The following is a 115,343-nucleotide window of genomic DNA, read 5'->3' on the forward strand; positions in this document are numbered from 1 at the left end:
CCTGATCCCATGCCGAACTCAGAAGTGAAACGCCGTAGCGCCGATGGTAGTGTGGGGTCTCCCCATGCGAGAGTAGGACACTGCCAGGCATCAAACACAAGTTATCAGAGTGACATCTGGTGGCTAAACAGCAAGGAAATGCTGGCCCTAACGGGAATATATACGGAAGTATAAGTAACAGAATCGGTGGAGCGGTAGTTCAGTTGGTTAGAATACCTGCCTGTCACGCAGGGGGTCGCGGGTTCGAGCCCCGTCCGTTCCGCCACCCTCTTTAGGGGCGTAGTTCAATTGGTAGAGCACCGGTCTCCAAAACCGGGTGTTGGGAGTTCGAGTCTCTCCGCCCCTGCCAAATAAATAACCCTTCGCGAAAGCGAGGGGTTTTTTATTTTTATCAAACAAATAAAAGATACACTTTTGCAGTGATTATTCATTACCCTGACCTCCTGACCTCCTGACCTCCTGACCTCCTGACCTCCTGACCTCCTGACCTCTTGTTATTGTCTGATTTTTGTTCGCGTCTCGCCGAAATAGCCCTCATTTTCTCGTTAAATATATTAAATTAACCTTAAAATTCAGATGGTCAATGTTCGTAAATTGCATTTTTTAGGTCGGTTTTCGTACAGCATGTTGTTATTTTATAGTGGATTTCTACCTATCATCACGACAATGAATCGTATAAAAAATTAATTAGTACTTTGCATTAGTCCCTCTTAAATAAAAATTGAATTAATTCTGACCCACTCAGATTGTTTATGACGTCTCTGCTTATTTATTTGAATACTAGAGCAATATTGCCTGTCACCTTGAGATGATAGTGCCGTGAAGAAACCCTGTGATAAGAGAATTGACATCAATGTTTGCCACTGTTGTAACGACGATCTGCATTGCAGATCAGGTTGTTTCTCAGTTGTGATTTCTCTGACGCCGGTCTCAAATAGAGAGGGTGTTTGTGGAAACGAAAGTATTTACACAATGATATAAAATGAGGCATTACGCTTAAAATTATCGATACACAACGAGGTGAGGAAGCCAGATTAAAACGGCGAGATTCGTTATTATTCACTCACTCACTCACTCACTCACTCACTCACTCACTCACTCACTCACTCACTCACTCACTCACTCATGCATGCTGGAGATATCTGTTCCAGATTATTGCGGCCAGTAATTGATAATTCAATATAAAACAATATGTTACGGATGGGTTGGTATCAGGGAGAAGTCAGTTGAGTCTTACTCTGGGGCGCAACCAAATTGGTATGTTGTTCATTGGTTCCCGGTTCGCTACGCTATTCCCATGATTGGATAGCTTGGTTGCACTGTATTCACGATAGAAGCTATTTCACACCCTTAGTAATGTGGTCGCGGCTTTGGTATTTTCACCCGTATTTTGGGCGCGACGTTTGCGCGATTGATGGGAATAGTCGTTCTGAAATGGGAATTTTCAAGCTGGTATAAATACATCAGTACTTAGATTTATATGCTATCCAGAATGCTCGCTGGGCTATCTGCAATTATTTTCACTTCCAGCCTCTCGATAAGCTAAGCGTTGTTTCTAAGCGTCGCAGTGTGCAGCGATGATAATATGGCACCCCACTTAACGAGGGTGTAGGCACGCTGTTTAGCGTGCTGATTTAGAGCTTAATCCAGGGTTATATTTTCTTTCGCGGTACTGTCGGATCATGGCGGGGAAAATAACCATTACTTTTCTGCCAGTTAGCTTTATTGCCACCCAGAAGGCAATGAGCGCCTTTTATATGATTCCGCAATCAAAGGCTAAGTGTTTCTCGATTAACTCCGTGTTGCCCCTTCAGCGGCGTTATTCATCGGAGTTTTTAATAATTGGCGGATTAATATCTGCTGATCGCTATTTTGTAACCATACCGCGTACAACGGCCGGACTATTGCGGGGATCTCCGGGTTAGCAACAAGTTGCGGGTAATCTTTTTGCCAATGCTCAGGTAAAAATGCACAGCCGCCAGTAGTGTCTAAGAGTTGTCGCGTCAAATGGGCCGAAGTCGTTGTCAGAACTGGCATTTGCTCACTGTCTAACAGGCGATTTTCCTGTTGATGAAAATCGGCCCCCCACTCCAGTTTTATATACGGCATTTCTTCGGTTTTATCTTGCTGGCCGGATGAAAAAAGCCGCAATGAAAAATTGCCCAATAGTTGGCTGGCTAATTCGTCCATTTTGGGCGGCTCGGTAGTGATTAAAAGGTCGAGTTGCCGTTCATGCAATTGCTTCACTAAAGACTGGCGTAGCGCGATACGAGCTTCGAGGCGCAGCCCTTCTCGTTGGAGATAGAGTGTCTGTAGCCATGGGGTGAGATAAGCTTCCCATAGTGATGCCGTTGCGCCAATCGATAGCTCAGTATGCTGAAGAGAGTGTATGACCTCCTTCTTGGCCAACTGCCAGGTATTCATCAAGGTTTCTGCGTAGGGCACCAAACGTTCGCCGGCTGGCGTTAGGCGAATATTATTCCGGTGACGAGTGAATAAATTTGCACCTAATTGATTTTCCAACTGACGGATTCGGAAACTCACTGCTGACTGTGTTAAGTATAAAGATTCCGCTGCGCGGCCAAAGTGGCGAGTTCTACTGACCTCCAAAAAGGTTTTCAGTAATTCGGTGTCCACACCTATCTCCAATTTTTTTTGTCGTTAAGATTTAAATGTTTTGTTTTACACGATGTCAAGCCTATCTAATACTCCGCGCCATAAACAGCACGACCATGACAGAATTAGGAGCGTGTCAGATGGCGGATAGCTTCATCACAACCAATCGTTTTTTTGATAACAAACACTATCCTCGCGGGTTCTCGCGTCACGGTGATTTCACCATTAAAGAGGCGCAATTGCTAGAGCGTCATGGCTATGCTTTCAACGAGCTGGATTTAGGCAAACGTGAGCCAGCAAACGAAGAAGAGCAACAGTTTGTTGCCGTTTGTCGTGGCGAACGCGAGCCCGTCAGCGATGCGGAAAAAGTGTGGTCCAAATACATCACCCGAATTCGGCGTCCAAAGCGCTTCCATACACTGTCTGGCGGTAAACCGCAGGCTGATGCAACGGAAGACTATGTCGATAGCGATGACTAATAGAAATGGGGCGAAAGCCCCATTTTTACGTCAACGCTTTGTGTAGCTGTAACAGTAAACGATCCATACAACGATAGCTCAATGCTTCAGAAATGTGTGGCTTTTGAATGTCATCCTGTTGCGCCAGATCGGCGAGCGTGCGCGCAACTTTCAGAATCCTATGCCAGGCTCGTACGGATAAACCGAGCTTCAGCAGCACTTGTTCAAGAAATTGCGCATCTTGTGGTGTGACGACACAAAATCGAGCAACGTCTTTGCTGCTGAGTTGGGCATTTATCTTTCCTGAACGATGCAATTGTTTTTCTCTGGCCTGTAATACTCTCTGCCTGACGGTTGCACTATCTTCCCCGCTATTTTTTTGCATCCTCAATAAACCTTTCGGTAGCAATGGCACTTCAATGGATAAATCGAATCTATCGAGGAATGGGCCGGATAATTTGGCAAGGTAACGGAGTATTTGCTGTGGCTGTGCGCGATGGTGTCGCCCCTGATAATGTCCACTGGGGCTGGGGTTCATCGCTGCGATAAGCTGTATTTTGGCTGGAAAACACACTTTTGCCGTTGCTCGCGAGATAACCACTTCGCCAGATTCTAAGGGTTCCCGTAACGAGTCCAGTACCTTGCGCTCAAATTCAGGCAGTTCATCCAAGAATAACACGCCGTTATGTGCCAGCGAGATCTCTCCGGGGCGAGGTATAGAACCGCCGCCGATTAACGCGGCCATTGATGCGCTATGGTGTGGCGATCTAAATGGGCGCTTGCGCCAATGCGTTGGAGCCTGATGCCCTTGCAATAAGCTGGCTACGGTGGCAGTTTCCAGCGCTTCCTGATTGCTTAAGGGTGGGAGTAAACCATTTAATCGGCTGGCTAACATAGTTTTCCCGGTGCCAGGTGGCCCCAGTAACAGTAAGTTATGTCCTCCGGCAGCGGCGACTTCCAGTGCGCGTTTAGCCTGTTGCTGCCCGATAATATCCTGTAGGTCGAGTGCGTTATCCCATTCCTGCCAATCACTTGCTTGTTTTGGGGGGGAAAGTGAGCCTTCTCCACGCAGAAAACCGCAAACAGCCAGAAGATGCTCTGCAACTAAACTGTTTCCTTTGATGATTAAGCCAACTTCCGTTTCATTGGCGCAGGGCAGTATTAACAGACGAGAGGCACCGGTACTGGCCAGAGCGGCTGAAATAGCGCCGCTAACGCTGCGTAAACCGCCTGACAGGGCGAGTTCACCAAGAAACTCATATTGATCTAGCTTATCTGCGGGGATTTGCTCTGAGGCTGCTAGGATGGCTAAGGCTATTGGTAAATCGTAGCGACCGCCTTCTTTGGGTAAATCTGCTGGCGCCAAACTGACGGTAATTCGTTTAGCCGGAAAGATAAATCCACTGTTTAATAAGGCGCTACGTACCCTATCCCGCGCTTCTTTCACCGTTGTTTCGGGTAACCCGACTAATGTCAGCCCCGGTAACCCGTTGCTAATATGCACTTCAACGGTGACTGGAGGCGCTTGCACACCAATGGAAGCGCGGGTATGGATGACGGCCAGTGACATAGTTTTCCCCCTTCTGATGTCTGGCATCTTGCCGAATTGAGTTTTTTTGTCATTAGGATGGTGTTTAGCCTGCGAGAAGGCGCGAAAACTATCGTTTTGATTACGCGGGAAGACATGAATTTTGCGTGGTCGATCGTAAAAAATGTCTCGTTTACGAAGGGATTTCAGGCTCAGAACAAAAGTATCTCTGACATTTTTTTAAACCTAGGGGACGTTAAGCGTAAATTTTCTGTATAAAAATCAGGGAAAGAAATATCGGTTTTATCGTTTGATAATTAACACAATTATTGCAATTGTAGTCTTGGGTCACAAAATTACTTTTTAAAAAAATATTGTCATGGCGATAATAACTGTGATAACTCTGTAGGTATTCGTTCGACAACAGACATGTGAACAACCGATTATGAAAGCTCTCGTCCAAGTGATTAACCTAGTCCTAATTAGCGTGGTGGTGATTATTATCCCACCGTGCGGGGCTGCACTTGGACGAAGAAAGGCATAAAAATCAAGCCTTAATCACAAGAGAACCCCCGCACCGAAAGGTCCGGGGGTTTTTTATTGGCCAGTAAAAAGACGCGGTGAACGTAAAATGAACAACAGAACAAAATCCTGCATCGCTCTCAAAAGTTCGGGGAAATAACTATGAATGGTGCTCAGTGGGTGGTTCAAGCGCTACGTGCGCAAGGGGTGGAGACGGTATTCGGCTATCCGGGTGGGGCAATTATGCCAGTCTACGATGCCTTGTATGACGGTGGCGTTGAACATCTACTGTGTCGCCATGAGCAAGGGGCAGTAATGGCTGCCATCGGTTATGCTCGCGCAACCGGAAAGGTCGGGGTGTGCATCGCCACTTCAGGCCCTGGAGCCACTAACTTGATCACCGGTCTGGCAGACGCGTTATTGGATTCTGTTCCGGTTATCGCTATCACCGGTCAGGTGGGCTCTGCTTTAATCGGCACCGACGCTTTTCAGGAGATCGATGTCCTTGGCCTGTCTTTGGCCTGCACCAAACACAGTTTTCTGGTTGAGTCTTTAGACGCGTTGCCGGGCATCATGGCTGAGGCCTTTGCCATCGCGAGTAGCGGTCGCCCTGGGCCGGTTTTGATTGATATTCCAAAAGATATTCAGTTAGCCGTCGGAGAGTTACACCCGCATTTGCTGTCGGTTGAAGAACACTATCTGGATTCCTATGCCGAACGCCAACAGGCTTACGAAATGTTAAGTGCGGCCAAACAACCGATCGTTTATGTCGGTGGTGGCGTCGGTATGGCACAAGCGGTGCCTGCCTTGCGAGCGTTTATCGCTGAAACCGGGATTCCCGCCGTAGTGACTTTGAAGGGTTTGGGTGCCCCTGATGCTGAGCATCCTTGCTATTTAGGCATGCTGGGTATGCACGGTACTAAGGCAGCCAATCTGGCGGTGCAGGAGTGTGATTTGTTGATCGCCGTCGGAGCTCGTTTCGATGACCGAGTGACCGGTAAGTTGAACGCCTTCGCACCGAAAGCCAAAGTTATTCATATGGATATCGATCCGACGGAGTTAAACAAACTGCGTCAGGCTCACGTTGCCTTGCAGGGCGATTTGAAAACCTTGCTTCCCGCGTTGCAGCAACGTTTGGACATCCAGCCGTGGCGCGATGAAGTGATTGCGTTGAAGCAACAGCATAGCTGGCGTTATGACCATCCGGGGCAAGCAATTTATGCACCGCTGTTACTGAAACAGATTTCCGATCGTAAAGGGCCTGAAACCGTTATCACTACCGATGTCGGTCAGCATCAAATGTGGACTGCACAACATATGAGTTTCACCCGCCCGGAGAACTTCATCACTTCCAGCGGGTTGGGCACGATGGGCTTTGGTGTTCCGGCGGCCGTCGGCGCGCAAATGGCTCGTCGGGAAGACATGGTTATCTGCGTGTCCGGCGATGGCTCCTTTATGATGAATGTTCAAGAGCTGGGAACGATAAAGCGCAAACAGTTGCCGCTGAAGATCGTTTTGTTGGATAACCAGCGCTTGGGCATGGTTCGACAGTGGCAGCAGCTGTTCTTTGATGCCCGCTACAGTGAGACCAATTTATCCGATAATCCCGATTTCATCACTTTGGCCAGCGCTTTTGACATTCCCGGCCAACGTATCACCCGCAAAGACCAAGTCGATGCCGCACTGGACGCACTGTTTAACAGTACCGGCCCGTACCTGCTTCAGGTTTCCATCGACGAACTCGAAAATGTCTGGCCGTTAGTTCCGCCGGGCGCAGGTAACGAAACCATGCTGGAGAAAATTTCATGATGCAACATCAGCTCTCGATCCAAGCCCGCTTCCGCCCTGAAATGTTAGAGCGAGTATTGCGAGTGGTACGCCACCGCGGCTTTCAGGTTTGTGCTATGAATATGTCGTCTATCGTTAATGACGAAAATATTAATATTGAACTGACCGTTGCTAGCCAGCGTTCGGTAGATTTACTGTCTTCTCAGTTGAATAAGTTGTTGGATGTTGCAAGTGTAGAAATCCAGCAACCCAATACATTACAAATACGCGCCTGAGGCGCTAGAAGGAAAGTACAGAATGACTAAGAAAGCTGATTACATTTGGTTTAACGGCGAAATGGTTCCGTGGGCAGAAGCCAAAGTTCACGTAATGTCTCATGCGTTACATTACGGAACATCAGTCTTTGAAGGTGTCCGTTGCTATGAAACCAAGCATAAAGGCCCAGTGGTATTCCGCCATCGCGAACATATGCAGCGTTTGCATGATTCAGCCAAGATTTATCGGATGCCAGTTTCGCAATCCGTCGATGAGCTGATGGAAGCCTGTCGCGAGACGCTGCGCAAAAATAAACTGACTAGCGCCTACATCCGCCCTCTGGTGTTTATCGGTGACGTGGGAATGGGCGTTAATCCACCGGAAGGCTACAAAACCGACGTTATCATCGCCGCATTCCCTTGGGGGGCTTATCTGGGGGAGGAAGCGCTGGCACAAGGCATTGACGCCATGGTTTCATCTTGGAATCGCGTTGCGCCGAATACCATTCCAACCGCCGCTAAAGCCGGTGGTAACTACCTTTCTTCCTTATTAGTGGGCAGCGAAGCGCGCCGTCATGGTTATCAGGAAGGAATTGCGCTGGACGTTCACGGCTTCTTGTCCGAAGGCGCGGGCGAGAACCTGTTTGAAGTGAAAGACGGAATATTGTTCACTCCGCCATTTACCTCATCCGCACTGCCGGGTATTACCCGCGATGCCATTATCAAGCTGGCCAAAGATATGGGCCTGGAAGTGCGTGAGCAAGTGCTGTCTCGCGAATCTCTGTATCTGGCTGATGAAGTCTTTATGTCTGGCACCGCCGCCGAAATTACCCCAGTACGCAGCGTTGATGGTATTCAGGTCGGTATTGGCAAACGTGGCCCGATTACCGAGAAAATCCAGCAGGCGTTCTTTGGTCTGTTTACCGGCGAAACTGAAGATAAGTACGGCTGGTTGGATCCGATCAATCAATAATAACTAAAAAGTGACAGACAGAACCAGCGGGTGGTTCGTTCGCCACCTGCTTTATAAAAGACACAGGAGTGAAGAGATAATGCCTAAGTACCGTTCCCATACCACCACTCATGGCCGCAATATGGCGGGTGCCCGAGCACTTTGGCGCGCTACGGGTATGACCGATGATGACTTCGGCAAACCTATTATTGCGGTGGTTAACTCCTTTACCCAATTCGTCCCTGGGCACGTTCATTTGCGTGATTTAGGCAAGCTGGTGGCCGAGCAAATCGAAGCGTCAGGCGGCGTGGCAAAAGAGTTCAATACTATTGCGGTGGATGACGGTATCGCCATGGGACACGGTGGCATGCTTTATTCTCTGCCTTCACGAGAGTTAATCGCGGATTCTGTGGAATATATGGTTAACGCGCACTGCGCCGACGCCATGGTGTGTATTTCCAACTGCGACAAAATCACCCCAGGGATGCTGATGGCGTCTCTGCGTCTGAATATTCCGGTTATTTTCGTTTCCGGCGGCCCGATGGAAGCGGGTAAAACCAAACTGTCAGATAAAATTATCAAGCTGGATTTGGTCGATGCGATGATTCAGGGCGCGAATCCGAACGTTAGCGACGAAGATAGTGCGCAAATTGAACGTTCCGCCTGTCCGACCTGCGGTTCCTGCTCCGGTATGTTTACCGCTAACTCGATGAACTGCCTGAATGAGGCTCTAGGTTTAGCGCTCCCAGGTAACGGTTCATTGCTGGCGACTCACGCCGATCGTAAACAATTATTCCTCGATGCCGGCAAACATATCGTTGAGCTGACTAAACGCTATTACGAGCAAGATGATGCCAGTGCGCTGCCACGTAATATCGCCAACAAGGCGGCGTTTGAAAACGCCATGACGCTGGATATTGCGATGGGGGGGTCTACCAATACCGTTCTGCACTTGCTGGCGGCGGCTGAGGAAGGCGAAGTGGATTTCAGCATGACGGATATCGATCGTCTGTCGCGTAAAGTTCCACATTTATGCAAAGTGGCACCGAGTACTCAGAAATACCATATGGAAGATGTGCACCGTGCCGGTGGCGTTGTAGGGATCTTGGGCGAGTTGGATCGTGCCGGTTTGCTGAACCGCGAAGTTCGAAACGTATTGGGACTGAGCCTGCCGGAAACCCTGAAAGCCTATGACGTTATGCTGACCCGCGATGAAAAAGTCAAAAACATGTATTCCGCGGGGCCTGCGGGTATTCGTACCACTAAAGCTTTCTCGCAAGATTGCCGCTATCCATCGCTAGATACCGACCGTCAGGAAGGGTGCATTCGTACGCGCGAGCATGCCTACAGTCAGGACGGCGGCTTGGCCGTGCTGTACGGCAATATGGCTGAAAACGGCTGTATTGTAAAAACTGCCGGTGTGGATAAAGAAAGCCTGACTTTCCGTGGCCCAGCCAAAGTATATGAGAGCCAGGACGCTGCCGTAGAAGCGATTCTGGGTGGGAAAGTGGTTGCCGGGGACGTAGTGATTATTCGGTACGAAGGGCCGAAAGGCGGGCCGGGCATGCAGGAAATGCTGTATCCAACGACCTACTTGAAATCTATGGGGTTAGGCAAAAGCTGCGCATTGATTACCGACGGGCGTTTTTCCGGAGGGACTTCCGGTTTGTCTATTGGTCACGTTTCGCCAGAAGCGGCCAGCGGTGGTCTGATTGGGCTGGTGCAGGACGGCGACATGATCGATATCGATATTCCTCAGCGCAGCATGGAATTAGATGTACCGGCCGCTGAACTGGCGGCTCGCCATGAAGCCGAATTAGCTCGCGGCTCCGCTGCTTGGACACCTAAAAACCGCGTACGTCAGGTTTCCTACGCCTTGCGCGCCTATGCCTCACTGGCAACCAGCGCAGATAAAGGCGCTGTTCGTGATAAAAGTAAGCTGGGAGGCTAGGGGCTATGGCGGAATCACAAGCATTACCTGATGCGCCCAGTGGCGCAGAGTACCTACGGGCGGTGCTGCGCGCGCCGGTATATGAAGTTACGCAGGTCACGCCATTACAGGTGATGGAAAAAATTTCATCTCGCTTCAGTAACACTATTTTGGTGAAGCGGGAAGATCGCCATCCGGTACACAGTTTTAAGCTACGTGGCGCTTATGCCATGCTGGCTGGACTCAATGAAGAGCAGAAAGCTTGCGGCGTAGTGACCGCTTCTGCGGGTAATCACGCACAAGGCGTAGCGCTTTCTGCGAGTAAACTGGGCATTAAATCGCTGATTGTGATGCCGGTTGCCACAGCAGACATCAAAGTGGATGCGGTGCGTAGCTTTGGTGGCGAAGTACTGTTGTTTGGCGCCAATTTTGATGAGGCCAAAGCTAAAGCCATCGAAATTTCCCGCCAGCAGGGATACACCTTTATACCGCCTTTCGATCATCCGGCGGTCATTGCTGGACAAGGCACGCTGGCGATGGAACTACTGCAACAGGACGCCCATTTAGATCGGGTTTTTGTTCCAGTTGGCGGCGGCGGGCTGGCCGCTGGCGTGGCGGTATTAATTAAACAACTGATGCCGCAAATCAAAGTGATCGGCGTGGAAGCGGAAGACTCTGCCTGTCTGCAAGCGGCATTAGCGGCGGGAGCTCCGGTTGATTTGGCTCGCGTTGGGCTGTTTGCCGAAGGTGTAGCGGTGAAACGCATTGGTGACGAAACTTTCCGCCTGTGTCGGGAATATCTGGATGACGTTATCACCGTGGATAGCGACGCCATCTGCGCGGCGCTCAAAGATATTTTTGAAGATGTGCGTGCGATTGCGGAACCGTCCGGTGCGCTAGCGCTGGCGGGTCTGAAAAAATATGTTCAGCAGCATAATATTCAAGGTGAACGTCTGGCTCATATACTTTCTGGCGCTAACGTTAATTTCCACGGTTTACGTTATGTCTCAGAGCGTTGTGAACTAGGTGAGCAGCGAGAAGCGCTGTTAGCCGTAACGATTCCCGAGCAAAAAGGCAGTTTCTTGCGCTTTTGCCAATTGCTAGGCGGTCGGGCGGTAACCGAATTTAACTATCGCTACGCGGACGCGGATAACGCCTGCATTTTTGTCGGCGTGCGTTTGACCCGAGGATTCGCCGAGCGGGCTGAAATTATTGCTGAATTACAGGCGGATGGATATCAGGTCGTGGATTTGTCCGACGATGAAATGGCCAAACTGCATGTCCGCTATATGGTCGGCGGTCGTCCTTCCAAGCCGTTGCGCGAACGTTTGTACAGCTTTGAATTCCCGGAATCACCGGGCGCGCTGTTGAAATTCCTCAATACGCTCGGTACCCACTGGAATATCTCGTTGTTCCATTATCGCAGTCATGGCACCGATTTTGGCCGAGTGTTGGCGGGCTTCGAGCTGTCCGAGACCGAGCCGGAATTTGAACAGCACCTGACTGCGCTGGGCTACATTTGCCATGATGAAACCGATAATCCGGCGTTTAGATTCTTCCTCGCGGGTTAATTTGCATTCTGGGGGCTGTGTAGCAGCCCCCAGAATGCTTCGATCAAGGGTTCGTTTAAACGTTTTTTCTGCACGCAGACTCCCAGTTCAAAGGGTTCAACCAGCGAAATATTATCTAGCAAAGAAATACGGTTTCGCACGGGTTCTGGACTGTTTTCCACCACAACTTCCGGAATCAGGGCAATGCCGCAACCGAGAGCAACCATCGAAACAATCGCCTCGTGGCCGGAAACGGTGGCGTAAATCAGTGGGTTAGTAATGCGATGGCGGCGGAACCATAAGTCGATGCGTTTTCGCGACGGGCCGTGTTCCGGCAGGATAAACGGAATATTGTTCCAATCGGGATGAGCTTCAGCAGCCTGAGTACGCACGGCGCAGGGTAGCGCAGGTGCAATCAGTACTAATGGAATCTCGCCAATTTGGGTGAATTCTACCGTGCCAGGCAGGGTTTCAGGACGACCAGCAATCCCCAAGTCAGCTTCGTTAGACTGCACTTTGTCTACGGCGTTGGCGGCGTCGCCGGTGGTCAGTTTGATTTCCACCAGTGGGTGTTCGGCGCGAAAACGATCCAGAATCGGCGGTAAGTGGCTGTAGGCGGCGGTAACGGAGCAAAACAGTCTTAGCTCGCCGCTCAGTGATGGCCCGTGCTGCCCCAGGGCATGACGCAACTGCTGATATTGCAATAAGGTTTGTTGAGCAAAGGCTTTCAACTGGGTGCCGGCATCGGTGAGTTGCACGGTACGGTTATCCCGCAGAAACAACGGCTGCCCTATGGTTTCTTCCAACCGCTGAATCTGGCGAGATAGGGTGGATGGACTGATATGCATTGCCTTGGCCGAGCGACCAAAATGGCGGCTATCAGCCAGATGTAAAAACAGCTTCAGGTCACGTAAATCCATAGCGCTGACTCTCGTTGGCGAAGAAATAGTTATATTGCAAAATCTGCAACGACACCTTGTAAATATATCAATTTCAGCAACGGATTTCCTGACATATAGTGAATTCAAGAGAATCCCTCACACAGACTGGGGGATGTGAAAATAACGCAACACAACATCGAACGGAGTACCACTATGGCTAATTATTTCAACACATTGAACCTGCGCCAGCAGTTGGCGCAATTGGGTAAATGTCGCTTTATGGGACGTGAAGAATTTGCAGACGAAGCGAACTACCTGAAAGGTAAAAAAGTGGTGATCATCGGTTGTGGTGCTCAGGGTCTGAACCAGGGTTTGAATATGCGCGACTCTGGCCTGGACGTAGCCTACGCTCTGCGTAAAGAAGCCATTGCCGAGAAGCGTGCATCATGGCGCAAAGCGACGGAAAATGGCTTCAAAGTTGGGACTTACGAAGAACTGATTCCGCAGGCTGATTTAGTCGTCAACCTGACGCCAGACAAACAGCATTCCGCCGTGGTTCAGGCCGTTCAGCCGTTAATGAAAGACGGGGCGGCGCTGGGTTACTCTCACGGTTTTAATATCGTGGAAGTTGGCGAGCAGGTACGTAAAGACATAACCGTAGTGATGGTTGCGCCGAAATGTCCGGGCACCGAAGTACGTGAAGAATACAAGCGCGGTTTCGGTGTACCAACGCTGATCGCCGTTCATCCAGAAAATGATCCTAAGGGCGAGGGCATGGCTATCGCTAAAGCCTGGGCTGCTGCAACCGGTGGTCACCGCGCTGGCGTGTTGGAATCTTCATTTGTTGCGGAGGTGAAATCCGACCTGATGGGTGAACAAACCATTCTGTGCGGTATGCTGCAAGCGGGTTCTCTGCTGTGCTTCGACAAACTGGTAGCAGAAGGTACGGATGCAGCCTACGCTGAAAAACTGATTCAATTCGGCTGGGAAACCATCACCGAAGCGCTGAAACAGGGCGGTATCACTCTGATGATGGATCGTCTGTCTAACCCGGCGAAACTGCGTGCCTACGCGCTGTCAGAACAACTGAAAGAAATCATGGCGCCGCTGTTCCAAAAACATATGGATGACATCATTTCCGGCGCATTCTCCAGCGGCATGATGGCCGACTGGGCAGAAGACGATGTGAAATTGCTGAAGTGGCGTGAAGAAACCGGTAAAACGGCCTTTGAAAACGCGCCGCAGTTCGAAGGTAAAATTTCCGAGCAGGAATATTTTGACCACGGCGTACTGATGATTGCCATGGTAAAAGCCGGGGTAGAATTGGCGTTTGAAACCATGGTTGACTCAGGAATTATCGAAGAATCAGCCTATTACGAATCGCTGCATGAGCTGCCGTTGATCGCCAATACCATCGCTCGTAAGCGTTTGTATGAAATGAATGTGGTTATCTCTGATACTGCAGAATACGGTAACTATCTGTTCGCTAATGCAGCCGTACCGCTGCTGAAAGCCAAATTTATGGATTCTCTGCAAGCCGGGGATCTGGGGAAAAGCGTAGCGGGTACTGCGGTAGATAACGCTCAGTTGCGTGATGTTAACGAAGCGATTCGTCACCATCCGATTGAGGCGGTAGGGCATAAGCTGCGTGGGTATATGAAGGATATGAAACGCATCGCGGTTGCGGGCTAATCAAGCTACTTCGCTGGCCATTTGAGATTGGGTCGTGCTCGAGATCTTCGCTATAAAAAACCGGCCACGAGTGCCGGTTTTTTTACATTCAAGCTAAGTAATATTAGCTGCGGTATAGCACTTTAATGATGTGATAACCGAACTGGGTTTTTACCGGGCCGTAAGGTTGTAGCAATTCACAGCTAAAGACCGCTTTATCAAAAGCTGGCACCATATCGCCCTTGTTGAACTCACCCAGATCGCCGCCGTTACGTTTAGACGGACAGTTAGAGTATTTCTTGGCTAATTCTTGGAAATTAGCGCCATTGTTCAACTGCGCCAGAATATCATTTGCCTGTTTTTCATCATCGACCAGAATATGCAATGCAGAAGCTTTGTTCGCCATAATACTTATCACCACAATGTAATTTGAATGAAGATCGCCTTTAATCGGCCGCCAGTGTAGCGTATTTTGCCGACGATTGAAGCTTTTAGCGGCTTGAAAGCGGTAAGTCAAAATGATAGGCGTTTTTTTTCACCCGCTTCTTTCTGCTACAATCCTCCTCCCCACCACCCCACTGAGTAACCGAGCACTATGCGATTAAATCCTAGCCAACAACAAGCCGTTGAATTTGTCACCGGCCCCTGCCTGGTGCTGGCAGGCGCTGGCTCGGGTAAAACCCGCGTAATTACCAATAAAATCGCGCACTTGATTCGTCAGTGTGGCTATAAGCCCAGCCATATCGCCGCTGTAACCTTTACCAATAAGGCCGCTCGCGAGATGAAAGAGCGCGTGGCGCAAACGCTGGGGCGCAAAGAAGCTCGCGGTTTAATGATTTCAACTTTCCATACTTTGGGGCTGGAAATCATTAAGAAAGAATATAAAGCGCTGGGGATGAAATCTAACTTCTCGCTGTTTGACGCACAGGATCAGATGGGGTTGCTAAAAGATCTTACCAGCAAGTGGCTGGAAGAGGATAAAACTCAGCTACAGCAGTTGATCTCGACGATCTCTAATTGGAAAAACGATCTAATGACTCCGACCGCCGCGGCTGCACAGGCGCGTTCGGAACGCGATAAGATCTTCGCCCACTGCTACGCCTTGTATGACGATCACTTAAAAGCCTGCAACGTACTGGATTTTGACGATTTAATTTCTCTGCCCACGCTGTTGTTACAAAAAAACGAAGAAGTGCGCGAACGCTGGCAGGATAAACTGCGTTATTTGCTGGTAGATGAATATCAGGATACCAATACCAGCCAATATCAAATGGTTAAGTTATTGGTGAGCAATCGGGCGCGCTTTACCGTGGTGGGAGATGACGATCAGTCAATTTATTCCTGGCGTGGTGCACGGCCTCAGAACTTGGTGCTGCTGAATGAAGATTTTCCTCAGTTGCAGGTGATCAAGCTGGAACAAAACTATCGTTCTTCTGGGAGGATATTGAAAGCGGCCAATATTTTGATTGCCAATAACCCGCACGTTTTTGAAAAACGACTGTTTTCCGAATTAGGTTACGGCGAGCCGCTGAAAGTGATTACCGCCAATAATGAAGACCATGAAGCCGAAAGAGTCGTGGGAGAGCTGATCGCCCATCACTTTATTAAGAAAACTCAGTACGGCGATTACGCTATTTTGTATCGCGGTAACCATCAATCGCGGCTTTTCGAAAAGTTGTTGGTGCAAAACCGAATTCCTTATCGCATTTCCGGCGGAGACTCTTTCTTCTCTCGTCCTGAAATCAAGGACTTGCTTGCCTATCTACGCGTCCTAACTAATCAGGACGATGACAGCGCCTTCCTACGCATAGTGAATACGCCGAAACGAGAAATTGGCCCGGCAACGATTCAGAAACTAGGGGAATGGGCGAATATCCGAAACAAGAGCCTGTTTCACGCCAGCTTTGACTTAGGTTTGAGCCAACATCTGACAGGCCGTGGACTGGAGTCTTTACAGCGTTTCACTCACTGGCTGGAGAGTATTATTCGGCTGGTGGAGCGTGAACCTATTGCCGCCGTCCGGGATTTGCTTCACGGAATGGAATACGAAAGCTGGCTGTTTGAAACCTCTCCCAGCCCGAAAGCGGCAGAAATGCGGATGAAAAACGTCAACATGCTGTTTAGCTGGATGACGGAAATGTTGGAAGGTTCGGAACTGGACGATCAGATGACTTTGGCTCAGGTTGTCACGCGTTTCACCCTGCGAGATATGATGGAACGCGGAGAAAGCGACGAAGAGTTGGATCAGGTGCAGCTAATGACTTTGCACGCTTCGAAAGGTCTGGAATTTCCCTACGTATTTTTAGTCGGCATGGAAGAAGGGCTGCTGCCTCACCAAAGCAGCATCGACGAAGATAATGTGGATGAAGAACGACGCTTGGCCTACGTTGGCATCACTCGCGCCCAGCGGGAACTGTTTTTCACACACTGTCGGGAGCGTCGTCAATACGGTGAATTGATGCGGCCGGAACCTAGCCGTTTTCTAATGGAATTACCGCAAGATGATCTGGATTGGGAATCGGAGCGTAAAGTGATTACGCCGGAAGAACGGATGCAAAAAGGCCAGAGTCATCTGGCCAGTATTCGTGCTCAATTGGCAAATGCCAAGAAGTAATGGGTAGGGAAATCTGTTGATGAACTCTATGGTGTCACGGGTTTCCCATCTACCGTCACATTTTGTATCGCGCCGAAATGCCAAGGGGTTTCGCCCCGGAGTTGAGTGAAAATAACCTGATTGAACTGGCTATCACGTAAATCGCTGATTGCCGTTGGCATGACTCGATTGAATTTCACATTGTCGAAATGCACCAGACGGTGCCAGGCTTGTTTGTCACTGTCCCCCTTAATTTCAATGGATGCGTTTTTTCCGGTCTGGTTATTCACCGTCACATTTTTCACTGTAAAATCATAGAATTGAGCAGGAGTTTTCGCCGGAGGATAATCCAGATTGGCATTGCTATCCGCATAGTCCAGCGTCATGACGACGGCCTGCTTGGCGATATCTTGCATGGCATTATTGCGAAAAGTGACGTTGCGTGCGCCCCCGCCGATTGAGCGAGTACTTTTGGCTCTTAGGCCAATATCCGTCAGATACATCACGTTATTTTCCGCCAGAATATCTTCAATCCATGCACCAGTATGGCTGCCAGTGACAATAGCGCCGTGGCCCATGCGGAAATAGTTGTTAAATAACCACGCTCCTTTCATCGGTTCCTGTTGCTGAGCCATTTCGCCAGTACCTGCTGCAAAGTTAATGCAATCATCGCCAGTATCGAAGAAGTTATTGAACACCATGACATTCTGGCTATTGCCGAACTCAATACCGTCGCCGTTATTAGCATCATAAGTTTGATGGATTAAACCATTAGCTACCACGTTGTGGTTTTCCAGATTCATAATGCCGTGAAATGCCGGATTACGAACGGTGAATCCGGCTAAATACAGGTTTTCTACGCCGCGCAAGGTGATCAAACTGGAGCGTTTCTGGCCGTAAGCCGTTTTTAGATCCATTCCTGTGGAAACAGCCTGTTCAACTTGATTTTTGGCTAGAATGCCGTCTTCGTGCACTTTGGTATTTTTGCTCGCGGCGTATTGTGGCAACTTATTGCCTAATTCATCGGATATTTCGCCGGTTTTCGCGCGGAGCCAGCCGTTGCCATCGATAGTTCCAAAGCCAACGATGCGGATATTTCGGAAGGTGCCCGGCGCGGTCTTATCAGGATTTATGGCATTAATCAGCGAGGCCGGACGCTGGACGGTGGAATAGCTATAAAGATAATAGCCCGCGGGATAATCCGTTGGATTTTCCGAACCCAGCAAGGTCGAGCCAGCCTGAAGATTCAATGTCATATCGCTTTTTAGCCACAGCGCACCGGTTTTATACACCCCAGGGGGAATATCAATGCGACAACCCGGTTTACAGCTATTAATCGCCCGTTGAATCGCTTGGGTATTGAGGGTTTTCCCATCGTCTTTGGCACCGAAATCACGAATATTTAGCACCTGAGGTAACGCCGTTGTTTTCGCAGTCATCACCCGACTGTCAGGTGACAGTGAACCGTCGGCATAGCGCGCTCTGACGCTGAACGAGTAAGTCGTGTCAGGTTTTAGCCCCTGTACGGTGAAATTCTGCATCAGAATCTTGCGCTGGAATTGCTGCTTATCATTTGCGTAGAAATGATTGATATAGGGTTTGGCCGGAGAGTATTGGTCATTATTTTCACTGGCGAGGCCCAGTAGTTTCCCTGCGGAATACACCTGATAATCGACGATTTGACCGTTATCTTCCGGCGCTTGCCACACTAATACTATGCTGTTTTCGTCATAAGCTAGCGTGGGAACCTGTAGATTTTGCGGTGCTTTCAGTTCGGCCAATGCTGTAACAGGGGCGAGTGCCAAACCAGAAATAATCAACAGTATATTCAGGGGATGACGGTGTTGAAGCTGTACGCGCATTCTTATTCCTCATTGAAATGGAGAGCGTTGTCGCAGACAGCGTTGCCTTCTGATTGGAGGAAATAGGACTAAAAAGAAACGCTGTTCTATAAAAATACACACATTGTTTTGTTTTTAAGCTGGAGGCGATCACATATTGAGTGCTTGCTGTTTTTTTACACGAAATAGTGATGAGGGAGGGTGACTTGAAGAAGGAAAGGGAGAAATAGTGGGCGGCTATCTATAACCGCCCGAGATACTGCTTAACGAAACTCTTCCAGAGTAAGAGGCCACTGAACATAGCTTTGCCAGTGACTTTCTTGTACCAGTGATTCGGCACGATAAGGATGAAGTTGCAGCCAGCCTTGTGGTAATAGCACGCACAGAGTGTCGCCATTGGCGCGTAATCTTACCGCGGGTAAGGTGTCATCCCGACGACGACTGGAGAAAATGATCGCCAGACGTAGCAAGCGACATAAACGCTGCGCCATTACTACGGGTAACGCGTTTTGCTGACTAAGCAGTGATAAATCCAGAGTGCCGCTTTGGTTTTGCAAGAGAGCGGAGAGAAGCAGTTTTTGAGCGGGGGTAAATCCAGGCAGATCCAGATACCTAATCAGGTAGGCTGCATGCTGCGGAGCGAGCTTGAAATCAACGCTAAGGCCGATTTCGTGGATCAAACAGGCATTTTGCAATAATTCCCGACATCTACCCTCTAGTTTCCACTGTTTCTCAACCTGTAGAAAAAAGTTATCCGCTAACTGCGCGACGCGCTGAGCTTGCTCGATATCCAGCAAATAGCGGCGTTGCAGATTACGAATAGTGCGGCTGCGAATATCTTGCTCAATAGGTAAATGCAGCATGCCGTACACCAGACCTTCGCGCAGTGCGCCGCCGGCCAGCGTCATGCTTTCGATACCCAATTCCTGGAAAATAGCGATCAAAATCGATAGGCCGCTGGGGAATACCAAGGCTCTTTCCAGCGTCAGACCCGAAATTTCCAGTTCTTCCAGCTTGCCACAGTGAATGGCTCTTTGTTTCAGTTGTTGCAGCTTTGGCAGCGTAATCAGTTCGTCCATGCCTTGAGCGACCATAATTTCCTGCAAAGCCTGCACTGTACCGGATGCGCCGACGCAAATTTGCCAACCGTGCTCACGAAAACGTGCCGCGACCGGTTTGATCATCTCACGCGCCGCTAATTCGGCCTGGTCAAAGTTTTCCTGTTCCAGATTGCGATCGCTGAAATAACGTTCCAGCCAGGTTACGCAGCCCATCGGCAGACTGACCAATATGGCCGCCTGCGCGCCGGAACCGGTTACCAGTTCGGTACTGCCACCGCCAATATCGACCACCAGACGCTTTTCTGGCCCGCCGGTCGTGTGGGCGACACCGTGATAAATCAGCCGCGCTTCTTCTTCACCGCTAATCACCTGAATCGGGCAGCCCAGAATTTCAATGGCCGTTTGCAGGAATTGGTCGGCGTTGGAGGCCAAACGCAAGGTTGCCGTGGCGACCACGCGAATTTGTTCCCGCGGAATATCCTGCAACTGTTCAGAAAACAGCTTCAAACATTGCCAGCCGCGTTCCATTGCTTCATGTGATAGATGGTTATTGGCATCTAATCCAGCGGCCAGCCGAACTTTGCGTTTAATACGTGCCAGCGTTTGGATACTGCCTGCCACCTCACGTACCACCAACATATGGAAACTGTTGGAGCCAAGATCGATGGCAGCATAAAGTGAGGTGGAGCTTAGCATCGCGTTATCAGCCTGGTCGTTTACGGTTGTTGTTCCGCGGCGCGCCGTTACGGCGAGGTGCAGAATTACGGCGCGGGCCATTCCCGGTGCGGGTACGTGCCAGACGTTTTGGTGCTGGTAAATCAGTCAACAGCGCATCGCTATTGTATTTGCTTACAGGAATACTGTGACCGGTATAGGTCTCAATAGCCGGTAAGTTTAGTGCATATTCTTCGCAAGCCAGACTAATTGAATGGCCGCTTTCGCCAGCACGACCGGTACGACCGATACGGTGAACGTAATCTTCGCAATCGTCAGGCAGGTCGTAGTTGAATACGTGGGTTACCAACGGAATGTGCAGGCCACGAGCCGCAACATCGGTTGCTACCAGAATATCCAAATCGCCTTTGGTGAAATCTTCCAGAATTCGCAGACGTTTTTTCTGCGCCACATCGCCGGTCAGCAGGCCAACGCGGTGTCCATCGGCAGCCAGATGGCCCCAGATTTCTTCACAGCGGTGCTTGGTGTTGGCAAAAATGATGCAGCGATCAGGCCATTCTTCTTCAATCAGCGTCTGTAACAGGCGCATCTTTTCTTCGTTTGAAGGATAGAAAAGTTCTTCTTTAATGCGGTGGCCGGTTTTTTGTAACGGCTCCACTTCCACGTACTCGGCGTTATTCATCTGTTCGAACGCCAGTTCACGTACGCGGTAAGACAACGTAGCGGAAAATAGCATATTCAGACGTTTTTCTACCGCAGGCATGCGGCGGAACAACCAGCGGATATCTTTAATAAAGCCCAAATCGTACATACGATCGGCTTCATCCAGTACCACGACCTGAATAGCGCCCAGATTAATGTAGTTTTGCTTTGCGTAGTCGATCAGACGGCCAGTGGTACCGATAAGAATATCGACGCCGCTTTCCAGCACTTTAAGCTGTTTGTCGTAGCCGTCACCGCCGTAGGCCAGACCCAGTTTCAAACCGGTAATCTGGGATAAGGCTTCAGCATCAGAATGAATCTGTACCGCCAGTTCCCGCGTCGGTGCCATAATTAATGCACGAGGCTGGTTAGTCTGACGACCCTCTTCTGCTGGGTGCGAAAGCAAATAATGAAAAGTAGACGCCAGGAATGCTAGCGTCTTTCCGGTACCGGTTTGCGCCTGACCTGCTACATCTCTCCCGGACAGGGTGAGTGGCAATGCTAACGCCTGAATCGGCGTGCAATATTGAAACCCTTTATTTTCAAGGGCTTCAACAACTAGCGGGTGCAGGGCGAAGTCGGAAAACTTCTGTTCAGTCAAGTGTGTTTTGCTCATAGTGTGGTAGAATATCAGCTAACTATTGCTTTACGAAAGCGTATCCGGTGAAATAAAGTCAACCTAATGTTGGTTAATGCTACATCAACTAGGTAGACACAATCCTTTGGAGTAGAACATGAGCGATAAAATTATTCACCTGAGTGACGACAGCTTCGCCACTGACGTGCTGGAAGCCACTGGCCTGGTGTTGGTCGATTTCTGGGCTGAATGGTGTGGTCCGTGCAAGATGATTGCTCCGATTTTGGATGAGATTGCCGAAGAATACGAAGGCAAACTGACCATCGCTAAATTGAACATCGATCAGAACCCGGGCACAGCGCCAAAATACGGCATCCGTGGTATCCCGACGTTGTTGCTGTTTAAAGACGGTGCGGTTGCGGCAACCAAAGTGGGTGCCCTGTCCAAGAGCCAGCTGAAAGCGTTCCTGGACGAAAATCTGTAGTCGATATTAGTGTCAAAAGCCGGGTGTCCTGCGGTGGGTGTGATTTTCACACTGACCGCTAGACGCCTGCAAAGAAGCGTGTTAAGTTTATTCCACTGCGTATAGAACATACCTGTGAGTAGAATCTAGGTTTGTAGCATCTAAAAAATTCTGTAGCACCTAAATAGTTTGAATCTAAAGTTTTACTCTATGTCGAAACATTTGCGTTGAGAATATATATGAACTCAATCGGTTTTTTGACAGTCTAACGGTTTTAAAAAATCAGTCTAAGGTACCTTCAATTTATTGCCGTCGTTGAGTGCGAATTTTGCGCAAGCTATTACTCGCGCAGCACACAAGGCCGAGATTGAATGTCCATTAAACAGGCACGGATGACGCTGCCATACCCATTCACGACTAAAGTTCGAGACATACCCCGAGTTTAAGAACCCACCATTATGAATCTTACCGAATTAAAGAATACGCCGGTTTCTGACCTGATTACACTTGGCGAAAATATGGGGCTGGAAAACCTGGCCCGGATGCGTAAACAAGACATCATATTCTCTATCCTGAAGCAACATGCTAAAAGTGGAGAAGATATCTTCGGTGACGGCGTATTGGAGATATTGCAGGATGGATTTGGTTTCCTCCGTTCAGCAGACAGCTCCTACCTTGCCGGTCCCGACGACATCTATGTATCCCCAAGTCAAATTCGCCGTTTCAACCTCCGCACTGGTGACACCATTTCCGGTAAGATTCGTCCGCCAAAAGAAGGCGAGCGTTATTTTGCACTGTTAAAAGTTAACGAAGTTAACTATGACAAACCGGAAAACGCCCGTAATAAAATTCTGTTTGAAAACTTAACCCCGCTGCATGCAAATTCACGTTTGCGCATGGAACGCGGTAACGGTTCAACAGAAGACTTAACGGCGCGCGTGTTGGATCTGGCTTCGCCGATTGGTCGCGGACAACGTGGCTTGATCGTAGCACCGCCAAAAGCGGGTAAAACCATGCTGTTGCAGAACATTGCAACCAGCATTGCCTACAATCACCCAGACTGCGTGCTGATGGTATTGCTGATTGATGAGCGCCCGGAAGAAGTTACCGAGATGCAGCGTCTGGTTAAAGGTGAAGTTATTGCTTCTACCTTTGATGAGCCAGCGTCTCGCCACGTTCAGGTCGCCGAAATGGTTATCGAGAAGGCGAAACGTCTGGTTGAGCACAAAAAAGACGTTATCATCCTGCTGGACTCCATTACTCGTCTGGCTCGCGCCTATAACACCGTGGTTCCTGCTTCAGGTAAGGTTCTGACCGGTGGTGTGGATGCTAACGCCCTGCATCGTCCTAAGCGTTTCTTCGGTGCGGCACGTAACGTGGAAGAGGGCGGAAGCCTGACCATCATCGCAACCGCTCTGGTTGATACCGGTTCGAAGATGGATGAAGTGATTTACGAAGAATTTAAAGGTACTGGTAACATGGAATTGCACTTGGCGCGTAAAATCGCTGAGAAACGTGTGTTCCCTGCTATCGACTACAACCGTTCCGGTACCCGTAAAGAAGAGTTGCTCACCACGACCGAAGAATTACAAAAAATGTGGATTCTGCGCAAAATTATCCATCCAATGGGTGAAATTGATGCAATGGAATTCCTCATTAATAAATTAGCTATGACGAAGACCAACGACGACTTCTTCGATATGATGAGACGTTCGTAATTTAAATAAAACGAAAAAAACGCCACGCTCAGTCGTGGCGTTTTTCACGTTTGGAATATACGATAAATACGCTTATTTATTTGATCAGTAGATCTACACCGTTAATGGTGATGGCATTTTCGTATCTAGCTCTGAGTTATCCGTGAATAGAACGAGGATATTGTTGTAAAAACAATATAGGCTGTCACCCTAATAGGAAATGACTGAAAGGTTGTTTTGCATCGTGGAGTAAGTTTACTCACATGCTAAGCTGCCTTATCTTTTGCAGAGAGCTGTTTAACGTGAAATTACTCACCATGAGTACAGAGATTCTAATCGTCCTGCTGTTTTCTTTAGCTTTTTTATTTATCGCCCGTAAAGTGGCAAAGAGAATCGGTCTCGTCGATAAACCCAATTACCGTAAACGCCATCAGGGGCTGATTCCCTTAGTCGGCGGTATTTCTGTGTATGCGGGTATCTGTTTTGCCTTCCTGATATCCAGCCAGCAAATTCCATTCGGTTCACTCTATCTGGCCTGCGCCGGTTTATTAGTGTTCGTTGGTGCTCTGGATGACCGTTTTGATATTAGCGTTAAAATCCGCGCTTTTGTTCAGGCTCTGGTCGGCGTAGTAATGATGGCGTTTGCCGGACTTTATCTACACAGCCTTGGACACGTTCTTGGCCCGTGGGAAATGGTTCTCGGCCCGTTCGGTTACGTGGTTACGCTGTTTGCCGTGTGGGCGGCTATCAACGCATTCAATATGGTTGACGGTATTGACGGGCTGCTGGGTGGGCTGTCTTGCGTGTCATTCGGTGCGATGGGCATCTTGCTCTATCAGGCTGGCCATATGGCACTGGCGTTTTGGTGTTTTGCGATGATTGCGGCGATTACGCCATATATCTTGCTAAATCTCGGTTTGTTGGGGCGCCGCTATAAAGTCTTTATGGGCGATGCGGGCAGTACGCTGATTGGTTTTACCGCCATTTGGATTCTGTTGCAGACTACTCAGGGTAAAACCCATCCGATCAATCCGGTTACCGCTCTGTGGATTATTGCGATTCCGCTAATGGACATGATTGCCATTATGTATCGCCGCTTACGTAAAGGTATGAGTCCGTTCTCACCTGACCGCCAGCACATCCACCATCTTATCATGCGCGCAGGCTTCACTTCCCGACAGGCATTTGTCCTAATTACCCTGGCTGCGGCCTTACTGGCGGCCGTTGGTGTTATCGGCGAACGACTGGTATTTGTTCCTGAATGGGTAATGTTGGCATTATTCTTGCTTGCATTCTTCCTGTATGGCTACTGCATCAAACGAGCCTGGCGAGTGGCGCGTTTCATCAAGCGTATTAAGCGCCGGATGCGGCGGGCTAATAATAAGCATGTATCTTAATCAGAGGCTTTTGGGCAGTGATGAAACCAGAAAAAACGTCTACTAACAATGAACTGGCTGTCGATAACGAATTAGATATCCGCGGCCTTTGCTGCACGCTATGGCGTGGTAAAGCCTGGATTATCGGTATGGCGGTTCTGTTTGCCGTCATTGCCCTAAGCGTGTCCTACTTAGTGAAGCAGCAGTGGAGTGCCACTGCGATTACCGATAAGCCAACGGTTAATAATCTAGGCGGCTATTATTCCCAACAGCAGTTTTTGCGTAACCTGGATTCCCGTTTAGTTTCAGGTTCGGCTAGTGAGCAGCCGAGTATTTCTGACGAAGCTTATAATGAGTTCATCATTCAACTAGCGGCTTACGATACCCGTCGTGACTTCTGGCTGAAGAGTGATTACTACAAGCAACGTCAGGAAGGGGATGCGAAGGCGGATGCGGCTTTGCTGGATGAGTTAGTCAATAATATTCAATTCACGCCGCACGATGACAAAAAAGTGCTGAATGACAGCGTGAAATTGACCGCGGAAACCGCAACTGACTCGAACAAATTGCTGCGAGAGTATGTCGATTTTGCTAGCCAGCGTGCTGCCAGTCACTTGAATGATGAAATTCAAGGGGCATGGGCTGCGCGAACTCAGTCAATGAAAGCACAGGTTAAGCGGCAGGAAGCCGTAGCGCAGGCGGTTTACGATCGTGAGCTGAATGCGGTTAAACAAGCACTCAAAGTGGCCGAACAACAGGGTATTAGTCGTAACCAAACGGATACGCCTGCGGAACAACTGCCAGATTCCAAAATGTTCCTGCTGGGCAAACCTATGCTTCAGGCGCGTTTAGAAACTCTGGAAGCATCAGGCCCAAGCTTTGATATCGATTACGATCAAAACCGCGCTATGCTGGCAACATTAAACGTTGGGCCGACGCTGGAAGATAAATTCCAGACCTACCGTTACCTGCGTACTCCGGAAGACCCGGTAACTCGCGATAGCCCGCGTCGCGCTTTCCTAATGATTATGTGGGGAGCGATTGGCGCATTAGTCGGAGCTGGCGTGGCATTGGCCCGTCGTCCCGGCGTAAAGCACTAAATTGCTAATGGGCGCGTAAGCGCCCAACTTGCAGGCGTTGTCTGCGGCTAACTGACCTAAAAGAGATTCACTGTGAAAGTGTTGACTGTTTTTGGCACCCGTCCTGAAGCCATCAAAATGGCTCCTCTGGTGCATGCCTTGGCTCAGGATGAAGCCTTTGAATCAAAAGTCTGCGTAACTGCTCAACACCGAGAGATGTTGGATCAGGTTCTAAGATTGTTTGAGATTGAGCCCGATTATGATTTGAATATCATGAAGCCGGGACAGGGACTGACTGAAATAACCTGCCGTATTCTGGAAGGTTTAAAGCCCGTTTTGGCCGAATTTAAACCAGATGTCATTTTAGTCCACGGTGATACCACCACGACTTTGGCAACCAGTTTGGCCGCGTTCTATCAGCGAATTCCAGTAGGCCACGTTGAAGCGGGCCTGCGTACCGGAGACCTTTATTCCCCGTGGCCAGAAGAAGCCAACCGTAAGCTTACTGGGCATTTGGCTATGTACCATTTTGCGCCAACGGAAAATTCGCGTCAGAACCTGTTGCGTGAGTTATTGCCGGATAATCGTATTTTTGTGACGGGAAACACTGTGATAGACGCGCTGTTTTGGGTGCGCGATCGGGTGTTGAAAGACGAGAAACTGCGTAAGGATCTGGACGCTCGCTATCCTTTCCTCGATGCCAATAAGAAAATGATTCTAGTGACAGGCCATCGTCGCGAGAGCTTTGGCGGCGGGTTTGAGCGCATTTGCAGCGCACTGGCTGAAATTGCCCGTAATCACCCGGACGTGCAGGTCGTTTACCCGGTTCACCTTAATCCCAACGTCAGCGAGCCGGTTAACCGTATCCTGCACGGCGTCGACAACATCATCCTGATCGATCCGCAAGATTACCTGCCATTTGTCTACCTGATGAACCATGCTTATATGATTCTGACGGACTCGGGCGGAATTCAGGAAGAAGCGCCATCGCTAGGCAAGCCGGTGCTGGTTATGCGTGATACCACCGAGCGCCCGGAAGCGGTAGATTCAGGCACCGTTCTGCTGGTGGGAACTGACGTCAAAAAAATTGTAGATGCAGTGACCCATTTGCTGGTGGATGAAGATGCATATCACCAAATGAGCCGGGCACATAATCCTTACGGTGACGGGCACGCCTGTCAACGCATCCTAGAAGCATTAAAGAATCATCAGGTGACGCTATGAGTTTTGAAACTATTTCTGTTATCGGTCTTGGATATATCGGTTTACCTACCGCAGCCGCTTTTGCTTCGCGCAAGAAAAAGGTGATTGGCGTTGATGTTAACGCTCATGCGGTCGAGACCATTAATCGCGGTGCGATTCATATCGTCGAGCCGGATTTGGATAAAGTTGTCAAAATTGCCGTTGAAGGCGGCTATTTGCAGGCGGTCACTAAGCCATTGGCAGCCGATGCTTTCCTGATTGCTGTGCCAACGCCGTTTAAAGGCGATCACGAACCTGACATGGTGTACGTGGAGTCTGCGGCTAAATCTATTGCGCCGGTGCTGAAGCAAGGCGATCTGGTGATTCTGGAGTCGACTTCACCGGTTGGTGCTACAGAACAAATGGCTCAGTGGTTGGCTGAATTCCGCCCTGATCTGAGCTTCCCGCAGCAGGCTGGAGAAGAAGCAGACATCAATATCGCCTATTGCCCAGAGCGGGTACTGCCGGGGCAGGTGATGGTTGAACTGATTCAGAATGATCGGGTGATTGGCGGTATGACGCCAAAATGTTCTGCCCGCGCCAGCGAGCTGTACAAGATTTTCCTGGAAGGTGAATGCGTGGTGACCAATGCCCGCACCGCTGAAATGTGCAAACTGACTGAAAACAGTTTCCGCGATGTCAATATTGCTTTTGCTAACGAACTGTCGCTAATTTGTGCCGACCAAGACATTAACGTGTGGGAACTGATCCGTTTGGCGAACCGTCATCCGCGCGTCAATATTTTGCAACCTGGTCCGGGCGTGGGCGGTCACTGTATCGCTGTCGATCCTTGGTTTATTGTTTCGCAAAATCCGCAGCAGGCGCGTCTGATCCATACCGCGCGTCTGGTCAATGATGGCAAACCTTTATGGGTTGTCGATCGCGTGAAAGCAGCGGTGGCTGATTGCCTGGCGAATAGCGACAAGCGTGCATCAGAAGTAAAAATTGCCTGCTTCGGTCTGGCATTTAAGCCAAACATTGATGACCTACGTGAAAGTCCGGCGGTAGAAATCGCGCACCTGATTGCAGAATGGCATGCAGGTGAAACCTTGGTGGTTGAGCCGAACGTAGAGCAATTACCGAAATCATTAGCGGGCAACGTTACGCTGAAAAACACGGCGGAAGCGCTGCAGCAAGCTGATGTGCTGGTGATGCTGGTTGATCACAGTCAATTTAAGGCAATTAAACCTGAAGAAGTGAAGCAACAGTGGATTGTTGATACCAAAGGAGTATGGCGTTGAGACGTATTCTGGTCACTGGTGGCGCCGGCTTTATCGGCTCCGCCGTGGTGAGACATATCATCAATGACACGGCCGACAGCGTTGTGGTGGTTGATAAACTCACCTATGCAGGAAATTTAGAATCCCTGACCGTCGTGGCAGACAGCGATCGCTATGCGTTTGAGCAGGTTGATATTTGTGACCGCGCTGCGCTGGATCGTATCTTTACGCAGTATCAGCCAGATGCCGTGATGCATCTGGCCGCTGAAAGTCACGTGGATCGATCCATCGATGGTCCAGCCGCTTTTATCGAAACCAATATTGTGGGTACTTACACGCTGTTGGAGGCCGCTCGGCACTATTGGCAGGCGCTGGCAGTAGAGAAAAAGCAAGCATTTCGTTTCCACCATATCTCTACCGATGAAGTGTATGGCGATCTGCACGGCACGGACGATCTCTTTACCGAGACCACGCCTTACGCCCCAAGCAGTCCGTATTCCGCGTCAAAAGCTTCCAGCGACCATTTGGTTCGAGCCTGGTTGCGTACTTATGGCCTGCCGACGTTGGTCACTAACTGTTCCAATAACTATGGCCCATATCATTTCCCAGAGAAGCTGATTCCGCTGGTGATTTTAAACGCGCTGGCCGGTAAGTCTTTGCCTGTTTATGGCAACGGCGCTCAGGTTCGTGACTGGTTATATGTAGAAGACCACGCACGCGCGCTATATCAGGTAGTGACCGAGGGTGTAGTAGGCGAGACCTACAATATCGGCGGGCACAACGAGCGCAAAAATATTGAAGTGGTAGAAACCATTTGCACTTTGCTAGACGAACTGGTGCCAAACAAACCCGCGGGAATTGCCCACTACAGTGATTTGATCACTTATGTCAAAGATCGCCCAGGCCACGATATGCGCTATGCCATTGATGCCGGGAAGATTGAGCGAGAGCTGGGCTGGCGTCCACAGGAAACCTTTGAGAGCGGCATTCGTAAGACCGTCAATTGGTATCTTAGCAACACATCCTGGTGGCAACGCGTACAGGACGGCTCTTATGCCGGCGAACGTTTGGGTCTGAGCGATTAAGTTTCGCCAGCACGTCTAAAAGTCACTGCACGGCCATCTAACGCGCTGCTTCATTTGAACAGCGCGTTGTTACAGGTCAAATCAGGAGTTTCTATGAAAGGCATAGTTCTGGCGGGCGGTTCCGGTACCCGTTTACATCCTATTACTCGCGGCGTCTCCAAACAGCTGCTCCCGGTTTACGATAAACCCATGATTTATTATCCGTTGTCAGTCCTAATGCTGGCCGGCATTCGCGATATTCTGATTATTTCCACTCCTGAAGATTTGCCTTCCTTCCAGCGTTTGCTGGGGGATGGTTCCGAGTTTGGTATTAACCTCAGTTATGCTGCACAGCCTAAGCCAGAAGGCTTAGCGCAGGCATTCTTGATCGGCGAAGAGTTCATTAACGGTGAACCTTGCTGTCTGGTTCTTGGCGATAATATCTACTTTGGTCAAGGATTTAGCCCTAAACTGAAAAGCGTCGTTGCCCGACAGAAAGGTGCGACCGTTTTTGGCTATCAGGTGATGGATCCAGAGCGTTTTGGCGTGGTGGAGTTCGATGATAATTTCCGAGCGCTTTCCATCGAAGAAAAACCAAGCGTGCCTAAGTCCAACTGGGCGGTAACCGGGCTTTATTTCTACGATAATCAAGTGGTTGATTTTGCCAAACAGGTTAAACCTTCTTCCCGCGGTGAACTGGAAATTACTACCATCAACCAGATGTATCTGGAGCGCGGTGAGTTAACGGTTGAGCTATTGGGGCGCGGCTTTGCTTGGTTAGATACCGGTACCCACGATAGCCTGATTGAAGCCAGTACCTTTGTACAAACGGTAGAGAAGCGTCAGGGCTTTAAAATCGCCTGTTTGGAAGAAATTTCCTGGCGTAATGGCTGGCTGGATGATGATGGCGTAAAACGCGCCGCCACCGCTTTGGCCAAAACGGGTTACGGTAAATATCTGCTGGATTTATTGCATGCTCGTCCGCGCCAATATTGAACCGCTGAACTGGGAAAGTGAATTTTTCCAGAGACACAGCGCAAAACTGAACTTATCTGATTCTGCCCCGTTGCTGAACCCGGCAGAATTGGGTGCTTATGCTTTGGTTCAGGCCAAAATCCCTGCGCACCGTCTGGATTGGGTAGATGCCCTTAATCCGCTGGGTTTTCGTCTGGTTGAAAGTGAAATTGATCTTTCACTGCCGATTGGCACGGAAACTGCTTCTGTAGTTGACCATTCGGGAACGGCGACGAGTTCCGCCTTCCCCGATATGCTGGCTGCAGGCTCAGTCCGGATCGCAACTGAATTGGATATTCCTCAGTTGCGCAGCGCCGCAGCCAGCGCTTTTGCTCTTAGTCGTTTTCGCGCGCCTTGGTATGAGCCACAGGATAGCGGGCGTTTCTACGCGCTTTGGGCCGAAAAAGCGGTGCTGGGAACTTTCGACCACCAATGTTTGCTGGTGGTCGATAGCCATAATCAGGCTATCGGGTTTGTCACTTTGCGTAGTTTGCAGGATGGCTCGGCTCGAATTGGTTTGCTGGCGGCGTTTCCGGGAGCAACAGGGCAAGGTATTGGTACAAAACTTATGTCGGCGGCAAAGCAGTGGTGTCAGCATCACGGGTTACAGCGGCTACATGTCGCCACTCAGATGAGCAACGTCGCAGCTTTGCGTCTCTATATTCGTAGCGGGGCATCTATTGAGAGCACCGCTTATTGGTTATGCAGGGGATGAAATGATTCCATTTAACGCACCACCGGTTGTTGGCTCCGAACTTGGTTATATGCAAGATGCAATTAACAGCGGGAAGCTTTGCGGCGATGGCGGTTTTACCCATCGTTGCCAGCAGTGGATGGAGCAGCGTTTTAACTGCCCGAAAGTCTTGCTGACCCCTTCTTGCACCGCATCGCTGGAAATGGCGGCGTTGTTGCTGAACATTAAGCCCGGCGATGAAGTGATCATGCCGAGTTTTACCTTTGTTTCCACCGCTAATGCCTTTGTATTGCGCGGTGCAACAATGGTATTTGTCGATATTCGTCCAGACACCATGAATATCGATGAAACCAAAATTGAAGCGGCGATTACCGATAAAACTAAAGTAATTGTGCCCGTTCACTATGCTGGCGTTGCCTGCGAGATGGATACCATCATGGCGCTGGCAAAAAAATACGATCTGTTTGTGGTCGAAGATGCCGCTCAGGGCGTGATGTCGACTTACAAAGGCAAAGCGCTGGGTACGATTGGTCATATTGGTTGCTTTAGCTTCCATGAAACCAAAAACTACACGGCGGGTGGAGAAGGTGGCGCAACGCTGATTAATGACCCCTCTCTGATCGATCGCGCCGAAATCATCCGCGAAAAAGGCACCAACCGCAGCCAGTTCTTCCGCGGTCAGGTGGATAAATATACCTGGCGTGATATCGGTTCTAGCTATCTGATGGCTGATTTACAGGCTGCCTACCTTTGGGGGCAGTTGGAAGCGGCTGAACAGATTAATCAACGTCGATTGTCTCTGTGGCAAAATTACTATGCCGCATTCAAGCCTATTGCTGACGCTGGCCGTATCGATTTACCAATGGTTCCTGCTGATGTTGAACAGAATGCTCATATGTTTTATATCAAACTACGCGATATTGAAGAGCGTTCGGCCTTTATCAGCTATATGAAAGAAGCCGATATTATGACGGTCTTCCATTATATTCCGTTGCATGCCTGCCCGGCGGGTGCCGAATTTGGTCGTTTATCCGGTGAGGATTGCTTTACCACCAAAGAGAGTGAGCGTCTGGTGCGTCTACCGGTTTTCTATAATCTGACCGAAGCCAACCAGAAAATCATTATTAACCGCGTACTGAGTTTCTTCGCCTGATATGTCACTGGCAAAAGCATCTATTTGGACCGCAGGCTCTACGCTGATTAAGATCGGCGTAGGTTTGCTGGTAGTTAAACTGCTGGCGGTCACTTTTGGCCCCAGCGGCGTTGGACAGGCGGGTAACTTCCGCCAGTTAATTACGGTATTAGGCGTATTGTCGGGAGCCGGTATTTTTAACGGCGTTACCAAATATGTTGCAGAATATCATCAGCAACCGGAGCGACTACGTGCGGTATTAGGCACCTCATCGGCGATAGTGTTGGGGTTCTCTACCTTATTGGCTTTGCTGTTTTTATTTGCGGCAAAACCGGTGAGCGTGGCGCTATTTGGCCGTGCTGATTATGAGAATGTCGTACGTGCCGTCGCCTTTATTCAAATGGGTATCGCTTACGCGAACCTGTTTCTGGCTATTCTTAAAGGTTATCGCGATGCGATGGGCAACGCGCTGGCGATTATCGGCGGTAGTCTGATTGGCGTAGTGGCTTATTATATTTGCTTCCGATTTGGTGGCTATTTTGGCGCGTTAGTGGGGTTAGCATTGGTTCCTGCGTTGGTCGTCGTGCCAGCGACTTTTATTCTGGTGCGTCGCAAGACTATTCCCTTCAGCTACCTTAAACTAAGTTGGGACAAGGCGCTGGCTAGCCATTTGGGTAAGTTCACCATCATGGCGCTGATTACCTCAGTCACGCTTCCCGTCGCTTACGTGATGATGCGTAATCTGCTGGCAAAACAGTATGGCTGGGATGAAGTCGGTATTTGGCAAGGGGTAAGCAGTATTTCAGACGCCTACCTGCAGTTTATTACTGCCTCTTTTACCGTTTATTTGTTGCCGACGCTGTCGCGTTTAAAGAATAAAGCGGATATTTCCCGCGAGGTTTTACGCTCGCTGAAGTTTGTACTGCCTGTGGTTGCCGCAGCCAGCATGATGGTGTGGTTACTGCGTGATTTTGCGATTTGGCTGTTATTCTCTAAGCAGTTTACCGCGATGCGTGATTTATTTGCCTGGCAGTTAGTGGGTGACGTGCTAAAAGTAGGGTCTTATGTCTTTGGCTATTTGGTTATCGCAAAAGCCTCCCTGCGGTTTTATATTCTAGCGGAAGTTAGCCAGTTCCTGTTGTTAACCGGCTTTGCCCATTGGCTGATTCCGTTACATGGTTCTCTTGGCGCAGCCCAGGCTTATATGGCTACTTATATCGTTTATTTTGCCCTGTGTAGCTGCGTATTTGTCATTTACCGTAGATCTTCGTTACCTAGAAAAACATGAAAACCCTGATTCACGTATTGGGATCTGACATCCCGCATCATAACCAGACGGTGCTGCGCTTCTTTAACGATGTGCTTGCCGCGCGCCTGCCCGCCGAACAGGTGCGGCATTTCATGGTGGCGGCGAAAGACAGTGCCTCCTTTGCTGTTTTTGATGCTTTAGAGATTGAAACTCTGCCCAATAAAAAAGCGTTGGCTGAGGCGGTTATTGCGCGTGCGCAAGCCGATCGTAATACCCGTTTCTTTTGGCATGGACAGTTTAATGCCACGCTGTGGTTGGCTTTATTAAGTGGCAAAATTAAGCCATATCAGGTTTTCTGGCACGTTTGGGGTGCCGATCTGTATGAAGATGCAAAAAGCTGGAAATTCCGCCTGTTTTACCTGCTGCGCCGCTTGGCCCAAGGGCGAGTCGGGCACGTTTTTGCTACTCGCGGGGATTTGATTCACTATCAGCAACGTCATCCGCGCGTGCCTGCGTCTTTGCTTTATTTCCCAACGCGCATGGACCCGACGCTGACCGGCGTGCAGGTTGAGAAGCCTTTAGCCGGGCCAATGACGATTTTAGTGGGTAACTCCGGTGATACCACTAACCGGCATATCGAAGCGCTGAAATCCATTCGTCAGCAGTTTGGCGCCGATGTTCGGGTGATTTTGCCAATGGGCTATCCCGCGAACAATGATGCTTATATCGAGCAGGTGCGAACTGCGGGGCTGAAGTTATTTCCGGCAGAAAATCTACGTATTCTGACCGAACAGATTGCCTTCGATGACTATCTGAATATTCTGCGCGAATGCGACTTAGGCTATTTTATTTTCAATCGTCAGCAGGGAATCGGCACTTTGTGTCTGTTAACCCAATTTGGCGTGCCTTTTGTCCTTAGCCGTCAGAATCCGTTCTGGCAGGATTTGGCTGAGCAACATATTCCAGTGTTATTCTACGGGGATACGCTCGACGAAGCCTTGATTCGCGAAGCACAACGGCAATTGGCCGGTCTGGACAAGCAATCCATCGCTTTCTTTAATCCTAATTATATCGATGGTTGGCAGCAGGCATTAGCGCTGGCGGCGGGAGAAAACCCATGACGTTGGGGCAATTTGGCGGCTTGCTGAGCGTCTATTTGATCGCAGTGATTTTTATCCTCACGTTGACCTATCAGGAGTTCAGGCGGGTTCGCTTCAACTTTAACGTCTTCTTTTCCATGTTGTATTTGCTGACGTTTTACTTCGGTTTTCCGCTGACCTGCATGTTGGTATTTCAGTTTGATGTCGCGGTAGTTCCGGCGGACTATTTGCTGTACGCCATACTGTCGGCCACGGCGTTTTACGCCATTTACTATGTCACCTATAAAACTCGTCTGCGGAAGCCGCGAACTCAGCCACGGCGGCCGATATTTACGATGAATCGGGTTGAAACCAACCTGACTTGGATCTTATTGGCGCTGGTGGCAATTGGCACCGTGGGTATTTTCTTCCTACAGAACGGTTTCCTGTTATTTAAGCTGAATTCTTATAGCCAGATATTCTCCAGTGATGTTTCCGGTGTGGCTCTGAAGCGTTTCTTCTACTTCTTCATTCCGGCGATGTTGGTGGTGTATTTCCTTAAACAGGATATGCGGGCATGGTTCTTTTTCCTCGCCAGTACCGTCGCCTTCGGCATTCTGACCTATGTTATCGTCGGAGGAACGCGCGCCAATATCATTATCGCTTTTGCGCTGTTCCTGTTTATTGGCATTGTACGCGGTTGGATTACGCTGTGGATGCTGGTGGCAGCTGGCGTATTCGGTATTGTCGGTATGTTCTGGCTGGCGCTGAAACGCTATAGCCTAGACGTCAGTGGCGCGGAGGCGTTCTATACCTTCCTGTACTTAACGCGAGACACCTTCTCGCCGTGGGAAAATCTAGGGTTGTTACTGCAAAATTACGACAAGATAGATTTCCAGGGATTGGCACCAATAGTTCGAGATTTCTACGTGTTTATCCCAAGCTGGCTCTGGCCGGGGCGTCCTGATTTGGTACTGAATACCGCGAACTACTTCACTTGGGACGTATTGGATAACCATTCCGGGCTAGCGATTTCCCCTACGCTGATTGGTTCTCTGGTGGTTATGGGCGGCGCGTTGTTTATCCCTATCGGGGCGATTATTGTCGGGCTGATTATTAAGTGGTTTGACTGGCTATACGAGCAAGGCAAAGCGGAAACCAACCGCTACAAGGCGGCGATTCTGCAAAGCTTCTGCTTCGGGGCCGTATTTAATATGATCGTATTGGCGCGTGAAGGCTTGGATTCGTTTGTTTCCCGAGTGGTCTTCTTCTGCATTATTTTCGGCGCCTGTCTGGTGGTAGCGAAATTGCTGTATTGGTTATTCGACGTCAGCGGACTAATAACGCAACGTATTCGTCGCAGCTATACTGTGGCAAACAACGCTTCTTCTGCGGACACGACGAGTCAACTGTAAGGTTTAAGTGTAGAAATGGAACAAAAAACAGAAATACCTAAGTATAACCTGCGTGGCTTCAATATCTGGGGGTTCCGCGATATGGCTCAGGTGCTGGATTATCTGCTGGGAAATGAGCAGGTAAAAACCGGTACTTTGGTGGCGATGAACGCAGAAAAGCTGCTGAAGGCAGAAGATGACGTCGCATTGCGAACTCAGTTGAATGATGCAGAGTATCTCTACGCCGACGGCATCAGCATGGTGCGTGCGATTCGCCGTAAGTATGCCGGTGCTGAAGTGTCGCGTGTTGCAGGGGCAGATCTGTGGGAAGCCTTGATGCAGCGTGCTGGTCAGCAAGGGACGCCGGTGTTTCTGGTCGGTGGTAAGCCGGAAATCCTTGCAGAAACAGAAGAAAAACTGCGGGCGCAGTGGAATGTGAATATCGTCGGGTCACAGGATGGCTACTTTACTCCTGAACAGCGGGACGCCTTGTTCGCCCGCATTGCTGCCAGCGGCGCGGCGATTGTGACGGTGGCTATGGGATCGCCAAAACAGGAAATCTTTATGCGCGATTGCCGTCAGGTACACCCTAATGCGCTGTATATGGGCGTAGGCGGTACTTATGACGTGTTTACTGGCCATGTAAAGCGAGCGCCTAAAGTTTGGCAGAATCTAGGATTGGAATGGTTGTATCGCCTGCTGTCGCAGCCGAGCCGTATTCGTCGCCAGCTTAAATTGCTTAAATTTGTGGGCTATTACTATTCTGGACGTCTTTAACCCGCGTCAGTCGCAGGGTTGGTGAGTCCAGCCCTGCCCGTATTATCCTCCTGAGCTATTCCTCGCAAAAATACATCTCCGCCTTATCCCTTTAAGGAATAAAAAATCATTTTTATATTCCATAAGGTTTTAATTTGTTGTTTGCTTATATGATTCAGATACGGAACGATATTGGCCGGTTAATTTCCGTGACGAGTACGACAGTTTTTAAGTTGGCTCGGCACGCATTTTTCTAACCTAATTGCAGCAGACCAGCAGTTTTAGCGCTTCCTTTAGCAGGTGCTCGGCGTGAACTCAGTCGCTTTTCTCTTTTCCTGATAATTATAACAACCGGGGTTATCCGGGGGATTGAACACAACAAAATTAAGTCTATAGAGGATTTATGGCAGACAACGAAGATAAAAAAGGATTACACCGTGGGCTGGAAGCCCGGCATATCGAACTGATAGCGCTAGGTGGCACCATTGGCGTCGGGTTATTTATGGGCGCAGCCAGTACGCTGAAATGGGCAGGGCCGTCAGTGTTACTGGCATACATCATTGCCGGGTTGTTCGTATTTTTCATTATGCGTGCCATGGGCGAAATGCTCTATCTGGAGCCGGTGGCCGGTTCTTTTGCGGTTTACGCACATAAGTATCTCAGCCCGTATTTTGGCTATCTGACGGCCTGGGGCTATTGGTTTATGTGGATAGCCGTGGGGATTTCGGAGATAACCGCCATTGGCCTATACGTCAGCTTCTGGTTCCCCGAATTGCCGCAGTGGATACCGGCGATCGCCGGCGTAGTTATTGTCGCGTTGGCGAATCTGGCAGCGGTGCGGTTGTACGGTGAAATGGAGTTTTGGTTCGCGATGATCAAAGTCACCACGATTATTGTGATGATAGTGGTTGGTATCGGCGTGATCTTCTTTGGTTTTGGCAATCAGGGTCAGGCGATAGGCTTCGATAATCTGACACAGCACGGCGGCTTCTTTGCTGGTGGCTGGAAAGGTTTCCTGTTTGCGCTGTGCATTGTTGTGGCGTCCTATCAGGGCGTGGAACTGGTTGGTATCACCGCCGGTGAAGCGAAAAACCCGCAGGTCACCTTAAAACGCGCGATTAACAATATTCTGTGGCGGATTCTGATTTTCTACGTCGGGGCGATTTTCGTGATTGTCACTATTTTCCCGTGGAATGAAATCGGTTCTACCGGTAGCCCGTTCGTACTAACATTTGCCAAGATTGGTATTACCGCAGCGGCTGGGATTATCAACTTTGTGGTGTTGACCGCAGCGCTGTCCGGCTGTAACAGCGGCATGTATAGCGGTGGGCGTATGTTGTATGCCTTGGCGAAGAATCGCCAGTTGCCCGCTGTTTTGACGAAAGTTTCTGCCAGCGGCGTGCCGGTTTACTGTATCGCAGTCACTATTCTGTGTTTGCTGATCGGTTCCAGCCTCAATTACATCATTCCTAATCCTCAGCAGGTGTTTGTGTATGTCTACAGCGCCAGCGTTTTGCCGGGTATGGTACCGTGGTTTGTGGTGCTGATTAGCCAGCTGCGTTTCCGTCAGGTACATAAAGAAGCGATTAAGCAACATCCGTTTAAATCCATTATGTTCCCCTATGTGAACTATCTAACCATTGCTTTCTTGATTTGTGTGCTGGTTGGCATGGGGATTAATCCGGATACCCGCTTATCTTTATTAGTTGGGGCGATTTTCTTGGCGTTAGTATCATTGTGTTATTTCGCATTAGGGATGCATAAGAAACGCGAGTGATGACGAAACGTCTATAAAACCAGCGATAAAGGTTGGGTGAGGGGACTAAATAGCTGTCTTTTGCGGCAGAGAGAGCAAAGCGTAATCAAACGCACTATTTCTTCTAAAAAAGCACTAGACAGTTAGGCATTAAAACCGTAGTATCCTCACCCGCAACGGCGCTAAGCGCCCGTAGCTCAGCTGGATAGAGCGCTGCCCTCCGGAGGCAGAGGTCTCAGGTTCGAATCCTGTCGGGCGCACCATTAATTTTGTGTGCAAGAGCTGCGGTGGTAATATTGCCGCGTACGACGGTTGTGAGCAGTAAAGAAGTTATGGTGGCTATAGCTCAGTTGGTAGAGCCCTGGATTGTGATTCCAGTTGTCGTGGGTTCGAGTCCCATTAGCCACCCCAAATTTTTGTGGAACATGCGATGGTGGCGGAATTGGTAGACGCGCTAGCTTCAGGTGTTAGTGTCCTTACGGACGTGAGGGTTCAAGTCCCTCCCTTCGCACCACACAAACTATGTAGATTTTTTTAATATTTACATAGACATAAGTCGAAAGACTATGTAGAGTAAGCAGTAAGAAATCGGCGAGTAGCGCAGCTTGGTAGCGCAACTGGTTTGGGACCAGTGGGTCGGAGGTTCGAATCCTCTCTCGCCGACCACATTCCGAAGAAAACCCCGCAATGCGGGGTTTTTTTTCGTCTTGAATTTGTCCCTCAGCGTTAACCCTGTCTTCTTATCGCAGAGAAGAAGGTCCGCAGGCAGTCTGCTTTAACAATATTCCGCTGCTTTAATTCTCTTGTGCATCATTCAAAGAGCGAACCTCAATTAAAGGATTCATTAGGTAGCGTTTTCTTAGCGCAATGGATTCAGTTCTCCTGCCAACGCCAACGCCAACGCCAACGCCAACGCCAACGCCAACGCCAACGCCAACGCCAACGCCAACGCCAACGCGATTTATCGGCGTTGGGTTTTTGCGACAATAGATATCGCTAATGTCTCTCAATGGAGACATATAAGACAATGATAAATATGAATAAAAATTGGAATCTGTTTTTACGTCGTTTTGTAGCGACAGATCAAATCCAAACGAGATGAAACTCAGGGTCTGAAGAGGAATAAATCCGTTCTGCTTTAAAAATATTAAAAATTAATTAATTTCATAACGTTAAGTTACTTTTTGGGTTTTATTTTCAGTCGCGTTCAAGAGATTGAATAAGTTGGCACGGGAAGTGCAGTATCTCTCTTGTAGATGCTCATCCCACTTCTTATGACAGCTTAGTCTTCATAAACCCAGGGATGATGCAGAGCCAATTTTAGGGTGCCTATTGTCCACGTAAACGATGTTGAGCGGTAACCAATCCTCCTCCTTCATCACATACCGGACACAACGTTGAGTGAGGCACCAATCTGTTGACTGTAGACCTGATATTTTATGACACTTGCCTAATCGGCAAGTGTTTTTTTTTGCCGGTAGGAAAGTTTACGGTTCGACAGATAAAAGAAAGGCTCCCACAGGAGCCTGTCTCAATCACAGTAAAAGAGTTTACTCGCCGTTTTGTTTCAGCGTCAGCATTAACCCTTCACGACGCACCTGAGCCGCATCTTCTGGGCGGTGCAGTTTGTCATAAGCATCAGCCAGCCAGGCGTAATCGTAGCCGTCGGGACGCTGTTGCAGCGCAGCGCGGAAGGCTTCGCTAGCCTGTTCCCATTCACCGTGCTTCAGCATCAATTGCCCCAGTGTACTATTTAGCAACGGCGTCGCGCCGTGTTGCTTGATTTGCTGACGCAATGCTTTTTCCAAAGGATCGGGATTACCTGATTTAAGCCGTGGGATCAGCAAGATCAGTCTTTCGTCATATTGGCGTTTTAGCCCATCCAGAATCACCTGTTGCGCCACTTCGTGATCGTTACATTCAATCAGATGTTCAGCCAGAGCCACCTGCAGCGCTACATTATGGCGGATTTTGCGGTTCTGATCGTGCCACCAGCGCTTCAATCCATCGCTGCCTTCTTCGGCCATGCACTGATTCATGATGCCGATATAAGCCTGTTGCTCCAGCGCACTGATTTCAACCTCGGTGTGCAACTGTATTTTCTGCATCGCCGGTAAAATGTCCAGCAATGAGTTGAAAGCCCCGGTGCGTAGATAAGCCTGCTCCGCCAGCCTTAATACTTCAGGGTGACGTGGTGCCAGCTCCAGCAGGCGATCAACGCCGTGGCGAGCGGCGTGAATCTGCCCTTGAGCCAGTTGAATGCGTACCCGAGTGATATCGACCGGTAATTGGTCGGTATCTGCCACTTCGGCAGCTCGCTCCAGATATTGGTTGGTTCGGAACTCGTCGCCGCGTTGTTGAGCCGCCTCGGCGGCCAGCAAATAGTTAACCATTGGCTGTTCGGCGTGATCGGCGTTGCGGGTAAGCAAATGTTCAACCTGCTTAAAGTCGCCTTCGGCCAATTTGATCAGCGCGGCTTTGGTTTGCTTGCGAGCGCGGCTGCGTTTACGACCGATAAACCAGCCTCTGGTGCGAGCCCCGGTGCGGAACATTCGGCGTAATACAGATTCGATGAGATACAGCACAAAAATCAATCCAACCAGCATAATGGTCAATTTCGTGATGCTGGTTTCAATGTTGTAATCATCAGTTTGAATCAATACATAACCTTGATGACCGGCGAGCATAGGGCCAAGAATGATCCCGGCGATCAACAGCAGAAATAGCAGTAAGACTCGAATCATACTTATCCCTCCTGATTGACCGCAGGCGTTTGCGCCAGCAGGTTACGGACACGAGTTTGCATCAACTTTTCCAGTAGCGGCTGGCTTTTAAGCTGATCTGGCACGTCCATTGAGATCGATTGTTGGCTCAGGTTTTCCAGTTCATCGAGGAAAGCCTTGGTGCTCGGGTCGTTAACGTCGAAATAAGCCCGAACCCATGTTGAAATGGTTTCCAGTGACTGTTTGTACACTTCGTCCTGATGGCGCGGCACTGCCTGAGCGGCCACCAACAGGCGGGAACGAATATTTTCCCGCAGATAAATATCCTGATTCGGTGCTAACAGTGGCTCGGCGCTGCTATCGCGGCGGCGAATAGTCACGAAATCGGAGAGGAAACTGTGCCAGCTTTTGGATAAATTCTGTTTCCAATCGGAAAGGGAGCTGGACAGTTCGGTGCTGTCTTCATCCATCGGCGCATCATCAGTCATGTTATCCGCCATGCGCAAATTATCGACCTGATTAGAGAGCTGATTCAGCTTGAGAATGATGCCGTCAAAATCAATTTGGCTAACGGCAGACAGTGCGCTGATATCTTCGGTAATGGCGCGGCGTACCTCAATCAGGCTCGGATCATTCATATCTGCCAGACTAGCATCGGCGCTTTTTAATAAGGTTGCGGCGCTGAGGACGTCCTGATCGCTCCACAGTTTACGCCCCGCCATTTTCACCAGAAAATCAGCCTGAGCCAGCAGCCAGGCTTTGGCATCACTGCCGGAAATGGTAGCGACTTTCCCTTGCAATTCATCGAGCTGGCGAGCCAAAGACGCTTGCTGGCGATCAGTGGTGTCTAGTGCTTTACTTTGTTGTTGTAACAGAGCTTCAAGCTGCTGTTTTTCCTGCGATTGGCTGATTTTTAACGCAGCTAGTTGGTCTTGTAATGCCTGATTGGCGGCGACCAGCTGTTGTTTCTGTTGATGACCCTGATAATAAAGACCGGCACTCAGAATAATTGCGATGGCGATAGCAACAGCGCCGAGAATAGGCCCGCTACGCTTGTCTTTTGGTGTTTCAGCCTCTGGCTGTTGGGGCCGCTCAACCGCTGTGGTTGTTTCTTCCACTGGGGCGGATGGGGTAGTGTGTTCCGTCATATTGGGCATCCCATAGTCAGGTTTATTGTAGCGCGCGTATCAGCGCGTCATTATCGGCATTCTCAGCCACTCGAATGTCATTCCAGCCTAGTTGACTGGCAAGGGCGGCCAAACGATCGCTCACCACTATCAGGCGGCAGCGCAGCAGCCAGGAAGAACGATAGTAATCAGGAATTAAAGTATAGATCTGCTGTAACATTTCGCCGCTGGTTACGACCAGGATATCAACGCCGGCTCGCTGCCAGTGGGCGCTTTGCTCACTGCCATCGTAATAGATCGGGCTACGTTGATAACATTCGCAAAATGTGACCTTGGCGCCGCGTGCAGCTAGGCTTTCACCTAATAGCTCCCGACCACCGTTACCACGCAGCAACAGGGCTTTCTTCCCCTGTAATTCCTGCAAGTCAGGCAGTAAAAGCAGCATTTCGCTGGTTTCACCCATTGGTGGAAAGGTTACCGGTAAGCGACTCACCGTGTGCAGCGCCAATGCCGTCGAGCGACCTATAGCATAATAAGATAGCTGGGCAGGCCAGAACAGTTTATTTCTGTTTAACAGCGGGTTGGCATAGCGAATAGCGTTCTGAGATAGCGCAAAAACCAGATCGCCAGCCTGCATTTCTGCCAACATTTCCGGTAGATGAGGTAAATCTCGGCCCGGAGAGAAATCGATTAAAGGCGCATGATAGGCAACCCGACCTAGCGCTCGTAGGCGGCTGACTAACTGTTCACCGGCAGGAGAAGGGCGGGTTACCAGAATGGTCATAGTGGTGGATTATCCTGATAAACCAGCGCCAGAATGTCTTTAGCGCCGCGAGAGAGCAGCTCATCGGCCAGTTCTATGCCCATCTGTTCTGCATTGGCTGAGGGGCCGCGGCGTTCACCGCAGATCATTTGGCTACCGTCTGGCGCACCGACCAACGCGCGCAACCACAGGGTGTCATTTTCCAGCACCGCGTAGCTACCAATTGGCACCTGACAGCCCCCTTCAAGGTGGGTATTCATGGCGCGTTCGGCGCACACGCGCAGCTCGGTCTGGCGGTGATTGAGTGGCGCAAGCAGTTCGCGGGTGAGAGTATCATCCAGACGGCATTCGATACCAACAGCGCCTTGGCCGACCGCTGGCAAGGATTCTTCCGGGCTCATGGCGTAGCGGATGCGCTCTTTCAAACCAAGGCGGTTTAAACCGGCGACGGCCAGAATAATGGCGTCGTAGTCGCCTTGATCTAGTTTTGACAAACGAGTGCCAACGTTGCCGCGTAAATCTTTGACGATCAGATCCGGACGACGTTGACGTAGCTGACACTGACGGCGCAGGCTAGAAGTACCCACCACGCTGCCTGCCGGTAATTCATCCATATGCTGGTAATTATTCGAGACAAAAGCATCTCGTGGGTCGTCACGCTCACAAATAGTGACTAGCCCCAACCCTTCGGGAAAGGCGATCGGCACGTCTTTCATCGAATGCACAGCGATATCGGCTCGGCCTTCCAGCAACGCCAGCTCCAGCTCTTTTACAAACAGGCCTTTGCCGCCCACTTTAGCCAAAGGAGTATCAAGGATAATGTCCCCGCGGGTCACCATCGGAACCAGCTCCACCTGTAGCCCCGGATGACAGGCTTGCAGCCGCTGCTGTACATAATGTGCTTGCCACAATGCCAATGGGCTTTGCCGCGTGGCAATTCGAATAATTTTGTCTAACATGCTCATTACCGTTTTTATATTTAGCTAACCATCCTAACACCGAGAAGGGAAAACTGTCAGTGTAGAAGCCACAGGATTCAAGCGGATAACCGTACAAGAAAGACGCTATGGTAACAAATGGGCGGCTGGATAGGGTGGCTGGGTAAGTATTAGAATGGCGCATATAGCTTTACTTTCTTTACGGTCAATCGGCAAGGTGTTAGATTGATCACGTTTCCAGCAATAATTCGTTAAATATTCTTCTAAACTAAAGGCGAATCGGGAACACGGGTTTTTTTCTAGGCACTGGAACAATCAGGCGAGACGTCTTGTACCTCTACATCGAGACACTGAAACAGCGACTGGATGCGATCAACCAATTACGAGTCGATCGCGCCTTGGCGGCCATGGGGCCAGCCTTCCAAAAGGTCTACAGTCTGCTGCCAACCTTATTACATTATCATCACCCACTGATGCCAGGTTACCTTGATGGTAACGTTCCCCACGGCGTCTGCTTCTTCACGCCTACGGAAACCCAACAACAGTATATTACTGAAGTTGAAAGTAAATGGGGTGAGCCGCTGCAATTAGCGCGGGAAGGCGAACTGCCGCTCACCGGCGTTTACACCATGGGCAGTACCTCTTCTATTGGCCAAAGTAGCACTTCGGATTTGGACATTTGGGTGTGCCACCAAGCCTGGCTGGATACCGAAGAACGCAATCAGCTACAGCAAAAATGCAGCCAATTGGAGAAATGGGCGGCCTCTATGGGCGTCGAAGTCAGCTTCTTCCTGATCGACGAAAACCGTTTCCGCCACAATGCCAGCGGCAGTTTAGGCGGTGAAGACTGCGGTTCTACGCAACATATTCTGTTATTGGACGAGTTCTACCGCAGCGCTGTGCGCCTGGCGGGGAAACGTATTTTGTGGAATATGGTGCCGATAGAAGAAGAAGGCCACTATGACGATTACGTGCTTTCTTTATATGCCCAAGGAGCGCTGACGCCAAATGAATGGCTGGATCTCGGCGGCCTGAGCACGCTATCGGCTGAAGAGTATTTCGGCGCTAGCCTGTGGCAGCTCTATAAGAGTATTGATTCCCCCTATAAAGCCGTCTTGAAAACCCTGCTGTTGGAGGCTTATTCGTGGGAATACCCGAATTCGCAGCTGCTAGCGATGGAAATCAAGCAGCGTCTGCATAAAGGCGAGATTGTATCATTCGGTCTGGATGGCTACTGCATGATGCTGGATCGCGTCACGCGTTATCTGACGCAAATCGAGGATACTACTCGTCTGGATTTAGTCCGCCGCTGTTTCTATCTGAAAGTCTGCGAAAAGCTGTCTAAAACACCGGCCAGTAGCGGTTGGCGTCGGGAGATACTGAGCCAGCTGGTTAGTGAGTGGGGCTGGAGCGAAGAGCGTCTGGAAATGCTGGACAATCGCGCCAACTGGAAAATTGAGCGGGTGCGTGAAGCGCATAACGAGCTGTTGGATGCGATGATGCAGAGTTATCGCAATCTGATCCGTTTCGCGCGTCGTAATAATCTGAGCGTAAGTGCAAGTCCGCAAGATATCGGAGTATTGACCCGTAAACTCTATGCGGCCTTTGAGGCGTTACCGGGTAAAGTTACGTTAGTTAACCCGCAAATCTCGCCGGATCTATCCGAAGAACATTTGACCTTTATCCACGTACCGGCAGGACGCGCTAACCGGCCCGGCTGGTATTTGTATAATCAGGCTCCGTCTATGGATGCCATAGTGAGCCATCAGCCGCTGGAATATAACCGCTATCTGAATAAACTGGTGGCCTGGGCTTATTTCAACGGATTACTGACGTCAAAAACGCATTTACATATTAAAAGTGCCAATTTGTGCGATACGGTAAAACTGCAAGAACTGGTGACGGATGTTTCTCACCATTTCCCATTGCGTTTGCCTGCGCCGACGCCGAAAGCGCTGTACAGCCCGTGCGAAATCCGCCATCTGGCGATCATCGTCAATCTGGAAAATGATCCTACGGCTGCTTTCCGCAACCAGATTGTGCATTTTGATTTCCGAAAACTGGACGTATTCAGCTTCGGTGAGCAACAGCAGTGTCTGGTGGGCAGCATCGATTTGCTGTATCGCAACTCGTGGAACGAAGTACGAACCCTGCATTTCAGCGGCGAACAGGCGGTATTGGAAGCGTTGAAAACCATTTTAGGCAAAATGCATCAGGACGCCGCACCACCGGAATCCGTTGATGTATTCTGCTACAGCCAGCATTTACGCGGGCTGATTCGTACCCGTATTCAACAATTGGTATCCGAATGCATCGAGCTGCGTCTTTCCAGCACTCGTCAGGAACCGGGTCGCTTTAAAGCGGTACGCGTCGCCGGGCAGACTTGGGGATTGTTCTTCGAGCGTCTAAGTGTGTCGGTGCAGAAACTGGAGAATGCGGTGGAATTCTACGGCGCCATTTCCAATAACAAGCTGCATGGCTTGTCGATTCAGGTAGAAACCGATCAAATTCATTTACCGCCAGTTGTCGACGGATTCGCCAGTGAAGGAATTATTCAGTTCTTTTTTGAAGGCACCAGCGACGGGAAAGGCTTCAATATCTACATTCTCGACGAGAGCAATAGAGTTGAGGTTTACCATCATTGCGAAGGCAGTAAGGAGGAGTTGGTGCGTGATGTCAGCCGCTTCTACTCGTCGTCTCACGATCGTTTTACCTACGGCTCCAGCTTTATTAACTTTAACCTGCCGCAGTTCTATCAGATTGTGCAGTTAGACGGGCGCACTCAGGTGATTCCGTTCCGCAGCACCACGCTTTCTCATCTGTGTCATAACGCGACGGAAAAAGAGTCTTCCACGCCGCCGCAACAGTTTCAGCTGCACTAGTTAGCGATAAACGTCATGGGTAAACCGGAAATCAGGACACGCTGTTTTGTGTCCTTTTACCGATTCTTACTGGCTGGCGCTGGAATAACGGTTAGTCGAAGCTAACCTCTTCACCGGCTTGAGCCGTGGCAGCTTCAGAAAGCAGCGTATAGAAAGTTTTCCCGCTGCGATCGCAGTGCCATTCATTTTCCCGATAGTTAAAGTGGTAACCACCGGTTTTGGTTGCCAGCCAAACCTGATGAAAGGGTTCCTGGCGATTAATCACAATTTTGCTGCCGTTCTCGAAAGTCAGGGTCAAAACGCCCCCGTTAGTTTCACAGTCTATATCGCTGTCGCCCTCAAAATTATCCACTGCATTTTCAATGTTTGACATCAATTGATCGGCTAACTGGTGGAACTCGCTGTCGTTCATATTCAATTCCTATTGCTTTTCATGATCCACCTGCGATTATAGAGACCTTGGACGCATGAATTACAGGCATTAATGCAATGAAAAGAGAACTACGCTGGCCGCTGGTCGCCATGATGTTGGTAGGGCTATCCGGTTGTGGCTTAAAAGGGCCACTTTATTTCCCTCCTGCGGAAAAATCAAAGACAGAAACTGTACAGCCAGATTCCGGCAAAGTGCAGAAAAATCAAGAAGATAATGTTGGCTCGCAGCAGACTCAGTCTATCGGCGGCTTACAGTAACCCAGATTCTCCCCGTAGTTTGACGTCGGCCTCCCGCTGTTGGAGGCCAGATGCTTACTGCGATAAATCGCTTTATCGCGTCCGGATTTCGCCAGTAGTCAGTGGAGCATGATATGCAGTTCTCCAAAATGCACGGTCTTGGCAACGACTTTATGGTTGTCGATGCCGTCACACAGAATGTTTATTTTTCGCCGGAGCTTATCCGACGACTGGCTGACCGGCACACTGGCGTGGGCTTTGATCAGATGCTGGTGGTTGAACCGCCTTACGATCCTGAGCTGGATTTCCACTATCGCATTTTTAATGCGGACGGCAGCGAAGTGTCTCAATGTGGTAACGGTGCCCGCTGTTTCGCTCGTTTCGTGCGGATTAAGGGGCTGACCAACAAGCGTGATATTCGCGTCAGTACGCAAACTGGGCGTATGGTGCTTAGCGTGACTGAGGATGAGCTGGTGTGTGTCAATATGGGGGAACCTAACTTTGAGCCGCAGGCGATTCCGTTTAAAGCGATAAAAGCTGAAAAAACCTACATTTTGCGGGCGGCAGAACACACGGTGCTGTGCGGGGTGGTTTCGATGGGAAATCCCCACTGTGTACTGCAAGTGGACGATGTTTCGGTTGCCAACGTTGAGTTGCTGGGGCCAGTATTGGAAAATCATGAGCGTTTTCCTGAGCGTGCCAACATTGGCTTTATGCAGGTTGTCAGCCGGGAACACATTCGTTTACGGGTCTACGAACGCGGTGCGGGAGAAACGCAAGCCTGCGGCAGCGGAGCCTGTGCGGCTGTGGCAGTAGGAATTCAGCAGGCATTGCTGAGTGAAGAGGTTCACGTCGAGCTACCGGGTGGCAGCCTGGATATCAGCTGGAAAGGACCGGGCCACCCGTTGTATATGACCGGGCCTGCAACCCACGTCTACGACGGTTTTATTCATTTATGATGGGTGTTAAAGAATGAAGAGTTATGAGGAACAGGCGCTGGCTGGCATTGAGTTAGACGACGACACTGTCATGCAGTATTTATTGCAAAATCCCGACTTCTTTATCCGTAATGCCCGTTTGGTTGAACAGATGCAAATTCCCCATCCGGTTAGAGGTAGCGTGTCTCTGGTCGAGTGGCAACTGGCTCGTCAACGTAATCAGATTCATCAACTGGAAGAAGAAATTACTCTATTGATGGAGCAGGCCGGTCTGAATGAGTTGCTGTTTAACCGACTTTTACAGTTACAAACCACTCTGACCGCCGCCGAAAGCCTGCAAGATATGCTAAATCGCCTACAGCGCTGGGCGCGGGAGTTTGGGTTGGCGGGAGCCAATGTGCGCTTGTTCAACGACCGCTGGCATATTGGCGCGCCTTCCGATTTCACTCATCTGGGTTTATCGCGCCACGCTTTTGAACCGATGCGCATTCAGCGTTTGGGGGATGAGCGTCATTACCTCGGCAGCCTGAATGGGCCAGAGCTTTTGCTGCTGTTGCCTCAGGCTAAACAGGTCGGTTCGGTTGCGATGTCCCTGATGGGCGCGAATGGCGATCTGGGCGTGGTTATCTTTAGTAGCCGCGATACACAACATTATCAGCAGGGTATGGGTACGGTAATGTTGCATCAGTTAGCGCTGATGTTGCCTGCCTTGTTGGAGCGCTGGATCGAACGCGTATGAGTGATATTCCCGCTACGCTCTCGCCGTCCGTTGAAGCCTTCTTGCGTTATCTGAAGGTTGAACGACAACTGAGTCCCTTAACCATAACCAGTTATTCTCGACAGCTACAGGCGGTGATGGAACTGGCGGGTCAAATGGGGCTGAGCCAGTGGGAGAGCCTGGATGCGGCGCAGGTACGTTCGCTGGTTTCCCGCAGCAAGCGTGCCGGATTACAGTCTTCCAGCCTAGCGCTGCGCCTGTCGGCATTACGCAGTTTTCTCGATTGGTTAGTCAGCCAGGGCGTGTTGCACGCCAATCCGGCCAAAGGCGTCAGTACGCCGAGGGCGGGGCGCCATCTGCCCAAAAATATTGATGTGGATGAAGTCAGTCGACTGTTGGACATCGATCTTAACGATCCTTTGGCTGTGCGGGATCGGGCGATGCTGGAAGTCATGTACGGCGCGGGTTTACGTTTAGCCGAACTGGTGGGAATGGATTGCAAACATGTGGATTTGGCCAGCGGCGAAATCTGGGTGATGGGCAAAGGTAGCAAAGAACGCAAAGTACCGATGGGCGCTACGGCGGTGACTTGGTTACAGCATTGGCTAGCGCTACGGGAATTATTTGAACCCGCGGATGACGCCATTTTCCTCGCCAATACCGGTAAGCGTATTTCTGCGCGCAATGTACAAAAACGCTTTGCCGAATGGGGTATAAAACAAGGCGTTACCAGCCATATTCATCCCCATAAACTGCGCCACTCTTTCGCCACTCATATGCTGGAATCCAGCGGCGATCTGCGCGCGGTGCAGGAATTACTCGGTCATGCCAATCTGACGACCACTCAAATTTATACCCATCTCGACTTTCAACATTTGGCAACGGTGTATGATGCCGCCCATCCGCGAGCCAAACGAGGCAAATCCTGATGCATTTTTACCGACCATTACAGCCGATCGCGGCTATTACCTTCGATTTGGACGATACCCTGTACGACAACCGCCCGGTGATTACCCGTACCGAACAGGAGTCGATGGCGTTTTTGCAACAGTATCACCCGAATTTACGCCAGTTTGAGGTGGCGGATTTTCATCGTTTTCGCACTGAACTGCTGGCCAGCGATCCAGATATTTATCACGATGTTACCCAGTGGCGTTGGCTGGCGTTGGAGTTAGGTCTTGTTCGTCATGGCCTGACCAAAGATGAGGCCCGTAAAGGTGCTGATGCGGTGATGGAGAATTTCGCCCTGTGGCGTAGCCGTATTTATGTGCCTGCGGCGACTCACGATACGCTGGAGGCCTTGTCAGAACGCTTCCCGCTGGTGGCTATCACAAACGGTAACGCCGATCCTGCCGCCTGCGGTTTAAGCCGATATTTCCAGTTTGTGCTGCGCTCTGGCCCCAATGGCCGTGCCAAACCTTATCGTGATATGTACCAAAAGGCGGCCAATAAGCTGGATTTGCCGCTGGAAAGTATTTTGCACGTGGGTGACGATCTCACTACTGACGTCGCGGGTTCCCTGCGCTGCGGCATGCAGGCCTGCTGGATTAACGATCGGCAGAAAAATATTATGGCGGTCAATGATGCCCGTTTACTGCCACATATTGAGATTTCGCAGTTGGCATCCCTGACAGCATTGTTATAATCCTATCAATTACTCTGTATAAATTCCCAGTGGAATGCTGATGGTCGTCCGGTCAACCCGGGCGACAGCGCGGTTTTCCCTTACCCGATAAACGGTGCCTATGGACGTTTCTGATCTGCTCGACAGCCTGAATGAAAAACAACGCGAAGCCGTGGCCGCGCCGCGCTGCAACCTGTTGGTACTGGCCGGTGCGGGCAGTGGTAAAACCCGGGTGCTGGTGCATCGAATTGCCTGGCTACTCTCCGTTGAGAATGCTTCACCTTATTCCATTATTGCCGTGACCTTCACCAATAAAGCGGCGGCGGAGATGCGTCACCGTATCGAACATTTGATTGGTACCAGCCAGGGCGGAATGTGGATTGGGACTTTCCACGGGTTGGCGCATCGTTTATTGCGGGCGCACCATTTGGATGCCAATCTGCCGCAGGACTTTCAGATCCTCGACAGCGATGATCAGCATCGGTTACTGAAACGTATCGTTAAGGCATTGAATCTCGACGAGAAGCAGTGGCCGCCACGTCAGGCAATGTGGTACATCAACGGTAAGAAAGACGAAGGTTTACGTCCGCAGCACGTAGAAAGCTACGGTAATCCGGTAGAAGCCACCTGGCTGCGTATTTATCAGGCCTATCAGGAAGCCTGCGATCGCGCCGGTCTGGTTGATTTTGCTGAGTTATTACTGCGTGCTCATGAACTGTGGCTGAATAAACCGCATATTCTGAATCATTATCGTGAACGCTTTACCAATATTCTGGTGGATGAGTTTCAGGATACCAACAGCATCCAATATGCATGGATTCGCCTGTTGGCGGGCGATCGTTCGAACGTAATGATTGTCGGCGATGACGATCAGTCGATTTACGGCTGGCGTGGCGCGCAGGTTGAGAATATTCAACGCTTCCTGAAGGATTTCCCCGGCGCGGAAACCATCCGTTTGGAGCAGAATTACCGTTCTACCAGTAATATTTTGAAAGCGGCGAATACCCTGATTGCCAACAATGATGGCCGAATGGGGAAAAATCTGTGGACCGACGGCGTGGAAGGCGATCCGATTTCGATCTATTGCGCTTTTAACGAATTGGACGAAGCGCGCTTTGTGGTGAACCGGATTAAAGCTTGGCAGGACAACGGCGGTGCGTTAAACGACTGCGCTATTTTATACCGTAGCAACGCCCAATCCCGCGTATTGGAAGAGGCTTTACTGCAAACGGCGATGCCGTACCGCATTTATGGCGGTCAGCGCTTCTTCGAACGTCAGGAAATCAAAGATTCATTGGCTTATCTGCGCTTAATTTCCAATCGCAACGATGACGCGGCTTTTGAGCGTGTGGTCAATACGCCAACTCGCGGTATCGGCGATCGTACTCTGGATGTTGTGCGCCAGACCGCGCGGGATCGTCAGCTTACGCTGTGGCAATCCACTCGAGCGCTATTGCAGGAAAAAGTGCTGGCGGGGCGCGCGGCCTCTGCTTTACAGCGTTTTGTGGAACTGGTGGATTCACTGGCTCATGAAACCGCCGATATGCCGCTGCACGTGCAAACCGACCGCGTGATCCGCGATTCCGGCCTGTGGACCATGTATGAGCAGGAAAAGGGCGAGAAAGGTCAGGCTCGTATCGAAAACCTTGAGGAACTGGTCAACGCCACGCGTCAGTACAGTTATCAGGACGAGGATGAAGATCTGATGCCATTGCAGGCGTTCTTGTCCCACGCCGCGCTGGAAGCTGGGGAAGGGCAGGCGGACGCCTATCAGGATGCGGTACAGTTAATGACGCTACATTCTGCTAAAGGGTTGGAATTCCCTCAGGTATTCATTGTCGGTATGGAAGAGGGCATGTTCCCGAGCCAAATGTCGCTGGATGAAGGTGGGCGCTTAGAAGAAGAGCGGCGTCTGGCCTATGTAGGCCTAACCCGTGCGATGCAAAAATTGACCTTATGCTATGCGGAAAGCCGCAGACTGTATGGTAAAGAAGTCAATCATCGCCCATCCCGCTTTATCGGCGAGCTGCCGCAGGAATGTATCGAAGAAGTCAGACTACGCGCCAGCGTTTCTCGTCCGGTCAATCATCGCCGTATGGGGACGCCAATGAATGAAAACGACAGCGGTTTCACTCTGGGTCAGCGAGTTCGTCATCCTAAATTTGGTGAAGGTACGGTGGTGAATCTGGAAGGCAGCGGTGAGCACAGCCGACTGCAAATTGCTTTTCCAGGCGAAGGGATTAAATGGCTGGTTGCAGCTTATGCGAGACTAGAAGCGGTATAAGTCATTCTACGCGGTGATAGCATAAAAAACCGGAGTTAATGATAACGCCGGTTTTTTTACATCATTTTTAAATTAATTTACATCAAATGGTTAAGCGGAATAACGTTCGCCGACCGTGTTCGTTTGATACCAAGCCAGCATATTGGCGACTTCTGGTTCACCCTCCGCCGGTGACCAAGGCGCGAAATCTTCGGCGTGGACTGGCTGATAGGGGCCGAGTTTCACCTCAAAAATCACTGCATTTTCTTCCATAGACAGCACTGCGTGCCAGGTATTGGCGGGAATCTCCAGAATGGCCGCTTCTTTTCCCAGTAATACTCGCTCTGTCACTTCGCCATGATCGTTGAATAGCAGCACCACAAAATGTCCGGACAGGGCAGTTAATACTTCCCAGGTATGTGGATGACGATGTGGGCGTACGTAGGTTAGTGGCTCCATGGCAATCGCCAGACGCTGGACGGAATCGCTCAGTTCCGGGTGAAAATTATGATGAGTGCGCAAACGGCTTAGTTGTCTAGCCTGTTCGCTCATTTGTGCCAGCATAGGTTGAGTGATTTGTTTCATTTACCATTATTCCAGTTAAGGCGTAGCGCCCAATGTAGCCGAAGCGGAAGGCAGATATAAGTTAGAGTGATTAGCCTAAGGCTGCCGTTTATCATCTGTTTACGCTGGCAACAATATTTGCCAGAAAATAGGAAGAATCTCAGGCTGCGACTAACTGTGGCGTAGCGGTTGACAGCCTTTTTCTTCTCAGCGTAACATGCGCGCACTATTCTTAATGAGGACATTCGCCTTGGACACACCCAGTAGATGCTGGCTCAATAACCTGTTCATATGGTGCAACTTCTAAGGCTATCCTCTTTTGCTGATAGCCTTCGTGGTTGTCAGCGACCTCGTTTGACCGTCGCTGTGAGTCAGATCTCCTTATGGTCTGAAACTTGCTGATGTAACGACATCCCCTTGTTTCTGTGCTTCAATGCGTAATCCCTATCCATTCCCCAAGGGAGTTATGGCACATGCTGAGCGCATTTAAATTAGAGAACAATCGCTTATCCCGTCTGGAGCTGGATGAATCCGAAGATCTGACTACCTCGCTGTGGGTGGATCTGGTGGAGCCAGAAGAAGGTGAGCGTGAGCGTGTCCAATGTGAGTTAGGGCAGAGTTTGGCGACCCGGCCAGAACTGGACGATATCGAGGCTTCCGCTCGTTTCTTTGAAGACGAAGACGGTTTGCACATTCACTCATTCTTCTATTTTGAAGACGCCGAAGATCACGCTGGCAACTCTACCGTCGCATTTACCATTCGAGACGGTCGCCTGTATACCCTGCGCGAGCGCGAGTTACCCGCTTTCCGCCTGTATCGTATGCGCGCCCGCAACCAGACTTTGGTCGACGGTAATGCCTATGAGCTGCTGCTGGATTTGTTTGAAACCAAAATCGAACAGTTGGCGGACGAAATAGAGAATATTTACAGCGATCTGGAAGCGCTTAGCCGCGTGATTATGGAAGGGCAGCAGGGAGATGAGTACGATGCCGCGCTGTCCACGCTGGCGGAACAGGAAGATATCGGATGGAAGGTACGTTTGTGTCTGATGGATACTCAGCGCGCCCTGAATTTCCTGGTGCGCAAAGCCCGTTTGCCTACCGGTCAGCTAGAGCAGGCGCGGGAAGTACTGCGAGATATCGAATCACTGCTGCCGCACAACGAGTCACTGTTCCAAAAGGTTAACTTCCTGATGCAGGCGGCGATGGGCTTTATCAACATCGAACAGAACCGCATTATCAAAATCTTCTCGGTGGTATCCGTGGTCTTCCTGCCGCCGACGTTGGTGGCTTCCAGCTACGGTATGAACTTTGAATTTATGCCGGAACTGCGTTGGTCATTCGGTTATCCGGGGGCTATTGGCCTGATGATCGTCGCCGGTTTAGCCCCTTATCTCTACTTCAAACGTAAAAACTGGCTGTAAGCCCAGACTGCGTGAGCGCCCAATGATGCAACATTGGGCGTCGTAGCTTATTTGCGTAACTTACGTTGGGTATAAAGCGCATCCAGCGTGAATATCACCAGCGCCGCCCAGATAAACCCGAAAGTCACCATTTTGTCGTTACTGATGGTTTCACCGTAGAAAGTGACGGCTAGAATAAACATCAGCGTTGGGCCGAGGTATTGGAAAAAGCCTAGCGTAGAAAGCCGTAGCCGGCTTGCAGCAGCGGTAAACAGTAGCAGTGGAATGGTGGTAATCACACCGGCAGCGGCCAGCAGCAGATTGAGTGTCCAGGCGTTAGCGCTCAAATGACTGGTTGGGCTATCGGCAAAGAAGAATAAATACACTGCGGCAATAGGTAACAGCCATAGCGTTTCTACCAGCATGCCGGTTTGTGCGTCTATGCCCATTTTCTTACGTAATAAGCCGTAAAGTGCGAAGCTTATCGCCAGACCTAGCCCAATCACCGGTAACGAGCCAAACTGCCACAGTTGAATCAGCACGCCGCCAAACGCCAGCGCGACCGCTACCCATTGCATCCGTCGAAAACGCTCGCCTAAAAATAGCATACCAAACAATACGTTAACCAATGGGTTAATAAAGTAGCCCAGACTGGCTTCCAGCATGTGGTGGTGGTTGACCGCCCAGATAAACAGCAACCAGTTGCTGGCAATCAGCAGTGCAGTGACCGCCAGTAATAACAGGCGTTTTTTATTCCGACAGGCTTGGCGTACCTGTGGCCAATTGCGGCTCAGCGTGAGCAGAATCAGCATAAAAAAGAATGACCAGATAATCCTATGGGTCAGAATTTCATCTGCTGGAACCTGCTGGATTAATTTGAAATAGGCCGGGGCAAGACCCCAAATAAAATAGGCCGCCAGAGCAAAGAAAATGCCCTGACGCGTTTGTTGCTTATCCATGGAATAGCTCGGAACAAAAAAGGATGCGGTGAGTGTACTTAACTTGTCGCAGTTAAGCATCATTGGCGTTGACTCACCGAAAAAGAGAGTTACCCGACTATATAAGTCGCGGTGGCGCTGGCGATATGGATCGCATCCTGATTATGTAATTCAACGCGAGCGACAGCGACTTTATTACCGCTGCGCAGAATGCTGCTGCTCGCGGTGAAATGCTCGCCGCGGCCGGGGCGCAAATAATCCACGCGTAAATCGATGGTGCCCATTTTAGATAGCCGTTGCTGTAATTGCTCTTTAATTAAGGGCTCGTAACGCGTCAGGCTGTTACCTACGCAGACCAGACCGGCGGCGACGTCCAGTACGGAAGCAATGACACCGCCATGCAGGATGCGCTGAGCGATATTTCCGACTAATCTATCCTGATTACTAAAGGTTAATTCTGCATAATCTTGTTCAAAGCGGCGTAATTCCAGACCTAGCTCACGATTAAACGGCATGTGGTAAACAAAAACTTCACCAATCAAGCGGCGAGCTTCTTCAAGGGTTAATATGGTTCCAGACATGTGGCTTGATTCTCACTTTCATAGCCGATAATAATACGGCGACTGTTAACTAAATGTTTATTTTATGCCGATACCTTGTTGCGCGCTAGTGACGAGTTCATAAAACTAAACAACGTTAAGCCTGGCTATCATTTGTGTGTAGAATGAGTTGCTTTTCATTAAAATTACGAATAATCCATGAGGCGATGAGAGTAATGATGGGACACTTTTGGCGAATATTAATGGTATTGTTATTCGTGCCGGTTTTGGCACAGGCTGAGGAAGCCAAGGTAGAAAAAATTCATGATGCACCTGCGGTTCGCGGCAGTATTATTGCCGCCATGCTGCAAGACCATGATAATCCATTCCTGCTATATCCGTACGAAACCAATTACCTGCTTTATACCTATTCCAGCAATATCAATAAAGAAGCCATTAGTTCCTATGATTGGGCCGAAAATGCCCGTAAAGATGAGATTAAATTCCAACTGAGCTTAGGGTTCCCTATCTGGCGCGGCATTGCTGGGGAAAACTCTCTGTTGGGCGCATCCTACACTCAGCGTTCGTGGTGGCAGGCTTCGAACAGCGGGGAATCTTCGCCATTCCGCGAAACTAACTATGAACCGCAGGTATTCCTAGCTTGGGCAACGGATTATGACTTTGCGGGCTGGACTTTCCGCGAAATAGAAGTGGGTTTGAACCACCAATCTAACGGTAAAGCCGATCCAACCTCTCGCAGTTGGGATCGCGCCTATGCGCGCGTAATGGCGCAGCGCGGAGATTGGGAGATAGATCTGAAACCTTGGTATCGCTTCTCGGAAAATGATGCAAAAGATGATAATCCTGATATCACTAAATATCTGGGTTACTACCGCCTGAAAGTTGGCTATGCCTGGGGTGACAGCGTATTTAGCATGGAAGGGCGTTATAACTGGAATTCCGGCTACGGCGCGGCTGAATTGGGCTGGAGCTACCCGATCACCAAGCATGTTCGCTTCTACACGCAGGTGTTCAGCGGCTATGGTGAGTCAATGATTGACTATAACTTTAGGCAAACCCGTGTCGGTGTGGGTATCATGTTGAACGACGTCATGTAACGCCCTTTGGCGTGAGTGCAGAATCACATACAGGCCGGTTAACCGGCCTGTTCAGATCCAAGAGTTGGGGAAACGAGTGTCTACCGCGGCAGTGATAAATAAGGAGCAACTGGCAGCGCAGGTCTTGCGAGAGACTTTCGGCTACCAGCAATTCCGACCAGGGCAACAAGAAATCATCAACGCAACGCTCGCCGGGCAGGACTGTCTGGTGGTGATGCCGACGGGCGGCGGCAAGTCCTTGTGTTATCAGATCCCGGCGCTGGTGATGGATGGCTTGACGCTGGTGGTTTCTCCGCTGATTTCCCTGATGAAAGATCAGGTTGATCAACTTCAGGCCTACGGTGTCGCCGCGGGTTGTCTCAACTCATCGCAAACTCGTGAGCAGCAACTGACCGTGATGGAAGGTTGCCGCAGTGGTCAGATAAAACTGCTGTATATCGCTCCCGAGCGTTTAGTGATGGAAAACTTCCTCGAACAGCTTGAGCATTGGCGTCCGGCGCTGCTGGCCGTTGATGAAGCTCACTGTATTTCCCAGTGGGGGCACGATTTTCGTCCGGAATATCGCGCGCTGGGTCAGCTCAAACGTCGTTTCCCTGCGTTGCCAGTTATTGCTCTCACCGCTACGGCTGATGAAGCCACGCGCGGCGATATCGTTCGATTGCTGGATCTTAATCAGCCGCTGATTCAGGTCAGCAGTTTCGACCGGCCCAATATTCGCTATACCTTGGTTGAAAAATTCAAGCCGCTGGATCAACTATGGCGCTTTGTGCAGGACCAACGTGGTAAAAGCGGCATTATTTACTGCAATAGTCGGGCTAAAGTTGAAGATACCACTGCGCGTCTGCAAAGCCGCGGCCTGAGCGTTGCCGCGTATCACGCCGGTCTGGATAACGAACGGCGGGCGCAGGTTCAGGAAGCGTTTCAGCGCGATGACTTACAGGTAGTGGTCGCCACCGTGGCCTTTGGGATGGGTATCAACAAGCCAAACGTCCGTTTTGTGGTGCATTTTGATATTCCGCGCACTATCGAATCTTATTATCAGGAAACGGGGCGCGCCGGGCGTGATGGCCTGCCTGCGGAAGCGATTTTACTTTACGATCCGGCGGATATGGCGTGGCTGCGCCGCTGTCTGGAAGAAAAGCCTGCCGGTGCTCAGCAGGACGTCGAACGTCATAAACTGAATGCCATGGGCGCTTTTGCCGAAGCCCAAACCTGCCGCCGTTTAGTCTTGCTGAATTATTTTGGCGAAGGGAAACAACAGGCCTGCGGCAACTGCGATATCTGCCTTGACCCACCGAAACGTTATGATGGTCTGGGTGATGCACAAAAAGCCTTATCCTGCGTGTATCGCGTTGGGCAACGCTTTGGTTTGGGCTATATCGTGGAAGTGTTGCGTGGAGCGAATAATCAGCGTATTCGCGAAATGGGGCACGATAAACTGTCGGTGTACGGCATTGGCCGGGATCAAACCCATGAGCATTGGGTGAGCGTGCTGCGCCAGTTAATCCATTTAGGCTTACTCAGCCAGAATATCGCGCAGTTTTCCGCCCTGCAATTAACCGAGGCCGCCAGACCTATTCTGCGTGCCGAAATTCCGCTACAACTGGCGGTGCCGCGCATTCAAAGCCTGAAACCGCGCAGCAGCGCTAATCAGAAGTCGTACGGTGGCAATTACGATCGCAAGCTGTTTGCCAAATTGCGCAAACTGCGTAAGTCCATTGCTGACGAAGGAAACATTCCGCCTTATGTCGTCTTTAACGATGCGACGCTGCTGGAAATGGCGGAGCAGATGCCGATTAAGGCCAGCGAATTACTCAGCGTCAACGGTGTAGGGCAGCGTAAACTGGAACGTTTCGGTGCGCCATTTATGGCGATGATTCGCGATCATGTGGATAACGACGAATAGCGCCTGTAAGCGTTGAATATAAAGCCTATACGGCAGTCTGGTTGGGCTGCCATCCTCGTGATACAGTGGTTTTTCTTCTCTCATTTCCTGTCGGATTATCTTCATGTTGATGCTTTTTCTTACCGTGGCGTTGGTTCATCTTATTGCCTTGATGAGTCCCGGCCCTGACTTCTTTTTCGTTTCTCAAACTGCCGCTAGCCGTTCCCGTCGCGAAGCCATGATGGGTGTGGTAGGGATATCTCTGGGGATTGTGGTTTGGGCAGGCGTGGCGTTGATGGGGTTGCATTTAATTCTGCAAAAAATGGCGTGGCTGCATCAGGTTATTATGGTCGGCGGTGGGCTTTATCTGTGCTGGATGGGCTGGCAATTGCTGAAATCAGCCAGGGCCAAAGGCGAGCTGGGGGAAGGCGAGGTGGAAATGACGCTGCCAGCCCGTGGTCGTACTTTCCTACGCGGTTTTTTGACCAACTTATCTAACCCGAAAGCGGTGATCTATTTTGGCAGCGTATTCTCACTGTTTGTCGGAGATGACGTCAGCGCGGGTGCGCGTTGGGGATTATTTATCCTGATTGTTGCAGAAACCTTTATCTGGTTCAGCGTCGTTGCCTGTGTATTTGCCCTACCGGTAATGCGCCGCGGTTACCAGCGTTTATCGAAATGGATTGATGGTTTGGCGGGCGTTTTATTTGTTGGTTTTGGATTGCATCTGATTTTTTCGAAATAACGCTTACTGGCCGGATCGCTATTATTCCGGCCAGATATTCGCTTCTCGGCTACACTTTTCTGGCTGTCGCCAACAATGCGCCTATCAGCATAAATAAACCGCCGAAAATACGGTTAAGCAACTTCATCTGGTGCGGTGCCTTAACCCAGCCAGCAATTCGCGTAGCCAGCGTGGCGTAGCCAATCATCACGATAATATCCACTATCAGCGTAGTCGCGCCAAGAATCAGATATTGTGCCACCTGTGGCTGATGAGGCAATACAAACTGTGGAAACAGCGCGGCCAGAAAAACAATGCTTTTCGGGTTGGTCAGATTGACGAAAACCGCTCGTTTGAACAGTTTTCTCCGAGGCATACTAATGGCGAGCGCATGAAGATCCACTGCGCCAGCCGCTCGCCACTGTACAATACCCAGCCAAATCAGATAGGCAGCTCCCAGCCATTTCAGTATTTCGAAAGCCAGTAGGGATTGGGAAATGAGCGCGCCCAGACCAATGCCGACCAGAATGATATGCAGCGTTAGGCCAAGCTGTAAGCCAGCAATGGATGCGATAACACCGCGTTTACCGTGGCTGATGGTGGTGCTCATGGTGTTAATGGCACCAGAACCCGGCGACAGGCTGAGGATAAAGGTTGTCACCAAATAGGTTAGCCACCAGTCTAAGGTCATCGGCAAAACTCCCTGAATGAGTAAATTTATGCCACAATACGCTATTGTTTTTAGATCCGCCATGACTCGGAAAAACCACAGGACGCCGGTTTAAGGATGCAATTAACAACCCTATGCCGTTAGAGAAAAAAACTGAAAACTGGTTAACCCGTGAAGCGCGATTTGCCGCCTTTGCTAACGGGCCTTTGCTGGATTTCTGGCAGCAGCGGGAAGAGGACGAGTTTTCTGGCGTCGATAATGTGCCGATCCGCTATGTTCGCTTCCGTTCCCCCCATCACAACAAAGTGGTGATGTTGGTTCCGGGCCGCATTGAAAGCTACGTAAAATATCCGGAAGTTGCCTTCGATCTGTTTCAGGAAGGATATGACGTCATGGTGCTGGATCATCGTGGTCAAGGGCGTTCTGGCCGCATGCTCGAAGATCCGAATCGTGGCCATGTCGTTAATTTTGATGACTATGTGGAAGATTTTGCTCAGTGGGTCGATCGGGAAATCAGCAATAGCCATTATTTGGAACGTTTTGCGCTGGCTCACTCGATGGGCAGTGCTATCCTGCTACGCTATCTGGCACGGGAACCGACGGCGTTTGATGCTGCGGCGCTTTGTGCGCCGATGTTGGGTATCCATCTACCTATGCCGAAATGGTTGGCTCACCGTATTGTCGATTGGGCCGAAAAACGCCAGAACATGCGGGATTACTATGCAATTGGCACCGGTCAATGGCGGCCATTGCCTTATGTAGTGAATATGCTGACCCACAGCCGCGAGCGCTATCGCCGCTGCCTGCGTCACTACGCGGATACGCCAGAAATACGCGTTGGCGGCCCTACCTATCACTGGGTGAGGGAAAGTCTGCGTGCCAGCGAGCAGATCATCGCCGAGGCAGATAAAATCACCACGCCAATATTATTGTTGCAGGCCAGTGAGGATCGGGTGGTATCAAACCCGGCTCAGGACGCTTTTTGTCAGGTAATGGCTCAGGCCGGGCATCCCTGTGACGGGGGCGCACCCAGAGTCATCAAAGGAGCACGCCATGAGATCCTGTTCGAGCGGGACAAGCTGCGTGTAGAGGCGTTAAGCGCCATATTGCGTTTTTTTGCGCAACATCATCAACTGAGCGTCGACGCAGACGCCAACTCCACCAGAGGTTAGAACATACCGCTATGTATCATGTTGTCGCTTCCGATTTAGACGGCACCCTGCTGTCCCCTGACCATATCTTGACTCCGTATGCTAAAGAGACATTGAAGCTACTGACCGAACGTGGCGTGCATTTCGTGTTTGCTACAGGTCGCCATCATATTGATGTGTCACAGATTCGCGATAGTCTGGAGATCAGTGCTTTTATGATTACCTCTAACGGTGCTCGCGTACATAATACCGCCGGAGAGCTGATTTTTAGCCATAATCTGGACGGTGATATCGCTCGTGATCTTTACAGCATGGAGCACGATAATCCGGATATTCTGACCAATGTTTATTTAAACGACGATTGGTATATGAACCGCGAAAGCCCAGAGCAGAAAGAGTTTTTCCGTGAATCGGTGTTTACCTATCAGCTGTTCGAACCTGCATTACTGCCGACCGAAGGCGTGTGCAAGGTGTATTTCACCTGTGAAGATCACGATAAGCTGCTGATTTTGGAAGAAGCCATCAATGCTCGCTGGGGCGATCGCGTGAACGTCAGTTTTTCCTTCCCAACCTGCTTGGAAGTGATGGGCGGCGGTGTGTCTAAAGGCCATGCATTGGAGCAGGTATCCAAAATTATCGGCTATTCACTGAAAGAATGTATCGCTTTTGGTGATGGAATGAATGATTTGGAAATGCTGTCTATGGCCGGTAAGGGTTGCATCATGCGTGATGCTCACCAACGTCTGAAAGATATTTTACCGGATCTGGAAGTGATAGGTTCAAACGCTGACGACGCAGTACCGCACTATCTACGCAAAATGTTTTTAGCCTAATGCCCAACGGGGCGATACTCTATCGCCCTGAATTTCGTTCCCTTCCCCGTACTTATAAAATTGTTTTGTTATATCCTCCACTCGAACCAAAAAAACATTATTAACTGCAATATAGTTTTTTGCATTTATTGATGTGTGGAGGTTCTATGTCAAACGACTTTGCAATAAATAAGAATGTCACTAAATCTAATCATTCTTATGATGAATTTGAAAAGAGTGAGAAGAATATAAGATCAGGGTTTGGTTCTTCACTCCCGCGTAAGCCAGAAAATATTGCCGGTGTTAGCTACATCCATCACAAGAAATCAGAATCGGTTGATACAATAAGGCATTCAATTAGACAGCTAAAGTTGAGATATGCAGATATAGCTCTTGAGGTCTTGATCCCGGATAATGATAAATCTGCAGATGGCTATTCTCTTGAAAAAATGCCTTTTATCAAGAAGATAAACACCATTTCAAAAGAGTTAGGAGATATTAATCCATCGGTCGAACTATCTGCGGATATTACCAATGATATTAGTGTCATACGGCACGAGAATGAAATTTTGAATATTCTTTGTCAGCATTACATAAGAAACGGAGAGAGTGAATCACAGGCAAAAAATAAAGCGATAGAGAAGTTTGAACAGAAGTGCATGACGATAAAAAAACATGCCAGAGATAAATCAAAAGAAAGTTCATTTTCAGATCATATATTAAACTATGCTAAAGATACTCGCCAATTAAAGTTAGATTATATTAAAGTGGCTCTGAGTATTTTGAAAGATGATGATTCCAATGATTTTTATGGAAAGTTAGAAGCCACAATGGATTTAGAGTTTAAAAAGAATAGTTTAAAAAATCCCACGTCATTAGAAAATCTACCTATCAGCAATGCTGAATACGACAGTATTAAACACTGTAAGAAAGAAGTTATGGATGTTCTCACTCAGTTTTATAAAGAACAAGGAATGAGCGCTAAGTTGGCAAAGGATAATGCTAAGCGGGAATTTAAACAGGCCAGTATCAGATTACTGAATACGGCAGAATGGAATATACAAAAGTCTCAGTTTGACTATTTGGGTTGCAAATTTATTAGTGAGTCAATACCTGCCGGTCAATTGAAACTTGAACAGGGAGAGCATGATATATTCCCCACTAGCTATAAAAATGGTGGTGTTTGTTCTGCTGATAGCGGTAATTCTCAGCACGCAGTGAACCTGTGGGTGTCTAACTTTTCGTTACAGAAGAACGGTCGGCCAGAGATTTTGCTCAAGGGGATTCGTCATGCCTCTCTTGGTCCGCATAGCGTGAAAATTAGCAAGGAAGATAGTCAATTGATAGCGCTTGAGCGCGGACGCGAAGTCGTTCTTGCCGCATTGTTCCAGCATCCAGAAAAGCTGCAAAAGGCTCTTAATGGAGAGACAGTGGATTTGCAATTAACTTCTACTAGCTTACTGACGGCGCAGGATTTTTTGAAGGACACTGAAGGGACTCAGTTAGCGATACAGATGGGTGCTTGGAAAACATTATCAGAATCCAAGCCATTAGTTTTATATATACGTGACGAGAAGGGGAAGCAACAAGAAGTTAAAATGAATTTACAGTTAGCGGCATTCAACTTCGGCGTGAATTCAATGGCCTTCCTGCCTATATTTCCTAATGGGTTTGGCATTCCAAAGAATAAGTCTTGGGAGGTTTCAAACCAATACAATGAACCATCTATGAAATTAATGCTAGGTGATAATCTGGATGTTTTTGACCCTGGTGGGTGGGTGGGCAATTATCTGGTTAATACAAAAAACAAACCGGATGATAATAATATAAAATTAGTTAAAGAGCTGTCGAGGCAGTTAATAGAAATGTGGAATGATAAATCTTACTCTAATAAGATTGACCCTTATAAATTTGTCAGGCGAATAGTTTTACTTTCTAATGCTATTGGTGTGACGCCTTGTTGGAACTGTAAAAGTGGTAAAGATCGCACGGCTTTACTTGATATAGAAGTTAAGCGTGAGTTGGCATCATTACATTTTAACCATTCACTCTCTCCTAGCAGAGAATTATCGGCTGATGGAAAAGCACTTTATAAAATGGTCGCATTAAATAGTAGTAACCTTCAAATTCAAGCCGTTAATATGCATACTGAGGGGAGTAAAGCTTTTGATAAAATCAAAAACGTTGCCGTAAAACGGGTAGATGATACAAACTTAGTTAAGCAACTTCGTGGATTAGCCCCTTATAACAGATAGGTACGGTCATGGATGAGTCTTCGCAATTACTACTTCAATATTTTGCCACTTCTCCTCATGAAGAGGGTGATTATATTAATATAAATGACGAATATATAGTTTATATTGATACTAATGATGATAAAGCAGAATTGATTTGTCCGTTTGCACCTGTGCCTCAGCAATATGATAGTTTGTTACAGCTTTTGTCCTATAACTACGGAAGTAAAGTGATATTTTCTGCCGCCGATGGGCTAGTGCTGGCAACCACCTATATAGATATGAATGATGAGGCAGAACAAATTACCGAACAGTTCCAGCGCTATTTAGCTTATATTTTTCAAACCAAAGAACAAGTGGCTTATTTGTGATGGCAGGGCGCATAAAAATGCGCCCTGATATTTTTGTTACTTATGCTGCCCCTGCTTTTGCAGGAACTGAACGCCTTTATCGGGGAAATCAGTAAACACGCCGTCAACCTGCGCCTGATTGTAGATAATGTCGTACAGTTGATTGACGTCGGTGGCATATTTCGGCAACGCATCGGCGCGAATCGTGTACGGATGCACCATCATATTGCTGGCGTGGGCATCCTTAACCATATCGGTTAACACAATTTTGCCCGGCGTAGATTCGGCGGTCACTAACATATGATAATCCGGGCCAATACCGTCAGCGTACTGTGCGACCTGCTTCATCGCGCCCGGTTTGAACATCCAATCATAGCTATAATTTACCCACTTACCGTTTGGCTGTTGTTCGTAGGTTTCATTCCAATCCGTATAGGCCACCAACTGGATCAGTTTCAAATCCATGCCTTTTTGCGGTTCTAGTTCGTTCTTAATCCGCTTTAGTTCATTGGCATCAAAGCATTGCAGATAAACTTTGTCGCCCTTGGTGGTGTAACCGTACTCTTTTAGCACGTCCAGTACTTTGGCAGAGATGTCTTTTCCTTCCTGACGGTGGAACCACGGCGCCTTAATTTCTGGATAGATACCGATATTCTTCCCGGTTGAATGATTCAAACCCTGAATGAATTCGATCTCTTCCTGGAAGGTATGCACGCGGAAGTCGGATTTACCCATTGGGAACCGGCCCGGATAGCTTTGTACTTTTTTGCCGTCTTTGATATCAAAACCTTCGGTGAATTTCAGGGATTTGATTTCTGGCAGAGTAAAGTCAATGGCGTAGTAACGTCCATCTTTACGCGCCCGATCTGGGAAGCGCTCCGCAACATCGGTCACTCGATCCAGATAATGGTCGTGTAAAACCACCAACTCATTATCTTTAGTCATTACTAAATCTTGTTCTAAGTAATCGGCTCCCTGAGCATAGGCCATCGCTTTCGACGGCAAGGTATGTTCTGGTAAATAGCCGCTGGCACCGCGATGTGCGATGACAATTTTCTCTGCGGCCTGAGCGACTCCGGCCATTGATGAGGCCAGAATAATGCCAGCTACCAAGGCTTTAACGTGAGTTTGCATGGTTTACCTACTCCATTTTTGGTTTTAGGGTACAAAAAAGGCCGTGTCGCCAAAGATAACGGCACGGCCTGAAACGCTGAGATTGACTACCGAGCCTTAGTTAGCGCGGTTTTTTGCCATCTCTTCGTGATGTTTTTTCTCGCTGAACATAACGACGATCAGTAATAGAACCGCCAGAATGCTGCCGCCAATCATCACCATAAAGCCGCCGTCCCAACCGAAGAAGTCAACGGTGTAACCAACGATAGCGCTTGCTGCAACCGATCCACCCAGATAACCGAACAGACCGGTGAAGCCCGCTGCAGTGCCTGCCGCTTTCTTCGGTGCCAGTTCCAGTGCATGCAGACCAATTAGCATTACCGGGCCATAAATCAGGAAGCCAATGGTGATCATACAGGCCATATCAATGCCTGGGTTGCCTACCGGGTTCAGCCAGTAAATGATGGTGGCAATAGTAACCAGTATCATAAAGAACACGCCGGTTGCACCGCGGTTACCTTTAAACACCTTATCGGACATCCAGCCGCACAGCAGCGTTCCCGGAATCCCTGCATATTCATACAAGAAATAGGCCCATGAGGATTTATCCAGAGCGAAGTGTTTCACTTCTTTCAGGTAAGTTGGTGACCAGTCCAGAATGCCGTAACGCAGCAGGTATACGAATACGTTGGCAATGGCGATATACCACAGCAATTTATTCGGCAAAATGTATTGCATGAAGATCTGTTTAGCCGTCAGTTCTTCTTCTGCTTCTTTCGAGTAATCGTCTGGATAGTCGTTTTTGTACTCTTCAATCGGTGGTAAACCACAGGATTGAGGGGTATCGCGCATCAGGCCGAAAACGATCAACGCCACTAAAATGGCACCGAAAGCAGGCATATATAACGCGGCTTTCCAGTCGTTAAACCAGGCCATTCCCAGCAGGAATAGCAATGGCGGCAGACCGCCACCGACGTTATGGGCGCAGTTCCAAATGGATACGATGCTGCCACGCTCTTTCTTCGACCACCAGTGAACCATGGTTCGACCGCACGGAGGCCAGCCCATTCCCTGGAACCAACCGCACAGGAATAGTAGAACGAACATCACGGCAATGCTGGAGGTTGCCCAAGGGACGAAGCCCATAAACAGCATCACGGCGGCGGCTAGAATCAAACCGGCGGAGAGAAACACGCGTGGGTTTGAGCGGTCAGAAACCGAACCCATGATGAATTTAGAGAAACCGTAAGCAATGGAAATACCGGATAAGGCAAAACCCAAATCCCCACGGGAGAAGCCCTGCTCGATCAAATACGGCATGGCCAACGTAAAGTTTTTTCGAACCAAATAATAGGCAGCGTAACCGAAGAAGATGCCCATAAATATTTGCCAGCGTAATCGGCGATAAGTCGGATCAATCCGATCTTCTGACAGCCGGGCTTGGTGAGCCGCAGGCTTAAATATACTCAACATGAGTGCCTCCAATGGCGTTATACGTACTTTTTGATCCCAGCATAGCCTGGTGTCTAGCGGGTGGTTGAACTGCCAACCTGGTTATCGTTTATGTTCTATAACGAGCGCAATGCTAGATAAAAACGAGTTGTTTATCTGTGAGGGATGGCGCAATTGTTACAGTTTTATGTAAGCGGGTGCGATTTTGAGCGATTGGTTAACGATTTGAAATAAAAAGTGGGTGTCCCTGTGTGACTTTGATCACAATCATGGTTTTTATCCATCATTTGGTTTTCGTTTTTGGTTCGTTTTTGTTCCTTATCAAACAATGACCCTAATTATTGTGTCTCAATAGATGTAAAATTGACCGCCAGGCGGTTGTCTATAGAGTGGGGTCTTTCATGACGAACAGTTCTCCTTACAGCGAAACGGATGTCATCATCATTGGCGGCGGCGCCACCGGCGCGGGCATAGCCAGAGACTGCGCCAGCCGTGGGTTAGGCTGTATTTTACTGGAGCGACACGACATCGCTACCGGTGCGACTGGCAGGAATCACGGCTTGCTGCACAGCGGCGCGCGCTATGCGGTAACCGATGGCGAATCAGCCAAAGAATGTATTGAAGAGAACCGTATCCTCAAACGTATTGCCCGCCACTGTATTGAACCAACCAATGGCTTGTTTATCACGCTGCCAGAGGATTCTCTGGAATATCAGCAGCAATTTATCTCCAGCTGCCAGTTGGCGGGTATTGACGCAGAAGCGATCGATCCGGTATTGGCGCTGCGAATGGAACCGGCGGCTAACCCGGCCATGATTGGTGCAGTTAAAGTGCCTGATGGAACCGTTGATCCTTTCCGTCTCACCGCCGCCAATATGCTGGATGCTCGCGAACATGGTGCTAAGGTACTGACATATCACGAAGTTATGGGTCTTCTCCGTCAGGCTAACCGCGTGACAGGCGTGAGCGTTTTCGATCATAAAAACCAGCGCCAGTATGAAATTCATGCCCAAATCGTGGTAAACGCTGCAGGTATTTGGGGGCAACACATTGCCGAATATGCCGATCTACGAGTGCGAATGTTTCCTGCGAAAGGCGCGTTATTGATTTTGGGGCATCGCATTAATAACATGGTGATTAACCGCTGCCGCAAACCGGCCGACGCCGATATTTTGGTGCCGGGAGACACCATTTCACTGATCGGTACGACCTCAACGCATATCGATTATGACCAGATAGACAACATGATCGTGACGCCACAGGAAGTGGATGTTTTGATTCGAGAAGGATCGAAACTGTCGCCGAAACTGGCGGCGACCCGCATTTTACGTGCCTATGCTGGCGTTCGTCCTCTGGTCGCCAGCGACGACGATCCGAGTGGCCGTAACGTTAGCCGTGGTATCGTTCTGCTGGATCACGCCAGCCGCGATGGGTTGGAAGGTTTTATCACCATTACCGGCGGAAAATTAATGACTTACCGGCTAATGGCTGAATGGGCGACGGATAAAGTGTGTGAAAAACTGGGGCTTCAGGCCAGTTGCACCACGGCACAAGAGCCGCTGCCGGGTTCTCGTCAGTCTGCAGAACAGACTTTACGTAAGGTTGTGTCCCTGCCAGCCAGTATTCGCGGATCTGCGGTTTACCGCCACGGAGATAGAGCCACTCAATTATTGGACGGTAATCGGCTGGATAATAGCCTGGTGTGCGAATGCGAAGCTGTGACCGCAGGTGAAGTGCGTTATGCCGTCGAATCGCTCACGGTAAACAATTTACTGGATTTACGAAGACGCACTCGCGTCGGGATGGGAACCTGTCAGGGTGAACTCTGCGCCTGTCGTGCCGCTGGCTTATTAACTCGTTTTAATGTCACCACGCCACAGCAATCTCGCGAGCAACTGACCCAATTCCTCAACGAGCGCTGGAAAGGCGTTCGTCCAATTGCCTGGGGCGATGCGCTGCGGGAAAGTGAGTTTACCAGTTGGGTATATCAAGGATTGTGCGGGCTGGGCCACCAAACTGCCGCGATCCCATCTGCGCAGGAGAAAAGCGATGAAATTTGATGCCATTATCATTGGCGGCGGGCTGGCGGGGCTAACCTGCGGTATTCGTCTGGCGGAGCAGGGAAAGTCTTGCGCCATCGTCAGCGCAGGGCAAAGTGCGCTGCATTTTTCATCCGGTTCTCTCGATCTTTTGGCACAGTTGCCTGATGGCAGCGAAGTGCGCGAGCCTCTTACGGCATTGGAAGCCTTGGCGGCACAGGCACCTGAGCATCCTTACAGCAAAATGGGTGCTGTGGTCATCGATTTGGTGGATGAAGCGCAGAAATTACTGGAGCGTTGCCACCTTTCTTTTGTCGGTAGTGCAGTGGAAAACCACATGCGCATTACACCGCTGGGCAGTCAGCGCCCAACCTGGCTAAGTCCTGCAGAAATTCCCACTACGTCGTTGAACGGCACTTTACCTTGGGAGCGAATTGCCGTTATCGGCATTGAAGGATTCCTCGATTTTCAGCCGCAGATGGTGGCGGATTCCCTACAGGCGCAAGGGGTTGCGGCGACGTCCAGCTATATGCATTTGCCGGCATTAGATCGGCTGCGTGATAACCCTAGTGAATTTCGCGCGGTGAATATCGCCCGGGTTCTGGATTTAGCGGAAAGCCTGCCACCGTTGGCTGAAGAACTGAGCCGCTTGTCTACGCACGCTCAGGCGATTTTATTGCCCGCCTGTATCGGTCTGGATAATCCGGTGCAGTTGGAAGCACTGCGACTGGCGGTCGGCAAGCCGATTATGCTGTTGCCGACGCTGCCTCCATCGTTATTGGGCATGCGGCTACACCAGGCATTACGCCAACGTTTTCAACAGCTTGGTGGGTTGGTCATGCCGGGAGATTCGGTACTACGCGCTGAACTCGAGGGTAATCGTGTCACAGGCTTGTATAGCCGTAACCACGGTGATATTCCGTTACGAGCGCCTCATGTTGTACTGGCGAGCGGCAGTTTCTTTAGCAACGGATTGATTGCTGGATTCGATCGGGTTTACGAACCTATTTTAGGGCTGGATATGCTGTCTCTGAGCAATCGGGCGGACTGGAGTCGCAGCGACATGTTTGATGCACAGCCTTACCTACAGTTCGGTGTGCAGACTGATAATCAGTTACGCGCTATGCGTGGTGGGGAGCCTTTGGAAAATCTCTATGCGATTGGCGCGGTGTTGGGCGGCTATGACCCCCTACAGCAAGGCTGCGGTGCCGGAGTGTCATTAACCAGCGCTTTGTTCGCTGCTCAGCAGATTACCGATGCCACGGAGGTCAAACTATGAGTTTGCCGCGGGATAACAGCTTCGAAAGCTGCATTAAATGTACGGTATGTACCACATATTGCCCGGTAGCCAAGGTAAATCCTCTTTATCCTGGGCCAAAGCAGGCAGGGCCAGATGGCGAACGTCTGCGATTAAAAGATCCGATGCTGTATGACGAAGCGCTGAAATATTGTACCAACTGTAAACGTTGCGAAGTGGCTTGTCCTTCCGACGTTAAAATCGGCGACATTATTCAACGTGCTAAAGCCAGCTACGGCAGTAATAAACCAAAACTGCGTGACGCCATTTTAAGCCATACCGATTTGATGGGTTCTTTGTCTACGCCATTTGCACCGGTAGTGAATGCTATCACTGGATTAAAACCAGTGCGTAACTTGCTGGATAAAGCCCTGAAAATCGATCATCGCCGTGAATTGCCTAAATATTCCTTTGGTACTTTCCGCCGCTGGTATCGTCAGCAGGCGGCTAAACAGCAACAATATGCCGAACAGGTGGCATTTTTCCACGGCTGCTTTGTTAACTACAATCATCCGCAGCTAGGGAAAGATTTAATCAGCGTTTTCAATGCGATGAATATCGGCGTGCAGTTGCTCAAACGAGAAAAGTGCTGTGGCGTGCCTTTGATTGCCAACGGCTTTATCGATCAGGCTAAAAAGCAGGCTAAAGTTAATCTCGAATCGCTGACAGATGCGGTCATCACGCGGGATATTCCGGTGGTTGCCACTTCTTCCAGCTGTACTTTTACTCTGCGAGATGAATATCCTCATTTATTGGATGTGGATACCACGCCGGTGCGAGACCGCGTTGAACTGGCTACTCGTTATATTTACCGTTTACTGGACCAGGGGCGGGAATTACCGCTGAAACGCCTGCCGCTGCGCATTGCTTACCATACGCCGTGTCATATGGAGAAAATGGGCTGGACCGCTTATACACTGGCGTTACTGCGTCGAATTCCCGGCGTCGAGCTGATTACGCTGGATTCTCAATGTTGCGGCATTGCCGGTACTTATGGTTTTAAATCTGAGAATTACGCCACTTCTCAAGGCATTGGTGCTTCGTTATTCCGTCAGATTGAGGAAAGCGAGGTAGATTTGGTGATTACGGACTGTGAAACCTGTAAATGGCAGATTGAAATGTCGACCAGCAAGAAATGTGAGCATCCGATTACGCTACTGGCTCGTGCTTTAGCGTAAACAATCAGAGCGCCGCTGTGGCGCTCAAATCTGGTGAGAAAACCCCGCAGGGAGCGTTACGGCTCCGCTGCGGGATTATCTGCATTTATTTCAGCTTCAGGGTGCTGATAATGGATTCAGTTTCGGTCTGTGCCTGCTGTTGATTTTCGGCTGGAACGGTAATTTGCAGTGTCATGCTGTTGTTATCGACGTTACCCATAACGACCGATGAGTAAGCCTTCTGACCGCCGCTTGTGATAATGCTATCCAGTTGCTGCAACGGCTTGCCGTCAACCTGAATGGTTTTATTGGTAACGATTTGCAGATTAGCATCGCGACCTTTTTGCTGTTCGATCAAACGCTGGGCCAACACATCCAACCCCGCGGTGTCTTTTTCATTCAAAATGATCACCACGGCTTTTTCACCGTTTTTGGTCGCATAAACGCGTTTATTACTGGAAGGGCTGCTGATTTTATCGCTTTGATCGGTAAATTCTGCGGGCAGAACCAGTGCGATATTACCTTCCAATAAACTCACCGGCTGACCAACGTTGTTGTCGTTTTTGACATCACAGGCGCTTAGCCCGGTAACCAATAAACCAACGGCGAAAAGTTTGGTTATCTTATTCATGGGAATTCCTTCTGGATGAGAGTCTTTAACCTTGACTGAATTACCCGTATCGCACCTTATTCAGCGGATAAAAGCAACAGGCTGCTCGGTAAAGAATTGTGAGTACGCGGGTATTACACGGAATTACAGAAGAATCTGGCGGCCGCAGGCGGGCCGCCATTAACCGGCAGGTGGCAGATTAGCCGATTTGTACCGCTGGCTGCGACGCCGTTTTGCTGGCAAAATATTTCAGTAGCATATTCAGCATTACGCCATAGGCAGGTAAGAAAAACAGCAGGCAGATCAGTAGCTTAAATGTGTAGTCTACCAAAGCTATTTCGACCCAATTGGCCGCCATAAAGGGATCGCTGCTCTTATAGAAGGCAATAAAGAAGAAGGCCAGCGTATCGCTGATATTGCCAAAGAACATCGCTGCCGTAGGTGCAACCCACCAAGCGCTGCGCTGACGCAGACGGTTAAACACTTGTACATCCAGAATCTGCCCTAATACGTAGGCCATAAAGCTGGCTACAGCGATACGGGCTACCATCACGTTAAAGCTACTGAGCGCGGGGAATCCCTGCCAGCTTCCCTGAAAGAACAGGGCCGAAACCAGATAGGAAATGACCAATGCAGGTAACATCACTGAGAGAATAATGCGGCGAGCTAAAGGTGCACCAAAAATCCGCACGGTCAGGTCGGTAGCTAAAAAGATAAAGGGAAAGGTAAAAGCTCCCCATGTGGTGTGAAAACCGAAGATAGCGATCGGTAATTGCACCAGATAGTTACTGGATGTGATGATGACAATATGGAATAGCGAAAGCCATACCAAAGCGGTCATCCGCTGTTGGGGCGTAAACGAAAACATAGATATGACCTTTTTGGTTATTGGGGTGAGGGAACCCAAACAAAATGTGCCCGCAGTTTCTGCGGCGCGGCGGCATAATACTTGTTTGCGCAACGAATGCAATGGTTAATTTTAGCGCAAACGTTAGCGTAGCTTGCACCGCAAAATGGGCGGAGTAAACTAGCTGCCCTTCATCGGCCACTTCCCGCCGAGATTAAAATTTGCTCAATCGCTGATAAGAGAAAACCTATGACAGATCTTTTTGCCCATCCGGATAAAACCCTTGATACGCTGGGCCTGCGGTGCCCGGAACCGGTGATGATGGTGCGGAAAACGGTTCGCCATATGGAAGAAGGGCAGACCTTACTGATTATCGCCGACGATCCTGCCACAACCCGCGATATTCCCGGATTTTGCCGCTTTATGGATCATGAGTTGGTGGCTCAGGAAGTGGAAGCCGCTCCTTATCGCTATCTGGTGCGTAAAGGCATTCAGGCTTAGTCAGGAAAAAACCAAGGCTCGTGCAGAGCCTTGGGAGTGAATAATATTCGGATAAAATTCTACCCGGTTATATTTCGCGTTTCCTCAGTAATCTCAATGCGTTGGCGGTAACGAGAGCCGTTGCACCCGAATCGGCCAGCACTGCCAGCCACAAACCGGTTAATCCCAGCAAAGTAGTAATCAGAAAAATTCCCTTTAATCCCAGCGCAATAGCGATGTTTTGCCGAATATTGGCGCGAGCGGCTCGCGAGAGCACGATGATTTCCGCTAATCCGGTCAGCCGGTTGTGGGTCAACGCGGCATCGGCGGTTTCCAGCGCCACATCGGTTCCGCTTCCCATAGCGACGCCAATACTGGCGGCCTTCATCGCGGGCGCATCGTTTATGCCATCACCGACCATGACCGTGGGTTTAGCCTCATTCAGCGCGGTGACCGCCACCACTTTGTCCGCGGGTAATAATCCTGCTCGATAGTCGATGCCTAGTTCATTGGCGATTGCCGCTGCGGCTCTCGGGTTGTCACCAGTTAGCATCACGCCCTGAATACCTAGGTTTCTCAACGCACTAATCGCCTGTTTTGCATCTGTGCGCAGAGTATCCCGCAGCGCCATCAGACCAATAAAGCGCCCCTCTTCCAGCACCGCAACTGCGGTTTTACCGCTGCTTTCTAACTGATCCAACTGTGTTTGCCAGTGGTTATCTAGCGATTGTGGAGCCAGTTTTCCCGGAGAACTGACCAATACTTTGATGCCGTTAACGACCCCTTCGACGCCAATACCTGCCAACGCCCGACGGTCCTCTGCGGGAGGTAGCGACGTCGATTCCCGCGCGGCACGCTGTAAAATTGCCGTCGCTAAGGGATGGTGGGAACCGGCTTCTACGGCGGCGGCTAGCGTTAACAGGCGATTTTCCGTCACGCCATCTACCGGCAACACGTCGGTGACCTGAGGCTTACCTTCTGTCAGCGTGCCGGTTTTATCGAAGGCAACGGTTTGAATGACGCCAAGTTGCTCCAATGCTGCTCCGCCTTTAATCAACGCGCCGCGACGGGTTGCCGCCGCCAGTGCGGAAGTAATGGCCGCAGGCGTGGAGATAACCAGGGCACAAGGACAGCCGATTAATAACAGGGTCAGGCCTCGATAAATCCAAGGTTCCCAAGGCTGGCCGTAGAACATAGGTGGAATCAAAATCACCAAAACGGACAGCAGCATAATTAATGGGGTGTAAATGCGGCTAAAGCGATCGATAAAGCGTTCAATCGGCGCGCGGCGTTCTTCGGCTTCTTCAATTAACTGTAAAATGCGGTCAATGGCGTTATTACCCGGCTCGGAGACTACGCGCATTTCGGCAGATCTGTCGATGGAAAGGCTGCCTGCCGCCACTTTGTCACCTTGTTGTCGTTCAACCGGAATTGACTCGCCGGTTAAGGCACTTTCATCGAAGCTGGCAAAAGGTGTAACCAGCTCTGCATCGGCTGGCAGACGCGCACCGGGCGCAATTTCAATTACGTCTCCTGGCCGTAAACTGCTGACAGGAACCAGACTGCGTTGCCCATTCTTGAGTAGCAAAGCGTCTTCCGGTACCAGCGCCATCAGGGCTGAAACGCCGCGTCGGGCACGATTGGCGGCGTAAGACTCTAATAGTTCGCCTAACATAAATAGCAGCAATACCATCGCGGCCTCTGCCGTTGCGCCGATAAATAACGCGCCAATGGCTGCCACACTCATCAAGGTTTCAATGGCAAAAGGCGTGCCGGAACGAATCAGTTTCAGCGCCTTACCGGCGATAGGAACTAACCCCACCAGGGTCGTGACGATAAAGGCGATGCGGCCACTTTCTTCGCTAACTAATGAAATTCCCCAACTGGCTAACATCAAAAGCGTCAGTACGATTATTGGTAAATATTCGCGAAACTTATTTTCATTGGCCGCCATTTTTTGCCCTGATTTGGGGCTATCCAGCAGGCTGAATCCCGCTTTGGCGACGGCGTTTTGTACCTGTTGGCTGACGTCAGTTTTAGCATCTACCACCAACTTTTCCGTAGAAAATAGCACTTTGGCTTGGTCTACGCCGGAGATACCGCCTACGGCATTTTCAATCTTACGTGCGCAGCTTGGACAATCCATCCCCTTGATATGCCAGCTATAACGCTGACCGCCGGTGCTGGGTAGCCCTTCTAATTCGCTTTCATTCTCTGACGTATCAGGTTTGGCACTGCTGCAACAGCTGGAAGAATGTGAGTGTTTACTCGCGTGAGATACCTCTTCGACCGCTGTATTTGTTGCGCTACAGCAATGTGTATCGGCTGTATGAATATGTTCGTCACCTTCATTGTAGTGGTCATGAACTTCATCTGAATGTTGGTGGTCGCGATGTGAATGCATAGTGCCCCCGGAACAGTTAATTCACCGTTGATGACAGGACTCTACACCTTGGAGCTTACTCCAGAGTCAAGAGAAGGATGAGAATTATTGCTAAATAGAGTTCGATTGATTAACCACGGGGATTTGATGTGCAGGTGAATGTGTGAAGAAGGTAGAAAGCGCAACGCCCCGTCCGTGGGGCGTAGATATTTACAGATATAGCGAGCGGACAATCAGGAAGTGGCCGACAAAATAGCAACCCGCGACCAGTGCATCAGCGGCTTTGAAAGAAAAACGATAGCGACTGATCAGCCAGATAATATTGGCTAACAGCAGCAAAGAAGTGCCGATCAGCAGCGAAAAGCCAAAATCGGTGCTACGTAAGAAGTATTGCTCACCGGCAACCCACACCATCAATAGCGTCATGGCGACATAGGTTGCGATCGGCCAGCGCATTTCTTCCAACCGGGTCCAGATTGTTGCCAGTAACAGTGCACCTATGATGATTAGCACCAGCGGCAGCGGCCAGAAAATACTGACTGTCATCTGGGTCGCGAAACTGATGGTATACAGCAGGTGAGAAAGGAAGAATGCGCCAATGGCATAAAGTAAGCGCTCACTGGGTAGTAATAGCAAAGCGTCGGCAGCCATAGTGGCCAGCAGCCCGAGGACGATCAGATAGCCGGCTGGCCCAAGCACCGGAGCTTGCCAGGCGAGGAGAACCAGGAGTAACAGGGTTACGGGTTTGAATACCCAACGTTGCCAGCGTGGTCCACGATAGCTGGCGTCAACAAACAACCAACCAGAAAAAAATACAGCGAGGAATGGCCAACTCATTTTTTATCCTTCTTCTCAAAAGTTTCTGCAAAAAATACCCGCTCGGTAACGATAATTATCAGCCAATGTCTCTTCTCAGTGTAGGGGATCGTCAGGATGAACAACAGGGGCTATTCGGTTACTAATGATTTTTTGCATGAGATTTTATATGTCATGCAAAGGCGTGAATCCGCAGGTCAAAATGCATACTTGTGTACGTGAAAAACAGACTCTTAAGTAAGTGTGATAATTATTTCATATAAATATATTAACTTAATTAAATGATTTCTTGTTACATCAAGGCAACTTTTCGTTAATAAAAGTATAGAAAACAACCTGAGCAGATGCTATTAATATTCCCCGAGTTTAATGGGTCACAGTATTGAACCCGGTAATATACGAGAATTGACGCAGGCTTATAACGCCATATAAGCGGTAGAGAATAATAATGCTCTGCCATGCTGTCAGTTTATTTCTGCCACTTCAATATGAGCGCTATTTGCCAGACATTAAAAAATGAAAAAAGAAAAATTGTTACTTATCATGGTAATGACTCTTTCCGTCTGTTCTGCTGCCTATAGTGCGGAATTTTCCGACTTTACCTACAATTGCAAGTTAGTCAAGAATGGGCGGGCTATAATTGAGCTGCGCAATGATAATTTCTATGTCACTTTCGTCGATAATCGAAAAAATCCCGCTAGGATGCATTATGGCAAAGCCGATATCTTAAATAACCGCGATCCTGTCTATAATAAATACCTGAAGAATATCGATCAGAATAAGCCCGTGGTATTAATTCATCAGTATGGCAATGAAGTTTGGATTAAAGGGGATTCTGATGAAGATTGGATGGATCACGGTGAATGGTGCAAATCGGCGGAGGGTTAAGCAATCGCTGGCAAGTCTGATTGACAGTCGAGTGACAGAATAAACCCGCTAATCGCACGGATGCGTCTTTAAGCCCTTCATGGTATGTTAATAACCGGTTCTCTTCCCCTGAAAGCTTGATTATCGAAGGATAGCGATAGGTAACGCCATGGCGAACGATCAAACGCTTTACCGCATTCAGTTCATGAACAATGGTAAGAATTATCAACTCTATGTCCGTGAAATAACACCCAGTTCTTTATTCGGGTTTATCGAGATTGCTGATTTTGTATTTGATAGCCAATCGGCACTATTGGTTGATCCGTCGACAGAAAAACTGAAAACCGAATTTTCTGGCGTCAACCGCAGCTATATTCCACTTCATTCCGTCATCCGTATTGATGCTGTGACCGAAAAAGGTAGCGCGCGTATCTCTGATTTGGGAGCCAACGTTATGAGTTTCCCTTATTTACCGGGTAACAAGCCCTGAATCTGATAACGGCTACAGCTTTATTTTACTAGGTGTAACTCATGAGCAAACCACCGCTGATTTTTATTGTGGTTGTGGCACTGATTGTTATTTTAGCCACGCGTCAGTACTGGCAAAAACGAAGGCTAGATGCAGAAAATGATAAAGCGCCAATACGTAGCCTGCAGGTTGAGGTCAGTAATAAACGTGAGGTTTTAGCGCCGAATCGTCGTTCACGCCAGCGGGAAGAAATTGTGGCGGAAGATAAACGCTATGAAGTGACGTTTCGCCCGTTACTGAGCGGCAGTGAAATTAATATTGTGCTGCCTCGTCAGGAATATCAGCAAATTAATATCGGTATGCAGGGCACCCTGCGTTTACAAGGCACCCGCTATATTGATTTTACCGGCGTTCAGTCAGCCAAATAGCTTTGGCTTGGAAAAGTACGCTGGGGACTGAAATTATTTTTTCGGCATTGGCGGCTGTTTTTTCTGCCACGCCAGCAGTTCAAAAACACCAAAGATAAAGATTTTGGCCTGCTGCCAGCCGCTAATCGGTTGATCCTTAGGCTGAGTTGATTTCAGAAGCGTGAGCTGTAAACCATGCATCAGCACCATAAAAATCATCGCGACATTCACAAAGTATTTCAACGGGCTAGGGAATGGCTGGATCAGGTTCAGGATCAGAAAAGCCCATACGCCCAGCATCAGTAAACGACCGAAATTAATCAACATTCTGTTGCTCCTGCACTGCGTCAGACGCAGCATGGTGACGAATATACAGGCGATAAGCGACTTGCCCAGCGACCTTTTCACGGTGTAATTGCCAACTGGCTGGTACGTCTGCGGCCGCGCTCTCCGCTTCGGCCTCTACGTAAATCCAGGCTTCATCGGCCAGCCAGCCTTGCTGTTCCAGCAGGTTGACGGTTTCTGCCAGCAAACCTTTACGGAACGGCGGATCGAGAAACACCAAATCGAAAGATTTACCCGGCTGCGCCAGCCATTGCAGAGCGTTGGTATTCACCACTTGCCCATTTTCTGCGTTTAGTAAAGCCAGATTACTGGTGAGCTGGCGTGCCACATTGCGCTCGTATTCCAGCAATACGGTTTCTCCTGCATAGCGAGACAGCGCTTCCAGACCAAGAGCGCCGCTACCGGCAAAACAATCTAGACAGCGAGCGCCCTGAATCATCGGTGCCAGCCAGTTAAACAGGGTTTCCCGCACTCGATCGGTCGTTGGTCGTAAGCCTGGACTATCGGGAACCGGTAACTTCCGGCCACGCCACTTTCCGCCAATAATACGAATCTGCCCGAAGGATTGTTGTTGTGGTTTTTTTGCCATAGCTCGCTGCTTGAAATGTGGCCATGTTGACGGCGCTGAATAGAAGATATAGCCGCTATTCTACCGATGTGTACAGTGAGGGGAAACGTTAATGCTTTGTTGATTGAATTCACAACGGAAAGCAGCATCGTGCGCGTGTTGCTGCTCGGGGGAAAGTGATAGACTGGCGAGCTATTATCTTATTTATGTAAGCCATGATTTAACCGCGAGGAGTGTAGTCGCAAATGGCAAAAGAAAAAAAACGTGGGTTTTTTTCCTGGCTGGGTCTTGGCCGTCAGAGTGAAGAACAGAAAGAAGAACAAAAAATTGAGCAGCCTGTCGCAGAGCCAGTGGTTGATGAAAGCCTGCCCGCGGCTTCTGAACATGAACCTGTAACGGCTGAAAAATCCACTCCGGCAGCGGAATCTGTGGATCCAACGGCGGTGGGGGAATGGGACAGCGAAATCAACGCGGAAGCGGCGGCAGAAATAGCCCCAGCTATCGATGTAGTGCCGTTGGTGGAAGAAACACCGATTGAGCCTGAAATCGCGCCCACTCAATACATAGCGCTGGCTGAATTCAACGAGTTCGAAACTACGGCGGTTACCGAAGAGATTATCGAACCGGTTAGCGCTGCGGTGACAGAACAACCGGAATCCGTAGAGATATTGGCAGAAGAAGTGATACCGGCAGCAGAGCCGCCGGTGGCTGAAGCTGTGGCTGAGGTCTCGACGGAGCAGCATCAACCACAGGTATTCGAGCCTGAATCCGCTCTGGTGGAAGCAGAGGCTGATATTTCTGTCGAAACAGTGGCAGATATTGAAGTTATTCTGCCAGAGCCAGAGCCAGAGCCAGAGCCAGAGCCAGAGCCAGAGCCAGAGCCAGAGCCAGAGCCAGAGCCAGAAGTGACTACTGCGATTGCCGAGTCTGAATGGGTGGAAGAAATCGAGCCTGAGTCTGTAGCTGTGCCTGTAGCTCAGGAACAGGAAAGGCCAACGAAAGAAGGCTTCTTTGCTCGCTTAAAACGTAGCTTGCTGAAAACCAAACAAAACCTAGGTTCCGGGTTTATGGGGTTGTTCAGCGGTAAGAAAATCGACGACGATCTATTTGAAGAATTGGAAGAACAGCTCCTGATCGCCGACGTTGGCGTCGAAACTACGCGTAAAATCATCGAATCCTTAACTGCTCACGCCAGTCGTAAGCAGTTGAAAGACGCCGAGGCGCTCTACGGCAAGATGAAGGAGGAAATGTCCGAAATTCTGGCTAAAGTCGACAAACCCCTGGATGTTAGCGGTAAGAACCCGTACGTAATTCTGATGGTTGGAGTGAACGGCGTAGGTAAGACGACGACTATCGGTAAACTGGCTCGTCAGTTCCAAGCCGAAGGTAAATCCGTCATGCTGGCCGCTGGGGATACCTTCCGCGCTGCCGCCGTTGAGCAGCTACAGGTTTGGGGCGAACGCAACAAAATTGCCGTGGTCGCTCAGCATACCGGCGCGGATTCTGCCTCGGTTATTTTTGATGCGATTCAAGCGGCGAAAGCCCGTGGCGTCGATGTGCTATTGGCGGACACCGCCGGGCGTTTGCAGAATAAAGCCCACCTGATGGAAGAGCTGAAGAAGATTGTCCGGGTAATGAAAAAGCTGGACGGCGATGCCCCTCATGAGGTTATGCTGACGCTGGATGCCAGCACCGGACAAAATGCGGTAAGCCAGGCCAAACTGTTTAATGAAGCGGTTGGCCTGACGGGGATAACCCTGACTAAACTGGATGGTACCGCCAAGGGCGGGGTGATTTTCGCCATTGCCGATCAGTTTGGTATTCCGATTCGTTATATCGGCGTTGGAGAAGGTATTGAAGATTTGCGGCCATTTAAGGCTGACGATTTTATTGAGGCTCTTTTTGCCCGAGAGGATTAATACGGATGATTCGCTTTGAACAGGTCAGTAAAGCTTATCTGGGCGGCCGACAAGCGCTGCAAGGGGTAGATTTTCATCTACGCCCGGCGGAAATGGCGTTTTTGACCGGCCACTCCGGCGCTGGGAAAAGTACGTTGCTCAAACTGATTTGTGGCATTGAACGGCCTAGTGCCGGCCACATTTGGTTTGGCGGTCACGATATCAGCCGGTTGAAAAACCGCGAGGTTCCTTTCCTGCGCCGCCAGATCGGGATGATCTTTCAGGATCACCATTTGCTGCTGGATCGAACCGTGTATGACAATGTCGCGATGCCGTTGATCATTGCCGGTGCCAGTACCGAAGATATCCGTCGTCGCGTATCGGCGGCGTTGGATAAAGTCGGCTTATTGGATAAAGCGAAAAACTTCCCGATCCAGCTTTCTGGCGGTGAACAGCAGCGGGTGGGTATTGCTCGTGCGGTCGTGAATAAGCCGGCGGTATTGCTGGCGGATGAGCCTACCGGTAACCTTGATGAAGCCCTGTCGGAAGGTATTTTGCGCCTGTTTGAAGAGTTTAACCGTGTTGGCGTGACCGTTTTGATGGCCACCCACGATACTTCGCTGATTGCGCGGCGTCGCTACCCGATTCTAACGCTCAGTCAGGGAAGAATGTCAGGAGCGCGTCATGGCGAATAATGCAAAGAAAGCAAAAACCAAAGCGTTGAAAGGCGGCTGGCGCGAACAGTGGCGTTATTCATGGGTCAATGCGTTGGCCGATATGATGCGCCAGCCTCTGGCTACCCTGCTGACAGTCATGGTGATCGCCATTTCTCTGACGTTACCGAGCGTCTGCTACATCGTTTGGAAGAATGTCAGCACCGCTGCCGAACAGTGGTATCCGACGCCACAGCTCACGGTTTATCTGGATAAGTCTCTTGACGATAACGCTGCGGAAAATGTGGTGACCGCATTGAAAGCGGAAGCCGGCGTGGAAAAAGTTAATTATCTGTCGCGGGAAGAAGCGATGGGTGAGTTCCGCAACTGGTCAGGTTTCGGCGGTGCGCTGGATATGCTGGAAGAGAATCCGCTGCCAGCGGTGGCGATCATCACGCCACAAATGAGTTTCCAAAGCTCTGAAACGCTCGATACTCTGCGGGATCGCGTCACCAAGGTTGAAGGTGTTGCAGAAGTTCGTATGGACGATAGCTGGTTTGCAAGACTGGCGGCGTTGACCGGCCTGGTTGGGCAAGTGGCGGCGATGATCGGTGTGTTGATGGTCGTTGCAGTGTTCCTGGTTATCGGTAACAGCGTGAGGTTGAGTATTTTCAGTCGTCGCGACACTATCAATGTGATGAAACTGATTGGCGCCACAGATGGCTTTATTCTGCGGCCATTCCTAAATGGTGGTGCGATGCTGGGTCTGGGGGGGGCAGTTCTCTCGCTAATCCTGTCGGAAGCACTGGTGTGGAAGTTGGGGTCGGTCGTGGCGCAGGTAGCGACGGTATTCGGTACCCATTTCTCTTTGCACGGTCTGAGTTGGGATGAATCCCTGTTGCTTGTGCTGATTTCTGCCATGATCGGCTGGATCGCCGCTTGGCTGGCAACTGTTCAACATTTACGCCGATTTACACCGCAATAGGCAATCTTTGCTATACTCTTCCCCTGCGGTTTCCGATTAAGCAGGGGAAGCGTAATCATCGTGACTACCGCCATTTCTGCAAATTTCCAGACAATAACTACTGGTAAGATCCACAGGTTATCGGCTAGGATCCAGCGTTGAAACTGTGATCTATATTGAACTTTTGTGGCGTTAGTCGGTCGAAGAGCACAGTGAAATGATAAGGTGCCCGGCGCTTGAATCTGGTTATCCGGATGCTAAAATATTCGCGCCGAGAGTTTATGCACGATCTGCACATGCTATGAGAGGGTTTAAATGACCAAAGAAATGCAAACTTTAGCCTTAGTACCGCAAGGTAGTCTGGAAGCCTATATTCGGGCTGCCAACACCTATCCTATGCTGACAGCAGAGGAAGAGCGGGAGTTGGCTGAACGGCTGCATTACCAGGGCGATCTGGAGGCGGCTAAACAGCTAATCCTGTCTCACCTGCGCTTTGTTGCTCATGTTGCCCGTAACTATTCTGGCTACGGTCTGCCACAGGCTGATCTGATTCAGGAAGGTAATATTGGCTTGATGAAAGCAGTTCGTCGGTTCAACCCGGAAGTCGGGGTGCGTCTGGTGTCCTTCGCGGTACACTGGATCAAAGCAGAAATTCATGAATATGTTCTGCGCAACTGGCGTATTGTCAAAGTCGCAACCACCAAAGCACAGCGTAAGTTGTTCTTTAACCTGCGTAAAACCAAACAGCGTTTAGGTTGGTTTAATCAGGAAGAAGTGGAAATGGTTGCCAAAGAGCTGGGTGTGACCAGCAAAGACGTTCGTGAAATGGAATCTCGCATGTCCGCGCAGGATATGACTTTTGACCCAACTCCGGACGATGAAGTACGCGACGGCCAGTCTATGGCTCCAGTTCTGTATTTGCAGGATAAAACTTCTGATTTTGCCGATGGTATTGAAGAAGATAACTGGGAAAGCCACGCAGCGGATAAACTGACCTATGCGTTGGAAGGTTTGGACGAGCGTAGCCAGCACATTATCCGTGCCCGTTGGCTGGATGATGACAACAAATCTACTTTGCAGGAGCTGGCCGATCAGTACGGCGTTTCTGCAGAACGCGTTCGTCAGCTTGAAAAGAACGCGATGAAAAAGTTACGCATGGCTATCGAAGCCTAAGAGCAACATCCGCGTGAAGCTAAAGACAGAAAAGGGCGATAATTATTTATCGCCCTTTTGTTTTTTTAGTTTTCATCAATCTGATTCATATGATTTTCTTCCGCATTAGCTTTTAACTGCTATCCGTTCATTTCAATATTCGTTTTTTTGAGACGCCTATCGGTAACGGCATTTGGATTTCCGTACACTATCGTAATAAGTGTTTCCCTTTAATTCTCCCGCGTTTCTAGACAGGAAGTCCATGCGTCAAAACCATCTTGAAGAAACCACCGCACGGCAGATTGTTCAGCGCGCCATGAGTATCATCCAGTACTCGGTTAATGTCATGAATGATAAAGGCATTATTATTGCTTCTGGAGATCCGCTGCGCCTTAATCAGCGCCATGAAGGTGCGGTGCTGGCCTTAATGGAAAATCGAGTGGTAGAAATTGATTGTGCTACTGCTGCCAAGTTGAAGGGAGTCAAACCTGGAATTAACCTGCCGATTATTTTTCACCAGCAGTTGGTAGGCGTCATTGGCATTTCTGGTGAACCGGCGCAGGTTCGAGCTTATGCCGAGTTAGTGCGGATGGCTGCAGAGCTGATTCTGGAACAGGCTGCGTTGTTAGAACAAACCCAGTGGGAAAAACGCTATCGGGAAGAGTTAGTCAGCCAATTATTGGCTGAGCATCAGCAAAACACATCAATAGGTTCAATGGCGGCCTATTTGGGGCTGAATTTAACCCTGCCGCGTATCGCTTTGATTATCGAACTGAATCGACCAGACCATGAATCTCTGCGCCAGCTTATTGATGCGCTGGATGCGACTGGTCGTGATCATCTGGTTAGCATGAATGGTTTTAATCAATTAGTGATGCTAAAACCGCTGGCGTTGGCTGCTGGAGATAAACCGTCACGTCCTTTAAATAAGCAGCTTCAGCCCTTTGTGACACAGCTTCAGGCGCGTTTCGATGTCCGCATTTTTGTTGGCGGCCAATTTCCCGGCGTTGAAGGTATTCGTCGTTCTTATCTCACCGCTCGTGCGGCGCAGGGAATGGCTGAACGGCTTGGATTAAGGCATAAAACGCTGTATTACAACGATTACTCTCTGCCGGCGCTGTTAGGGGAGTTTGCGGGGACTTGGCAGGCAGAGGAATTGGGCACCAGTTGGGTACAGCTTTGCGCTGCGGATGGTAAAGGTGTGCTAAGACAGACGCTGCAACAGTATTTTGATCAGAATTGTGATCTGTCTCAATCAGCCCGGCAGCTACATATTCATGTGAATACCTTGCGCTATCGCCTACAAAAAATAGAAGAAATAACGGGTTTAAAAATCAATCAGTTATCTTCTTTATTGCGCTTGTATATCGGTCTACAAATCTACGGCTGATTTGTGGCTTCCTACAATTACATCTCGTTTATCCTACTCATTTTCTGGTCAATCCTCCCATGCCTTTCTTTGGTGAAGTTTACATAATGCCTGCTCCTTACCCTGAAAAATAAAATTAGAAAGTACACTGGGAGCAGAACATGATAACGGTTTCAGCTTTAGGCGCGCTGGTGGCACTTATTGTCTCCATCGTGCTGATATTACGTAAAGTTCCGCCGGTTTACGGCATGATGGCTGGCGCGCTCGCCGGTGGATTAGTCGGTGGAGCGGATCTGATTCAAACCGTCAGCCTGATGATCAGCGGCGCTCAGGGCATTACCAATGCGGTGCTGCGTATTCTGGCGGCTGGTGTGCTTGCGGGAGTGTTAATTGAATCCGGCGCGGCAAATACCATTGCAGAAACAATTGTGCGTAAAGTGGGTGAGAAACGCGCACTGTTGGCTTTGGCGGTAGCGACTATGCTGTTAACCGCCGTTGGCGTATTTATTGATGTAGCGGTGATTACCGTTGCACCTATTGCTTTGGCGATTGCTCATCGGGCCGATATTTCCAAAATGGCTATTCTGCTGGCGATGATTGGCGGCGGTAAGGCGGGCAACGTGATGTCCCCGAACCCAAATACTATTGCGGCCGCAGACAGTTTCCATGTACCCCTGACCTCTCTGATGGCCGCCGGCATTATCCCCGGTTTGTTTGGCTTGGTTGTGGCCTATTATTTAGCTAAGCGTCTGAAACATAAAGGCAGCAAGGTTAACGCCGATGAGCTGATTGTGCATGAAACCAACCAGCTTCCATCCTTTACCGCTGCGATTTCGGCTCCGTTAGTGGCTATCGCTCTGCTGGCTTTGCGCCCAATTGCGGGTATTACCATAGATCCTCTGCTGGCTCTGCCGCTGGGTGGCTTAGTTGGCGCAGTGATCATGGGGCGCTGGCGTGAATCGAATCGCTATATGATTTCCGGTTTGAGTCGCATGGCACCGGTTGCCATTATGCTGCTGGGAACCGGTACTTTGGCGGGCATTATTGCTAATTCCGGCTTAAAAGACGTACTGATCGAAGGGTTAACGGCATCAGGTATGCCTGCTTATCTGTTAGCGCCGATTTCCGGAGCGCTGATGTCGATGGCAACGGCGTCAACCACGGCAGGTACCGCGGTGGCTTCTGCGGTATTCAGTTCAACATTGTTGGATCTTGGCGTAACGGCACTGGCTGGCGCAGCCATGGTACACGCCGGTGCGACGGTACTGGATCACATGCCACACGGCAGTTTCTTCCATGCAACCGGCGGCAGCGTCAATATGCAGGTGCATGAGCGTTTGAAACTGTTGCCATACGAAACGTTGGTGGGCTTCACCATTGCACTGGTTTCCACGCTGATGTTCGGCGTATTTAACCTAGCGGGTTAACGAGGTATTTGATGAAAATTGTTATTGCGCCCGATTCATTCAAAGAAAGCCTGACGGCAATGCAGGTTGCAGAAGCTATTGAACAAGGTTTTCGTGAGATTTACCCGCAGGCTGATTACGTTAAATTACCCATGGCTGACGGTGGAGAAGGCACCGTTGAATCAATGGTTGCTGCGACCGGTGGCGACATTATTCAAGTTGAAGTCAGCGGGCCGCTGAGTCAGTCAGTACAGGCTTTTTACGGCTGGCTGGGCGACGGTGAAACGGCGGTGATTGAAATGGCGGCGGCCTCGGGTTTGCATCTGGTGCGGCAGGAACAGCGTAATCCGCTACATACCAGTAGTTTTGGCACCGGCCAGCTCATTCTGTCGGCGTTGGATAAAGGCGCGCGTAAAATCATTCTGGGAATTGGTGGCAGTGCCACCAACGATGGTGGCGCTGGCATGATGCAGGCGCTGGGCGCGCATTTTCTCGATGCTCAGGGTGAAGAGCTGCCCGGCGGCGGCGCGGCGCTAAGTCGATTACATCATATTGATTTATCAATGTTGGATGAGCGGTTAGCTCAAACCGAGATCATCGTAGCCTGTGATGTCGATAACCCGCTGTGTGGAGCGAAGGGCGCTTCTGCCGTATTTGGCCCTCAGAAAGGGGCAACGCCTGAGATGGTCAGCACGCTGGATGGCGCGTTACGCCACTACGGTGAGCAAATTGACGCATTGACGGGGCGATCAGTGATCGACACGGCAGGAGCCGGTGCCGCAGGTGGTATGGGCGCGGCTTTGTTTGGTTTGCTCAACGCACAGCTTAAACCCGGTATCGAGATTGTTATTCAGGCATTAGGGTTAGCGGAGGCCATGAATGGCGCCGATCTGGTCATTACCGGCGAAGGCCGGATTGATAGCCAGACAATTCACGGTAAAACGCCAATTGGCGTGGCTCGGACCGCGAAAGCGCTAGGAATTCCGACTATTGCTCTGGCGGGAGGGATGACTCAGGACTACCAGGTAGTACATCAATACGGTTTAGACGCGGTATTCTCCGTGGTAAACCGTATTGTGACTTTACCCGAGGCGTTAGCGGAAGCGCAGGAAAATCTGCGCGTTACTGCACGCAACGTGGCCGCCGTATGGCGGATGGGCCAGCGGCTTTAACGCTGCCAGCCTTGCTCGCCAGAATGAAAACCACAGGCGAGCATAAATTGATCCATTTCAGAGTGTCCAACACCAGGGACCTCGCCATAACTCAACTGCCAGTGCTGAACGGCTGGCAGTTGACGCAGGGTTTCTTCTACCAGATACAATCCGACCCCGCGACGACGGGTCACTTCCCGTACCAATAAATCCTTTAGCTCCGCCCGCTCTGCACTCAGTCGGACTTTCACTGCTCCCAGCAATCTTTGATTAAAACGTGCGGCGAATAGCGGCCTACCTGCATCAATCCAGTTCTGCCAGTCGGCGGGTTGCTGTTTTGGCCAGATTTTTGCCAGATCGATAAGATCTTGATGTGACAGGTGAGTTAAGCGCTCAATGGTCAATTTCATCGGGGATGTTCCGAATAAAAAGTAGAGGGATAGTGTACTGGATCTGAGAGGAAGCGCATGTGTAAGTTTTTCTGTACGTGAACGGCGGAAAATGTTTTTCACGCCGCGCATTTTCCGAGTTAAAAATTAGTAAATGGAATGATAACCAGCACAACCCACTATCTATTGTACAAATACCCTACAAATAGCACCTTATTTTATCTTGTTTACACCGCTTGTTTCTGCTTGTCTGAGTTGATTTGCAGCATAAAACTCCTGTTTAATGGTCTGAAAAATAAAGTCTTATTAGAAAATATTGCCATATAAAAGACTAAATCATTATTACTTATGGATAAAAACTAAAAGTAGCGATGAATTGGCCCGGCAAACACAACAGTACGTTCACAATGACAGATGGGGAATGCGCGGATGAAATTGACAAAAAGTAAGGCGTTGCTGGCGGGCTGTATGGTTATGGCAATGAGCCATTCGGTGTTGGCGAAGGATATTAAGGTGGCTATCGTCGGTGCGATGTCTGGCCCGGTGGCGCAATATGGCGATATGGAATTTACCGGCGCACGTCAGGCCATTGCGGATATTAATGCCAAAGGCGGGATCAACGGCGATAAGCTGGTTGGTGTAGAATATGATGATGCCTGTGACCCGAAACAAGCGGTCGCCGTGGCCAACAAAGTGATTAACGATGGTATTCGCTATGTTATCGGCCACCTTTGTTCGTCTTCCACACAGCCTGCTTCAGATATTTATGAAGATGAAGGCGTGATTATGATCACCCCGGCGGCCACTAACGCAGATTTAACCACCCGTGGTTACAAAATGGTTATGCGCACTACCGGCCTGGATTCTGACCAAGGCCCAACCGCTGCGAAATACATCCTCGAAACTATTAAGCCAAAACGTATTGCCGTGGTGCATGACAAACAGCAATACGGTGAAGGTTTGGCACGCTCAGTTCGCGACAGCCTGAAAAAACAGGGCACTGACGTAGTGCTGTTCGAAGGCGTGACCGCGGGTGATAAAGATTTCTCTACGCTGGTGGCTCGCTTGAAGAAAGAAAACGTCGACTTCGTTTACTTCGGCGGTTATTACCCGGAAATGGGGCAGATTTTACGTCAGGCCAAGCAGGCTAACCTGGCAACCCGTTTTATGGGGCCAGAAGGCGTAGGTAACTCCTCGCTGTCCAATATCGCTGGTGCCGCCTCTGAAGGCATGTTGGTAACGCTGCCTAAACGTTACGATCAGGTTCCTACTAACCAGCCTATCGTCGATGCATTGAAAGCCAAGAAACTGGACCCAACCGGCCCGTTCGTCTGGACTACCTACGCTGCGTTGCAATCGCTAACCGCTGCAATGGAACGTAGTGGTAGCCAAGAGCCAGCCGATTTGGTGAAAGACCTGAAGACGGGTAAGCCGGTTGAAACCGTGATGGGGCCGTTAAGCTGGGATGAGAAAGGCGACCTGAAAGGTTTTGAATTTGGCATTTTTGAATGGCATGCCGACGGTTCTTCTACCGCCGTCAAATAACCACTCACGAAATATTCAGCAGTGAGGTTGCCTGTTACGGCAATCAGGCCCCTTTACCCGCAATGTATCCCCCGACCTCCGGGGGATGTTTCCTGCCATCATCGGTATGGAGCGGGTGGGAAGGGCGGCCAGGCAAGAGAATTAAGGGTTAGGCTATGTCAGAACAGTTTCTCTACTTTTTGCAGCAGATGTTTAACGGTGTCACCTTGGGCAGCACTTATGCGCTGATCGCTATTGGTTACACCATGGTGTACGGCATTATCGGCATGATCAACTTTGCCCACGGCGAAGTGTATATGATCGGTAGTTACGTCTCTTTTATTGTTATAGCCGCCCTAATGATGGTTGGGATCGACGCCAGTTGGCTGTTGATCGGTTCGGCTTTTGTTGTGGCCATTGTGATCGCCAGCGCCTATGGCTGGAGCATTGAACGGGTAGCCTACAAGCCGGTACGCAGTTCTAAGCGTTTGATCGCTTTGATCTCGGCGATCGGGATGTCTATCTTCCTGCAAAACTATGTCAGCCTGACTCAGGGATCGCGAGATTTGGCTCTACCTAGTCTGGTCACCGGTCAGTGGACGTTGGCGGAAAGCAACGGTTTTGCCGCGACGATAAGCACGATGCAGCTGACCATCTGGATTGTGACCTTCCTCGCTATGCTGGCACTGACGCTATTTATTCGTTATTCCCGAATGGGGCGAGCTTGTCGAGCCTGTGCGGAAGATCTGAAAATGGCCAGCCTGCTGGGTATTAATACCGACAGGGTTATCTCCCTGACCTTTGTCATCGGCGCAGTGATGGCGGCGGTGGCTGGCGTGTTATTAGGGCAATTCTACGGCGTAATTAACCCTTACATCGGTTTTATGGCGGGAATGAAGGCCTTTACTGCGGCGGTACTGGGGGGGATTGGGAGTATCCCCGGAGCGATGATTGGCGGGTTAATCCTCGGCGTAGCTGAAGCGCTAACCTCAGCTTATTTGAGTACGGAATATAAAGACGCAGTTTCATTTGCACTATTGATTGCCGTATTGCTGGTAATGCCGACAGGAATTCTTGGCCGTCCGGAGGTAGAGAAAGTATGAAGCAACTTAACTTCGTCAATGCGATTATCTCTACTTTAGTGATGCTGGTGCTGGCCTCATTTCTGATGGGGCTACAATTGGCACTGGACGGCACGCGTTTGGTGGTGCACGGCGCGGGTGAGGTGCGCTGGATGTGGATCGCTATTGGTTGTGCCGTGGTGTTTCTCTTCCAGCTATTCCGGCCGTTAATGCAACAAGGCATGAAGAAGGTCTCTGGCCCAAGCTGGGTTTTACCGAGCTTTGACGCGACAACCACCAGACAAAAGCTGTTAGCTGCGCTGATTATCGCAGCGGCGGTGATATGGCCATTTCTGGTATCGCGCGGAACGGTTGATATCGCCACTCTAACGCTGATTTACATCATGTTGGGCTTGGGTTTGAACGTGGTGGTTGGGTTGTCTGGCTTACTGGTGTTGGGTTACGGCGGTTTTTACGCGATTGGCGCATATACCTACGCGCTGTTGAATCATTATTACGGTCTGGGATTTTGGGAAAGCCTGCCGCTGGCAGGGCTGGTAGCGGCGATGTTCGGTTTTTTGCTTGGTTTCCCAGTATTACGGCTGCGGGGTGATTATCTGGCTATAGTCACGTTGGGTTTCGGCGAAATCGTTCGTATTTTGCTGTTGAATAATACTGAAATTACCGGCGGCCCTAACGGTATCGGCCAGATCCCTAAACCGACTCTGTTTGGTCTGGAATTTAGTCGTACGACCAAAGACGGCGGTTGGGATACCTTCCATAATTTCTTTGGTCTGGCTTACGATCCAGGTGACCGTATTATTTTCCTGTATCTGGTAGCGCTGCTGCTGGTAATACTGACGCTATTTATCATCAACCGCTTGTTACGTATGCCGTTAGGGCGGGCGTGGGAAGCGCTACGTGAAGATGAAATTGCCTGTCGCTCATTGGGTTTAAGCCCAACCAAAATTAAGCTGACCGCCTTTACCATCAGTGCGGCCTTCGCTGGTTTCGCTGGAACGCTGTTTGCCGCTCGTCAGGGCTTTGTCAGCCCCGAGTCTTTTACCTTTGTCGAATCGGCTTTTGTACTCGCCATCGTGGTATTGGGCGGTATGGGTTCGCAATTTGCAGTCATTCTGGCGGCGATTTTGCTGGTGGTTTCGCGAGAGTTAATGCGTGATTTGAATGCATACAGCATGTTGTTACTGGGGGCGTTGATGGTGTTGATGATGATTTGGCGTCCACAGGGATTGTTACCGATGAAACGCCCGGAGCTGAAATTAAAAGCGGCTGATGCGAAAGAAAAACAGGGGGAGCAGGCATGAATGCGCAACCTTTGTTAAGGGTAGAAGGGCTGTCGATGCGTTTTGGCGGGCTGCTGGCGGTCAATAACGTTGGGTTAACGCTAAATGAAGGTGAAATTGTTTCGCTGATTGGCCCAAACGGTGCTGGAAAGACCACAATCTTCAATTGCTTGACTGGTTTTTATCGCCCAACCGGTGGCAGTATCAAGCTGCGGGATCGTCATCTGGAAGGCTTACCGGGTCAGGCTATCGCCCGAATGGGGGTGATTCGTACCTTCCAGCACGTGCGTTTGTTCCGCGAAATGACGGTAATTGAAAACCTTTTGGTGGCACAACACCAGCACCTAAAAAGTGGCGTATTTGCCGGATTGCTGAAAACACCAGCGTTTCGTCGGGCGGAAGCGGATGCGTTGTCTCGTGCCGCGACATGGCTGGATCGCGTTGGTTTACTGACGTTCGCTAATCGGCAGGCGGGAAATCTGGCTTATGGTCAGCAGCGGCGTCTGGAAATTGCTCGCTGTATGGTCACTCGGCCGGAGCTGCTAATGCTGGATGAGCCAGCGGCTGGCTTGAATCCCAAAGAAACTGACGAGCTCAATCAATTGATTATGGAACTACGGGATCATCATCAAGTTTCAGTGCTATTGATTGAACATGATATGAAGTTGGTGATGGGCATTTCCGATCGCATTTATGTGGTGAATCAGGGAACGCCGTTGGCGCAGGGTACTCCGGCGGAAATTCGCAATAATCCGGATGTCATCCGGGCCTATTTGGGTGAATAAAAGTGGGTGAGGCTTAATATGTTGTCATTGAATCAGGTTTCAGCCCACTACGGCAAAATTCAGGCTTTACATCAGGTAAGTCTGCATATTCAACAGGGCGAGATTGTCACGCTGATTGGCGCAAATGGGGCAGGGAAGACTACTCTGTTGGGCACGCTGTGCGGCGAACCTCGCGCTACGGAAGGCACTATCCATTTTCTCGACCGGGAGATTACCGACTGGCAAACCGCACGAATAATGCGTGAGGCTATCGCAATCGTACCCGAAGGTAGGCGGGTATTTTCTCGCATGACGGTGGAGGAAAATTTGGCGATGGGCGGCTTCTTTGCCAACCGCGAGCAGTATCAGCAACGTATTGAACGTGTTTATGATTTATTTCCGCGCTTGCATGAAAGGCGAATCCAGCGTTCCGGAACGATGTCTGGTGGCGAGCAGCAAATGCTGGCTATCGGGCGCGCTTTAATGAGTCAGCCCAAGTTGCTATTGCTGGACGAACCTTCGCTGGGATTGGCGCCGATTATTATTTTGCAGATTTTCGATACTATTCAGCAACTGCGGGAGGAGGGCATGACTATTTTCCTGGTAGAGCAGAACGCGAATCAGGCTTTAAAACTGGCGGATAGAGGCTATGTGTTGGAAAACGGGCACATCGTACTGGAAGATACCGGTGCAGCGTTATTAGCCAATGAAGCGGTACGTTCGGCTTATCTGGGGGGGTAATTCCTTCGAAGGCTCGGTTTTATCGAGCCTTTTTTGTTCCGTTTAGACGCTTGTCGGTCAAGAGTGCGGTGTAATAGTAAAAGACAATGTATCGGAATAAAGGCCCTGTTCGGTGCTGTCAGTCGGGAATAGCGAGATTCTTGGTAACCAGCAGATTTTTTTCCTCCACCCGTTTCCCATTGGAGCTTGTTGTTTGAGATTTATGGTGTAGGAACCAGGCAGTGCAAAGCTGGAGCCAGTATTATCCACTAGCTCAACCGCATAGTGGATCTGCATATCTGAGTCTTTCATCAGGCTAAAATGGCTGTCCGACTGCGTGGGGTTTTTGCCGGTAGCCGTTATGGTATAGCTCGGATTATCTAACCCTAGTGGCGTATAATTCAGGCAAAGCATACTTCTTCTGGGATAAATCATTTGAGCCGTTAGCCCATTTTTTTTATATGAATTGAGTCTATATAAATCAATAGGTTTTAGTTGCCAGACGGCGGAACTCAGCTTGAATTGAGGATCGACATATAATGCTGCTGGAGCTTGTACCGTTTGGATATTAACTGTGTCACAGGTATTTCCATCGCGCCCAAAAGTAACGGCATTCTCATCGATTAACCGATAGATTTTATCACCGACGGAATACTGGTAACCCAAAGTTGCATTAACGGCTAAATACTTTAGATCTTTGGTGGGGGTTCTGAGCGTAATCTTCATTTGTTGCTGAAACGGCACATCGTGTGTAAAGACAAGTTTGTTGTGGTCTTCAAATCTAGTTGGTTGCTCGCCGTTTAAGCTACTTGCTGAAATGTTGTATTGAACTAAGTCTTTATGACCTTCCTCGTCGAAAAAAAATAAATTTAGTACCGTCGCTTCCGGCTGGTCTGGGATGGGTATGTTTTCGCTTAGATTAAATCTGTCCCGTAGAATTTGTTTTAATTTAATGTCATGAACAAAGGCGTTAAAACTGATCTTAATAAATCTGTCATTTAGACCGAGCGCCATCCGACAATTGGTATAATTATGGGAAAGCGGCGTTACTGCCGTGGTAATTTGAGCCAGAGCCTCTGTCGAAGTAAAAACCAGCGCACCGACGAAGGCGCAAAAATTTCGATAATCCGCAGTTTTTTTCATCATTCTTCCCTGTCTGATGTATGCATATTTAGTAGGAATATTATGATTCCGCTTCAAAAATCAACGTTAAAACTCCTTGATATAATCCTGCGTTATGACTTCCGACGGGCGGTTTGGCCGAAATATCCAACGTATAGCTATCGGTATTCCATCCCCCGAATCTATTTATAGGGTAAAAGATAAGTGGGGGAGATTTTTCATCGGGAATGATTTGCAAGGATGCTGCATTGTCCCCCCAGCGAACTTCTGCCGGTGAGAATGCTTTATTTGCACCGCCCTTATTTTGGGGGGGGGGTGTAAAATAAGTGGCTGTTGTTGCCAGACTCTGAATCCTCCCCCTCCTTTCACACGCCGGATTTTTACAGCGACACAGGTTTGCGCGTGATAGATTTTTTTTCCCTGTATCAGAGAGCGCTTTAAACTTATATTGTTAAGCGGTCCTTCTCTGCATGTCTCAATAATGATTTTCGGTTGTTCGGTTATTTCCACGCTGACATCAATATCCCCAATGGGAATAGGATTTGCGGCTATTGCTGGAAATGGCAACGTAAAAAATAATAATGTGAATTGAACGGGGCGAATCTTCATAAAACCTCCTATTCTCCGCCGCGTTTGCAGGGAAGCGTGACGGATTGCCCATCGACTATTGCCGTTACTTCACGTCCTTTAAGCTGCCGCTGTTGGTTGGGATAGAGATTAAAATCGATATTGGGCGATAAATTTCGCCAGCGCTGGCGGATATTTCCCCGGTTATACAATGTCACTCCCTCTGCGTCGCAGCGGTGTTGCCAGCGTGATTCTGGCTTTTGGGGCAGGTGCCGAATCAGCCCCATATACGCGATTTGCACGCCAATCACTGAGCCAGATTCACCCTGAGTTTTCAGAATCTGCTTAGGCATGATGCTTAGCCGATAAACCTGCTCTTTATTCGGTTGTCCGAGCGCTTTTAGCGTGATTTTTCCGCTCTGGTTGGCTCCCAGCGTTAATTTCATTGGCGCTGCGAATAGCAATGGTTGGGCGATCGTGCCTAGCGGAGTTAAAGACTCTTGCTCTGGCGGAACTCCGGGGTTATTCAGGCGATATAATTCAATCGCAACGTATTGGGTGTTTTCCCCGGTATTGATTACTTCAATATGAGTTTCTTCAGCCTCGACTTTGACAATATGTGGGCGTAAATCAATGGCGCTGATCGTTTCTAACGGTAAGGTTATTAACATTGACGATAATAGTAAGGGCAGAAGGCTGTCATTCGCAGTCATAGTTAATCGTCTCGCCATCCACCTTTCCTGATAGTTTTCTTGCTGGAGTAAGATAAGGAACGCCAGGATAGATATTCTTACTGCTTATGATTTCTTTTTTAGTTCCCTTTTCATTTAGCGCTGACACATCCTTTAGTTCGGTGAATTTGCGGTGAATATTGCCTTTTGCTATGAGTTGGACGTTACCCTTTACGCATATGTAAGGCTCCTCCCCCTTCAACTGTGCCGCTTTTTCCGGTACGTGGTGTATCAATACGCCATAACCGACACTGATAATCATTGGTGCACTGATATCTTTTGCTGGTTCTGTCGAATGGCTGGCAGCTTTCAGGTTGTGTACCGGTTTGAGATAAAGCCGGTAAAGAGTTTCCTGCTGTGGACTCTTGAGCGGGATAATGGAAACCTCGCGCTCCTGATTGGGAGCCAGAGTGATGCGGGTTGGATTGAAAATCATCTCTGGATGTTTAATTTCCCCAATCGGGGTTTTTATTTCTTTAGCCTCGCCGGGGTTTTCCACTTTGAACAAAGAAACCTCCAAGAACAGTGGATTATCACCGTTGTTAAAGACCCGAATCTTCTGTGATTTTTGTATTCCTTCAATAGTCGTGCGCGTTGGGTCTGCGATGAGATTAGCAAAGGCCAGATTATTGCTAGCAGATAAAAGCAACAGTAGGGCGAGTGGTAAATATCGAGGCATCGTCATTTCCTTATTCTTGAAGCCGGCTGTATTTATGAAACCAATGGCTAGTTTGGGTGGCAAAGATAGTAATGGTTACGTTGTTGGCTTAAATCACACAGAAAACTGCCTGTGTCATTTTTCACATTGATATATTTCAATACTTTCCCTGAAGAAATAGAGAACAGGCCGTTGGGATGAACTTCATCGCCGGTTTCGACAATATTGCCGGAGACGGGTTGGTTTTCCTGCGTTCTAAAGAAACCGTTGTATAGCAGAGTGAGCTGAATATCGGCTTTGGCCGAGAAAACCTGCCCCGGGTGGGCATGTATCATGTTGACCGGCAGATTAATACGCATGTCCATATCGCTGCGGCTGGTTTGAATGTCGGCAAAGCTCTGGTAGTTATAAAGTGGCACGGGTATAGCGGTAGTTCCGCCGCCGATGACCGGTTGACCTTGAACTCTAAAGCTATAAGGCACGCCAATTTCCGGCGTGGTTACCAGCATGGCACCGCCACCGAAGCCAGCCGGCCCCAAAGCAATCCCCTGAGTATTGGCCGCAAGCATACCGCTGTAACGAAGGCCGCCGAACATGGTTTGATTATTCGCTCCCACATCGATGGACAAATTACCTTGGGAGCCCTGCCGGGATACTGTGCTGCTCATACTATGGTTTTTGCCACTCAGGGTACTATTGAGGCTTAAACCGGAGCCGCCGCCATCATTTTGGCGAGAATGCTGATAATCAATACCGCTGGTTAACTGCTCATTTGCATAAATACTGGTCAGGCGAATATTATGTTGCTGGAGCATTAATCTGGCGTTGAAAAACAGGCCGTAGTCATTGGCCCGGTTATTTCGCCAATCTTTCTTTGCGCCTATCGAAAAATTAATACGGTACTGAGGTCGCTGCCAGTGCCAATCACTTTGCAGGCGATGCTGAGATCTATTCGCCGATTGATTAAAATTGTAGCTCAGAGCCGTTGGGCCAAAATGGCGACCATAAGAAAATGCGCTACTGCTTCCCATTGAGGTATAGCGGGAGACATTCGGCGTTTGATAACGGGAAATTGACCAACGCCCCAGCGTTTTATTACCACCGCTCAACCGTAGGTAGCCACCTAAACCCTGATCGCCGCTCATCAGGCCTAGCGTCGGGGCGATATCCATACTCCACAGAGACATTGGCCGCGAGATATTGCCCTCTGCAGCCCAGCGTTTATCGTTATCCATCAACATGCTGAGATTAGAATTAAACCACGGCGTGAGAAAGCTGCGCCCCAGCTGTAACAGATAAGCCGTTGGGGGATTTTTTTCTTTAAATTTTGTGGGGCGAGATTGACCGAAAGTGGCAAACCAACCGGTATTACCACCAAAACTGATATTGGCGATCGGCATGCTTTCCCGACTAATTTCGCGCCCAGAACGATCGATTAAACGAATATCGGCGTTGTAATAGCCTGACGGTAATTGGTTGTAGCTGATTTCATTACGCCCTAACTGAGCGGGGAAGCGGCGGATAAATTGTTCGTCACGGTAAATATCGAAATCCCCCGGCTGAGTGGCGTACAAAGTCAATGTTCCTGCGGAAGTGGGTTTTTCCGCCATATAACTTTGGCTTCCGAAAGTAACAAACCGATCTAGTCCAGGCGAGAGCAGCGTTTGGACTCTGGCTGCGCCGTTATCCAGATGATTCTTGCGACCAGCGCGTAAATACAATGAAGAGAAATTTTTTTGCAAATACCAGCTTTGCCCGATCCCTTTATTTGCTTCGCCCTGATGCCACCTTTGCTGCACATGGGCGGTTTTATTATAAAACCAGCTCAGGTATCCGAAGGACTGAAAGGGAAGGCCGATATAACCCTGACCATTGGCCGATATGGCACGATAATGATTGTCTGCCACACGTAAATTCAGTGATTGGTTATGAACAATTCCCCACGTGGTTGAGGGCATCAAATAATCAAGGGAGCTATCTTTAATTATTAATCGATTATTAACTTTATCCAATGTGACCCGATAACCGGATAATAAATAATCACACCCTGATTTACATTCATTATAGGCAATCTGTGGAAGTAATTTATCTAAAAGTGAAATGGTCTCTGAGTTGATACCGTTGTTTGAGAAAAGTTCTTTATCGAAAGAAATCTCTTTTGATTGAGATGAGTAATGAAGCGGCGCAGGTAGATATTTCCCATTCACCAAGCCTAATAAACTTTTCGATGAATCTTCATCTATAGCTGTAAATCCCGGCGGCGGTAAATGTTCGATCAGCACTTCGCCACGAACATAAAAAGGCATCGTCATAAGATTAAATAAAATAATTCCACTGAATATCCGGCTGGTGGTTAATACCATTGGATTCCATTCCATTATTCATGGTGATAATTTCCATTTCATTTTTTAAGTAGCGGAGTAGCAATCTCCGCTACTTAATATTAACAGTAGGCGGTTAAGCAGCAGATTCCAGCATCAGCGGGATAATGCCGGTATATCTTTCACCAGTTGAAGCATTGTTAGGGACAGTTGCGCTAACGACCAGATTAAAGTCGACATCCTTATTAAAGGTAGCTGCTCCCCCCAATCCGACTTCTAGTTCCTGAGCATCAAGGCTTACACTGAGTGCTGTAAATGCTTTTTCATTTAGGTTACCCGCGTTAGCTATTAACGTTGGTGCTCTCTCCAGATAGATGTTAACCCCAACATCACCAGGGTTTGTAGTTTTAAGCTGAACGGTTTGAGCTGATGAATAAAGTTGGCTGTCATGTAGATCGCGAGTTAACGTCATGCTACCTAGTTTTGCATTGTGTGAATCAACTAAAGAAACTACATCGGTGATTTCCGCATCTATGTTTATATCCTGTTGGCTATAATCGGCATAGGCAGCGAAACTGGTTAAAGTTGCGAACATTACGGCGGATAGGGTTAATTTTTTCATTATTAATTCCTTATAATATAATATTGAATTTCCTTATGCAGAGTTTATAACGGTATTTTATTGATGTTCTAAATAAAATACCGTTAACTCTGTGCGGAACAAACACTAGCATGATTAATATCTTTTCCTCAAGGCGATATATTGTTTCTTTGCCTTATTTGTTATTTTCATTTTTGAGTTGGATTTTTAATTTATTATATATAGATTTTTATTATTTAATTATTATCAATTAATTGAGTGTCTTTACTTTTATTTAAATATATTACTGGCGGGCTGGTTTAGTCAGTTATCGACAATTGTTTTTATTTTGTCATTTCTTTGTCGCTTCATTGTCATAAAAATATTATTTTTCTGTCACTAATCGATGTCATGTTTGCTTTCGAACAAAAACTGATTTATTTCGCTCACGCGTGACCATTTATTCAATTATTCATTATACGCGCGGGCCATACTTATTGATTCAGGGGCCAGACATGTTCTATCAGACTCTCCGTAAAACCACTATTGTTGCTGCGCTCACTTTGGCATTGAGTGCCAATGCGTTCGCAGCGACAGAAATACCTTTTTGGCACTCTATGGAAGGGGAGCTAGGTAAAGAAGTCGATTCTCTAGCCCAGCGTTTTAATCAGGCTCATCCCGACTATAAAATTGTCCCGGTGTATAAAGGTAATTACGAGCAGAATCTTGCCGCGGGTATTGCCGCATACCGTTCTGGTAAAGCGCCGGCAATTTTGCAGGTGTATGAAGTCGGCACTGCTACCATGATGGCAAGTAAAGCGATAAAACCGGTTTTTGAAGTATTTAAAGAGTCCGGTGTGAATTTTGATGAGTCGGTGTTCGTTCCCACGGTCGCGGGTTATTACACCGATGCCAAAACTGGCCATTTATTATCCCAGCCGTTTAACAGCTCAACGCCAGTGCTGTATTACAACAAAGATGCGTTTAAAAAAGCCGGCTTGAACCCGGATCAGCCGCCAAAAACCTGGCAGGAACTGGCGGCTGATACTGAGAAATTACGCGCAGCCGGTATGACCTGTGGTTACGCCAGCGGTTGGCAGGGCTGGATCCAGATCGAAAACTTCAGTGCTTGGCACGGTCAGCCGATCGCCAGCAAAAATAACGGGTTTGACGGTATGGATGCGGGTCTTGAGTTCAATAAACCGCTACAGGTCAAACATATTCAGCTGCTGTCTGATATGAATAAGAAAGGTGATTTCACCTACTTTGGCCGTAAAGACGAATCTACAGCCAAGTTCTATAATGGCGACTGCGCTATGACTACGGCCTCCTCCGGTTCGCTGGCGGATATTCGTCACTACGCCAAATTCAATTACGGTGTGGGCATGATGCCTTACGACGCCGATGCTAAAAATGCGCCGCAGAACGCCATTATCGGCGGAGCCAGTTTGTGGGTCATGAATGGCAAAAATCCAAAAACTTACAAAGGCGTAGCCGAATTCCTGCAATTCCTGGCACAGCCGGAAATTGCCGCAGAGTGGCATCAGAAAACCGGCTATCTGCCGATTACTACCGCCGCCTACGAACTGACCAAACAACAGGGTTTCTACGATAAGAATCCGGGGGCAGACGTCGCAACACGCCAGATGTTGAACAAGCCGCCGTTGCCTTATACCAAAGGTCTGCGTCTGGGCAACATGCCGCAAATCCGTACCGTAGTTGATGAAGAACTGGAAGGCGTATGGACAGGTAAGAAGACGCCGCAGGAAGCGTTAGACAACGCGGTAAAACGCGGTGATGTGCTGCTGCGTCGCTTCGAACAAGCCAATCAGTAATTTAATTCTTCGGTGATAAACCGGAGAACACCGCCTCGTGGAGAGCTGCATAGGGTTATCTGCGAGCGCGGTGTGAATAGTTCAACATTGCAAAGAGTCAATCGGTTATGAGTGCGTCCCGCCCCGGTTTTTCCTGTAGTTGGCTACCTTACTTGTTGGTGCTGCCGCAGTTATTGATTACCGCTATTTTCTTCCTGTGGCCCGCGGCAGAAGCGCTGTGGTATTCAGTTCAGTCTCTCGATCCTTTCGGACTTTCCAGTGAGTTTGTCGGGCTAAGCAATTTTAGTCAGCTATTTCAGGATGAATATTATCTGGCCTCTTTCTATACCACTTTGATTTTCAGTGGGCTCGTCGCTGGAATCGGTTTGGCCGTTTCGCTGTTTTTTGCTGCTTTGGTGGATTACGTCCTGCGCGGCAGCCGTATTTATCAAACGCTGCTTATTCTGCCTTACGCGGTTGCTCCTGCGGTCGCTGCGGTGCTGTGGATATTCCTGTTTAGCCCCGGACTTGGGTTGATTACTCACTTTCTTGGGCTGTTAGGCTATAGCTGGAATCATGCACAAAACAGCGGTCAGGCGATGTTTTTAGTGGTACTGGCCTCAGTTTGGAAGCAAATTAGCTATAACTTTCTGTTTTTCCTTGCGGCATTACAGTCCATTCCTCGTTCACTGGTTGAAGCTTCGGCGATTGATGGCGCAGGACCGGTTAGGCGCTTCTTTAATATTGCGCTGCCGCTGATTTCCCCTGTGAGTTTTTTCCTGCTGGTAGTCAATCTGGTATATGCCTTTTTCGATACGTTCCCCGTTATTGATGCCGCTACCGGCGGTGGCCCGGTGCAGTCCACGACTACATTGATTTATAAAATTTATCGCGAAGGTTTCGCCGGGTTGGATCTCTCCAGCTCAGCCGCTCAATCCGTAGTGTTAATGCTATTGGTGATAGGTTTAACGGTGATTCAGTTCCGCTTTGTTGAGCGTAAGGTGCGTTACCAATGATTGAGAACCGCCGAGGGCTGGATATTTTCTGCCATGTGATGCTGATTATTGGCGTGCTGCTGATTCTATTCCCGCTGTATGTCGCTTTTGTTGCCGCTTCTTTGGATGACCAACAGGTGTTTCAGGTGCCGATGACGCTGATTCCCGGCTCTCAGTTGTGGCAAAACATCAGCAATATCTGGCACGGGGGCGTGGGCAGCAACGGCACTCCTTTTGGGCTGATGTTGTTTAACAGCTTTGTGATGGCATTTGCCATAACCGTAGGGAAAATTACGGTGTCGATTCTTTCCGCCTACGCCATCGTTTATTTCCGTTTTCCGCTGCGTAATCTGTTTTTCTGGCTGATTTTTCTCACCCTGATGTTGCCAGTGGAAGTGCGAATCTTTCCGACTATTCAAGTGATCGCCAACCTGAATATGCTGGACAGTTACACCGGATTAACGTTGCCGCTAATGGCTTCCGCGACGGCTACCTTCCTGTTTCGCCAATTCTTTATGACTTTGCCGGATGAACTGCTGGAAGCGGCGCGCATTGATGGCGCTGGTGCGATGCGATTTTTCTGGGACATCGTATTGCCGCTGTCAAAAACCAATCTGGCGGCGCTGTTCGTCATTACCTTTATCTACGGCTGGAATCAGTACCTGTGGCCGATATTGATTACCAGCGATGCCTCGATGGGCACTGCCGTAGCCGGTATCCGCAGCATGATCTCCAGTTCGGGCGCGCCAACTCAATGGAATCAGGTGATGGCCGCCATGATTCTGACGTTAATTCCACCGGTTGCGGTGGTTCTTCTGATGCAGCGCTGGTTTGTGCGCGGTCTGGTAGACAGTGAGAAGTAATCTGATATGGCATGTTTAAAGCTTCAGGCAGTAAGTAAGTCCTATGACGGCGTGACGCCGGTGATCAAAACCATCGATCTCGATGTTGCCGACGGCGAATTTATTGTGATGGTTGGTCCTTCCGGCTGTGGGAAATCCACTTTGTTACGAATGGTTGCCGGGCTGGAAGCGACCACCAGCGGCGATATTTATATTGATAATCGTCGGGTGACTAATCTGGAACCCAAAGATCGCGGTATCGCGATGGTATTCCAAAACTATGCTCTTTATCCCCATATGAGTGTCTACGACAATATGGCTTACGGCCTGAAAATTCGGGGATTTGGCAAAGAACAAATACGTCAGCGGGTCGACGAAGCGGCGCGAATCCTAGAGTTGGAACCGCTGTTGAAACGCAAACCCCGCGAATTATCCGGTGGACAGCGCCAACGCGTGGCGATGGGGCGAGCTATCGTGCGGGAACCGGCGGTATTTCTTTTCGATGAACCACTATCGAATCTGGATGCCAAGCTGCGGGTGCAAATGCGTCTGGAGCTACAGCAATTGCATCGTCGATTAAAAACGACCAGTTTGTATGTGACTCACGATCAGGTAGAGGCTATGACGTTGGCCGAGCGAGTAATTGTGATGAATAAAGGCGTAGCGGAACAAATCGGTACGCCGAGCGAAGTGTATAAGCGGCCGGCTAGCCTGTTTGTCGCCAGTTTTATGGGTTCTCCGGCGATGAATTTGTGGGCGGGCCGTGTTAGCGCTAGCGGCGAGCAGTTTTTACTGAGCGACGGAACGTGTATCCCGCTTGAGCATGCTAAACCAGAATGGGCGGATCGGCGATTGACCTTGGGTATCCGACCAGAGCATATTCAACTCAGTACGTTAGAGCAGGGCGGAATAGCGCTAAACTTGCTAACGTTGGAATTGCTGGGGGCGGATAATCTGGCTCACGGATGTTGGGATGGACAGGGCGTGATTGCTCGTCTTTCCCATGAGAATATGCCAGAAGTGGGCAGTACCTTATATGTCACGCTGCCCGCGCAAGCGCTGCACTTTTTTGATACCGAAAGCGGATTACGGATGGAATGATGAATATAAACTGGCCTTATCCTCCCATTGTTGCTCATCGTGGCGGCGGTTCACTGGCTCCAGAGAATACGCTGGCTGCCATTGATGTCGGCGCGCGGCATGGCCACAAAATGATTGAGTTTGATGCCAAACTTTCTCAGGATGGCCAGATATTTTTACTCCATGACGATACGCTGGAGCGCACCAGCAACGGCTGGGGCGTTGCAGGGGATTTGCCTTGGGATAAATTAATTCAACTCGATGCCGGTAATTGGTTTAGCTCTGCGTTTAAGGATGAGCGGCTGCCTTTACTGTCTGAGGTGGCGGCGCGCTGCGCCGAGCACGGTATGGCGGCGAATATCGAAATAAAACCAACCACCGGCGTAGAAGCTTACACTGGCCGCGTCGTTGCGCTGGCGGCTCGGTTATTGTGGGAAGGTCAGGCCATTCCTCCATTGCTTTCCTCTTTTTCTGTCACCGCGCTGGAAGCGGCGCAGGAAGCGGTACCAGAGCTGCCGCGCGGGCTGTTGCTGGACGAATGGGATGAAAACTGGTTTGAGCTGACGCGGCGTCTGAACTGTGTATCTTTGCATATTAATCATAAACAGCTGACGGCGGATCGCGTGGCGCTGTTGAAAGCCGCAGGATTGCATATTTTGGTGTATACGGTGAATAAGCCGGAGCGGGCGCGTGAATTGTTAGATTGGGGCGTTGACTGTATCTGCACCGACCGTATAGATTTGATCGCAGTGGACTTTGCCGATCGCTGACCTGTCAGATTCCTGTTTGCTTTAGGTCAGCCTCCGTTATCAGGCGGGCTGACCCTAACCCGCGACAGGAATATTATTCATGCCCGCCTTTATCTTTTCCCTCTGGCATCAGATCTTGTTGTCTATGCCGTTATTTGTATTGTTGGCTCTGGGATATGGGTTGATCAGAATCGGAAAATGGCCGTCAACCATTACCGATGGCCTGACGCGCTTCGTTTTTTCCCTCGCTCTACCCGCCATGTTATTCCGGATGATGAGTAATTTTGCCGATCGGCCTGCGGTAGACGCACGCCTGCTAATCGCTTTTTTCGGCAGTTGTCTGTTGGTGTTTATTCTTGGGCGAATCATTGGCCAGCGGGTATTCAAGCTGGACGGCGTTTCCGGCTCGGTATTCGCTTTGGGCGGCATATTTTCCAATAACGTGATGCTGGGTTTACCCCTAGCCACCTTGATGCTGGGGGAAGAATCTATTCCAGCAGTGGCCTTGGTTTTAGTATTTAACGGTTTGATTTTATGGACGTTAGTCACGGTATCGGTGGAATGGGCGCGTAACGGTTCACTGACGGTGCAAGGCTTTGCCAAAACCGCGCGCAGTGTTTTAACCAACCCGCTGATTGTCGGCATTATTTCCGGCACTTTATTCAGTCTGACAGGATGGAAATTGCCGCCGATGATCGATCAGCCGGTCAGTATGTTGGGGCAGGTTGCGCCGCCGTTGTCATTAGTGGTGCTGGGTATGGGATTGGCGGAATACCGCGTCAGCGACGGCTGGCGCATCAGCAGCGCGATATGTTTTCTGAAGCTGATCGTTCAGCCGTTAGTGGTGTGGGTTTTGGCATGGACCATGGACTTACCGCCGCTGGAAACTCAGGTGGTGGTATTGCTCGGCTCGATGGCTACCGGCGTCAACGTGTATCTGATGTCGCGGCAATTTAACGTATTGACTGGCCCTGCAGCGGCCAGTTTAGTGATGTCTACCGCGTTGGCTGCAATGACTACGCCGCTTATTTTAACACTAATGGGTGTGAGAATCTGAGCGCTATTTGGCCGGTTTTACCGGTTGAATACTCGGTACTGCTGGAGTCGTTCGCTTGAAAGGATCGGCGGATGGAGTAATCGGGACCACCGGTTTTGGCTGTAACAAACGGCGCTGATCTTGCGAATATTGATGTTGCTGCTGCAAGCGGCGCTGTTCTTGCTGTTGATTCATCAAAGTTCGCTGTTGTTGGTGCAGTTCACTTTGTTGATTTAATACTCGCTGTTGCTGCTCCAAAGGCGTTGACGTCAGGCTGTTTTGCGCCAATACCACGGCGGGCAGAAGTAGAGCGCCTAGCAGAAAATGAATTTCTCTCATCTTCAATTCCTCATTTCTGGTTGCCAGAATCTGTGAAAGACAATCAATCGGACAATAATCATACACACGTCAACCATGTTGGTGCAAAATTCAGCTCTCGCTTCCGATACAATTGATTTTTATTTCTTCGATGAGCTTAACCTATCGTGTTGTTATTGGTTATTACCACTATCTTATGGGCATTTTCTTTCAGCTTAATCGGCGAATATCTGGCGGGTCAGGTCGATAGCTGGTTCTCCGTGCTGATGCGCGTTGGTTTGGCCGCCTTGGTTTTCCTGCCGTTTATTCGCTGGAAGAATATTCAGGGCAGAGTGATTGCGTTGTATATGGCCGTTGGTGCTATTCAGTTAGGAATTATGTACCTGTTCAGCTTCCGCGCTTATTTGTATCTCAGCGTGCCGGAGTTCCTGCTGTTTACCGTGATGACGCCGCTGTATGTCACTCTGATTTATGATCTTCTCCGCGGTCAGCGGCTACGCTGGGGTTATGCACTCAGCGCTTTATTAGCGGTAGTGGGCGCGGCCATCATTCGTTATGACCATCTGAGTGAGCATTTCTGGCTGGGATTGGCTTTGGTTCAGGCGGCGAATATTTGTTTTGCTATTGGACAGGTTGGCTACAAACGCCTGATGGAAGTGCATCCGATTCCGCAGCACACCGCTTTTTCCTGGTTTTATCTGGGAGCCTTGCTGGTCGCAGCAATGGCTTGGTTCGCCTTTGGTAACCCGAATAAACTCCCAACTACCGAGTTGCAGTGGGGCGTCTTGATTTGGCTGGGCGTTGGCGCTTCCGCATTGGGTTATTTTATGTGGAACTACGGCGCCACGCAGGTTGATGCGGGCACCCTCGGCATTATGAATAATGTCCATGTTCCGGCTGGCCTGTTGGTCAACCTGGCTATCTGGCAGGAAAAACCGCATTGGCCGAGCTTTATTATTGGTGGGACGGTGATAATGGCTTCGCTGTGGGTACACCGGCGTTGGGTCGCTCCGCATTCTTTACAAAAGGTAGATGAGCGCAAGCGTGCTGACGCGCCGAACGAATAAACGCTTCCGTTACCGGCTGGCGCTGTTCTCCGTCACGGACAGCGGCGTACAGTCGGCTCCACAGACCTTCCCCCAGTGTTTTCGTTACGACTAAACCCTGACGTTCAAAACTCTCCACCACCCAATGCGGCAAAGCGGCAATACCCATACGTGCCGACACCATTTGAATCAATAACAACGTGTTATCCACATTTTTCAGCGCTGGGCTAACGCCTGCTGGCTGAAGGAAATGACGCCAGATATCCAGACGTTGGCGCTGAACCGGATAAATCATCAGGGTTTCATCGGTTAAATCTTCTGGTTCAATGCGCGCTTTTGCTGCCAGCGGATGATCCGGCGACAGCACCAGACGGACTTCAAAATCAAACATTGGCGAGTAATGTAGACCGCTACGCGGCAGAATGTCTGACGTCAGTACCAGATCAAGCTCTCCCTGCTGTAGCGCTGGTTGTGGATCAAAAGTTACCCCTGATTTGAAATCCATCGCGACCTGCGGCCAGTTCTGGTGAAAATTGTCTAAAGCTGGAGTTAGCCACTGAATACAACTATGGCATTCAATAGCGATACGCAGCGCCGTTTGATGGGGTTCGTTGCAGGTTTGCAGCGCTTGTTTGATTTGCGGCAAGACTTGCTCGGCTAACTGCAAGAGAATTTCTCCCTGAGTAGTGAAACGCAGAGGTTGGCTTTTACGTACAAACAAACGGAACCCCAGACGCTGCTCCAAATCACTGAACTGATGTGACAGGGCAGATTGGGTTTGATGAAGTTGTGTTGCTGCCGCAGCCAGCGATCCGGTATTACGCAAGGCTTGCAGTGTGCGTAAGTGTTTCAGTTCGATCATGAGAGTCCTTCACAGTGACAGTGAAAAAATTGCGCTTGTGGTTAATACAGTACCTGCTGATTATGGATGTGTAAACATCTGGATGGCTAAATGGAGAGTATGACGATGGCAATTTTAAATCACACACTGGGTTTTCCGCGCGTTGGTCTGAAACGTGAACTGAAAAAAGCACAAGAAAGTTACTGGGCAGGCAACATCACGCAGGAAGAATTGCTCAATGTGGGGCGCGAATTGCGGGCTCGTCATTGGCAGCAACAGCAACAAGCCGGTGTGGATCGGGTTCCTGTGGGCGATTTCGCCTGGTACGACCATGTGTTAACCACGAGTTTGTTGCTGGGTAACGTTCCGGCACGCCACCAGAATGCTGATGGCAGTATCGATCTGGATACATTATTCCGCATTGGTCGTGGTCGTGCGCCAACCGGTAAACCGGCCGCGGCGGCAGAAATGACCAAATGGTTCAATACCAATTATCACTACATGGTGCCGGAGTTCCAGCAAGGGCAGGAATTCAAGCTTGGCTGGACGCAATTGCTGGATGAAGTCGACGAAGCGCTGGCGTTGGGACACAAAATCAAGCCGGTACTGCTTGGCCCGATAACCTATCTGTGGCTGGGTAAAGTCAAAGGTGAGCAATTTGACCGTTTAACCTTACTGAAAGATATCTTACCTGTGTATCAACAAGTTCTGGCCGAGCTGGCTAAGCGTGGCATCGAGTGGGTACAAATCGACGAACCGGCGCTGGTATTGGAACTGCCTAAAGAGTGGCTGGATGCTTACCAACCGGCTTATCAGGCGCTGCAAGGGCAGGTTAAACTGTTGCTAACCACCTATTTCGATAGCATCGGTCACAATCTGGATACCATTCGCATTCTGCCGGTACAGGGACTGCATGTGGACCTAGTGGCTGGTAAAGACGATATTGCTACTCTGAATGAGAAACTACCCAAAGATTGGCTGCTGTCGCTCGGTGTGATTAATGGGCGTAACGTATGGCGCGCTGACTTGAGCACATGGTTTGAACGTTTGCAGCCGTTGGTCGGCAGTCGTCAACTATGGCTAGGGACTTCTTGTTCGTTATTGCATAGCCCAATCGATCTCAGCGAAGAAACGCGTTTGGATGCAGAAGTGAAAAGCTGGTTTGCTTTTGCGCTGCAAAAATGTGCGGAACTGTCTCTGCTGACCAAAGCGCTGAATGCGCCAGACGCAGAAAAATTGGCAAAATTAGCGGATTACAGCGCTCCGATTCGCGCTCGTCAGTCTTCTCGTCGGGTTCATAATCCACAAGTGGAACAACGTCTGGCAGCGATCACGCCGAAAGACAGCGAGCGCCAAAACTCATACCAACAGCGTGCCGAAGCCCAGCGTAAACGTTTTAATTTACCGGCTTGGCCGACCACCACCATAGGTTCTTTCCCGCAAACCACAGAAATTCGTGGCCTGCGTCTGGACTTCAAACAAGGTCGCCTGGACGGCAAAAATTACCGCACCGGTATCAGCGAGCATATCAAACAGGCGATTGCCGAGCAGGAGCGTCTGGGACTGGATGTATTGGTTCACGGTGAAGCTGAACGCAACGACATGGTTGAATACTTCGGTGAACATTTGGATGGCTTCGTCTTTACGCAAAATGGCTGGGTACAGAGTTACGGTTCCCGCTGTGTAAAACCGCCGGTCATCATCGGTGATATCAGCCGCCCGGAAGCGATTACCGTTGAATGGGCCAAATATGCGCAATCCCTGACTGACAAGCCGGTGAAAGGCATGTTAACCGGGCCGGTTACTATCCTGTGCTGGTCATTCCCACGGGAAGATGTGAGCCGTGAAACCATCGCCAAGCAAATTGCGTTGGCGTTGCGTGATGAAGTGGAAGATTTGGAAAAAGCCGGTATCGGTATTATCCAAATTGATGAACCCGCGCTGCGTGAGGGTTTACCATTGCGCCGGGCTGAATGGCAGGCCTATCTGGACTGGGCAGTGGATGCATTCAAACTGAACGCCGCCGTGGCGCAGGATGATACTCAAATCCATACCCATATGTGTTACTGCGAGTTCAACGACATCATGGATTCTATCGCTGCGTTGGATGCCGATGTGATTACCATCGAAACTTCCCGCTCAGATATGGAACTGCTTGAGTCATTTGAAGACTTTGACTATCCCAATGAGATTGGACCCGGCGTTTATGATATTCACTCGCCGAACGTGCCTAGCGTGGAATGGATTGAAGCCTTACTACGTAAAGCTGCCCAGCGAATCCCGGCTGAACGCCTGTGGGTTAACCCGGATTGTGGCCTGAAAACTCGCGGCTGGCCAGAAACTCGTCAATCACTGGCCAACATGGTATTGGCGGCCCAGCGGCTGCGTGAAGAGCAAGTCTGACTGTTTATCGCTGAATTAAAGGTTATCGCTGAATCAAAGGCGCAATCACGGCCTTGAAGTTGATGGCCGCCCCCGAAGCGGGTGGGGCAACTGCACCGATGGGTATTCCGACAGCTCACGCCGTTCCGACCTATTCGGCACATTTCCTCGTTTATCAACTTTGTCAGTGGTATGAAGGGCGCATTAGCGCCCTTTTTTATTGCTGATAGGTAGCGACGGTGAAATCGCTATTGGAGAATAGAGGTATCAAATTGAGACGTGCAGAATAGTGTGTGCCTTATAGATAAAAACCTCCCCCTACATTGCTGCTGGGAGAGGTTTATGCCGAAAAGGGAATGTTGGTGAAAGATATGGATTGAAATGTTTAAGAGGCATCATCGGCCGGTGTATGGGCATTGACGCCGTGGCGAGTAAACCAATCCAACATCCGCTGCCAGGCATCCTCAGCGGCTTCCGCATTGTAGTTAGGTCGATAATCGGCGTTAAAGGCGTGGCCTGCTTCCGGGTAAACAATAATTTCAGCGTCAGCATTGGCTGCACGTAGCGCGTGACGCATGGTTTCTATCTGATCTTGTGAGATTCCTGAATCCTGCCCACCGTACAGACCCAGTACCGGAGCGGAAAGGTTGATCGCAATATCAACCGGATGTTTCGGGCTATTAAGGCTTTTATCCCCAACCAGCTTCCCATACCAAGCTACTGCCGTTTTTAACTGAGGATTATGCGCCGCATAAAGCCAGGCGATACGTCCTCCCCAGCAAAAACCGGTTATCGCTAACTTACTGATATCTCCACCGTGGCGGGAGGCCCAGTTAACCGTATGATCCAAATCCACTAATACTTGTCTGTCGGGGACTTTGTTGACCAACTGGCTGACTAGCTGGCTCATATCATCGTACTCGCTGGCGTCACCTTGGCGGAAATACAGCTCGGGAGCGATGGCCAAATAGCCCTCTTTCGCTAAGCGACGGCAAATATCCCGAATGTGTTCATGCACACCGAAGATTTCATGCACTACAATCACCACCGGGCATGGGCCATTATGCTGTGCCGGTTTAGCGAGATAAGCTGGCAGCAAATCACCCTGTGATGGGATGGTAGTATCACCAGCCTGAATGTCTTTTTTATCGGTATGAATAACGGAGGAGGCCAATGGATTAACGGCCGGCGTGAACTTTCCGGCTGTTTGCCTGAGAGTAATGAGTTGGTCAGTCTTCATAATGGTCTCCCTGAAGTTAGCGAATGAGTTTTCCGGATTTAACTATAGGTAATATTTGCAATTAATGACGGAAAGGCGATGTCGTAACGGGTTAAATACGTGCTCGAGCGCTGGAAAGGTGAGCTGACACACACTCTGTTTTCGGCCGTTGAGTGAATCTGGATGCTGTGACTTTTATTTAGGGCTTTTAAAGTACGAAAAATAACCTTAATGGTGTTGTTTTGTGATTTATGTCACATTTTCTTTGTTCTTATACATCCTATTTCTTCTGTCAAAGTGACTGCTATCACGAAATAATTCGGTGATATTGAGTAAAGTAGTTCTTTGTTCCTCCCTACAATATTTCTCATGAAAGAGGAGTCTCACATGTCTAAATCCGATGTTTTCCACCTTGGCCTCACTAAGGACGATCTGAAAGGGGCTACTTTGGCCATCGTCCCGGGCGATCCACAGCGTGTTGAGAAAATTGCAAAATTAATGGATAACCCAGTACATCTGGCTTCTCATCGTGAATTTACCTCATGGCGTGCAGAATTGGACGGTAAGGCGGTTATCGTTTGTTCAACCGGTATCGGCGGTCCGTCAACCTCTATCGCCGTGGAAGAATTGGCTCAGTTGGGCGTACGTACCTTCCTGCGTATCGGTACTACCGGTGCCATTCAGCCTAATATCAACGTCGGTGACGTTCTGGTAACCACAGGCGCAGTGCGTTTGGACGGTGCTAGCCTGCATTTTGCACCGATGGAGTTCCCTGCCGTTGCTGATTTCGCCTGTACTACCGCCTTGGTTGAAGCGGCTAAATCTATTGGCGCGACCACTCATATTGGCGTAACGGCCTCGTCCGATACTTTCTATCCGGGTCAGGAGCGTTACGATACTTTCTCTGGCCGCGTAGTGAGCCGTTTCCGTGGTTCGATGGAAGAATGGCAGGCTATGGGTGTGATGAACTATGAGATGGAATCCGCTACGCTGTTGACTATGTGCGCCAGCCAGGGCCTGCGTGCCGGTATGGTTGCTGGTGTTATCGTAAACCGCACCCAACAAGAAATTCCTAACGCAGAGACTATGCAAAAAACCGAAAGTCATGCGGTAAAAATCGTGGTTGAAGCAGCTCGTCGCTTGCTGTAATCGCGTGTCGGGCTGCCTCTGGTGGCCCGTTCTTTCCTTCCACAGATAATCTGGTAAGGTCTTACCTCTTATAATGGACGATATAATAAGAGGATATTATGACTACCCCTTTTACACAGCATCCCTCACTGGTTCCACTTGATGGTGGTATTAACTTCCGTGATTTTGGCGGTAACCTGGCAGCCGATGGCCGCAGAGTTAAGCGAGGGTTACTGTTTCGCTCTGGTTCATTGGACCGACTGAGTGACAAAGACCGTACTTTTCTGCATAAAAGTGCCGTTGGCCATATATTGGATTACCGTGATGCCGATGAAGTTCAGGCTAAACCCGATATCCTTTGGCAAGGAGCCACATACCATCATTTCCCTGCGAACCCTCTCAGTACCGACGTCAACGCTAATCTGGATAAGCTCAGTAACGAAACGCTAGCAGAGTTTGATGCTCGTTCATTTATGCTGGAGCTTTATCGCCGCTTGCCTTTTAACAACTCGGCTTACCGACAGTTAGTTCATTTGTTGCGTAATCCTGAAGGTATTGGCGTAGTTCAGCACTGCGCCGTAGGTAAAGACCGCACTGGCGTGGGTTCCGCGTTGGTATTGTTTGCGCTAGGAGCCGATGAAGCAACGGTTCTGGAGGATTACTTGCTGACTGAAACGACGCTCGCGCCGTTCCGCGAGTTAATGTTGGGCGAACTGGCTAAAAAGCTTCACGATAATGCATTGAATCAGTTCGCCTACGTGCTTTCAGCCAAAGAAGAATTCCTTCATACCGCACTAAACAGCATTAATGACCGCTATGGTCATCGCGATAACTGGTTACAGCAGGAATTCGGTCTGGGCCG

The 115,343-nt window shown here is 49.5% G+C and carries 104 protein-coding genes, 6 tRNA genes and 1 rRNA gene (1 of these 111 running past the window's edge); 75 read left to right on the top strand and 36 right to left on the bottom strand.

Annotated features, from left to right (window positions below; genetic code table 11):
* From rrf to AD970_RS14935, 3 genes are all read left to right on the top strand, one after another.
* Positions 1 to 89, top strand: a 5S ribosomal RNA gene (gene rrf / locus AD970_RS14925); the annotation flags it as partial.
* Positions 90 to 188: 99 nt separating this feature from the next.
* Positions 189 to 265: transfer RNA gene (locus AD970_RS14930), tRNA-Asp, on the top strand.
* An 8-nt stretch (positions 266 to 273) separates the two neighbouring features.
* Positions 274 to 349 (top strand) — tRNA-Trp (locus AD970_RS14935).
* A 1,442-nt stretch (positions 350 to 1,791) separates the two neighbouring features.
* Here AD970_RS14935 and hdfR read toward each other — a convergent pair.
* Entirely contained in the window at positions 1,792 to 2,637 is an 846-nt protein-coding gene (gene hdfR, locus AD970_RS14940; RefSeq protein WP_049600714.1) for an HTH-type transcriptional regulator HdfR, read from the bottom strand.
* Positions 2,638 to 2,756: 119 nt separating this feature from the next.
* Here hdfR and AD970_RS14945 point away from each other — a divergent pair, with 119 nt between their 5' ends.
* Positions 2,757 to 3,095 (top strand): DUF413 domain-containing protein, encoded by a 339-nt coding sequence (locus AD970_RS14945; RefSeq protein ID WP_049600717.1) that lies wholly within the window; start codon positions 2,757 to 2,759, stop codon positions 3,093 to 3,095.
* A gap of 25 nt (positions 3,096 to 3,120) precedes the next feature.
* On the opposite strand, the gene AD970_RS14950 is transcribed toward AD970_RS14945, so the two are convergent.
* On the bottom strand, positions 3,121 to 4,644 hold the full coding sequence (locus AD970_RS14950) for a YifB family Mg chelatase-like AAA ATPase (RefSeq protein ID WP_049600720.1): 1,524 nt from the start codon (positions 4,642 to 4,644) through the stop codon (positions 3,121 to 3,123).
* A gap of 403 nt (positions 4,645 to 5,047) precedes the next feature.
* On the opposite strand from AD970_RS14950, the gene ilvL reads away from it, so the two are divergent.
* The 6 genes from ilvL to ilvA all read left to right on the top strand — a co-directional run bounded on the left by ilvL (position 5,048) and on the right by ilvA (position 11,619).
* Complete coding sequence (ilvL, locus tag AD970_RS19015) at positions 5,048 to 5,146, top strand: ilv operon leader peptide (RefSeq protein ID WP_071665674.1); 99 nt, start codon at positions 5,048 to 5,050, stop codon at positions 5,144 to 5,146.
* A gap of 140 nt (positions 5,147 to 5,286) precedes the next feature.
* Positions 5,287 to 6,933: an acetolactate synthase 2 catalytic subunit gene (gene ilvG / locus AD970_RS14960; protein WP_049600723.1), complete on the top strand. Its 1,647-nt coding sequence runs from the start codon at positions 5,287 to 5,289 to the stop codon at positions 6,931 to 6,933.
* The gene (gene ilvM, locus AD970_RS14965) at positions 6,930 to 7,187 is read left to right on the top strand and encodes an acetolactate synthase 2 small subunit (RefSeq protein WP_049600724.1); all 258 of its coding nucleotides are present in this window, start codon (positions 6,930 to 6,932) and stop codon (positions 7,185 to 7,187) included. The genes ilvG and ilvM overlap by 4 nt, the downstream gene beginning before the upstream one ends.
* Before the next feature lie 22 nt (positions 7,188 to 7,209).
* On the top strand, positions 7,210 to 8,139 hold the full coding sequence (locus tag AD970_RS14970; protein WP_049600726.1) for a branched-chain amino acid transaminase: 930 nt from the start codon (positions 7,210 to 7,212) through the stop codon (positions 8,137 to 8,139).
* Positions 8,140 to 8,218: 79 nt separating this feature from the next.
* Entirely contained in the window at positions 8,219 to 10,069 is a 1,851-nt protein-coding gene (gene ilvD / locus AD970_RS14975; protein ID WP_049600727.1) for a dihydroxy-acid dehydratase, read from the top strand.
* Positions 10,070 to 10,074: 5 nt separating this feature from the next.
* Positions 10,075 to 11,619, top strand: a complete 1,545-nt coding sequence (gene ilvA, locus AD970_RS14980; RefSeq protein WP_049600729.1) for a threonine ammonia-lyase, biosynthetic — start codon at positions 10,075 to 10,077, stop codon at positions 11,617 to 11,619.
* Here ilvA and ilvY read toward each other — a convergent pair.
* Complete coding sequence (ilvY, locus tag AD970_RS14985) at positions 11,616 to 12,518, bottom strand: HTH-type transcriptional activator IlvY (protein WP_049600732.1); 903 nt, start codon at positions 12,516 to 12,518, stop codon at positions 11,616 to 11,618. The genes ilvA and ilvY overlap by 4 nt on opposite strands.
* A gap of 174 nt (positions 12,519 to 12,692) precedes the next feature.
* On the opposite strand from ilvY, the gene ilvC reads away from it, so the two are divergent.
* Positions 12,693 to 14,171, top strand: coding sequence for a ketol-acid reductoisomerase (gene ilvC, locus AD970_RS14990; protein ID WP_049600735.1), 1,479 nt, complete (start codon positions 12,693 to 12,695; stop codon positions 14,169 to 14,171).
* Between the two features lie 103 nt (positions 14,172 to 14,274).
* Here ilvC and ppiC read toward each other — a convergent pair whose 3' ends face one another.
* Positions 14,275 to 14,556, bottom strand: a complete 282-nt coding sequence (gene ppiC / locus AD970_RS14995) for a peptidylprolyl isomerase PpiC (protein WP_042526483.1) — start codon at positions 14,554 to 14,556, stop codon at positions 14,275 to 14,277.
* Between the two features lie 189 nt (positions 14,557 to 14,745).
* Here ppiC and rep point away from each other — a divergent pair, with 189 nt between their 5' ends.
* A complete protein-coding gene (gene rep, locus AD970_RS15000) occupies positions 14,746 to 16,764 on the top strand; it encodes a DNA helicase Rep (RefSeq protein ID WP_049600738.1) in 2,019 nt (672 codons plus the stop codon).
* A 26-nt stretch (positions 16,765 to 16,790) separates the two neighbouring features.
* Here rep and AD970_RS15005 read toward each other — a convergent pair whose 3' ends face one another.
* From AD970_RS15005 to rhlB, 3 genes are all read right to left on the bottom strand, one after another.
* Positions 16,791 to 18,605 carry a glycosyl hydrolase family 28 protein gene (locus AD970_RS15005; RefSeq protein WP_049600741.1) on the bottom strand — a complete coding sequence of 605 codons (1,815 nt, stop codon included), beginning with the start codon at positions 18,603 to 18,605 and terminating at the stop codon, positions 16,791 to 16,793.
* A 242-nt stretch (positions 18,606 to 18,847) separates the two neighbouring features.
* A complete protein-coding gene (gppA, locus tag AD970_RS15010; RefSeq protein ID WP_049600744.1) occupies positions 18,848 to 20,341 on the bottom strand; it encodes a guanosine-5'-triphosphate,3'-diphosphate diphosphatase in 1,494 nt (497 codons plus the stop codon).
* Positions 20,342 to 20,348: 7 nt separating this feature from the next.
* A complete protein-coding gene (gene rhlB / locus AD970_RS15015) occupies positions 20,349 to 21,638 on the bottom strand; it encodes an ATP-dependent RNA helicase RhlB (protein ID WP_049600747.1) in 1,290 nt (429 codons plus the stop codon).
* Positions 21,639 to 21,756: 118 nt separating this feature from the next.
* On the opposite strand from rhlB, the gene trxA reads away from it, so the two are divergent.
* The 19 genes from trxA (at position 21,757) to AD970_RS15110 (ending at position 39,480) form a co-directional block, all read left to right on the top strand.
* Positions 21,757 to 22,083, top strand: coding sequence for a thioredoxin TrxA (gene trxA, locus AD970_RS15020; protein ID WP_049600750.1), 327 nt, complete (start codon positions 21,757 to 21,759; stop codon positions 22,081 to 22,083).
* 437 nt (positions 22,084 to 22,520) lie between these two features.
* A complete protein-coding gene (rho, locus tag AD970_RS15025) occupies positions 22,521 to 23,780 on the top strand; it encodes a transcription termination factor Rho (RefSeq protein WP_049600753.1) in 1,260 nt (419 codons plus the stop codon).
* Between the two features lie 281 nt (positions 23,781 to 24,061).
* The gene (gene wecA, locus AD970_RS15030) at positions 24,062 to 25,156 is read left to right on the top strand and encodes a UDP-N-acetylglucosamine--undecaprenyl-phosphate N-acetylglucosaminephosphotransferase (protein ID WP_120806496.1); all 1,095 of its coding nucleotides are present in this window, start codon (positions 24,062 to 24,064) and stop codon (positions 25,154 to 25,156) included.
* Positions 25,157 to 25,176: 20 nt separating this feature from the next.
* A complete protein-coding gene (wzzE, locus tag AD970_RS15035; protein WP_049600756.1) occupies positions 25,177 to 26,235 on the top strand; it encodes an ECA polysaccharide chain length modulation protein in 1,059 nt (352 codons plus the stop codon).
* 72 nt (positions 26,236 to 26,307) lie between these two features.
* Positions 26,308 to 27,438 (top strand): non-hydrolyzing UDP-N-acetylglucosamine 2-epimerase, encoded by a 1,131-nt coding sequence (gene wecB / locus AD970_RS15040; protein ID WP_049600759.1) that lies wholly within the window; start codon positions 26,308 to 26,310, stop codon positions 27,436 to 27,438.
* A complete protein-coding gene (wecC, locus tag AD970_RS15045) occupies positions 27,435 to 28,697 on the top strand; it encodes a UDP-N-acetyl-D-mannosamine dehydrogenase (RefSeq protein WP_049600763.1) in 1,263 nt (420 codons plus the stop codon). Before wecB ends, wecC begins: the two co-directional genes overlap by 4 nt.
* The gene (gene rffG, locus AD970_RS15050; RefSeq protein ID WP_049600766.1) at positions 28,688 to 29,761 is read left to right on the top strand and encodes a dTDP-glucose 4,6-dehydratase; all 1,074 of its coding nucleotides are present in this window, start codon (positions 28,688 to 28,690) and stop codon (positions 29,759 to 29,761) included. The genes wecC and rffG overlap by 10 nt, the downstream gene beginning before the upstream one ends.
* A 93-nt stretch (positions 29,762 to 29,854) precedes the next feature.
* Positions 29,855 to 30,736 carry a glucose-1-phosphate thymidylyltransferase RfbA gene (rfbA, locus tag AD970_RS15055; protein WP_049600769.1) on the top strand — a complete coding sequence of 294 codons (882 nt, stop codon included), beginning with the start codon at positions 29,855 to 29,857 and terminating at the stop codon, positions 30,734 to 30,736.
* Positions 30,714 to 31,469: a dTDP-4-amino-4,6-dideoxy-D-galactose acyltransferase gene (gene rffC, locus AD970_RS15060; RefSeq protein ID WP_049600771.1), complete on the top strand. Its 756-nt coding sequence runs from the start codon at positions 30,714 to 30,716 to the stop codon at positions 31,467 to 31,469. The genes rfbA and rffC overlap by 23 nt, the downstream gene beginning before the upstream one ends.
* Before the next feature lies 1 nt (position 31,470).
* Positions 31,471 to 32,601, top strand: coding sequence for a dTDP-4-amino-4,6-dideoxygalactose transaminase (rffA, locus tag AD970_RS15065; protein WP_049600773.1), 1,131 nt, complete (start codon positions 31,471 to 31,473; stop codon positions 32,599 to 32,601).
* Position 32,602: 1 nt separating this feature from the next.
* A complete protein-coding gene (gene wzxE, locus AD970_RS15070) occupies positions 32,603 to 33,868 on the top strand; it encodes a lipid III flippase WzxE (RefSeq protein ID WP_049600776.1) in 1,266 nt (421 codons plus the stop codon).
* Entirely contained in the window at positions 33,865 to 34,950 is a 1,086-nt protein-coding gene (locus AD970_RS15075) for a TDP-N-acetylfucosamine:lipid II N-acetylfucosaminyltransferase (RefSeq protein WP_049600779.1), read from the top strand. The genes wzxE and AD970_RS15075 overlap by 4 nt, the downstream gene beginning before the upstream one ends.
* Positions 34,947 to 36,323: an ECA oligosaccharide polymerase gene (gene wzyE / locus AD970_RS15080; RefSeq protein WP_049600781.1), complete on the top strand. Its 1,377-nt coding sequence runs from the start codon at positions 34,947 to 34,949 to the stop codon at positions 36,321 to 36,323. The genes AD970_RS15075 and wzyE overlap by 4 nt, the downstream gene beginning before the upstream one ends.
* A 15-nt stretch (positions 36,324 to 36,338) precedes the next feature.
* Positions 36,339 to 37,079 carry a lipopolysaccharide N-acetylmannosaminouronosyltransferase gene (gene wecG, locus AD970_RS15085; protein WP_049600783.1) on the top strand — a complete coding sequence of 247 codons (741 nt, stop codon included), beginning with the start codon at positions 36,339 to 36,341 and terminating at the stop codon, positions 37,077 to 37,079.
* A 382-nt stretch (positions 37,080 to 37,461) separates the two neighbouring features.
* The gene (gene thrP / locus AD970_RS15090; RefSeq protein WP_049600786.1) at positions 37,462 to 38,835 is read left to right on the top strand and encodes a bifunctional threonine/serine APC transporter ThrP; all 1,374 of its coding nucleotides are present in this window, start codon (positions 37,462 to 37,464) and stop codon (positions 38,833 to 38,835) included.
* Positions 38,836 to 39,000: 165 nt separating this feature from the next.
* Positions 39,001 to 39,077 (top strand) — tRNA-Arg (locus AD970_RS15095).
* Between the two features lie 72 nt (positions 39,078 to 39,149).
* Positions 39,150 to 39,225 (top strand) — tRNA-His (locus AD970_RS15100).
* Between the two features lie 16 nt (positions 39,226 to 39,241).
* Positions 39,242 to 39,328, top strand: a tRNA-Leu gene (locus AD970_RS15105).
* Positions 39,329 to 39,403: 75 nt separating this feature from the next.
* Positions 39,404 to 39,480: transfer RNA gene (locus AD970_RS15110), tRNA-Pro, on the top strand.
* Positions 39,481 to 39,608: 128 nt separating this feature from the next.
* On the opposite strand, the gene AD970_RS19710 is transcribed toward AD970_RS15110, so the two are convergent.
* The 6 genes from AD970_RS19710 to AD970_RS20600 all read right to left on the bottom strand — a co-directional run bounded on the left by AD970_RS19710 (position 39,609) and on the right by AD970_RS20600 (position 44,680).
* Complete coding sequence (locus AD970_RS19710) at positions 39,609 to 39,833, bottom strand: hypothetical protein (protein WP_072080668.1); 225 nt, start codon at positions 39,831 to 39,833, stop codon at positions 39,609 to 39,611.
* 531 nt (positions 39,834 to 40,364) lie between these two features.
* The gene (gene hemY / locus AD970_RS15115; protein ID WP_049600789.1) at positions 40,365 to 41,558 is read right to left on the bottom strand and encodes a protoheme IX biogenesis protein HemY; all 1,194 of its coding nucleotides are present in this window, start codon (positions 41,556 to 41,558) and stop codon (positions 40,365 to 40,367) included.
* Between the two features lie 2 nt (positions 41,559 to 41,560).
* Positions 41,561 to 42,685 (bottom strand): uroporphyrinogen-III C-methyltransferase, encoded by a 1,125-nt coding sequence (gene hemX / locus AD970_RS15120; protein WP_049600792.1) that lies wholly within the window; start codon positions 42,683 to 42,685, stop codon positions 41,561 to 41,563.
* A gap of 22 nt (positions 42,686 to 42,707) precedes the next feature.
* Positions 42,708 to 43,448: a uroporphyrinogen-III synthase gene (gene hemD / locus AD970_RS15125; protein WP_049600794.1), complete on the bottom strand. Its 741-nt coding sequence runs from the start codon at positions 43,446 to 43,448 to the stop codon at positions 42,708 to 42,710.
* On the bottom strand, positions 43,445 to 44,386 hold the full coding sequence (gene hemC / locus AD970_RS15130; RefSeq protein WP_049600798.1) for a hydroxymethylbilane synthase: 942 nt from the start codon (positions 44,384 to 44,386) through the stop codon (positions 43,445 to 43,447). The genes hemD and hemC overlap by 4 nt, the downstream gene beginning before the upstream one ends.
* Positions 44,387 to 44,491: 105 nt before the next feature.
* On the bottom strand, positions 44,492 to 44,680 hold the full coding sequence (locus tag AD970_RS20600) for a hypothetical protein (RefSeq protein WP_072080669.1): 189 nt from the start codon (positions 44,678 to 44,680) through the stop codon (positions 44,492 to 44,494).
* Between the two features lie 14 nt (positions 44,681 to 44,694).
* Here AD970_RS20600 and AD970_RS15135 point away from each other — a divergent pair, with 14 nt between their 5' ends.
* Positions 44,695 to 47,247, top strand: a complete 2,553-nt coding sequence (locus AD970_RS15135; protein WP_049600801.1) for a class I adenylate cyclase — start codon at positions 44,695 to 44,697, stop codon at positions 47,245 to 47,247.
* A gap of 91 nt (positions 47,248 to 47,338) precedes the next feature.
* On the opposite strand, the gene cyaY is transcribed toward AD970_RS15135, so the two are convergent.
* Positions 47,339 to 47,659 (bottom strand): iron donor protein CyaY, encoded by a 321-nt coding sequence (gene cyaY, locus AD970_RS15140; RefSeq protein ID WP_049600804.1) that lies wholly within the window; start codon positions 47,657 to 47,659, stop codon positions 47,339 to 47,341.
* A gap of 77 nt (positions 47,660 to 47,736) precedes the next feature.
* On the opposite strand from cyaY, the gene lptM reads away from it, so the two are divergent.
* The 6 genes from lptM to uvrD all read left to right on the top strand — a co-directional run bounded on the left by lptM (position 47,737) and on the right by uvrD (position 53,480).
* The gene (lptM, locus tag AD970_RS15145; RefSeq protein ID WP_049600807.1) at positions 47,737 to 47,937 is read left to right on the top strand and encodes an LPS translocon maturation chaperone LptM; all 201 of its coding nucleotides are present in this window, start codon (positions 47,737 to 47,739) and stop codon (positions 47,935 to 47,937) included.
* 113 nt (positions 47,938 to 48,050) lie between these two features.
* A complete protein-coding gene (gene dapF / locus AD970_RS15150; protein ID WP_049600810.1) occupies positions 48,051 to 48,875 on the top strand; it encodes a diaminopimelate epimerase in 825 nt (274 codons plus the stop codon).
* Between the two features lie 13 nt (positions 48,876 to 48,888).
* Positions 48,889 to 49,593 carry a DUF484 domain-containing protein gene (locus AD970_RS15155; RefSeq protein ID WP_049600812.1) on the top strand — a complete coding sequence of 235 codons (705 nt, stop codon included), beginning with the start codon at positions 48,889 to 48,891 and terminating at the stop codon, positions 49,591 to 49,593.
* Entirely contained in the window at positions 49,590 to 50,501 is a 912-nt protein-coding gene (gene xerC, locus AD970_RS15160) for a tyrosine recombinase XerC (protein WP_049600814.1), read from the top strand. Before AD970_RS15155 ends, xerC begins: the two co-directional genes overlap by 4 nt.
* Positions 50,501 to 51,217, top strand: a complete 717-nt coding sequence (gene yigB / locus AD970_RS15165) for a 5-amino-6-(5-phospho-D-ribitylamino)uracil phosphatase YigB (protein ID WP_049600817.1) — start codon at positions 50,501 to 50,503, stop codon at positions 51,215 to 51,217. The genes xerC and yigB overlap by 1 nt, the downstream gene beginning before the upstream one ends.
* 100 nt (positions 51,218 to 51,317) lie before the next feature.
* Entirely contained in the window at positions 51,318 to 53,480 is a 2,163-nt protein-coding gene (uvrD, locus tag AD970_RS15170; protein ID WP_049600820.1) for a DNA helicase II, read from the top strand.
* A 90-nt stretch (positions 53,481 to 53,570) separates the two neighbouring features.
* Here uvrD and AD970_RS15175 read toward each other — a convergent pair whose 3' ends face one another.
* A complete protein-coding gene (locus tag AD970_RS15175) occupies positions 53,571 to 54,044 on the bottom strand; it encodes a WbuC family cupin fold metalloprotein (RefSeq protein WP_049600823.1) in 474 nt (157 codons plus the stop codon).
* A gap of 452 nt (positions 54,045 to 54,496) precedes the next feature.
* Here AD970_RS15175 and corA point away from each other — a divergent pair, with 452 nt between their 5' ends.
* A complete protein-coding gene (gene corA, locus AD970_RS15180; RefSeq protein ID WP_049600826.1) occupies positions 54,497 to 55,447 on the top strand; it encodes a magnesium/cobalt transporter CorA in 951 nt (316 codons plus the stop codon).
* Positions 55,448 to 55,494: 47 nt separating this feature from the next.
* On the opposite strand, the gene rarD is transcribed toward corA, so the two are convergent.
* Together rarD and AD970_RS15190 are read right to left on the bottom strand one after the other, a co-directional pair.
* A complete protein-coding gene (rarD, locus tag AD970_RS15185) occupies positions 55,495 to 56,385 on the bottom strand; it encodes an EamA family transporter RarD (RefSeq protein ID WP_049600829.1) in 891 nt (296 codons plus the stop codon).
* 89 nt (positions 56,386 to 56,474) lie between these two features.
* On the bottom strand, positions 56,475 to 56,945 hold the full coding sequence (locus AD970_RS15190) for a thioesterase family protein (protein ID WP_049600832.1): 471 nt from the start codon (positions 56,943 to 56,945) through the stop codon (positions 56,475 to 56,477).
* A gap of 197 nt (positions 56,946 to 57,142) precedes the next feature.
* Here AD970_RS15190 and pldA point away from each other — a divergent pair, with 197 nt between their 5' ends.
* The 3 genes from pldA (at position 57,143) to rhtC (ending at position 60,651) form a co-directional block, all read left to right on the top strand.
* Positions 57,143 to 58,021, top strand: coding sequence for a phospholipase A (pldA, locus tag AD970_RS15195; protein WP_084728166.1), 879 nt, complete (start codon positions 57,143 to 57,145; stop codon positions 58,019 to 58,021).
* A gap of 76 nt (positions 58,022 to 58,097) precedes the next feature.
* On the top strand, positions 58,098 to 59,927 hold the full coding sequence (gene recQ, locus AD970_RS15200; protein ID WP_049600839.1) for an ATP-dependent DNA helicase RecQ: 1,830 nt from the start codon (positions 58,098 to 58,100) through the stop codon (positions 59,925 to 59,927).
* Positions 59,928 to 60,030: 103 nt separating this feature from the next.
* The gene (gene rhtC, locus AD970_RS15205) at positions 60,031 to 60,651 is read left to right on the top strand and encodes a threonine export protein RhtC (RefSeq protein ID WP_049600842.1); all 621 of its coding nucleotides are present in this window, start codon (positions 60,031 to 60,033) and stop codon (positions 60,649 to 60,651) included.
* Positions 60,652 to 60,700: 49 nt separating this feature from the next.
* Here the strand turns inward: rhtC and rhtB are convergent, their stop codons facing one another.
* Positions 60,701 to 61,321: a homoserine/homoserine lactone efflux protein gene (gene rhtB / locus AD970_RS15210; protein ID WP_049600845.1), complete on the bottom strand. Its 621-nt coding sequence runs from the start codon at positions 61,319 to 61,321 to the stop codon at positions 60,701 to 60,703.
* Positions 61,322 to 61,434: 113 nt separating this feature from the next.
* Here rhtB and pldB point away from each other — a divergent pair, with 113 nt between their 5' ends.
* From pldB to AD970_RS15230, 4 genes are all read left to right on the top strand, one after another.
* Entirely contained in the window at positions 61,435 to 62,472 is a 1,038-nt protein-coding gene (pldB, locus tag AD970_RS15215; protein WP_049600848.1) for a lysophospholipase L2, read from the top strand.
* An 11-nt stretch (positions 62,473 to 62,483) separates the two neighbouring features.
* Positions 62,484 to 63,284, top strand: a complete 801-nt coding sequence (yigL, locus tag AD970_RS15220; protein WP_049600850.1) for a sugar/pyridoxal phosphate phosphatase YigL — start codon at positions 62,484 to 62,486, stop codon at positions 63,282 to 63,284.
* Positions 63,285 to 63,430: 146 nt separating this feature from the next.
* Positions 63,431 to 65,518, top strand: a complete 2,088-nt coding sequence (locus tag AD970_RS15225) for an inositol phosphate phosphatase SopB (protein WP_049600852.1) — start codon at positions 63,431 to 63,433, stop codon at positions 65,516 to 65,518.
* An 8-nt stretch (positions 65,519 to 65,526) separates the two neighbouring features.
* Positions 65,527 to 65,868, top strand: coding sequence for a type III secretion system chaperone family protein (locus AD970_RS15230; protein WP_049600855.1), 342 nt, complete (start codon positions 65,527 to 65,529; stop codon positions 65,866 to 65,868).
* Between the two features lie 36 nt (positions 65,869 to 65,904).
* Here the strand turns inward: AD970_RS15230 and glpQ are convergent, their stop codons facing one another.
* Together glpQ and glpT are read right to left on the bottom strand one after the other, a co-directional pair.
* Positions 65,905 to 66,981 (bottom strand): glycerophosphodiester phosphodiesterase, encoded by a 1,077-nt coding sequence (gene glpQ / locus AD970_RS15235; protein WP_049600858.1) that lies wholly within the window; start codon positions 66,979 to 66,981, stop codon positions 65,905 to 65,907.
* 96 nt (positions 66,982 to 67,077) lie between these two features.
* Positions 67,078 to 68,433 (bottom strand): glycerol-3-phosphate transporter, encoded by a 1,356-nt coding sequence (glpT, locus tag AD970_RS15240; RefSeq protein ID WP_049600861.1) that lies wholly within the window; start codon positions 68,431 to 68,433, stop codon positions 67,078 to 67,080.
* 380 nt (positions 68,434 to 68,813) lie between these two features.
* On the opposite strand from glpT, the gene glpA reads away from it, so the two are divergent.
* The 3 genes from glpA to glpC are packed head-to-tail and all read left to right on the top strand — an operon-like array spanning position 68,814 to position 72,926.
* Positions 68,814 to 70,472: an anaerobic glycerol-3-phosphate dehydrogenase subunit A gene (gene glpA / locus AD970_RS15245; RefSeq protein WP_049600864.1), complete on the top strand. Its 1,659-nt coding sequence runs from the start codon at positions 68,814 to 68,816 to the stop codon at positions 70,470 to 70,472.
* Positions 70,462 to 71,730: a glycerol-3-phosphate dehydrogenase subunit GlpB gene (gene glpB / locus AD970_RS15250; protein ID WP_049600867.1), complete on the top strand. Its 1,269-nt coding sequence runs from the start codon at positions 70,462 to 70,464 to the stop codon at positions 71,728 to 71,730. Before glpA ends, glpB begins: the two co-directional genes overlap by 11 nt.
* Positions 71,727 to 72,926, top strand: a complete 1,200-nt coding sequence (gene glpC / locus AD970_RS15255) for an anaerobic glycerol-3-phosphate dehydrogenase subunit GlpC (RefSeq protein ID WP_049600870.1) — start codon at positions 71,727 to 71,729, stop codon at positions 72,924 to 72,926. Before glpB ends, glpC begins: the two co-directional genes overlap by 4 nt.
* A gap of 85 nt (positions 72,927 to 73,011) precedes the next feature.
* Here glpC and AD970_RS15260 read toward each other — a convergent pair whose 3' ends face one another.
* The gene (locus tag AD970_RS15260; protein ID WP_049600873.1) at positions 73,012 to 73,536 is read right to left on the bottom strand and encodes a DcrB family lipoprotein; all 525 of its coding nucleotides are present in this window, start codon (positions 73,534 to 73,536) and stop codon (positions 73,012 to 73,014) included.
* 178 nt (positions 73,537 to 73,714) lie between these two features.
* Complete coding sequence (locus tag AD970_RS15265) at positions 73,715 to 74,383, bottom strand: 7-cyano-7-deazaguanine/7-aminomethyl-7-deazaguanine transporter (protein WP_049600876.1); 669 nt, start codon at positions 74,381 to 74,383, stop codon at positions 73,715 to 73,717.
* Positions 74,384 to 74,611: 228 nt separating this feature from the next.
* Here AD970_RS15265 and tusA point away from each other — a divergent pair, with 228 nt between their 5' ends.
* Complete coding sequence (tusA, locus tag AD970_RS15270) at positions 74,612 to 74,863, top strand: sulfurtransferase TusA (protein ID WP_049600879.1); 252 nt, start codon at positions 74,612 to 74,614, stop codon at positions 74,861 to 74,863.
* A gap of 67 nt (positions 74,864 to 74,930) precedes the next feature.
* Here the strand turns inward: tusA and AD970_RS15275 are convergent, their stop codons facing one another.
* Together AD970_RS15275 and AD970_RS15280 are read right to left on the bottom strand one after the other, a co-directional pair.
* Entirely contained in the window at positions 74,931 to 77,246 is a 2,316-nt protein-coding gene (locus AD970_RS15275; protein ID WP_049600882.1) for a zinc/cadmium/mercury/lead-transporting ATPase, read from the bottom strand.
* A gap of 189 nt (positions 77,247 to 77,435) precedes the next feature.
* A complete protein-coding gene (locus AD970_RS15280; RefSeq protein WP_049600885.1) occupies positions 77,436 to 78,062 on the bottom strand; it encodes a lysoplasmalogenase in 627 nt (208 codons plus the stop codon).
* A gap of 495 nt (positions 78,063 to 78,557) precedes the next feature.
* Here AD970_RS15280 and AD970_RS15285 point away from each other — a divergent pair, with 495 nt between their 5' ends.
* The 3 genes from AD970_RS15285 (at position 78,558) to AD970_RS15295 (ending at position 79,805) form a co-directional block, all read left to right on the top strand.
* Complete coding sequence (locus AD970_RS15285; protein WP_049600888.1) at positions 78,558 to 78,929, top strand: hypothetical protein; 372 nt, start codon at positions 78,558 to 78,560, stop codon at positions 78,927 to 78,929.
* A gap of 148 nt (positions 78,930 to 79,077) precedes the next feature.
* Positions 79,078 to 79,398 (top strand): DUF1820 family protein, encoded by a 321-nt coding sequence (locus tag AD970_RS15290; protein WP_049600890.1) that lies wholly within the window; start codon positions 79,078 to 79,080, stop codon positions 79,396 to 79,398.
* A gap of 41 nt (positions 79,399 to 79,439) precedes the next feature.
* Entirely contained in the window at positions 79,440 to 79,805 is a 366-nt protein-coding gene (locus AD970_RS15295) for a DUF2500 domain-containing protein (RefSeq protein ID WP_049600893.1), read from the top strand.
* 33 nt (positions 79,806 to 79,838) lie between these two features.
* Here AD970_RS15295 and AD970_RS15300 read toward each other — a convergent pair whose 3' ends face one another.
* Together AD970_RS15300 and rsmD are read right to left on the bottom strand one after the other, a co-directional pair.
* Positions 79,839 to 80,111, bottom strand: coding sequence for a DUF1145 family protein (locus AD970_RS15300; protein ID WP_049600895.1), 273 nt, complete (start codon positions 80,109 to 80,111; stop codon positions 79,839 to 79,841).
* Positions 80,101 to 80,718 (bottom strand): 16S rRNA (guanine(966)-N(2))-methyltransferase, encoded by a 618-nt coding sequence (gene rsmD, locus AD970_RS15305; protein WP_049600898.1) that lies wholly within the window; start codon positions 80,716 to 80,718, stop codon positions 80,101 to 80,103. The genes AD970_RS15300 and rsmD overlap by 11 nt, the downstream gene beginning before the upstream one ends.
* Positions 80,719 to 80,942: 224 nt before the next feature.
* Here rsmD and ftsY point away from each other — a divergent pair, with 224 nt between their 5' ends.
* The 7 genes from ftsY to AD970_RS15340 all read left to right on the top strand — a co-directional run bounded on the left by ftsY (position 80,943) and on the right by AD970_RS15340 (position 89,311).
* Positions 80,943 to 82,616: a signal recognition particle-docking protein FtsY gene (gene ftsY / locus AD970_RS15310; protein ID WP_049600903.1), complete on the top strand. Its 1,674-nt coding sequence runs from the start codon at positions 80,943 to 80,945 to the stop codon at positions 82,614 to 82,616.
* A gap of 5 nt (positions 82,617 to 82,621) precedes the next feature.
* Positions 82,622 to 83,290, top strand: coding sequence for a cell division ATP-binding protein FtsE (ftsE, locus tag AD970_RS15315; RefSeq protein ID WP_049600906.1), 669 nt, complete (start codon positions 82,622 to 82,624; stop codon positions 83,288 to 83,290).
* Positions 83,280 to 84,233, top strand: coding sequence for a permease-like cell division protein FtsX (ftsX, locus tag AD970_RS15320; RefSeq protein ID WP_049600908.1), 954 nt, complete (start codon positions 83,280 to 83,282; stop codon positions 84,231 to 84,233). Before ftsE ends, ftsX begins: the two co-directional genes overlap by 11 nt.
* A gap of 294 nt (positions 84,234 to 84,527) precedes the next feature.
* Positions 84,528 to 85,385 carry an RNA polymerase sigma factor RpoH gene (gene rpoH, locus AD970_RS15325; protein ID WP_049600911.1) on the top strand — a complete coding sequence of 286 codons (858 nt, stop codon included), beginning with the start codon at positions 84,528 to 84,530 and terminating at the stop codon, positions 85,383 to 85,385.
* A gap of 241 nt (positions 85,386 to 85,626) precedes the next feature.
* Positions 85,627 to 86,754 carry a sugar diacid recognition domain-containing protein gene (locus AD970_RS15330; protein ID WP_049600914.1) on the top strand — a complete coding sequence of 376 codons (1,128 nt, stop codon included), beginning with the start codon at positions 85,627 to 85,629 and terminating at the stop codon, positions 86,752 to 86,754.
* Positions 86,755 to 86,894: 140 nt separating this feature from the next.
* A complete protein-coding gene (locus AD970_RS15335; protein ID WP_049600917.1) occupies positions 86,895 to 88,160 on the top strand; it encodes a GntP family permease in 1,266 nt (421 codons plus the stop codon).
* An 11-nt stretch (positions 88,161 to 88,171) separates the two neighbouring features.
* Positions 88,172 to 89,311, top strand: coding sequence for a glycerate kinase (locus AD970_RS15340; RefSeq protein ID WP_049600919.1), 1,140 nt, complete (start codon positions 88,172 to 88,174; stop codon positions 89,309 to 89,311).
* Here the strand turns inward: AD970_RS15340 and panM are convergent.
* Positions 89,308 to 89,700 (bottom strand): aspartate 1-decarboxylase autocleavage activator PanM, encoded by a 393-nt coding sequence (panM, locus tag AD970_RS15345; protein ID WP_049600921.1) that lies wholly within the window; start codon positions 89,698 to 89,700, stop codon positions 89,308 to 89,310. The genes AD970_RS15340 and panM overlap by 4 nt on opposite strands.
* 408 nt (positions 89,701 to 90,108) lie before the next feature.
* Here panM and AD970_RS15350 point away from each other — a divergent pair, with 408 nt between their 5' ends.
* From AD970_RS15350 to livF, 5 genes are all read left to right on the top strand, one after another.
* Positions 90,109 to 91,224, top strand: coding sequence for a branched-chain amino acid ABC transporter substrate-binding protein (locus AD970_RS15350; protein WP_049600924.1), 1,116 nt, complete (start codon positions 90,109 to 90,111; stop codon positions 91,222 to 91,224).
* A 155-nt stretch (positions 91,225 to 91,379) separates the two neighbouring features.
* Positions 91,380 to 92,306, top strand: a complete 927-nt coding sequence (gene livH / locus AD970_RS15355; RefSeq protein WP_049600927.1) for a high-affinity branched-chain amino acid ABC transporter permease LivH — start codon at positions 91,380 to 91,382, stop codon at positions 92,304 to 92,306.
* Positions 92,303 to 93,589 carry a high-affinity branched-chain amino acid ABC transporter permease LivM gene (locus tag AD970_RS15360; RefSeq protein ID WP_049600930.1) on the top strand — a complete coding sequence of 429 codons (1,287 nt, stop codon included), beginning with the start codon at positions 92,303 to 92,305 and terminating at the stop codon, positions 93,587 to 93,589. Before livH ends, AD970_RS15360 begins: the two co-directional genes overlap by 4 nt.
* Positions 93,586 to 94,353 carry a high-affinity branched-chain amino acid ABC transporter ATP-binding protein LivG gene (livG, locus tag AD970_RS15365; RefSeq protein ID WP_049600933.1) on the top strand — a complete coding sequence of 256 codons (768 nt, stop codon included), beginning with the start codon at positions 93,586 to 93,588 and terminating at the stop codon, positions 94,351 to 94,353. The genes AD970_RS15360 and livG overlap by 4 nt, the downstream gene beginning before the upstream one ends.
* Positions 94,354 to 94,371: 18 nt before the next feature.
* Positions 94,372 to 95,073, top strand: a complete 702-nt coding sequence (gene livF / locus AD970_RS15370; RefSeq protein WP_049600936.1) for a high-affinity branched-chain amino acid ABC transporter ATP-binding protein LivF — start codon at positions 94,372 to 94,374, stop codon at positions 95,071 to 95,073.
* Positions 95,074 to 95,130: 57 nt separating this feature from the next.
* Here the strand turns inward: livF and AD970_RS15375 are convergent, their stop codons facing one another.
* From AD970_RS15375 to AD970_RS15400, 6 genes are all read right to left on the bottom strand, one after another.
* Positions 95,131 to 96,198 (bottom strand): hypothetical protein, encoded by a 1,068-nt coding sequence (locus tag AD970_RS15375; protein ID WP_157045549.1) that lies wholly within the window; start codon positions 96,196 to 96,198, stop codon positions 95,131 to 95,133.
* A gap of 162 nt (positions 96,199 to 96,360) precedes the next feature.
* Positions 96,361 to 96,783 carry a hypothetical protein gene (locus AD970_RS15380; RefSeq protein WP_049600942.1) on the bottom strand — a complete coding sequence of 141 codons (423 nt, stop codon included), beginning with the start codon at positions 96,781 to 96,783 and terminating at the stop codon, positions 96,361 to 96,363.
* A gap of 8 nt (positions 96,784 to 96,791) precedes the next feature.
* The gene (locus AD970_RS15385) at positions 96,792 to 97,472 is read right to left on the bottom strand and encodes a hypothetical protein (protein WP_235786946.1); all 681 of its coding nucleotides are present in this window, start codon (positions 97,470 to 97,472) and stop codon (positions 96,792 to 96,794) included.
* Positions 97,441 to 98,151, bottom strand: a complete 711-nt coding sequence (locus tag AD970_RS15390; protein ID WP_072080670.1) for a fimbria/pilus periplasmic chaperone — start codon at positions 98,149 to 98,151, stop codon at positions 97,441 to 97,443. Before AD970_RS15390 ends, AD970_RS15385 begins: the two co-directional genes overlap by 32 nt.
* 47 nt (positions 98,152 to 98,198) lie before the next feature.
* Positions 98,199 to 100,493, bottom strand: a complete 2,295-nt coding sequence (locus tag AD970_RS15395; RefSeq protein ID WP_235786947.1) for a TcfC E-set like domain-containing protein — start codon at positions 100,491 to 100,493, stop codon at positions 98,199 to 98,201.
* Positions 100,494 to 100,587: 94 nt separating this feature from the next.
* The gene (locus AD970_RS15400; RefSeq protein ID WP_049600945.1) at positions 100,588 to 101,073 is read right to left on the bottom strand and encodes a CS1 type fimbrial major subunit; all 486 of its coding nucleotides are present in this window, start codon (positions 101,071 to 101,073) and stop codon (positions 100,588 to 100,590) included.
* Between the two features lie 473 nt (positions 101,074 to 101,546).
* Between AD970_RS15400 and ugpB the strand changes: the two genes are divergently transcribed.
* The 6 genes from ugpB to AD970_RS15430 all read left to right on the top strand — a co-directional run bounded on the left by ugpB (position 101,547) and on the right by AD970_RS15430 (position 107,568).
* On the top strand, positions 101,547 to 102,866 hold the full coding sequence (gene ugpB, locus AD970_RS15405; protein ID WP_049600948.1) for a sn-glycerol-3-phosphate ABC transporter substrate-binding protein UgpB: 1,320 nt from the start codon (positions 101,547 to 101,549) through the stop codon (positions 102,864 to 102,866).
* Between the two features lie 107 nt (positions 102,867 to 102,973).
* On the top strand, positions 102,974 to 103,861 hold the full coding sequence (ugpA, locus tag AD970_RS15410) for a sn-glycerol-3-phosphate ABC transporter permease UgpA (RefSeq protein WP_049600951.1): 888 nt from the start codon (positions 102,974 to 102,976) through the stop codon (positions 103,859 to 103,861).
* On the top strand, positions 103,858 to 104,703 hold the full coding sequence (gene ugpE, locus AD970_RS15415; protein ID WP_049600955.1) for a sn-glycerol-3-phosphate ABC transporter permease UgpE: 846 nt from the start codon (positions 103,858 to 103,860) through the stop codon (positions 104,701 to 104,703). Before ugpA ends, ugpE begins: the two co-directional genes overlap by 4 nt.
* A gap of 6 nt (positions 104,704 to 104,709) precedes the next feature.
* Positions 104,710 to 105,783 carry a sn-glycerol-3-phosphate import ATP-binding protein UgpC gene (locus AD970_RS15420; RefSeq protein WP_049600957.1) on the top strand — a complete coding sequence of 358 codons (1,074 nt, stop codon included), beginning with the start codon at positions 104,710 to 104,712 and terminating at the stop codon, positions 105,781 to 105,783.
* Entirely contained in the window at positions 105,783 to 106,532 is a 750-nt protein-coding gene (gene ugpQ, locus AD970_RS15425) for a glycerophosphodiester phosphodiesterase (protein ID WP_049600960.1), read from the top strand. The genes AD970_RS15420 and ugpQ overlap by 1 nt, the downstream gene beginning before the upstream one ends.
* 79 nt (positions 106,533 to 106,611) lie before the next feature.
* Positions 106,612 to 107,568, top strand: coding sequence for an AEC family transporter (locus tag AD970_RS15430; protein ID WP_049600962.1), 957 nt, complete (start codon positions 106,612 to 106,614; stop codon positions 107,566 to 107,568).
* Positions 107,569 to 107,571: 3 nt separating this feature from the next.
* Here the strand turns inward: AD970_RS15430 and AD970_RS15435 are convergent, their stop codons facing one another.
* Positions 107,572 to 107,886 (bottom strand): hypothetical protein, encoded by a 315-nt coding sequence (locus AD970_RS15435; protein WP_049600965.1) that lies wholly within the window; start codon positions 107,884 to 107,886, stop codon positions 107,572 to 107,574.
* A 146-nt stretch (positions 107,887 to 108,032) separates the two neighbouring features.
* On the opposite strand from AD970_RS15435, the gene AD970_RS15440 reads away from it, so the two are divergent.
* On the top strand, positions 108,033 to 108,932 hold the full coding sequence (locus AD970_RS15440) for a carboxylate/amino acid/amine transporter (RefSeq protein ID WP_049600969.1): 900 nt from the start codon (positions 108,033 to 108,035) through the stop codon (positions 108,930 to 108,932).
* Here the strand turns inward: AD970_RS15440 and metR are convergent.
* A complete protein-coding gene (gene metR / locus AD970_RS15445; RefSeq protein ID WP_049600972.1) occupies positions 108,820 to 109,773 on the bottom strand; it encodes an HTH-type transcriptional regulator MetR in 954 nt (317 codons plus the stop codon). The genes AD970_RS15440 and metR overlap by 113 nt on opposite strands.
* Positions 109,774 to 109,878: 105 nt before the next feature.
* On the opposite strand from metR, the gene metE reads away from it, so the two are divergent.
* Positions 109,879 to 112,155: a 5-methyltetrahydropteroyltriglutamate--homocysteine S-methyltransferase gene (gene metE / locus AD970_RS15450; RefSeq protein WP_157045550.1), complete on the top strand. Its 2,277-nt coding sequence runs from the start codon at positions 109,879 to 109,881 to the stop codon at positions 112,153 to 112,155.
* A gap of 364 nt (positions 112,156 to 112,519) precedes the next feature.
* On the opposite strand, the gene AD970_RS15455 is transcribed toward metE, so the two are convergent.
* On the bottom strand, positions 112,520 to 113,374 hold the full coding sequence (locus tag AD970_RS15455) for a dienelactone hydrolase family protein (RefSeq protein WP_049600977.1): 855 nt from the start codon (positions 113,372 to 113,374) through the stop codon (positions 112,520 to 112,522).
* 366 nt (positions 113,375 to 113,740) lie between these two features.
* On the opposite strand from AD970_RS15455, the gene udp reads away from it, so the two are divergent.
* Both udp and AD970_RS15465 read left to right on the top strand, forming a co-directional pair.
* Positions 113,741 to 114,502 (top strand): uridine phosphorylase, encoded by a 762-nt coding sequence (udp, locus tag AD970_RS15460; protein ID WP_049600980.1) that lies wholly within the window; start codon positions 113,741 to 113,743, stop codon positions 114,500 to 114,502.
* Between the two features lie 98 nt (positions 114,503 to 114,600).
* A protein-coding gene (locus AD970_RS15465; RefSeq protein ID WP_049600982.1) for a tyrosine-protein phosphatase crosses the window boundary here: on the top strand, positions 114,601 to 115,343 show its 5' portion. 40 nt of this gene lie beyond the right edge of the window; the window shows 743 of its 783 coding nt (coding positions 1-743); it begins with the start codon at positions 114,601 to 114,603; its stop codon lies beyond the right edge, outside the window.

The sequence above is a fragment of the Yersinia nurmii genome, from assembly GCF_001112925.1.
In the GTDB taxonomy this organism is placed as follows: Bacteria; Pseudomonadota; Gammaproteobacteria; order Enterobacterales; family Enterobacteriaceae; genus Yersinia; species Yersinia nurmii.

Bases quoted from the DNA above. Each gene is read 5' to 3' on its own strand.
- AD970_RS15380 (WP_049600942.1), bottom strand. From the start codon at position 96,783: ATGAAGATTCGCCCCGTTCAATTCACATTATTATTTTTTACGTTGCCA.
- AD970_RS15155 (WP_049600812.1), top strand. From the start codon at position 48,889: ATGAAGAGTTATGAGGAACAGGCGCTGGCTGGCATTGAGTTAGACGAC.
- ftsY (WP_049600903.1), top strand. From the start codon at position 80,943: ATGGCAAAAGAAAAAAAACGTGGGTTTTTTTCCTGGCTGGGTCTTGGC.
- hemC (WP_049600798.1), bottom strand. From the start codon at position 44,386: ATGTTAGACAAAATTATTCGAATTGCCACGCGGCAAAGCCCATTGGCA.
- ugpA (WP_049600951.1), top strand. From the start codon at position 102,974: ATGAGTGCGTCCCGCCCCGGTTTTTCCTGTAGTTGGCTACCTTACTTG.
- rfbA (WP_049600769.1), top strand. From the start codon at position 29,855: ATGAAAGGCATAGTTCTGGCGGGCGGTTCCGGTACCCGTTTACATCCT.
- livH (WP_049600927.1), top strand. From the start codon at position 91,380: ATGTCAGAACAGTTTCTCTACTTTTTGCAGCAGATGTTTAACGGTGTC.
- AD970_RS19710 (WP_072080668.1), bottom strand. From the start codon at position 39,833: ATGTCTCCATTGAGAGACATTAGCGATATCTATTGTCGCAAAAACCCA.
- AD970_RS15375 (WP_157045549.1), bottom strand. From the start codon at position 96,198: ATGATGAAAAAAACTGCGGATTATCGAAATTTTTGCGCCTTCGTCGGT.
- ilvG (WP_049600723.1), top strand. From the start codon at position 5,287: ATGAATGGTGCTCAGTGGGTGGTTCAAGCGCTACGTGCGCAAGGGGTG.
- ugpB (WP_049600948.1), top strand. From the start codon at position 101,547: ATGTTCTATCAGACTCTCCGTAAAACCACTATTGTTGCTGCGCTCACT.
- rhtB (WP_049600845.1), bottom strand. From the start codon at position 61,321: ATGACCTTAGACTGGTGGCTAACCTATTTGGTGACAACCTTTATCCTC.
- AD970_RS15340 (WP_049600919.1), top strand. From the start codon at position 88,172: ATGAAAATTGTTATTGCGCCCGATTCATTCAAAGAAAGCCTGACGGCA.
- glpT (WP_049600861.1), bottom strand. From the start codon at position 68,433: ATGTTGAGTATATTTAAGCCTGCGGCTCACCAAGCCCGGCTGTCAGAA.
- AD970_RS15300 (WP_049600895.1), bottom strand. From the start codon at position 80,111: ATGTTGATTAATTTCGGTCGTTTACTGATGCTGGGCGTATGGGCTTTT.
- AD970_RS15420 (WP_049600957.1), top strand. From the start codon at position 104,710: ATGGCATGTTTAAAGCTTCAGGCAGTAAGTAAGTCCTATGACGGCGTG.
- rffC (WP_049600771.1), top strand. From the start codon at position 30,714: ATGCTCGTCCGCGCCAATATTGAACCGCTGAACTGGGAAAGTGAATTT.
- AD970_RS14970 (WP_049600726.1), top strand. From the start codon at position 7,210: ATGACTAAGAAAGCTGATTACATTTGGTTTAACGGCGAAATGGTTCCG.
- trxA (WP_049600750.1), top strand. From the start codon at position 21,757: ATGAGCGATAAAATTATTCACCTGAGTGACGACAGCTTCGCCACTGAC.
- wzzE (WP_049600756.1), top strand. From the start codon at position 25,177: ATGAAACCAGAAAAAACGTCTACTAACAATGAACTGGCTGTCGATAAC.
- AD970_RS15390 (WP_072080670.1), bottom strand. From the start codon at position 98,151: ATGCCTCGATATTTACCACTCGCCCTACTGTTGCTTTTATCTGCTAGC.
- ilvC (WP_049600735.1), top strand. From the start codon at position 12,693: ATGGCTAATTATTTCAACACATTGAACCTGCGCCAGCAGTTGGCGCAA.
- AD970_RS15385 (WP_235786946.1), bottom strand. From the start codon at position 97,472: ATGGCGAGACGATTAACTATGACTGCGAATGACAGCCTTCTGCCCTTA.
- pldB (WP_049600848.1), top strand. From the start codon at position 61,435: ATGCCGTTAGAGAAAAAAACTGAAAACTGGTTAACCCGTGAAGCGCGA.
- AD970_RS15455 (WP_049600977.1), bottom strand. From the start codon at position 113,374: ATGAAGACTGACCAACTCATTACTCTCAGGCAAACAGCCGGAAAGTTC.
- ilvL (WP_071665674.1), top strand. From the start codon at position 5,048: ATGAAAGCTCTCGTCCAAGTGATTAACCTAGTCCTAATTAGCGTGGTG.
- hemX (WP_049600792.1), bottom strand. From the start codon at position 42,685: ATGACGGAACACACTACCCCATCCGCCCCAGTGGAAGAAACAACCACA.
- rhlB (WP_049600747.1), bottom strand. From the start codon at position 21,638: ATGAGCAAAACACACTTGACTGAACAGAAGTTTTCCGACTTCGCCCTG.
- AD970_RS15430 (WP_049600962.1), top strand. From the start codon at position 106,612: ATGCCCGCCTTTATCTTTTCCCTCTGGCATCAGATCTTGTTGTCTATG.
- ilvY (WP_049600732.1), bottom strand. From the start codon at position 12,518: ATGGATTTACGTGACCTGAAGCTGTTTTTACATCTGGCTGATAGCCGC.
- rsmD (WP_049600898.1), bottom strand. From the start codon at position 80,718: ATGGCAAAAAAACCACAACAACAATCCTTCGGGCAGATTCGTATTATT.
- wecG (WP_049600783.1), top strand. From the start codon at position 36,339: ATGGAACAAAAAACAGAAATACCTAAGTATAACCTGCGTGGCTTCAAT.
- corA (WP_049600826.1), top strand. From the start codon at position 54,497: ATGCTGAGCGCATTTAAATTAGAGAACAATCGCTTATCCCGTCTGGAG.
- AD970_RS15230 (WP_049600855.1), top strand. From the start codon at position 65,527: ATGGATGAGTCTTCGCAATTACTACTTCAATATTTTGCCACTTCTCCT.
- AD970_RS15395 (WP_235786947.1), bottom strand. From the start codon at position 100,493: ATGGTATTAACCACCAGCCGGATATTCAGTGGAATTATTTTATTTAAT.
- livG (WP_049600933.1), top strand. From the start codon at position 93,586: ATGAATGCGCAACCTTTGTTAAGGGTAGAAGGGCTGTCGATGCGTTTT.
- rhtC (WP_049600842.1), top strand. From the start codon at position 60,031: ATGTTGATGCTTTTTCTTACCGTGGCGTTGGTTCATCTTATTGCCTTG.
- tusA (WP_049600879.1), top strand. From the start codon at position 74,612: ATGACAGATCTTTTTGCCCATCCGGATAAAACCCTTGATACGCTGGGC.
- AD970_RS15335 (WP_049600917.1), top strand. From the start codon at position 86,895: ATGATAACGGTTTCAGCTTTAGGCGCGCTGGTGGCACTTATTGTCTCC.
- AD970_RS15295 (WP_049600893.1), top strand. From the start codon at position 79,440: ATGAGCAAACCACCGCTGATTTTTATTGTGGTTGTGGCACTGATTGTT.
- AD970_RS15275 (WP_049600882.1), bottom strand. From the start codon at position 77,246: ATGCATTCACATCGCGACCACCAACATTCAGATGAAGTTCATGACCAC.
- AD970_RS15400 (WP_049600945.1), bottom strand. From the start codon at position 101,073: ATGAAAAAATTAACCCTATCCGCCGTAATGTTCGCAACTTTAACCAGT.
- ilvD (WP_049600727.1), top strand. From the start codon at position 8,219: ATGCCTAAGTACCGTTCCCATACCACCACTCATGGCCGCAATATGGCG.
- hemD (WP_049600794.1), bottom strand. From the start codon at position 43,448: ATGACCATTCTGGTAACCCGCCCTTCTCCTGCCGGTGAACAGTTAGTC.
- gppA (WP_049600744.1), bottom strand. From the start codon at position 20,341: ATGCTAAGCTCCACCTCACTTTATGCTGCCATCGATCTTGGCTCCAAC.
- AD970_RS14945 (WP_049600717.1), top strand. From the start codon at position 2,757: ATGGCGGATAGCTTCATCACAACCAATCGTTTTTTTGATAACAAACAC.
- ilvA (WP_049600729.1), top strand. From the start codon at position 10,075: ATGGCGGAATCACAAGCATTACCTGATGCGCCCAGTGGCGCAGAGTAC.
- ugpQ (WP_049600960.1), top strand. From the start codon at position 105,783: ATGAATATAAACTGGCCTTATCCTCCCATTGTTGCTCATCGTGGCGGC.
- lptM (WP_049600807.1), top strand. From the start codon at position 47,737: ATGAAAAGAGAACTACGCTGGCCGCTGGTCGCCATGATGTTGGTAGGG.
- AD970_RS15005 (WP_049600741.1), bottom strand. From the start codon at position 18,605: ATGCGCGTACAGCTTCAACACCGTCATCCCCTGAATATACTGTTGATT.
- ftsX (WP_049600908.1), top strand. From the start codon at position 83,280: ATGGCGAATAATGCAAAGAAAGCAAAAACCAAAGCGTTGAAAGGCGGC.
- glpQ (WP_049600858.1), bottom strand. From the start codon at position 66,981: ATGCAAACTCACGTTAAAGCCTTGGTAGCTGGCATTATTCTGGCCTCA.
- ppiC (WP_042526483.1), bottom strand. From the start codon at position 14,556: ATGGCGAACAAAGCTTCTGCATTGCATATTCTGGTCGATGATGAAAAA.
- hemY (WP_049600789.1), bottom strand. From the start codon at position 41,558: ATGATTCGAGTCTTACTGCTATTTCTGCTGTTGATCGCCGGGATCATT.
- glpC (WP_049600870.1), top strand. From the start codon at position 71,727: ATGAGTTTGCCGCGGGATAACAGCTTCGAAAGCTGCATTAAATGTACG.
- AD970_RS15175 (WP_049600823.1), bottom strand. From the start codon at position 54,044: ATGAAACAAATCACTCAACCTATGCTGGCACAAATGAGCGAACAGGCT.
- thrP (WP_049600786.1), top strand. From the start codon at position 37,462: ATGGCAGACAACGAAGATAAAAAAGGATTACACCGTGGGCTGGAAGCC.
- AD970_RS15435 (WP_049600965.1), bottom strand. From the start codon at position 107,886: ATGAGAGAAATTCATTTTCTGCTAGGCGCTCTACTTCTGCCCGCCGTG.
- ilvM (WP_049600724.1), top strand. From the start codon at position 6,930: ATGATGCAACATCAGCTCTCGATCCAAGCCCGCTTCCGCCCTGAAATG.
- AD970_RS15190 (WP_049600832.1), bottom strand. From the start codon at position 56,945: ATGTCTGGAACCATATTAACCCTTGAAGAAGCTCGCCGCTTGATTGGT.
- yigB (WP_049600817.1), top strand. From the start codon at position 50,501: ATGCATTTTTACCGACCATTACAGCCGATCGCGGCTATTACCTTCGAT.
- xerC (WP_049600814.1), top strand. From the start codon at position 49,590: ATGAGTGATATTCCCGCTACGCTCTCGCCGTCCGTTGAAGCCTTCTTG.
- livF (WP_049600936.1), top strand. From the start codon at position 94,372: ATGTTGTCATTGAATCAGGTTTCAGCCCACTACGGCAAAATTCAGGCT.
- ugpE (WP_049600955.1), top strand. From the start codon at position 103,858: ATGATTGAGAACCGCCGAGGGCTGGATATTTTCTGCCATGTGATGCTG.
- AD970_RS15265 (WP_049600876.1), bottom strand. From the start codon at position 74,383: ATGTTTTCGTTTACGCCCCAACAGCGGATGACCGCTTTGGTATGGCTT.
- rpoH (WP_049600911.1), top strand. From the start codon at position 84,528: ATGACCAAAGAAATGCAAACTTTAGCCTTAGTACCGCAAGGTAGTCTG.
- dapF (WP_049600810.1), top strand. From the start codon at position 48,051: ATGCAGTTCTCCAAAATGCACGGTCTTGGCAACGACTTTATGGTTGTC.
- AD970_RS15350 (WP_049600924.1), top strand. From the start codon at position 90,109: ATGAAATTGACAAAAAGTAAGGCGTTGCTGGCGGGCTGTATGGTTATG.
- wzxE (WP_049600776.1), top strand. From the start codon at position 32,603: ATGTCACTGGCAAAAGCATCTATTTGGACCGCAGGCTCTACGCTGATT.
- AD970_RS15280 (WP_049600885.1), bottom strand. From the start codon at position 78,062: ATGAGTTGGCCATTCCTCGCTGTATTTTTTTCTGGTTGGTTGTTTGTT.
- metE (WP_157045550.1), top strand. From the start codon at position 109,879: ATGGCAATTTTAAATCACACACTGGGTTTTCCGCGCGTTGGTCTGAAA.
- metR (WP_049600972.1), bottom strand. From the start codon at position 109,773: ATGATCGAACTGAAACACTTACGCACACTGCAAGCCTTGCGTAATACC.
- yigL (WP_049600850.1), top strand. From the start codon at position 62,484: ATGTATCATGTTGTCGCTTCCGATTTAGACGGCACCCTGCTGTCCCCT.
- uvrD (WP_049600820.1), top strand. From the start codon at position 51,318: ATGGACGTTTCTGATCTGCTCGACAGCCTGAATGAAAAACAACGCGAA.
- pldA (WP_084728166.1), top strand. From the start codon at position 57,143: ATGGGACACTTTTGGCGAATATTAATGGTATTGTTATTCGTGCCGGTT.
- rffG (WP_049600766.1), top strand. From the start codon at position 28,688: ATGGCGTTGAGACGTATTCTGGTCACTGGTGGCGCCGGCTTTATCGGC.
- AD970_RS15075 (WP_049600779.1), top strand. From the start codon at position 33,865: ATGAAAACCCTGATTCACGTATTGGGATCTGACATCCCGCATCATAAC.
- wzyE (WP_049600781.1), top strand. From the start codon at position 34,947: ATGACGTTGGGGCAATTTGGCGGCTTGCTGAGCGTCTATTTGATCGCA.
- wecC (WP_049600763.1), top strand. From the start codon at position 27,435: ATGAGTTTTGAAACTATTTCTGTTATCGGTCTTGGATATATCGGTTTA.
- rarD (WP_049600829.1), bottom strand. From the start codon at position 56,385: ATGGATAAGCAACAAACGCGTCAGGGCATTTTCTTTGCTCTGGCGGCC.
- panM (WP_049600921.1), bottom strand. From the start codon at position 89,700: ATGAAATTGACCATTGAGCGCTTAACTCACCTGTCACATCAAGATCTT.
- AD970_RS15330 (WP_049600914.1), top strand. From the start codon at position 85,627: ATGCGTCAAAACCATCTTGAAGAAACCACCGCACGGCAGATTGTTCAG.
- glpA (WP_049600864.1), top strand. From the start codon at position 68,814: ATGACGAACAGTTCTCCTTACAGCGAAACGGATGTCATCATCATTGGC.
- AD970_RS15260 (WP_049600873.1), bottom strand. From the start codon at position 73,536: ATGAATAAGATAACCAAACTTTTCGCCGTTGGTTTATTGGTTACCGGG.
- AD970_RS15285 (WP_049600888.1), top strand. From the start codon at position 78,558: ATGAAAAAAGAAAAATTGTTACTTATCATGGTAATGACTCTTTCCGTC.
- glpB (WP_049600867.1), top strand. From the start codon at position 70,462: ATGAAATTTGATGCCATTATCATTGGCGGCGGGCTGGCGGGGCTAACC.
- AD970_RS15225 (WP_049600852.1), top strand. From the start codon at position 63,431: ATGTCAAACGACTTTGCAATAAATAAGAATGTCACTAAATCTAATCAT.
- ftsE (WP_049600906.1), top strand. From the start codon at position 82,622: ATGATTCGCTTTGAACAGGTCAGTAAAGCTTATCTGGGCGGCCGACAA.
- cyaY (WP_049600804.1), bottom strand. From the start codon at position 47,659: ATGAACGACAGCGAGTTCCACCAGTTAGCCGATCAATTGATGTCAAAC.
- AD970_RS14950 (WP_049600720.1), bottom strand. From the start codon at position 4,644: ATGTCACTGGCCGTCATCCATACCCGCGCTTCCATTGGTGTGCAAGCG.
- rho (WP_049600753.1), top strand. From the start codon at position 22,521: ATGAATCTTACCGAATTAAAGAATACGCCGGTTTCTGACCTGATTACA.
- AD970_RS15290 (WP_049600890.1), top strand. From the start codon at position 79,078: ATGGCGAACGATCAAACGCTTTACCGCATTCAGTTCATGAACAATGGT.
- udp (WP_049600980.1), top strand. From the start codon at position 113,741: ATGTCTAAATCCGATGTTTTCCACCTTGGCCTCACTAAGGACGATCTG.
- rffA (WP_049600773.1), top strand. From the start codon at position 31,471: ATGATTCCATTTAACGCACCACCGGTTGTTGGCTCCGAACTTGGTTAT.
- AD970_RS15360 (WP_049600930.1), top strand. From the start codon at position 92,303: ATGAAGCAACTTAACTTCGTCAATGCGATTATCTCTACTTTAGTGATG.
- rep (WP_049600738.1), top strand. From the start codon at position 14,746: ATGCGATTAAATCCTAGCCAACAACAAGCCGTTGAATTTGTCACCGGC.